Origin of the sequence: Nocardiopsis sp. FIRDI 009 (assembly GCF_003386285.1) — a bacterium.
Taxonomy (GTDB): Bacteria; Actinomycetota; Actinomycetes; order Streptosporangiales; family Streptosporangiaceae; genus Nocardiopsis.
This window is the reverse complement of record NZ_QPNC01000031.1, coordinates 1-109,313: the sequence shown is the minus strand read 5'-3', so window position 1 is coordinate 109,313 and position 109,313 is coordinate 1. Positions and strand designations below refer to the sequence as shown.

Sequence of the window (109,313 nt, the reverse complement as noted above, 5' to 3'; positions counted from 1 at the left end):
AAGGCGTCTGCGTTTCCGCTTTGTTGTGTCTTTACTTTATCAGGTGTTCCGTGTCCCGCCAAATCGGCGGTTTCGGATCAACCGAACGGGGTAAAGCACCCGTTGTGCTCCATCCACCCTGCTGGACGGATTCGTCCATTCGGGTTTCCGAAGCGACTCCCCGATCCTACACATACCGAGCGCGTGCTCGATCCGTCAGGACCAGGAGAAGAGTGGATGTGCTGGCACGCCCGCGTAGATCTCGCGTTCGTTTCGCTCAGCGTCGATCCGCCGCACCTCGCGGCCTTGGGCCGTCCGGAAGCGACTCGGAGAACACTACCGCCGCACGCACGGTCCGGCAAACCAATATCCGCGTGTCCTGGCTCACAGTCTCACCGGGCATCGCGTGTCCCGTCCCGACATGTGGTCCGCGACCACATGTCCGCCCACCGGTCATGCCGGTGCCGGAAGCCCCTCGTCACCGGTTGAGGAGCACACCCTCACCGGTCCCCGGCGCCGCGTACAGCCACTCGACGTCCAGCTCCACCGCGGCCACGGTCGCGGGAGCGAACGACGCCAGCGCCTCATGGCCGACGAACGCCGCCGCCAGCTGGGCGACCGTCGGGTTGTGCGCGACCACGAGCAGCGTCCGCGCGTCGGGGTCGACGTAGTTCACGAGCTCCAGGAGCGAGTCGACCCCCGCCGAGTACACCGCCTCGGAGTAGTCCACCTCCGGAGCCACGCCCGGACCCATCGCGCCCAGGACCCCGTCCAACGTCTGCCGCGTCCGCAGCGCCGCCGAACAGAGGACGTGGTCCGGCTCGTACCCGCGCGCCGCGAGGAGTCGGCCGACCTCCTCCGCCTGCCCCCGGCCGGTGTCGTCGAGTGCGCGGTCGAAGTCGCGGCCCCCGTGACCGGGCTCGGCTCGGGCGTGCCGCATGAGCAGGAGTGTGCGGCTCATCCGGCCAACACCGTCGCGATCACGGCCAGCCCGCCGATGAAGGCGACCATGATCCCCACGATCGTCGCCAGCCCCTTCAACCCCGTCACCGGGAACCCTCCTCATGCCACGCCCGCCAGGTCTCCCGCCGTCCACGCCCGCGCGTCCGACGTACACGACCGGCGCACACGAGGGTGCTACGGTCCCGCCCCTCCAGGTTAGGTCCGCACACGCGACGTGGCCGCCCGGGCTCCCCCGGACGGCCACGTCCTCGTGCTCACGGTGGTTTTCGCGGCCCCCGCACGGGGGACCGTTCCCGAATCCTCCTGGAACGGTCCCCCGGAAGGGGCCGGAAGGGTGCCGCGACCGAACTCCTAGCTCTTGCCCTCTCCGGCGCGGGCCTCCTCCCTGCGGTCGGCCTCGACGTTCCCGCTCTCGCTCTCCACCGCGTCGTCCTTCTCCCCGGACCCGCCGTCCGTGGCGGCCCTGTCACCGCCCTCGACCTCGGGGGCGCCCTTCGGCGCGGCCGAGCCGCCGCCCCCCGCCAGGTCGGTCTCCGTTCCGGATCCGCGGCTCTTCGACCACAGCACCGCGCCGACGAGCACGCCGACGGCGACCACCGTCACACCCACCCGCAGCGCGATGTTGTCGGCGTAGATGACCACACTGGGCGCCACGATCAGCGCTACCAGGTTCATCACCTTCAACAGCGGGTTGATCGCCGGTCCCGCGGTGTCCTTGAAGGGGTCGCCGACCGTGTCCCCGATGACCGTGGCCTCGTGGGCCTCCGAGCCCTTGCCTCCGTGGTGCCCGTCCTCGACCAGCTTCTTGGCGTTGTCCCACGCACCGCCGGAGTTGGCGAGGAACACCGCCATGAGCACACCCGCGGCGATGGCGCCGCCGAGGAAGGCGCCGAGCGGGGCGTAACCGAGCGCGAATCCGACGGCGATCGGGGCGAAGACCGCCAACAGGCCCGGAGTGACCAGCTCCCGCAGCGAGTCCTTGGTGCAGATGTCGACGACGCGCGCGTACTCCGGCTTCTCGCTTCCGTCCATGATCCCCGGCCGGGTGCGGAACTGGTCCCGCACCTCCAGGACGACGCGGCCTGCCGCCCTGCCGACCGCCATGATGGCCAGTCCCGAGAAGAAGAACACGACGCTCGCGCCGATGATGACGCCGACCAGCACGTCCGGCCGGTCCAGGGAGAGGGAGAAGGCGTCCGCCCCCGCGTCGGCGATGGTCAGCTGTTCCTGCACCGAGGTGCGGAAGGCTCCAAAGAGCGCGGTCGCGGCCAGCACGGCGGTCGCGATCGCGATGCCCTTGGTGATCGCCTTGGTCGTGTTGCCCACCGCGTCGAGACTGGTGAGCACGTCGGCGCCCTTGCCTTCGACGTCGCCGGACATCTCCGCGATGCCCTGGGCGTTGTCGGACACCGGACCGAAGGTGTCCATCGCGACGATGATGCCGACGGTGGTGAGCAGCCCCGTGCCCGCGAGCGCGACGGCGAACAGGCTCAGCGTGATGGAGCCGCCCCCGAGGAGGAAGGCGGCGTAGACGGCGCCCGCGATAAGCAGGGCGGAGTAGACGGCCGATTCCAGGCCGACCGAGATACCGGACAGGACGACGGTCGCCGCACCGGTCTTCGAGCTGTCGCCGATCTCCCGCACCGGACGCCGGTCGGTCTCGGTGAAGTACCCGGTGAGCAGCTGGATGGCGGCGGCCAGGACCAGACCGATGAGGACCGCGGCGACGGCGATGACGCGCGGGTTCGGGTCGGTTCCCGCGGCGGCGATCTCCTCCACCACCGTCGGGCTGACGCCGGACAGCCCGTCGACGCTGTCGGGCAGGTACCAGAACGCCGTGCCGACGACGAGGACCGCCGAGATCCCGGCGGAGACGAAGAAGCCGCGGTTGATCGCCGACATCGCCGTCCTGTCCCGGGTGCGGGGCGCGACGATGAAGATGCCGATGATCGCGGTGACGACACCGATCATCGGGACCAGCAGCGGGAACACCAGTCCCTCGGTGCCGAACGCGACCCGGCCGAGGATGAGCGAGGCCACGAGCACGACGGCGTAGGACTCGAACAGGTCGGCGGCCATGCCCGCGCAGTCGCCCACGTTGTCCCCGACGTTGTCGGCGATGGTGGCGGCGTTGCGCGGGTCGTCCTCCGGGATGCCCTGTTCGACCTTGCCGACGAGGTCGGCGCCGACGTCCGCCGCCTTCGTGAAGATTCCGCCGCCGACACGCATGAACATGGCCAGGAGCGCGGCCCCGAAGCCGAAGCCCTCCAGGACGATCGGCGCGTCCCCCCGGTAGAGGAGGACGACGGTCGCGGCGCCGAACAGGCCGAGCCCGACGGTGATCATGCCCGCGACGCCGCCGGTGCGGAAGGCGATGCGCATCGCAGACCGGCCGGCCGCCTCGTCACCGCCGCGCGCGGCCGCGGCGACCCGTACGTTGCCGCGTACCGCCAGCCACATGCCGATGAAGCCGGTGGCCGCCGACAGCAGGGCGCCCAGGGCGAAGAAGAGGGAACGGCCGATCGCGATGCCCCAGGACTCCGCGGGAAGCAGCAGCAGGAGGAGGGGGATCACGACGACGAAGACCGCGAGGGTTCGGAACTGTCGTTTGAGATAGGCGGCCGCTCCTTCCTGAACGGCGACCGCGATGTTCTGCATTCGCTCGGTGCCCTGCCCGGCGGCGAGGACCTCACGCACCAGCATCCCCGCGACGGCGAGGGCCAGGAGCGCCACCGCCATGACGACGATGACGAGTGTGAAGTCGGTGCCTTCCAAAGCTAGGGCCATGCCGCCTTCGGCGGCGAGGTTGAGCCCAGACAATCCGTCCTCCTTGAGACGGGCACGACCATTTCGGCCCCGTTCACGGTACGCACGGAACGGTTCCCACCTGGGGCGTCGGTCCCGCGCGAGGCCACGGACGTGTCGCCGTCCGGAGGGAGCCTGAGCTGGCCCGACGACACCCTGGCCGGGGTCGAAGCGGTGCCATCCTTGTGTGTGATGCGCACCGCCCGCGCCACGAGTTCACGGGCGGTGATCCGGGGATTCTACGCACGACAGCGAATAAAGGTGAGAGGCGATTCGGCTTTTCCCCAGGAGGATCCGAAGATGTGACCACATGGTGATCTGGAGATACGGATAAATTACTTTATCCGCGACATTTGTCTTTTATCTTGTCGCATAATGCTTTAATGCGATGTTAACGTTAAAGCGTGCGTGGGGCCTTATATGAGCACACGACACACGAAACATCGCCAACGGTCACAGAGGACGCGTTCCACCACCAACCGGAAAGGAGGCGTCCCCTGTCCCGGGAGCACCTTCCGCCACTCGGTACCGCTCCGGACTACCTCCGGCGCAGACGCATGCCCGAGGGATCGATACCGTCACCCGGGCGAGCCCGACCCGCCTCCAGATCCTCGGCCAGGGCGCGGGCGAAGGCCGCCACACCGGACACGTCGACGCCGTGCGGCGCCCGTGGGCCGAACGCCGCCACCCGGTCCGCACCCCGCCGCAACAGGCGCGCGGCCCCGACCGTGTTCCCCCGCTGGGCGTGCGTCACGCCCACCACCGTCTGGGCGAGCCCCCGCCACAGTTCGCGTTCCTGGCCGGGTGCGGACTTCCACACGGCCTCCAGGACCTCGTGGGCAGTGAAAGCGTACCCCTCGTCGAGCAGTCGTTGGGCGGTTTCCAGCCCTTCCTCCACGGTGAACTCGGCGTCGTCGGGGACGCGTTCGACCTCGCCCACGCTTCCGTGCGGCATCGGCCGACCGTAGCGGTCGCGGGGACGCTGGTTCTGCGCGCGACCCTGCTCGTTCCGGTCCCGCTCGCCGTTCGCGCCGTTCAGGGAAGCCGCCATCACTACCTCACCACCATCATCACGCCGCCGCGGACGCCGACGCCGCCGCGGCGCGGTGTCCGCGGGGCCTTCGCCGGTTCGCCTACCGCTCCGCCGCGGCCACGTCCCCCAACCACTCCACCAGGGCCCCGGAGACCTCCTCCGGCCGCTCCTCGTGCGGGAAGTGTCCCGCGCCGGGGATCCCCCTCCAACGGTAGGGCCCCGTGACCAGACCGCGTGAGGCGCGTGCGACCTCGGGCGGGCAGGCCAGGTCCTCGGTCCCGTGGACCTGGAGGACGGGCACCCGCACGGGGCGCCGCATCCTCGCGTTGTACCGAGCGCCGTCCAGCCGCCAGCGCGACCGGAAGATCCAGCGATGGTACTCCAGTGAGCAGTGGGAGACCTTGGGGATCGAGAAGGCCAGCCGGTAGCGCCGCTCGGTCTCCTCGTCCGGCCAGCCGGGGGCGCTCCACTCCCGCAGGAGCTCACCGACCCGGACACAGCCGTCCGCCAGGAGCCGGTGCTCGGGGAGGATCGGCACCTGGGCTCGGAGCAGATGCCGCGCTCCGGGCCCCATCGACGCCAGGGCCCGCCCCGCACGCGACGGGTGGGGCGCCGCGACGGCGGCCAGGGCGCGGACGTGTCCGGGGTGGTGGACGGCCGTCGTCCACCCGACGAGTCCGCCCACGCCGTGCCCGACGACGACGGCGTCCGCCGAACCCAGCGCGCGGACCAGACCGGCGGTGTCCTGGGCGAGGGTGACGAGGTCGTATCCGCGCGGAGGTTTGTCGCTGGCGCCGTAGCCGCGCAGGTCCACGGCGACAGCGCGGTACCCGGCGTCGGCGATCGCGCTCAGCTGGGCGCGCCAGGCCCACCAGAACTGGGGGAACCCGTGCAGGAGGAGGACGAGCGGCCCGTCACCCAGCTCGGCGACGTGGAACCGCGCCCCCGCCGCACCGACCGTGCGGTGCCGCCAGGGTCCCTCGACGTAGGCGACCGAGTCGTCCAGCACCTGGGACGGGGCCTACTTCTCGGCGGGCGCGGTCTCGCCGGAGGCGGCCACCGCGCCGTCACCGGTCCGGGGCGGCCTGATGTCGCCGCGCAGGATGCCGACGAGCCGGGAGGTGGTCTCGGCGGTGCGGGCCAGCCCCTGGCGCCTGCGCAGGTTGGCGAGGGCGACGAGCACGAGGACCACCGCGACCAGCAGGTAGAAGAGCGTGACGATGCCGAAGGCGATCCACGGCGCCAGGCCGAGCTCCATCAGGCCGAGGCCGATGGTGACCGAGAGCAGGATCGCGACCAGGTGGAGGACCACCGCGGCCGCGAGGAACTCGCCGACGCTCTTGCCGATCCGCGTGGCGTCGGCCTTGGCCTCGAGCTTGGCGAGTCTGATCTCCAGGCGCACCAGCCGGGAGAGGTTGTCGGTGGCGTCGGAGACCAGTTCACCGATGGAACGGTCGGTGCCGCTGGATGCGCCAGGTTCGCCGCCACCCGGCTTGTCCACCATCGTGGGGGGTCCCTTCTCTCGGTCCGAACTCGTGGATGATCCTCCGCATCCTCGCACATGACCGACCGCCCATGTCTCTCACGGCACGCAAAACGACATGGTCGCGTTTGGTCACACGGGTGAGCCGGAGCGGTGGTCCGGCCCTGTCGGGCTCCCGGACCACCGCTCCGGCACGGGCCGGTGCGACACCGGTGGCGGGGCGGCCGGGCCGGCCGCCCCGGTTCACTCGCCCTTGGCCGCGGACGGCAGCTGCTTGGCGATCACGTCCATGATCGAGGAGTCGGTGAGCGTCGAGGTGTCGCCCACGGCGCGGTTCTCCGCGATGTCGCGCAGCAGGCGCCGCATGATCTTGCCGGACCGCGTCTTGGGCAGCTCGGGGACGGCCAGGAGACGGGCCGGCTTGGCGATCGGGCCGAGCGAGGCGCCGACGTGGTCGCGCAGCTCCTTGACGAGATCCTCCGGGACCTCCTCCTCGCCTCCGCGCAGGATGACGAAGCCGACGATCGCCTGGCCGGTGACCTTGTCCGTGGCGCCGACGACCGCCGCCTCCGCCACCTTCGGGTGGGAGACGAGCGCGGACTCCACCTCGGTGGTGGAGATGTTGTGGCCGGAGACCAGCATGACGTCGTCCACGCGGCCGAGCAGCCACAGGTCGCCGTCCTCGTCCTTCTTCGCGCCGTCACCGGGGAAGTACAGGCCCTCGAAGCGGGACCAGTAGGTGTCCTTGTAGCGCTCGGGGTCGCCCCAGATACCGCGGAGCATGGACGGCCAGGGCTCGCGGATCACGATGAAGCCGCCCTCGCCGTCGGGCACCGAGTTGCCCTCCTCGTCCACCACGTCGGCGACGATGCCGGGCAGGGCGCGCATGGCGGCGCCGGGCTTGCCGGAGGTGACGCCGGGCAGGGGGCTGACCATGATGGCGCCGGTCTCGGTCTGCCACCAGGTGTCGACGACCGGTGTGCGGCCACCGCCGATGTGCTCGCGGTACCAGACGTAGGCCTCGGGGTTGATCGGCTCGCCGACGGAACCGATGACGCGGAGGCTGGAGAGGTCGAACTTCGCGGGGATCTCGTCGCCCCACTTCATGAAGGTGCGGATCGCCGTGGGCGCCATGTAGGCGATGGTGACCTTGTACTTCTCGACGATCTCCCAGAAGCGGCCGCGGTGCGGGGTGTCCGGGGTGCCCTCGTACATCACGGTGGTGGCCGCGTTGGAGAGCGGGCCGTAGACGATGTAGGAGTGCCCGGTGACCCAGCCGATGTCCGCGGCACACCAGAAGACGTCGGTGTCGGCCTTGAGGTCGAACACCGCCCAGTGGGTGTAGGAGACCTGGGTGAGGTAGCCGCCGGTGGTGTGCAGGATGCCCTTGGGCTTGGCCGTGGTGCCGCTGGTGTACATGATGTACAGCGGGTCCTCGGCGTCGTGCGCCTCGGGCGTGTGCTCGGTGCTCGCGGTCTCGACGGTCTCGTGCCACCACACGTCCCGGTCGGTCCACTCCACGTCCTGACCGGTGCGGCGGACGACGAGGACGTTCTCCACCGCGGGGCGGTCGGCGACGGCCGCGTCCACGGCGGGCTTGAGCGCGCTGGCCTTGCCGCGCCGGTAACCGCCGTCGGCGGTGACGACGAGCTTGGCCTGGCTGTCGTCGAGCCGCTGGCCGAGGGCGTCCACGGAGAAGCCGCCGAAGACGACCATGTGGACCGCGCCGATGCGGGCGCACGCGAGCATGGCCACGACGGTCTCGGGGATCATCGGCATGTAGATGGCCACCCGGTCGCCCTTGCGCACGCCGAGCGCGGTCATGGCGTTGGCCGCCTGGCAGACCATGTCCTTGAGCTGGGCGTAGGTGATCGTGCGGGTGTCCCCGGGCTCGCCCTCCCAGTGGTAGGCGACGCGGTCGCCCAGACCGGCCGCCACGTGCCGGTCGACGCAGTTGACGGAGGCGTTGATCTTCCCGCCGTCGAACCACTTCGCGAACGGCGGGTTCCAGTCCAGGACGGTGTCCCAGGGGCGCTCCCACTGGAGCCTGCGCGCCTGTTCCTCCCAGAAGCCGAGGCGGTCCTCGGCCGCCGCGTCGTAGGCGTCGGCCTTGACGTTGGCCCGCGCCGCGAGGTCGGCCGGCGGCGGGAAGCTGCGAGTCTCGTGGAGAAGGTTGGACAGTGTCTCCTGGCTCGGGGGAGTGCTGTCGGCCACTGTGATTCTCCTTACGTCGGCGGTTCACACCCAATTAATCATGTGGTCCATACCACTGGAACCATCGGGTCGGGATCCAGCGGCGGGGACCGCGGGGCACGCGGCGAACGGCCGGTGAACGGTCGCCGCGACGCGATGAGCGGTCGGGGGCGTGGCGTGGGCGCACGGTGTTACCGGCGCGTAGTGTTGGTGATCGTGAGCGAATCGACTTCCGCCTCCCTGTCCGACCCGCTGAAGCGGATCGCCGAGCTGCCGGGCGTGGCCGACGCAGTCGCCGAGACCCGCGCCCTCGTCGACCGTCTGCTGGGGCACCGCATCCTGCGTCGGCGCAGCAGCGACGTGTCCATGGAGTCCTCCCTGCGGGGCGCGTGCGCGTCGGCCGCCCTGGAGGGCGCCGAGGTCTCGATGGACGAGATCCGCGCGGGCCACGTGTACGACACCCGGATCAAGGGCGCGCTGCGCGTGTCCGGTGAGCTGGGCAGCCTGGTGGACACCTGGCCCAAGGCCCCGCGCCAGGCCCTGGCACGGCTGCACACCCTGGCCGCGGCGGACGCGGTCGCCGAGGAGGCGCTGGGGCGGCCTCGGCTGCCCGGCGAGCGCGTCGAGGACCCGATGGAACTCGGCCGGGTGCCGGACCCCCAGGCGGCGCTGGCGCGGATGGAGGGGCTGTACTCGCTCCTGGGCGCGCGTTCGTCCGTTCCGGCCCTGGTGACGTCGGCGCTGGTGCACGGAGAGCTGATGGCGGTCCGCCCGTTCGGTTGGGGGGACGGCCTGGTCGCGCGCGCCGCCGAGCGGCTGACGCTGGTGGAGCGGGGGTTGGACCCGAAGTCGTTGGTCCCGTCCGAGTTGGGGCACCAGGTGCTGCGGGACGAGTACGGTCCGGCGCTGCGCGGATACATGGCGGGCACCCCTGAGGGCGTGGCGGAGTGGGTCGTCTACTGCTGCCGCGCCGTGCGGGCGGGCGCACAGGACTCCCTTGCCACGTGTGAGGCGCTCAAACGCGGTTGAGCGGGTTGGTTGGAACGCCGTGCGCGCCGGGAGGACGGCGAAACTCCGGGAGTTCACGAGATCGTTCATTTACCGACCAGTAGTCAGCGTGGGATACCAGTTCGGTCACATTTGTTCGACGCCGAATGTTTCAGGATTGCTTCACTCGGATGCTCAGACATGCCGAACGGCGCCCCGCTTCCTCTTGCGGGGCGCCGTCTCCGGCGCGTCCCACCGGGTTAGCAAGCATCCATTTTTCTAGTCTGACCAGGCCGTTCAGCCTCAGGTCTGGCCTAGACAACCCTTACCGGGCCCAGTGGCGCGTGGGTTCCCGGCTGCCGCGTCGGGGTGGATCTTGGCCACCAACTGCTTTCTTTCTACGGCTCGGTTCATCCTCCGAAAAGACGGTTGACCCAAGTTTTTCTCATCGATTCCCGAACCGATACGCGGAACGCGTGGTAACGTCGTCCCCGGCGTTCGCCCGAGGATCGGCCACGCGACAGCGGCTCATCGCGGAATCCCACCGAGCGACCGTTGTCCCGGCGCTTTCCGCGTCCCGTCAGCGTGACCTCTCCCCGGAGAACCAGTACGTTTCCAGGTCCTTCGGTGGTCGTGGGGCACCGCCCCCGCGAACCCTCCCGGAGAGCGGACCCGGTCCTACCCCCCAGGACCGGTACCGAGGAGGCGGCTCCCCTCTCCCCCTGCGGGGTCCGTCACCACGTCCGCTCCACTCGCCTGTCGGGTAGGGATGCGTGCCCGCCCCCGTACGCACGCATCCCTCCCGTCGGGTGTGTGCCCCGGCGCGCCCCGCGGGCGCGCCGGGCCCGGGAAGCGGCGGAGCCCACCGACAGCCCCCGAGGGGTCCCGGGCGGAGTTATCCACAGACGCGGATCGGGGCTTTCGGGCCGGGGCGCGTTCGGCGATGGTCGAGATGACGCCCCTCGACCCCGGAGACGCCATGGACACCCGGTTCCGTCCCCTGCTCGCCACCGACGACCCCGTTCTCCTCGACGACCTGCTGAGGCTGGCTGCGGCCGCGTCCACCGAGGTCACGGTCGCGCGCTCGGCGGTTCAGGCCCTGCGCTCGTGGTCGCGTTCCCCGCTGGTGGTCGTCGGTGCCGACCTGCTGCCGGCCCTGATCGCGGCCGACGCCCCCGCGCACCCCCGGGCCGTGGTCGTGACGCGGAACCACGCCGCGGGCGGCGGGTCCCCGACCGGAACCGCCGACCGCCGTCCGGGGCGGCCCCGCGCCGCGGTCGCGGCCCCGTGGAACGGTGGGCCGACGACGGGTGGACGGCCGTTCCCGCGCCTGCCGGGAGACGAGTCGGAGCTGGTGGACCTCCTGGCCGGAGCGGCCGCACGGGGCGACCCCCCGGCTCCCACGGTGGCGGTCATGGGTGGCCGGGGTGGCGCCGGCGCCACCCTGACCGCGGTCGCCCTAGCCCTGGCCGGTGGGCGCAGCGGACGGGACACCGCGCTCCTGGACGCCGACCCGTTCGGCTGCGGACCGGACGTCTACCTCGGGTGCGACCTCGCCGCCCCCGTCGATCCCGGCCACCGGACCGGGTGGAACGACCTCCTCCACCGTGACGGCCGGGTGCGCTGGCACGACCTGCGCCCCGGTCTGCCCGGTGCGCTCGGCGTCTCCGTGCTCACCTGGGACCGCCGTCCCGCCGCTTCCGGCGACGGCGCCCCCGGAAGCGACGCGTTGCCCGCGGACACGGCCCGGGCGGCCCTCGACTCCGCCCGGGAGGGCACCGGCCTGGTCGTGGTCGATCTCCCCCGATCCTTCGACGCCGCCACCACCGAGTTCCTGAACCGGGCCGACCGCGTCCACGTCGTCGTCCCGGCGGACGTGCCGTCCGTGGTCGCCGCCTCCCGGGTGGCGCCCCGCCTGCGGACGGAGGCGCCGGGGGTGAGCGCCGTCGTCATCGGCTCCGGCGGGGAGCTGACCGCCGACGTGATCGCGCGCACGCTGGGGCTTCCGCTCGCTGCGGACCTGCCCCGGGAGCCGGGGCTGGCACGGCTCCTGAGCGCCGGTCGGGCCCCGGCCCGCCACCGCAGATCCCCGCTCGCCCGGTTCGCGGACCGCGTCGTGGCGGAACTGCCCGCGGCGGAGCCGGTCCGGTGAGCGCCCTCCTGGAGGCGGTCCGCGACCGCCTGGTGGAGTCGGGCGGCCCGGTGAGCCAGGCCGCCGTCGCCGCGGCGCTGCGCGCGGAGGGCGGTGTCCTGGGGGACGCCGAACTGCTCGCCCTGACCCGGCGGCTCGCCGCCGAGCTGTCCGGCGCGGGGCCGTTGGAGGACCTGATGACCTCCGGGGTCACCGACGTCCTCGTCAACGGACCGGACGAGGTGTGGGTCGACGACGGCGACGGCCTGCGGCGCGCCGGGGTCCGGTTCGCGTCGGAGGAGGAGGTGCGCCGACTCGCCCAACGGCTGGCCGCGCGGGCGGGACGCCGACTGGACGCGGCCGTCCCGTACGTCGACGCGCACCTGCCGGGAGGGGCGCGGCTGCACGCGGTGCTGCCGCCGGTGGCCCCGGAGGGGGTGTGCGTGTCGCTGCGGCTGCCGCCCCGGCGGGTGTTCGACCTCAACCGGCTGACCGAGTGCGGAACGCTCACCCCCGTCGGCGCGGCCCTGCTCCGGGCGGTGGTGCGCGCACGCGCGCCGTTCCTGGTCAGCGGTGGCACGGGAACCGGTAAGACCACGCTGCTGTCCTCGTTGCTCTCGCTGGTCGATCCGGCCGAGCGCGTGGTCCTGGCCGAGGACTCCCCCGAACTGCGGCCCGAGCATCCGCACGTGGTCCGTCTCCGGACCCGTCCGGCCAACATCGAGGGCAGCGGGGAGGTCCCCCTGTCCGTCCTGGTGCGGCAGGCGCTGCGGATGCGCCCCGACCGGCTGGTGGTCGGCGAGGTGCGCGGGCCGGAGATCGTCTCGCTGCTGGCGGCCATGAACACGGGCCACGAGGGCGGGGCCAGCAGTCTCCACGCCAACGGCGCCGAGGACGTCCCGGCCCGGGTGGAGGCGCTGGGTTGCGCTGCCGGGCTCACCCGCGACGCCGTGCACAGCCAACTGGCCGCCACCCGCGCGCTCGTGATCCACCTCGTCCGGGGCGCCCGAGGACGTCGGCTCGCCGAGGTCCGGGTGCTGCATCGGGGGAGCGAGGGGCTGGTACGGGCGCTGCCCGCCGTCGCCTTCACCCCGGAGGGTGGCTGCCGGGAGTTCCCCGGAGCCGAGGCTCTGGCGGACCGGTTGGGTGAGGGGTGGCGAAGCGGATGACCGTCCTGCTGCTCTGCGTGGTCGCACTGGTCCTGCTGGCCCTCGTGCCCGACCCGAGACGGGACCGCCTGTCACGGGCGTGCGCGCTGCGGGAGCGCGAACGGAGGTGGGCGGAGTTCCAGGGAGGCGGTCGGCCACGGGGGCGAAGGCCCGGGCCGGAGCCGAACGGGAAGAGCCGGTGGGGGTCGGGAACACAGCGGGCGAAGCCACGTGGGGTCGACCGGGCACGGTGGCGGGACCCCGGGGCGTGGTCCGGTCCGGAGCCCGGAGGCGGGCCCCGGACTCCGGAGCGGCTCCGGGACCTGGTCCGGCAGCGTGTCCGTACCGTGGTTCGACGGAGTGTCCGCGCCCTGGCCCACCGCCGTGAGGGAGCGCGGCGCCGTCGCGCGGTGATCGTGCTCTGCCGGGTCCTGGCCTCGGAGCTGCGTGCCGGACAGCCGCCCGACGAGGCGCTGCGCGTGTCCGCGGCGGAGGCGGGCCCCGCGGTGGACGGGCTCTCCGACGCGGCGTCGATGCGCGCCGCCGCCGACCGCGACCCCGATCTGTGGGCGCTGGCCTACCTGGCGGCGTGCTGGGAGGTCTCCGCGGAGACCGGGGCCGGGTTGGCGGGGGTGATCGACGCCCTGGCCGAGGAACTGACGGCGCACGAGGAGCAGCGGTCGGAGGTCGCGGCCAGGACCGCTGGTCCGCGAACCACGGCGATCGTGCTGGGCGGGCTCCCCCTGGTGGGCCTGCTGATGTCGGCGGGGCTGGGCGGTTCGCCCCTGGTGTTCCTGTTCACCACGCCGTTGGGGCTGGGGTGCCTGTTCGGCGGGGTGGCCCTGGACCTGCTCGGGACCTGGTGGACGTTGCGCATGGTGCGCGGTGCGGTGGAGGCGGGTGAGGGGCGGTCCCGGGAACCGTCCCCACCCGGCGGCCGCGCGGAGCCCCCGGAAGGGTCCGGGACGGCGTGGCCATGACGCGGAGAACGCCCGTGGAAGCCGATGTGCGGGGGGCGTCGCGTGCGGAGCGGAGCCCGCGCGCGACGGGGCGGGGCGGGGCGGGATGAGAAAAGCCCGGCGCATGGCCGGGCTCGCGGAGCCCGCGCGCGACGGGACGGGACCGGGAGACGGCGTGCGGCAGCACCGCACCGGGGAGCGACGAGGGTAGGGAACGGATGTTCGAGGCGGCCACGGTGGTCCTCGGGACCGCCGCCGTATGGGTACTCATGGGCGGGAGCCCGGTCCACCGGATCCGCGGTCCGCGCACGGCGCCCCGTCCCCGGCGGGCGGGGGCCCGGATCCGCCGCACCGCGCCGGTTCTGGCCGGTGCGGTGGGGACCGGCGTCGCCCTCGCGGTGCTCGGCCTCCCGGGCGGAGCCGTGGCGGCGGCCGTCTGCGCCGGGTGGTGGATCCGGAGTCGCCGTCATCGGAGGGGCGCCCCTCCGGTGACGGCGGAGCTTCCCGTGGCGGTGGGCCTGCTCGCCTCGGGGGTACGCGCGGGGGCGACCGTTCCGTCGTGTCTGTCCGCAGTGGCCAGGTCGACGAGCGGGCGGCTGGGGGAGGAGTTGGCCGTGGTCGCGGAGCGCCTGCGGTTGGGGGCCGATCCCACCAGCGCCTGGCGGGGGCCCGCCCTCCCGGAGCCGTTGGTCGCCGTCGGCCGTGACCTCGCACGGGCCGCGGACACCGGGGCACCCGTCGCCGACCTGCTGGACCGGCACGCGGTGGATCTGCGGCGCGCGTCGCGTGCGCGGGCCCTGGCCCGGATGGAACGTCTCGGTGTCCTCGTGGTGGCGCCGCTGGGCCTGTGCTTCCTGCCCGCCTTCGTCCTGATCGGCATCGTTCCCCTGGCTGCGGAACTGCTGTCCCAGGCGCTCAGCGCGTGACCGGTGGGAACGCCAGAGGATCGCCGGTGCGGGTGCGGTGGATGATGCCGCCGAGGACCTGGCGCCGATTGTGTCGACAGCCACCGCGTCGGGGGCGATGGGGGTCGGTCAGGTCCCACCGCTCATCGGTGAGCTCGACTCTGCGGCCCACGCACCGGTCGTGGCCCGGCGCCGGGGGACGGACGGGCAGCCAACGGATGTGAACGGCGATACGGGCGTCGTGGCACGGCGCCGGGAGGGAAACGGACCCGGCCCCCTGCTGGAGCCGGGGGGTACGCCGCCGCCCGAGGCGACCACCGGCTGAGGACACGGCCCCCTGGAGTCGGGGAGCACGCCCTACGACTCGTTCTCGCACAGCCCGTCGATGATGTCGTCGAGGACGAGGGTGCGGTCGCGGATCGACATCAGGGTGAGCTCCCTGAGCGCGGGACGGGTGTCGACCCGGTCCCCGCGCACGCCCTCGACCATGCACACCCTCATGCAGTGCTGGGTGGGTGCCTGCCAGAAGTCCCGCTCGTCAACGGGGGCGATGCTGTAGACCGTGGCCGGATAACGGGGCGGGCGGCTCGGTGAGTACCACTGCTCGACCCGGGTGAGCACGAACCCGGTGATCAGGGAGTCGAACACGCCGCCCTCCGCGAGGTCGGTCACCGCTTCGCGGTCCCCCTCGGCTCGACACTCGGAGCAACAGGCCAGCTCCGCCCGCAGCAGCCATCGGGCGCGGGCGTGGCTCACCTCGGAGTTCTTGAGTGTGCTCGGGTGTCTGTGTCCCATACGTCAGCAGGGTACGGCCGAACCGGACCGGCACGGGCCCGGGCGGTGACGGTCCGCTCCGGAACGGACGAGGGGACCGAGACCGCCACCTCGACGGTCAGGCCGGTGACGACGCACGACACCAGCACACCGCCGTTGGCCTCGGCGGTGGACCGCCCCCGGGCGCAGGCCCGGTCCGTTCCGTCCGCCGCTTCGGCGGCGGCCGCCAGCGCGGCGAGATCGGCCGCGGTGGCGGCCCGGTCCCGGTCCAGCCGAGCGGCTGCGGTGAGCAGCACGCTCAGGGCGGCCAGCCAGGCCACCGCGCACACCCCCACCGTCCAGAGCGTGGCGGAGCCGGTGTCGTGGCCGGTACACACGGGTCACACCCCCGGCTCCAGCGGGACGGCGGCGGTCCCGGCCACCTCGACGGAGGGCCCGGCCGCCGGGCCGAGGCTCAGCTCGGCCCGGACGGTCACCCGCGCCGTCCCGGCCTCGTGGACCAGCCGCACCTCGGCGGTGTCGGGGGCGGCGGAGAGCGCGAGTTCACGCGCCCGCTGGTCGGTCTCGCCCCGGGCGAGGGCGCGGGCCCCCAGTCGAGCGGCGTCGGCGCACGCCAGCTGGGCCGCGGCCACCGTGACCGCGCCGAGCAGCACGGCCAGGACGAGCAGCAACGAGGGGAGCACCACGGCGGTCTCCATGGTGACCGAACCCCGGTCAGACACCGGAGCTGAGCGCGTCGACGACGAGGTCGGTGAGGACGCCGTTCACGGTGTCACCGGTGAGGATGGCGTACAGGACACCGGCGAAGGCGACCGCGGAGACAGCGCACAGGGCGTACTCCGCCGTGGTCACCCCCCGGTCGTCGACGGAGGCGGGGAATCGGACGAGCGGGCACGAGGCGACAGGCATGGGACCTCCCTGGGCAGGGGTGGACGGAACGTCCGTCCTCCCTCACCAGGGTCCGCCGTCCGGAGGGGGCGGCGAAAGCCCCGTCCCCAGCCTGTGGACAACCGCCATCGGGCGACAGCCCTCCATCCACAGGCTGTGGACGGCCTCAGCCCTCACCCCCGGCCAGGACCTCGTCCAGCAGCCGCAGCGCCCCGGACTTGCTCAACGGCTCGTTCCCGGTCCCGCACTTCGGCGACTGGATGCACGAGGGACACCCCTGATCGCACTCACAGTCGGCGATCACGTCACGGGTCGCGGAGAGCCACTCGCGCGCGGCCGCGAAGCCTCGCTCGGCGAAACCCGCACCGCCCTGGTACCCGTCGTAGACGAAGACCGTCAGCCGTCCCGTGTCGGTGTGCACGGCGGTGGACACCCCGCCGATGTCCGACCGGTCGCAGGTGGCCAGCAGCGGCAGCAGTCCGATCGAGGCGTGCTCGGCCGCGTGCGCCGCACCCAGCAGGCCCACGTCGGCCCCGCGCAGCCGCTCCTCGCCCGCACGCGGCAGCGTCCACCACACGGCGCGTGTGTGCAGTGTCCGCTCCGGCAGGTCCAGGGGCTGCTCCCCCAGGACCGACCCCGTGCGCACGTCCCGTCTGAGGAAGCCCACCACCTGGCGGGCCACCTCGACCTCCCCGAAGTACACGGTCGCCCCGCTGGGCCAGGTCTCCTTCCGGTCGACCGACCGCACCGTGATGTCCGTGGTGTCGCGCGCCCAGGTGCTGTAGGGCGGCTCGGCCGGGCGCACGAGGGCGACCCCCTCCTCCAGGTCGAGGTCGTCGACCAGGTAGGTGGCCCCCTGGTGGAGGTACACCGCGCCGGGGTGCACGGTGCCGTGTGCCGCCGCCTCGTCGATCTCGCCGAGCAGCTGCCCGCTGCCCGTGTCGACGATCTGCACCGGCGGGCCGCCCGCTCCCCGGATATCGGCCATGTCACTCGCGCGTTCGTTGCTCGTCCAGAACCAGCCTCTCGGGCGCTTCCTCAGCAGTTTTCCCGAGACGAGTTCACCGAGCAGCTCCTCGGTCGTCGGACCGAACAGGGTGAAGTCATCCCGGGTGATCGGGAGCTCCTGGGCCGCCGCGCACAGGTGCGGACCGAGGATGTGGGGGTTTTCCGGATCAAGGACGGTCTCCTCTACGGACCGACCGAAAATAGCCTCCGGGTGGTGGGCCAGATAGGTGTCCAGCGGATCGTCGCGGGCGATGAACACCGCGAGCGCGTCCTCGCCGCGCCGCCCCGCGCGTCCGGCCTGCTGCCACAGCGAGGCCAGCGTCCCCGGCCACCCCGCGATGAGCACGGCGTCCAGGCCGCTGATGTCCACCCCGAGTTCGAGGGCGTTGGTCGTCGCCAGACCGAGGATCCTCCCCGACCGCAGCGACTCCTCCAGCTCCCTGCGCTCCGACGCCAGGTAGCCGCCCCGGTAGGCGGACACGCGCGCGGCCAGGTCGTGCTCACCCCTCTCGGACAGCAGCCGCTGGGTGGTCAGCGCGACCACCTCCGCCCCCTGCCGCGAGCGCACGAAGACGAGCGTGCGGACCCCGTCCCGCACCAGGTCGGCGAGCATCTCCGCGGCCTGCGACGACGCCGTCCGCCGCACCGGGGCACCCTGCTCGCCCGTCATCTCGGTCAGCTCCGGCTCCACGAGCGCCACGGACATCCCCGCCCGGGGCGAACCGTCCTTGGTGACCTCCGCGACCGGCACCCCCGTGAGCCGGGTCGCGCTCCGCCCCGGGCTCCCGGAGGTGGCCGAGGCCAGCACGAACACCGGCTCGGAGCGGTACCGGGCGCAGATCCGGCGCAGCCGGCGCAGGATCAGCGCGACGTGCGAGCCGAACACCCCCCGGTACCGGTGCGCCTCGTCGATCACCACGTACCGCAGCCCGCGCAGGAAGCGCGACCACGCCCCGTGCCGGGGCAGGATGCCGTGGTGCAGCATGTCCGGATTGGTCAGGACGTAGTTGCCGTGCTCACGCACCCACGAGCGCTCCTCCGGCGGCGTGTCCCCGTCGTAGACCGCCGCCCGCACGCCCGGGAGGGCGAGGTCCGATACCCACCGCAACTGGTCCTGGGCGAGCGCCTTGGTCGGGGAGAGATAGAGCACGCTCCCGCCCGCGTCAACCGCGTCCACCGCGGGCATAAGGAAGGCAAGTGACTTTCCCGAGGCGGTACCCGTGGCTATGATCACATCACTGCCCGAGCGTGCGAGGTCGGCGGCGGCGGCCTGGTGGGACCACGGACCCGTGATCCCCCGTTCCGCCAGGCGTTCGACCAGGTGGGGCGCGGTCCACCCCGGCCACTCCCCGCTCACCCCGTCGCCCGGGGCCACATGCTCGATATGGGTCACCCGCGGGTACCGGGTATCGTCACGCCACACACCGGGGAGCATGGGCTCCGATCGCCTCATCCGAGACCCCTCCTCACTGGACACGTTCCCGACCCACGGTCCTCCCGACGGGGGAGCGGCACTGGCGGACATCGGTTTCAGTGTGGCATCCGGGGGAAGAGTGGCGCGGTGTCACCGTTTTTCTGCTCATCGCAGGAAGACACACTCTGTACCCGTGGTTGAATGCGTGCTGGTGGGGTAACGCCCGGCAGAAGACCATTCGCGTTATACGCGGTTCGGCGCTGGAGGACTAGTGGACCTGAAGCTTGATCATTACACCGAGGGCGACACCGAGGTCGTCGTCGTTGAGGGTGAGATCGATGTCTATACCGCGCCCCGGCTCCGCGAGCTGCTGATCGACCTGGTCAACAAGGGCAACTTCCATCTCGTGGTCAACATGGAGAAGGTGGAGTTCCTGGACTCGACGGGCCTCGGCGTGCTCGTGGGCGGGCTCAAGCGCGTCCGCGCGCACAACGGGACGCTCGCCCTGGTCTGCACCCAGGAGCGCATCCTCAAGATCTTCCGGATCACCGGCCTGACCAAGGTGTTCGGTATCCACGACTCGGTGCAGGAAGCCATCGACAAGCGCCCCGAGAAGTAGTCCAGAGCGAGCGATGGCAACCATCACGCTGACGATCAGCGCGCTCCCGGCGCACGTGCGGACGGCGCGGCTCATGGCCGCGACCGTCGCACGGCGGGCCGGTATCGCCGCGACAGCGATCGACGAGATCAGGCTGGCGGTCGGTGAGGCGTGTTCCCGGGCGGTGGCCGCGCACAAGCTGCACTGCCCGACGCAGCCGATCCTGCTCCAGCTGATCGACGGCGCCGGCGCCGACTCCGCGTCGAAGGCCGACGGTGGCACGCCGGGGCACGCCCTGCGCGCCAACGGGAACGCCACCCAGCGTTTCGAGGTCGTCGTCTCCGACCGGGCCCCGGCCAAGGACGCGGACGAGTCGACCGACCACACGGGCCCCCTGCTCGACGGGCTCTTCCTCGACGGTGACGAGACCCCTCCCGGCGGGATCTCGGGGTTCTCCCCGGGCCTCGGTCTGGCGGTGATCACCGGCCTCGCGGACGAGGTGCGCATCGATCCCAGCGATCAGGGCACGATCGTGCGGATGAGCTGGCCGGTCGCGGCCGAGCGGACGCACGACCCCAGCTCGAACTAGGTCCGCGAACCCACCGGGGGCGTCTGCGCGCGCAGACGCCCCCGTCGTCGTGCCCGGTCCGAAGCGAAGGCGGAGGACCAGAGAAAACACTGCCTAGTCGCAGACCTGCGACGAGACCTCGGAGTCGGCCGCCAGGCCCGCGCTCGCGTTGGCGGCGACCTCGTCGGCGGTGAGGACGTACCCCGTCTCGTCCTCGTTGGTCGCGGCGGCGAACACCACGCCGTAGACGGTCCCGTCGGGTGCCAGCAGCGGCCCCCCGGAGTTGCCCGGACGGACCACGGCCCGCACCTGGTAGATCTCCCGGCTCACCTGCTGGGAATGGTAGAAGTCGGGCCCCTGCGCCGTCTGACGGGCCCTCACGCGCGCTGGAACCGCCGTGAAGCCGCTGTTGCGGGGGAACCCGGCCACGACCGCGTCGTCGCCCTGCTCGGCCGTCCCGTTGAACTCCAGCGGCTCCAGGTCCAGCCCCGGCACGTCGAGGACGGCCAGGTCCTGCTGGGCGTCGAAGAGCACCAGGGTCGCCTCCAGCTGGTGCCCGTCCCTGGTGACCACCCGCAGGTCCTCGGTGACCCCGGCGACCACGTGGGCGTTGGTCATGATCCGGTCCTCGCCGTACACGAAGCCGGTCCCCTCCACCCGGCGCTGGCAGGCGGGCGCGGTGCCCAGCACCTTGACCACGCTGCGACTGGCGTCGATCAGCTCCGGAGTGGTCAGCACGTCGGGGTCGGGCGGCTCCACCTCGGCCAGTTCGCCGGTGCCCAGCCCGCTGAACACCTGGGGGAAGTCACTCTGGTCGACGATCCTGCGGAAGGTCAGGAACCCGCCTCGGGCCGACTCCGGCATCACCGAGTCGACCGACTGCAGGACCCGCGAGTTCTGCACCTGTCCGGCCACGAACGGCAGCGCCGAGTTGGCGACCGTGCTCCCGATGAACCACGCCACCAGCAGCACCGACAGTCCGCTGACGACGGCCCCGCCCATGGCGTCCAGGACCCGCGCCGAGTCCCACGTGACCCGGTTCCGCACCAGGGTCCCCAGGTAGGAGAACAGGAACTGGCCCAGGGCCGCGGACAGGAACACCACCGCGATCGCCACCAGCGCCTGCCGCCCGGGGTCCGCCACCCATTCCTGGATGTAGGTCGGGGCGGTCAGCGCGGCGAGGACACCGCCGCCGATGAACCCCGAGAAACTGAAGACCCCGACGATGAACCCCTGCCGGTAGCCGGTCACGGCGAACAGCAGCAGCAGGACGATCAGGATGACGTCCAGCACGGTTCCCTCCCCTCCCTGAGTGAGCGCTACCCGACGGGGCGCAGGCCGTGCGGGGTCGCTTCGAACATGTCGGTAAGACCCTCACGGCGCCACGGAAGTTCCCATCCGCCCAGGACGAGCAGGCTGTCCACGATCGCCCCGGTGAACCCCCACACGAGCATGCCGCCGACACGGAAGCCCGGGCCCCGGCGCGGACCCTCGCCGTAGCGCACCTCGACCCGGTTCTCCGGGGCCGCCAGGTCGGCGACGGGGACCCGCGAGACCGCGGCGACCTCGCCCAGGTCCACGGGGCGCACCTCGCACGGCTCGCGCCACCACGCCAGGACGGGGACGACGCGGAAGTCGCTGTAGCTCAGGTACAGCTCGGGAAGGCGGCCGACGACGTCGATCCCGGCCGGGTCGACCCCGGTCTCCTCGGCCGCCTCGCGCAGCGCGGCGGCCTCGGGTGAACCGTCCGCGGCCTCGATCCGGCCGCCCGGGAAGGCGGGCTGTCCGGCGTGCCTGCGCAGACCGTGGTTGCGCTGGATCAGGAGCAGGTCCGGCCCCTGGGGTCCCTCACCGAACAGGATGAGGATCGCGGACTCGCGCCCGCCCGTCTCCGGCGGACGCATGGGGTGCGGCACGGGCATCGTCCCGGCCGAGTCCGCGAGCGCGGTGAGCCAGTGCGGTGTCGAGTTCATGAAGGGAACCTGTTCCAGGGGCCGAGAGCTCCGTCGGGTGCGTGGAAGGGGAGAGGCCGGTCGACCCGGAGCCGAGGAGTGTGTGCTCACTCACGTGATCAGGGTACAAACTCGCCCTCTGATCCCCACAGGGATCACAACGCGTCAGGCGAACGAACGCATCCGCAGCAGTTTGGTCGCCGTGGCCTCGTCCGTGGGCCCCTCGCCGTAGGACGGGCACCAGCGGGCCAGGCCGCACGCTCCGCACGCCGGCCTGCGGGCGTGGCAGACGCGGCGCCCGTGCCACACGACGCGGTGGGACAGCATGGTCCAGTCCTTGCGTGGGAAGAGCTCCCCGATCGCGTGCTCGACCTTCACCGGATCCTGCTCGTCGGTCCACCCGAAGCGGCGGACGAGCCGCCCGAAGTGCGTGTCCACGGTGATTCCCGGCACATCGAAGGCGTTACCGAGCAGTACGTTTGCCGTCTTCCTGCCTACACCGGGTAGTTTGACCAGGTCTGCGAGGTTCCCCGGAACCTCGCCGCCGTGTCGTTCACACAGTGCCTGTCCCAGTCCGATGAGGCTGTTGGCCTTGGCCCGGAAGAAGCCGGTCGACCGGATCATCTCCTCCAGCTCCTCGCGCCGGGCCGACGCGTAGGCTTCGGCGTCGGGATAGCGCGCGAAGAGGGCGGGGGTGACCTGGTTGACCCGTTTGTCCGTGCACTGGGCGGACAGGATCGTCGCGACCAGGAGTTCGAGCGGGGTCGTGAAGTTCAGTTCGCAGTGCGCGTCCGGGTACAGCTCGACGAGCTCCCGGTACATCCGGCGGGCCCGGCGCACCAGTGCGAGCCGGCTCTCCCCCGTCGGAGTGGTCGGCGACGCGGTGCTGTCTGGTGTCTCACGAGGCATCGTCACAGGGTAGGCGCACGGCGGCCCCGGCGTCCGCGCCGACCGGGGCAGGGAGGGGCGCCTTGGAGGTATCCGCCGACACGGCGCCCCAGTGACCGAGATTATGTAACCAATGTCCGATGACACGGCGCGGACCGCCCTGATACGGGCCGATGCGGACTAAGATCTCTTGGGCTGACGTCGGCTGTTGTGGGCTCGCGGTCTCCCGGCGGACAAGCCGAGGTAACGACCTGGTTTCACACCCGGGTGCGATATACGTCACACTGTTGGCGGTCAGGTTTTAGGAGGACGTGTGGTGGACGAGATCAACGAGGTACTGCGGAAGGCCCCTCTGTTCGAGGCTCTGGACGAGGAGGACACGGCCGGACTCCGCGCCTCGGTCAACGAGGTACGCCTCGGCCGCGGCCAGACCCTCTTCAGCGAGGGCGACGAGGGCGACCGGCTGTACGTGATCCTCAGCGGGAAGGTGAAGCTGACCCGCACGGCCGTGGACGGCCGCGAGAACCTGCTCGGCGTGCTCGGCCCGAGCGAGATGTTCGGTGAGCTGTCGCTGTTCGACCCGCGTCCGCGCACCGCGAGCGCCGTCGCCGTCACGGACTCCGTGCTCGCCGGGCTGGGCCACGACGACCTGCGCCCCTTCCTCTCCAGCCGTCCGCACGTGTCGCTCCAGCTGCTCAAGTCGCTGGCCGCCCGCCTGCGCCGGACCAACGACGTGATGGCCGACCTGGTCTTCACGGACGTGCCCGGCCGCGTGGCCAAGGCGCTCCTGGAGCTCGCCGACAAGTTCGGCAAGGAGGGCGAGGACGGTCTGCACGTCCACCACGACCTCACGCAGGAGGAACTCGCACAGCTCGTCGGCGCCTCCCGCGAGACGGTGAACAAGGCGCTCGCCGAGTTCGCCCTGCGCGGCTGGCTGCGGATCGAGGCCAAGGCCGTCGTCCTGCTGGACGTCGAGCGCATGCGCCGCCGCGCGCGCTAGGGAGCCGGACACCCTGTGGCCGTTCACCCCGCCGGGGTGGGCGGCCGCGGTCGTTCCCCGGTCTCACCCCCCGCGAAGGGACGGAGCCGGGACCCCGGACGCGGCACAGACCCGAAGCGGGTACGGCCTAGGACTCGACCTCCGCGGGCAGCTCACCGCGCGCCGACAGGTAGTGCAGCTGCGCCCGCACCGACGAGGCCGCGGCCTCGCGGATCTGCTCCGAGATGTCCGGGTAGACCCGGTCGATGATCTCCTCCACCCTGGTCGCCCCCGCCCGGAGGGCCGAGCGGACCTGCTCCAGGCGCGACTCGCGGTGGTCGATGTAGGAGTTCAGCACCGCCACCGGCGAGGACAGGATCGGCCCGTGGCCCGGCAGGATCGTCCGCACCTGGTGCTCGCGCGCGATGTCCCGCAACCGGTACAGCGAGTCCATGTAGGACCCGAGCCCTCCGTCGCCGTCGAGCACCGGCGTGCCGTGCCCCAGCACCGTGTCACCCGTCAGCAGCGCGTTGTCGGACTCCAGCAGCAGGCAGATCGAGTCGTCCGTGTGCCCCGGCGTCGCGACCACCCGCACCGACAGCCCGTCCACGGTGAGCACCTCGCCGTCGACCAGCCCGGCGCCGCCGACGCGCATCCGCGGGTCGACCGCGTGCACGGGAGCGCCCGTCAGCTCGGAGAAGTAGCGGCCCCCCTCGGTATGGTCCGGGTGCCGGTGGGTCACGATCGCCATGAGGACCTGCGCGCCCTGTTCCTGCACCGTCCGCGCCACCCGTTCCAGGTGCCGTTCGTCGTGCGGCCCGGGGTCCACGACCACCACGCCGCGCGCACCGGGTTCCCGGAGGATCCAGGTGTTGGTTCCCTCCAACGTCATCGGGCCGGGATTGGGGCACAGCACGCAGCTGGCGCGCAGCGTCCCGGAACCGTCGATCCTCATCGCACCTCGCTTCGCTCGCCGGCACCGGACCGGCCCGGCGCGGGGCCACACCGTGACGTGGGGCCCTCAGGGGGCCGCGTCGGGCTTCGGGAGGGGGTAGTGGGCCCCGTCCGGGGTCACGATCCGGGTCTGACCGTCGACATCCCGAACGTCCGGTTCAATGGGGACGATATCCCGTCGCGCCTCGCGTACACCTTCCAGGGTCCGGCAGGCGGCCAGCTCCGCGCAGGAGACCACCGTGGGCGGCAGCATCGGCATCCGCCCGGCCGCGTTCTCCGCGGCGACCTCCGCCGGATCGGTCCAACGGGCCAGGTCGGCCTCGCCGCCCACGTTCCGCGGCTCCTGGCCGGGCGGCAGTTCGGCGGCGAAGAACCACGTGTCGAAGCGGCGCGACTGCGCCCTCGGCGTGACCCAGCGCGACCAGGCCCGCAGCCACTCCGAACGCACGACCAGCCCGCGCCGGGAGAGCACCTCGGTGAAGGAGCGGGAGCGGTCGACCAGACCCCGCCGGTCCCGCTCCCACTCCTCCGTCGCGGTGTCGAGGGTGATGGCCCGCGCACCGGCCGCCTCGGGCTCACTGGCCAGGAGGACCCCGGTCTCCTCGAAGGTCTCCCGGACCGCGGCGCACACCAGGGCGCGCGCCATCCGCACGTCGGTGCCCAGGACCCCGGCCCACTCGGCCGGGGACGGCCCCGTCCACGGCAGGTCGCCGTCGGCGTCGCGTTCGTCCACGACCCCGCCGGGGAACACGTAGGCGCCCGGGGCGAAGCCCATGGAACGGACCCTGCGCATGAGCAGGACCTCCATGCCCGACCGCACGGGCCGGAGCAGCATCACGGTGGCGGCGGGCCTGGGCCCGGCGACGCCCTTGGGCGCGGACTGTTCGGCCATCGGCACACCCTCCTGGTCTGTCTCGGGGGCGACGGCCGTGCCACGGGCCCGTTGCCCCGCCCCGCCGGACCGCCCGGTCAGCGGACCTCGACGATCATCTCCAGCTCGACCGGCGCGTCCAGCGGCAGCGCGGTCACCCCGACGGCGCTGCGCGCGTGCACCCCGGCGTCGCCGAAGACCCGGCCGACCAGGTCGCTGGCGCCGTTGATCACGCCGGGCTGACCGGTGAAGTCCGGCGTGCACGCCACGAACCCGGTCAGCTTCACGACGCGGACCACCCTGGACAGGTCACCGATCTCGGCACGGACCGCGGCGATGCCGTTGAGCGCGCAGCGCGCGGCCAGCTCCTGGGCGGCCTCCGCGGTGACCTGCGCGCCGACCTTGCCCGTGGCGGGCAGCACGCCGTCCTCGAAGGGCAGCTGACCGGACACGTACACGTGGTCGCCGGAGCGGACCGTCGGCGTGTACGAGGCGACCGGGGGCACGACCTCGGGGATGGTCAGCCCGAGGTCGGCGATGCGCTCCTCGGGGGTGGCGGGCATCAGAGCTCTCGCTTCATGTAGGCGACGTACTGCTGGTTGCGCGGGTCGGTGCCCTCCGGAAGCGGGGCGGGCACGACGGAGACGAGCTCCCACCCGTCCGCGCCCCAGTTGTCCAGGATCTGCTTGGTGGCGTGCGACAGCAGAGCCACCGTCTGGTACTCCCACTTGCTCATGATGTACTCCCCCATCCGGAACCGGCGGCCCGCCGGGCAGTGGCGGGGCCGCACGTCAACGCCGCCACCTTACTCACCCGGCGGATCCCCCGTGTCCACCGCCGACGCCCCGACACGGTTCCCCCAGCCGTGTCCGGCCACCGGGGTCGCCCCGGACGTAGACTCCGTGGGGTGAGCGAGGCTGAGTTCGGACCGGGGAGCCCTCGACGGTCCCGCGCCGGAGCGCGACTGCACATCGTCACCGGCAAGGGCGGGACGGGTAAGACCACGGTGGCCACGGCGCTGGCCATGGCCCTGGCCTCGCGCGGCGGCCGTGTCCTCTTGGTCGAGGTCGAGGGGCGACAGGGGGTTGCCACCCTCCTCGGGTGCCCCGCGCTGCCGTACGAGGAGCGGGAGCTGATCCCCCTGCCGGGCGGTGGCCGGGTGTGCGTCCTGGCGGCCGACGCCGAATCCGCGCTGCTGGAGTACCTGGAGCTGTTCTACGGGATGCGGCGCGCCGGGCAGGCGCTGAACCGGCTGGGCGCCGTCGACTTCGCGACCACGATCGCCCCCGGACTGCGCGACGTCCTGCTGACCGGCAAGGCCACCGAGGCCGTCCGCCGCCGCGTCGGCGCGCGCCGTCGGGCCTCGGACGCCTCCTCCGCGCCCTTCCACTACGACGCCGTCGTCATGGACGCACCCCCCACCGGCAGGATCGGCCGGTTCCTCAACGTCAACTCGGAGGTGGCCGGGCTGGCCCGGGTGGGTCCGGTCCGCGACCACGCCGACAGGGTCATGTCGGTCATCCGCTCCCCCCAGACCCGGGTTCACTTCGTGACCCTGCTGGAGGAGATGCCCGCCCAGGAGACCCTGGACGGGATCGCCGAGATCGAGGCCCTGGGGTTGTGCGTGGGATCGGTGGTCGTCAACATGGCGCGCCCGCCCCTGCTCGGGGAGGACGACCTGGTCGCCGCCGCCAACGGCGAGCTGGACGGGACGGAGCTCGTCTCCGGGCTGAAGGCGGCCGGGCTGTCCGACGCCGACGACCTGGCGGCGGCGCTGTCCGACGAGGTCCGGGCGCACGCGCTGCGGGTGCTGCTGGAGCGCCGGACGCGCGCCCGGTTGACGGCCCCGGGACGGCCCGTGGTGGAACTGCCCCGCCTGGAGGGCGGCGTGGACCGCTCGGCGCTGGACGGGTTGGCGGACACTCTGGCCGAACAGGGGATGGACCGGTGACCGCGACGAACGCACCCTCGGCGCCCCGCCTGGACGTGGACGCGCTCATCGACTCCCCCGAGACCCGGATCGTCGTGTGCTGCGGCGCGGGTGGCGTCGGGAAGACCACGACGGCCGCCGCCCTGGGACTGCGCGCGGCCGAACGGGGGCGGCGGGCGGTGGTGATCACCGTGGACCCGGCCCGGCGACTGGCCCAGTCCCTGGGCCTGGAGTCCCTGGACAACACCCCGAGCCCGGTTCCGCTCCCCGAGGGGGCACGGGGCGGTCTGCACGCGATGATGCTCGACATGAAGCGGACGTTCGACGAGGTCGTCGAGGAGCACGCCGACCCCGAGCGCGCGCGCCAGATCCTGGCCAACCCCTTCTACCAGACGCTCTCCACCAGCTTCTCCGGAACGCAGGAGTACATGGCGATGGAGAAGCTGGGGCAGCTCCGCCAGTCGGGCGAGTGGGACCTGATCGTGGTGGACACGCCGCCCAGCCGGTCGGCGCTCGACTTCCTGGACGCGCCCAAGCGGTTGGGGCGGTTCCTGGACGGCAGGCTGATCAGGTTCCTCAGCGCGCCGGCGAGCACGGGCGCGTTCCGGCTCCTGGGCGCCGGCGTCAACCTGGTGACCTCCGCCGTGAACAAGGTGGTGGGCGCCCAGCTCCTGAGCGACCTGCGCTCGTTCGTCTCGGCCTTCGACACCGTCTTCGGCGGCTTCCAGGCGCGGGCGGAGCGGACCTACCGGTTGCTCCAGGCGCCGGGGACGGCGTTCGTGGTGGTGACGGTGCCCGACACGGACGCCCTGCGCGAGGCCTCCTACTTCGTCGACCGGCTGGCCGCCGACGGGATGCCGTTGGCGGGTCTGGTGGTCAACCGCGCCCACCCGCTGCCGGACGGGGCGGGGGCGCGCCTGACGGCGGCGGAGGCGGTCAGGGCGCAGGCGGCCCTGCGCGAGACGGGCGCGCACCCGCTGGCGTCGGCGGCGCTGCGGCTGCACGCGGAACGGGTCCGCGCCCGCGAGCACGAGACCCGGCTGCGCGACCGCATGCTGTCCCACCACCGCGGAATCCGGGTGGCCGAGGTGGCCGCGCTCCCGGAGGACGTGCACGACCTGGCGGGGCTGCGGACCGTCGGGGCGGCGCTCGCGGACGGGTGACCCGGGGGACCGGCGGGCCGGGGTGGACTCCGGTCACCGGGTGGGGCGGACGACGCGAACGGCATCGCGCCCCCGCCGTTACCTGATCGTATGAAACCGGACACCCGGGGACGCGAACCCCGCCTCCCCGCATCGCGTCCCAGTTCGTGAGGCCCGCTCGAGCCACACCGTACGGAGGGGGCGCGGGCCCCCGGGGCCGGGGCCCGGGAGGGCGAACCGTTCCCCCGTTCGGGGGCGTGAGGCGTGACAAGATGATCCGGAGGCGTCGCCCGGTCCCCCGGCGGGCGATTCGACACGGCTACGCACCCTCCGTTCCACATCACACCTGTTCGAGCGTTCGTGGTCACTTAGTCTGATGGGGTGGGTCAGGGGACATTGCTTCAGAGAATCGGTCAACTCGTCGTCGTCGGCGCCATCGCGGGTCTCCTCGTCGCGGCGCTGGCCCTCCCGGCACTCGGGGGCCTCGGCATCACGGCGAGGAACGTCGCCAGCGGCTTCCTCGACATGCCGAGCAACCTGGAGACACCGCCCCCTCCCCAACGTTCCACGATCTACGACAGCGAGGGCAACGTCATCGCGGAGGTCTTCGACCAGAACCGTGAGCTGGTCGAGCTCGAGGACGTCTCCCCGGTCATGATCGACGCGATCCTCGCCATCGAGGACGCGAGCTTCTACGAGCACGGCGGTATCGACGTCTCCGGAACCCTCCGCGCGGCCGTCCGCACCCTCAACGGCGACGTCGAGGGCGCGTCCTCCATCACCCAGCAGTACGTGAAGAACGTCCAGATCGAGGCCGCCACCTCCCAGGAGGAGCTGGAGCAGGCCCGTGAGACGACCATCGCCCGCAAGATCCGGGAGCTGCGCTACGCCGTGGCCCTGGAGCAGCGGATGACCAAGGACGAGATCCTCGAGGGCTACCTCAACATCGCCTACTTCAGCGACGGCGCCTACGGCGTCGAGTCGGCGGCCCAGCACTTCTTCCACGTGTCCGCGAGCGAGCTGGAGCTGCACCAGGCCGCCACCATCGCGGGGCTCGTGCGCTACCCCTACCTCTACAACCCGCGCTTCTACCCCGAGCAGACCATCGAGCGGCGCAACGTCGTGCTCGACCGCATGGTCGCCACCGGGGCGATCACCCAGGAGGAGGCGGACGAGGCCAAGCAGATCGGCATGGACCTCGACCTGGACACCGAACCCAACGGCTGCGTCCCCAGTGACCAGCCCTTCTTCTGCGACTACGTGATCCGGGAGATCGAGGCGGACGAGCGCTTCGGTTCCGACGAGACCGAGCGGGCGCGTTGGCTGCGCACCGCCGGCCTGGAGATCCACACCACCCTGGACCCGCAGGCGCAGGAGGCGGGCCAGGCGGCCGTGGACGAGTGGGTGCCCAGGGAGAACGAGTCCCGCAAGGTCGCCGCGCAGGCCATCATCGAGCCGGGCACCGGCCACATCCTCGGCATGATGCAGAGCCGCAACTACGGCCCGGACGAGAGCAAGCTCGGCGAGACCTCCATCAACTTCGCCACCGACTTCGACCGGGGCGGAAGCACCGGATTCCAGGCCGGGTCGACGTTCAAGCCGATCACGCTGGCCGCGGCCCTGGACGAGGGGTTGCCGTTCAACACCTCCTTCCCCGCGCCGGGCAGCCTGACGGTGAGCGGGCAGCGGTCCTGCAACGGCGGCACCCTCCAGCCGTGGAGGGTGTCGAACTTCGGGGACAGCAACGACGGTGTGCACAACATGGTCACGGGGACCCGTGCCTCGTCCAACACCTACTTCGCCCAACTCCAGAAGCGGGTGGGGCTGTGCGACGTGATCGAGATGGCGGAGAACCTCGGCCTGCGGCGGGCCGACGGCACGCTGTTCACGGAGAACCAGAACACCCTGGCCAACAGCAGCTTCACGCTGGGCAGTGAGGAGGTCTCGCCGCTGCGCGTCGCCAACGCCTACGCGACCTTCGCCTCGGGCGGGATCTACTGCGAGCCGCAGGCCATCACCCGGATCGTGGACAAGCAGGCCGACACGACCATGGACTTCGAGCCGGACTGCGAGCGGCGACTCGACGAGGACGTGGCCGACGGGGTCGCCTTCCTGCTGTCGCAGACCTTCAACGGCGGCACCACCACCGGTCTGGGCATCGGCCGCCCGGCGGGCGCCAAGACCGGCACCACCGACAACTCGGCGGCGGCCTGGTTCGCCGGGATCACGCCCCAGATGGCCAGCGCCATCTTCGTCGGCGACCCGCGTGGCCCGCAGCAGTACCCGCTGACCAACGTCACCATCGGCGACCGCTACTACTCGGTGGTCTTCGGAGCGACGATCCCGGGCCAGATCTGGCATGACACCATGCAGGCCGCCCACGAGGGGCTGCCGGTGGAGCAGCTGGCGCCCGCGCCCTCCCAGTTCGGCTCCACGGCGCCGCCCCGGCAGCCCAGGGAGACCGAGGAGCCCAGCCCGGCCTCCGACGAGGGCGGGGTGCCCGACGTGATCGGTATGGAGGAGGACGCCGCGGTGGCCGCCCTCCGGAACGCCGGGTACCGGGTGAACGTGTCCGGCAACCCGATCCGCTCCTCGCAGCCCGAGGGCACGGTGGCCGCGGTCAACCCGGATCCGGGCACGCGCCTGCCGGAGGGCGCCACGGTGAACGTGTTCCTGAGCCAGGGCGGCCTCACCCCGACCGGCCCGACGGACGACGAGACGTGGTTCCCGGTGCAGCCGGTGACGCCGTTCCCGTCGCCGCAGCGGAACGAGTGAACGACGGGCGGGGGTGGCGCGCCGCCCCCGCCCGCCTCGTCGCGGGTCAGGCCAGCTGACGCTTGACCTCGGCGGCCACCCGGGAACCCTCGGCCCGACCCGCGATGCGGGGGTTGACCGCCTTCATGACCTGGCCCATCGCGCGCGGGCCCTCGGCGCCGGTCTCGGCGATGGCGGCGGAGATCAGCTGGGCGAGCTCCTCGTCGGAGAGCTGCGCGGGCAGGTACTCGGAGATGACCTCGCTCTCGGCACGCTCCGCGGCGGCCTGCTCGGCCCGTCCACCCTTGTCGAACGCCTCCGCGGCCTCCTTGCGCTTCTTCGCCTCACGGGTGAGGAGCTTGATGATCTCGTCGTCGTCGAGGGAACGCTGGCTGGATCCGGCGGCCTCCTCGGTCGAGATCGCGGCGAGGACCATGCGCAGGGTGCCGGTGCGGACCGTGTCACGCGCCTTGATGGCGGTGGTCAGGTCGTTCTTGAGACGGTCTTTGAGTTCGGACATGGCACCGATCCTACGGCGGGGCCCCGCGGCCGAACCAACGATGTGTGAACACGCGCCCCGCGCATCTGAGACGATCGAGTCGACCTCTGGAGGAGAGCCGATGGAAACGGACAACCGGCGGGTCCTGCGCCGGATCGGGCGTGCGGCGGCCGTGACGGGCGCGATCGGTGTGGCGGGCCTGGGGTACGCCTCGGTGATCGAACGCAACTGGTTCCGACTGCGGCGGTACGAGCTGCCGCTGCTTCCTCCGGGGAGCGACCGGCTGCGGATCCTGCACCTGTCCGACGCGCACCTGACCCCGGGTCGGCGGATGCTCATCGAGTGGATCCGGGGGCTGGCGGCGTACGAGCCGGACCTGGTGGTCAACACGGGGGACTCGCTGGCCCACCGGGACGCCGTGGGGCCGTTCGTCGACGCCCTGGGGCCGCTCCTGGACCGGCCGGGGGCGTTCGTGTTCGGGTCGAACGACATGTACTCGCCTCGGCTGAAGAACCCCGCGCGGTACCTGTGGCGGACGAGCCGGTCCGACTACGCCGAGCGCCGGAGCCCGGACCTGCCCTGGCGTGAGCTGGGCGAGGCGATGTCGGCGTCGGGCTGGTTGGACCTGAACAACCACCGGGGGTCGCTCAAGGCGGGCGGTCTGGACGTGGCGTTGGCGGGTGTGCACGACTCGCACATCGGGCTGGACCGGTACGAGGCCGTCGCCGGTCCGGCGGACCCGCACGCGGACGTGCGGGTGGGGCTGCTGCACTCGCCGGAGCCGGCCAACCTGAGCCGGTTCGCCGCCGACGGGTACCAGTTGCTGCTCGCGGGCCACACACACGGCGGCCAGCTGTGCCTGCCCTTCTACGGGACGCTCGTCACGAACTGCGGGATCGACCGACGCCGGGCGTGGGGGCTGCACCGGTACGACGACGCGTGGCTGCACGTGTCCGGCGGTCTGGGCACGTCGCCGTATGCGCCGGTGCGGTTCTGCTGCCGCCCGGAGGCGGCGCTGCTGGACCTCGTCGCCGGAGACTGAGCCGCCCCGCCGTCGGGCCCGGAAAAGATGTGCGCGAGCACTCCACACGTCCGCTAGACTTGGGGGCGTTGCTTCGGGGTGTAGCGCAGCTTGGCAGCGCGCTTCGTTCGGGACGAAGAGGTCGTGGGTTCAAATCCCGCCACCCCGACCAGCACGAAGGCCGGTCCTACGGGACCGGCCTTCGTCGTGTCCGGGGTCGGGCAGGGGGCCAGCGCGGATCCGGTGCGGTCCGATCAGTCGAGGACGGCTGTCGCCTCGATCTCGACCAGGTACTCCGGGACGTCCAGGGCCGCGACGCCCAGCAGCGTGGCCGGGGTGACCCCCACAGTCCCGCGGCCGCCCGGGAGATCCCCGCCATGAGCTCCGGCATCCTGTCCGGGGTCCAGCCGACGACGTGGACGGTCGGCTTCGCCACGTCGGCGAAGGAACCGCCGACCCCGGCCAGGGCCGTACCGATGTTGGGGTGGCACCGCTCGACCTACGCGGCGGGGTCGCCCTCGCCGACCGTGGTCCCCTCGGCGTCCCAGGCGACCTGCCCGGCCACGGAGACCAGCCTCGTCCCCGAGGCGATCGACACCTGCCGGTAGGCGTCGATCCGGGGCGACTCCTCGGGGTTCGCCGGTGCGACGGCCATACCGTCTTCTCTCCGTGTCCGGTGTGGCGGTCCCGCACCCGCCGCACGTGGTCTCTTGTGGTTACCCGGAAACGGTAGGAGCGTGCTCGCCGACACGGAAGAACGCACTTTTCAGTGACTGGGGAACCTCATGGTGTGACCGCACAGTTCGAGGACTCGTCGGACGCGGATCCCAGGCGCGCGGACTCCCTGGCCCTGGCGATCTTCTCGGACGTCGCCGACAAGTGGGCGTCCTGATCATCGAGACCCTCGGCGACCGGACCCTGCGCTTCAGCGAGTTGCGGAACGGGGTCGAGGGCATCAGCCACAAGATGCTCACCCAGAACCTGCGCATGCCGGAGCGCAGCGGTCTGGTCGAGCGGGAGGGGCACCCCACCGTGCCGCCGAGAGTCGAGTACACCCTCACCGAACCGGGGTGGGCCCTGCGCGCGACGGTCGACGGAGTGTGCGACTGGACCCACCGGTACCTCGGCCGCATCGAGTCCCCCCGCCGCCGCCTCGACGCCTGAGGTCGGGGTCGGCGGGCCGGCCGCGCCCACAGGCTGTGGACTCGGCCGGGCCGCCCCCGGAGCTGTCTCCGGTGGGTCGCGTCCGTTCACGGACCCACCCGGGGGCCTCGACCTGACATCGGGGCCGACCGCCCCGCCCACCGGTTCAGTCCGCGGTCCGCCCGGTGGGCTCCCCGCCGCGTACCCGGGTTCCGACGTCCAGCGTCGCGCGTTCCTCCGCCAGGCGGCGCAGCGCCTCCTGGCGGCTGATCCGCGTACGCGGGGTGACCAGGCTGACCACCACCCCCGCGACCAGGGCGACCGCCAGCGACGGCAGCACCGCGTTGCCCCAGAACCCGCTGTAGGCGTCGACGTTGTTCACGACCAGGGCCGCCGCCGATCCGCCCGCCATCGCGGCGATCCCGCCCTGCCAGGTGGCGCGCGGCCAGAACTTGCCCAGGAGCGAGGCCACCAGCAGGCCCGTGAGCACCGTGGAGATCATCATGGTGATGTAGCCGATGATCGTCGTGGCCAACAGCGCGAACACCAGGGCCAGCAGGAGCACCGCGGCCAGAGCCCACCGCGAGTAGGCCACCAGCCGCTCCGCCCTGGGCAGCCGCCCCGTCACCACCTGGGAGACGTCGCGCATGAGGATGGTGACCCCGACGATGGCGTCGGAGTCACCGGAGGACATCGTCGCGGACAACCCGGCGACCAGCAGGAACGCGCCCACCCACAGCGGGAACAGGGTCGTGGCCAGGTACGGGAAGGCCATGTCCGGGTTCTCCAGGCCGGGAGCGAGGGTGTGCGCCGACATCCCGGCGACGGCCGGGAGGACGGAGAAGGCGGCGAACAGCGCCCCGGCCAGGAGGAAGCTGCGGCGCACGGTCCGCACGTTGGCCGCGGAGTAGATCCGCTGACGGTAGGACGGGGTGGCCAGCACGCCGACGGCGATGACCACCGCGAGCGACAGCGCGGGCAGCGGGCCGAGGGCCTCGACGCCCAGCAGGGAGGCGGCCTCGTCGGCCGTGCCCTCGCGCAGCCCGTCGAACCCGCCGACGGTCACCAGGGCCAGCACGGCGAGGACGGTGAAGCCGAGGAAGAGGATGGTGCCCTGGATGGCGTCGGTGACGACCACCGCCAGATAGCCGCCCACCACGGTGTAGAGGCCGAAGCCGAGGGCGATGACCACCTTGGCCAGGTTCTCGTCCATGCCGGTGAGGAAGGACAGGTACATCGCCCCGCCCATGATGTGCGCGCCCAGCCAGCCGACCGAGGCCAGGAAGAGCAGGACGGCCACGACGCCCTTCACCGCGCGGCTGGCGCCGTAGTAGTAGCTCATCTCCTCGGCGAAGGTCATGAAGCCGTGTTCGCGCACGTCCGCGAAGAGCCACAGGAGCAGGAAGACGCCGAGGGCCCCGCCGACCCCGTACAGCGCGCCCGCCCAGCCGTTCTGGTAGGCGAAGCCCACCGCGCCGAGGCTCGACCCGGTGCCGACGAGGGTGGCCAGGGTGCTGCCCATCACGAGTGGGGTGCTGAGCTTGCGCCCGGCGAGCAGGAAGTCCTCGCCGCTGCTGGTGCGCCGGGCCACCCACCAGCTGATACCGAGCATGAGGAGGACAGCGACGAGCAGGGCCACCAGGTAGCCCATGTGGGATTCGATCATGACACACGTCCAAAAGTCACGGGGGAATGACGCTCGGTGACCATGCGGGGTCGGGAGCGCGTGGGGAGGGTGGGGTCCGCCCGGTGCGCGCACCGGGCGGACCGAGGCGAAGCGGTGGCGCGGAGGGCGCCGCCTATCCGGCGGGCTTGTACAGCACCGCGTCGACCTCGATGAGGAAGCCGGGAAGATCCGCCTGGATGGTGGTGCGTACCGGGGGCTCGTCCCCGAAGTACTCGGCGAAGACCGCGTTCATCGCCTGGAAGTCGTCCAGGTCGCGCAGGTAGACCCTTGCCTGGACGGCGTCGGCCAGGCTCGACCCGGCGGCCTCGGCCACGGTGACGAGGTTGTCGAAGGTCGCGCGGGCCTGCTCCTCGAACGACCCGTCCACCAGCGAACGGTCGGCGCGGTGCGGGGTGGCGCCCGCGAGGTAGACGAAGTCACCGGCGACGACCGCCTGCGAGTACGGCCCTCCGGGCGGCGCGGCGTCCGGGGAGGTGACGATCTGCTTCCTGCTGGCCATGTTCTTCTCCTTGGATGTGCGACACACCGGGTCTCCGGCGTGGTCAGAACAGCGTGCGGACGGCGTCCACGACCCGGTGGTCGGCGTCGAGCACCGGGATCAGCGGCCACTTGTCGAACACCGTGCACGCGTGGGACAGCCCCAGTTCGACGACGTCCCCCACGTCCGGCGTGTCGGGGCCGGTTCCGGTGACGTCGAGGAAGGCGTGGTGGTCGTTGAGCGCGACCACGCGCGCCGTGTCGTCGAGCGGGATCCGCCGTCGCCCCCGCACCAGTGCCCGGGGGACGGGGAGGTCGATGTCGAAGGACACGTCGCGTTTGCCGACGCCCACCAGGGCCCGCCCGGGCTCGGGCCGGGAGAGCACCCGCGCGTGGCAGGTGAGCGCGGGGCGCAACGGGTCGTCGTCGGCGGCGGAGCGCAGCGGGGAGGCGCGCTCCATGAACAGGTCGTCGTGGGTCACGTAGCAGCCCGAACGGATGATCCGCCGGATCGGGCGGGACAGCTCGGGCATCCCCGACAGCGCGTCGGCGACCAGGTCGGGGTAGCTGCTGCCGCCCGCGGTGAGGATCACCTCGGCCGCCTCCGCGAACAGACCCTCGGCGTCGGCGCGCCGCGCGACGTCGGGCAGGACGTCCAGCCAGCGGCGGACCCGCGCGGGCGAGCCGTCGTCCCGGCGCTGCGGGAACACCCCCTCGAACGCCTCGACCCCGACGAGCGTCAGCCGCGGGCTGGCGGCGACCATCCGGGCCAGGGCCAGCGCGTCGGCCACGCTCCGGGCCCCGGTGCGCCCGCCCTCGACGCCCAGCTCCACGAGCACCGGGAGGGGCCGCGCGGCACCGGTCAGCGCCGACTCCATGATCCGTACCCCGACGGCGGAGTCCACCAGACACAGGAGCTCGAAGTCCTCCTCGGCCAGGGCCGAGGCGATCCAGGCGAGCTGCCCGGTCTCGACGACCTCGTTCGCGACCAGGACACGGCGGGCCCCGTGGGCGCGCATGACGCGGGCCTGGGCGACGGTGGCGGCGGTCAGTCCCCAGGCTCCCCGCTCCAGCTGGGCCGACCACAGGTGCGGTGACATGGTGGTCTTGCCGTGCGGCGCGAGGTCGGCGCCGTGGTCGGCGCACCAGCGGGCGAACCGGTCCAGGTTGTGCCGCAGCGCGGCCTCGTCGAGCGTGACGGCGGGCAGCCACAGGTCGCTCAGGCGGAGTCCGGCCGCGCGGACCGCGGCGGCCGTGGTCGGGCTGGTCGGCAGGGAGCGCGCCTCGACCGGGGCGGTGTCCAGGGCGGCCAGTGGCGCGGCGGGCAGGCCCGTTCCGGCGATCGGGGACGGGACGGTGTCCCGAGCCGTGTGCTCGGGCGTGGGGACGGTCATCGCGTTCCCTCCACGGGGGACGTGTCCCCGGCCCCGAGGGTCCGGTCCGGGTGCCCGTTCCCCGGCGCCCGGCCCGGGCGGGGGAAGGGTTCCTCGAAGTCCTCGGGCCGGTCCAGGTGCCGGACGGAGGTCCGGACGCGGTCACGACGGTCGGCCTCGGCGCTTCGCTGGGCCTCGCTGAGGGGGACCCACACCGGCGGTGGGGCGGCGGCCCGCGGCGGCAGGAGTCGACCCGCGGCGTAGGTGGCGGTGTTGGTCAGGCGGAGGGGGGACTCACGGACGCCCCCGTGCACGTCGACGGTGGGGAAGCGGCCGTACTCGGCCTCGAAGACGGCGATGTCGGCCCGTGCCCCGACCGCCAGGGTCCCGGTGTCGAGTCCCAGGGCGCGGGCGGGCCGCACGGTGGCGGCCGCCACCGTCTCGACGAGCCCCGTTCCGGCGGCCATGACCTTGCCCATCACGGTCGGCAGGTCGAAGGCGGGGCCGTGGACGGAGCGGATGTGCAGGTCGGTGGAGACGATCGGTGCGATCCCGGCGGCCAGTTCGGCTTCCAGGACGTCGAAGTCGAAGGCGCCCGAGCCGTGTCCCAGGTCGAAGAGCACGCCGGAGTCGCGCAGGCGCAGGAAGGTGTCCGTGGGGCGGCCGCCGGCGACGAGGTCGGTGGCCACGCCCGTGGCGCAGTGGGTGAGGATGTCGCCCTCGGTGAGGAGGGGGGCGATGTCGGCGAGGTCGGGCGGCCCGTAGCCGATGTGCACCATGAGCGGGCGTTCCAGCCGCCGGGCGAGTTCGACGGCCCGGCGCAGCGGCTCCAGGCCGTGCTCGCCGACGGTGTGTCGGTCGATGCGCGCCTTGACGCCGCGGACCAGGTCGCCGTGCTGGGCGGCGACCGCGGCGGCGGCGTCCACGTCGAGGTTCTCCAGCACGTGGTGTTCCCCCGTGCGGCCGACGAGTCCGAGTCCGGAGACGTTGATCAGCGCGTGCACGCGCAACGGCGAGGGGTCGGCGACGGCGCGGCGCAGTCCCTCCATCGCGTAGGCACCCGCGGATCCGGCGTCGACCCAGGTCGTCACACCCGTGCGCCAGGCCAGGGGTTCGGGGTCGAGCCCCCAGTAGGTGGCGCCGTGCCACACGTGCGTGTGCGCGTCGACCAGCCCCGGCAGGACCAGTCGGTCGGACGCGTCGACGGTCAGCGCCGCCCGGTCCTCGGGGAGCCCCGCGGCGACGGCGGCGATCCGACCGGCGCGCACGGCGACGTCGGCGGTCTCGTCACGTCCCGACGCGGGGTCGATGACGCGGCCACCGCGCAGCAACAGGTCCCACACACCAACCATTCCCCTCGATGTTGCACTATGCGCAGCACTGTTGCGCATTTCCCATCGCCAGGAATAGCATTCGGCTGTGCCGCGGGTCAACACCCCGTGTGACGCGGATGACGAACGGGAGGTCGTGGGTGAACGAGCGGCAACGGACCGGGAACGGGGCGGACTCCCCTGTCAGCCGCCCGGACAGCGACGCCGGACCGGTGGACGCCGTGTGCGTGGGGGAGACGATGGCGCTGCTCGTCCCCGACGGGAGCGCCGCCGACGGACACTCCACCGACCCCGCGCCGCTGTTCCGCGCGGAGATCGGCGGGGCGGAGTCGAACGTCGCCGTGCACCTGGCCCGCTCGGGACGGTCGGTGGCCTGGCGCAGTGCCCTGGGCGACGACCCCTTCGGACAGCGGATCCGCGACCGCCTGGCCGCCGCCGGGGTGCGCTGCGTCGTACGCACCGACCCCGAACGCCCCACCGGCCTGTACATGAAGGAGCCGGGCCCCGACGGCACCCGCGTGCGCTACTGGCGCCGCGGATCGGCCGCCTCCGCCCTGAGCCGGGAGGACGCCGCCGAGGTCTGGCGGCTGCGCCCCCGTCTGGTCCACACCACCGGGATCACCGCGGCCCTGTCCGCCTCCGCGCGCGGTCTGGTCGACGAGCTGCTGGGCGGGTCCCCCGAGGGCGCCCTGCGCAGCTTCGACGTGAACTACCGGCCCGCGCTGCACGGCGACCGCAACGCCGCGACCCTGCTCGACCTCGCCCGACGCGCCGACGTGGTCTTCTGCGGCCTCGACGAGGCCCAGTCGCTGTGGGGGGTGGCCGGCCTACCGGAACTGTGCGACCTGCTGCGGGGCGCCGGACCGCACGGACCCGACCTGATCGTCGTCAAGCAGGGCGCCCGGGGCGCCACCGCCGTGCGGGGGGAGCGGTCCTGGTTCCAGGCCGCGCCCAGGGTCGAGGTCGTCGAACCCGTCGGCGCCGGCGACGCCTTCGCCGCCGGGTTCCTCACCCGGTTGCTGGACCGGGCTCCGATCCCGGACTGCCTGGCCGAGGGCGCCCGGCTGGCCGGGGTCGTCCTCGGGCTCCCGGGGGACATCCCGCCCGTGCGACCGCGCGTCCCCGCCGCCTGCGAGACTGGCTCCGGCCCTGGCCCGGGCCCGCGCCCGCAGTGACGAACCGAGGGGGAGGACCAGAGGTGTCCAACAGCGTCGAACGCGCCATGCGCATCCTGGTGGAGCTGGCCGACGGACCGACCACCATCAGCGACCTCGGCCGCCGCCTGGACGTGCACCGCACGACCTCGCTCCGGCTGCTGCGCACCCTGGAGGAGCAGCGGTTCGTGCGCCGCACCGAGGACGGCAGGTACCAGCTGGGACCCCGCATGGCCACCCTCGCCGCCGCCGCGTTGGAGGGCTTCGACGTACGCGGCCTGGCCGCCCGGCACCTCCGGGAGCTGGGCGCCGCCTGCGGTCAGACCATCCACCTGGGCGCGCTGGAGGGCGACCGCGTGGTGTACCTGGACAAGGTGGAGTCACGCCACGCCGTACGGATGTACTCCCACATCGGCGCGCTCGCCCCGCTGCACGCCACCGGGATCGGCAAGGCGATCCTCGCCCACCTCCCCGAGCGCGAACGCGACACCCTGCTCGGCGACCCGCCGTTCGCCCGGTGCACGCCCAACACCCGCACGGACCGGGCGGCGCTGGACGAGGAGCTCGCCCTGACCGCCGGGCGCGGGTGGGCGCTCGACGACTTCGAGCACGAGGAGTTCATCCACTGCGTCGCCGCGCCCGTCCTCGACGCCTCCGGGAGGGTGACGGCGGCGATCTCGATCTCGGCGCCCAGCATGGTCCTCGACCGGCCGGGCCTGCTCGCCCTCACCGCGGACCTCACCGCCACCGCACGCGACATCAGCGAGGAACTGGGTTGGAGTCAGCCATGACCAGCACGTCCACCGCCTCCCCCGACGACAGCGGGGAACCGGAACGCCCGACCACCGGCTGGGCCGACTACTTCGCCGACGGCCTGTCCCCCGTCCCCCTGATGCTGATCCTGCGGGGCGCCTCCCCCGACGACGCGGTCGCCGCCGCGCGGGAGGCCTGGCGGGTCGGTGTGCGGCTGGTCGAGGTCACACTGGAGAGCGAGTCGGGGCCGCCCGCCCTGGAGGCGGTCGTCCGGGCCGCCGAGGGCCGGTTCGACGTCGGCGCCGGGACCCTCACCACCCCCGACCGGCTCCGCCGCGCGGTCGACGCGGGCGCGGGGTTCGGCGTGGCGCCGGGACTGGACGCCGACACCGTCGCCGAGGCCGTCCGTCTGGGGGTTCCGTTCCTGCCGGGCGTGGCCACGCCGACCGAGGTCGGTCAGGCGGTGCGGCTCGGGGTCACCGCGGTCAAGGCGTTCCCCGCCGACCTGCTGGGGCCGGGCTGGGTCTCGGCCCTGCGCGGGCCGTTCCCGGAGCTGCGCGTGGTGGCCACCGGGGGCGTGGACGCGGCGAGCGCGCCCGAGTACGTACGCGCGGGCGCCCTCGGGGTGGGTGTGGGCCGGTCGCTGGCCGCGCGCGGCGGCCTGGCCGAGCTGGTCAGCACCCTGTCACGGTAGGCGTGCTCCGACGGAGGCGCCCGCCGCGGTCCACCGCCGCGCGGCCGGTCCGCGCACCGACGCCGCCGGGTGCGTCGGAGGGTCACTCCGACGCCTCCCTCTCCTCCAGCACGCCGACCGCGCGCTCGGCGATGGCGACGAGGAGCTCCTCGTCATCGGTGAAGTCGGCCTCACCGGTGCCGTCGTCGTAGGTCTCGCCCGCCGTGACCTCGATGAGGACGGTTCCCACGCGCACCAGCACCCTGGCCTCGCTGCGCCGCTCCCCCTCGCCTCCCCCGACGTGGTGCGAGACCAGCGCCTCGTCACCGAGGTCGTCGATCTCGTCGGAATCGACGACCTCCCGCCACCCGTCCCCCGATCCGGGCTCGACGAGCAGCTCCCGCGCCTCGCCGGCGTAGTACCGCTCCGCCTCCCCCTCGTCCGCGACGGGCTCGTAGTCCCCCTCCGAGAGGGGCAGCCTGAAGGTGACCTCCAGACGCCCCCTGGTGCCGTCCGAGAACTCGGCGACCCAGTCACACGAGACGCTGCCCTCGTAGTACCCCTTCCTCGGCAGCGCGGCGGAGACGGCGCCCAGTTGCGACCGCGTCGCCGCGGCGCACGGTTCCCCGGGCAGCTCGTCGAACCCCGGCTCCGGTGCGGCCGCGCCCGACCCGCCCAGGGCAAACACCGCTCCCGCGGCCCCGGCCACCACGGCATAGGCCGCGAGGGTCACCGCCACGGTGATCCCCACGATGCGCCCGGTGCCGCCCCTCCCCGCAGGCGGGGGCGCGGGAGCGGGGTACGGTGCGGGGCCTTGCTGCATGGCGGGGGTCTCCTGTCGTTGGGGCGTCGTTCGGGGGGCGGAGCCCCACGCGGGTGACGGAGGGCCGGTCAGCCGAACACGTCGGCGACCACGTCGGCGAGCAGCTCCTCGGCGCCGTCGGCGTCGAGGTCGTCGCTGCTGGCCAGGGACACCCGGATCGTGCCCACGACGTCGCCCTCCCGGACGAGGACGGTGACCCGCTGGGTGGGAGGGGGGCCGTACCCGTAGTCGATGTCCGCCAGGACGAGCGCGCTCTCGTCCCCGAGGTCGAGGTCCTTCTCCTCGGTGTCGACGACCTCCGTCGACCCCTCGCTCTCGTAACCGAACTCTCCGGCGGACTCGACCTCGTCCTCGTACAGCTCCTCGGCGTCCCTGGGGACGTCCTCGCCGGTCATCTCCTCGACCAGCTCGGCGTCCGGACCCGCCAGCGGCACGGAGTGGCCGACGTGCAGGGGCACCTCCTCCTCGCCGTTCAGCAAGGTCCGCCAACCGCACCCGGTGGCGTACTCACTCACGTCCCAGTAGGAGGGTTCCGCGTCGAGATCGTCCAGGACCTCCTCGCCGACGACCGCGCACGGATCGTCGGGCAGGCCCCGGGCGGGGTTCACGCCCACGGAGCCGAAGGGGGAGAAGGAGTGGACCACGGTCCAGGTGAGGCTGCCCGCGACGACCAGGGTCACGAGGGCCGCGGCGGTCACCGTCAGGGCTCTGCGGGGCGGACGTGCGGGCTGCGGCGGCGCCAGCTGTCCCGGAAGGCCGGGGCCGCCCTGCGGTGCGGGGTGCCCGTGCGGAGGGCGGGGTCTCCCCGGACCCCCCGGGAAGGGAGGCTGCCCCGGCTGACCGGGCTGACCCGCCTGGGGGATCCATCCGGGCTGGCCGGGCTGGTGCGGGGGCTGCTGCCCGGGACTCCCCAGGAAGGGGGGCTGCCCCGAAGGACCGTGGTGGGGCGGTGGGCCCGGTTGGGGCGGTTGAGGGGGCTGTCCCATGAGCGAGGGTCCGTCCGGGGGAGAGTCGACGCCTGACGCCACGTATGTTCCCATGGCGCGGCCGCCGAAGACACGCCATACCCCCGGAATGGTGTATACCGGCCGGCGTCGCCGGGCCGCCCCGGCCACCGTCCGACCGGCCGCGTCCGCTCAGTGGGGAAGGACGCCGCGAACGTGTTCGTCCCCCCAGTCCGCGAGCGGTTCCAGGACCGCGTTGAGGGACCGCCCCACCGGGGTCAGCGAGTACTCCACACGCGGCGGGATCTCGCCGAAGTCCTCCCGGTGGACGATTCCGTCCTCCTCCAGCTCGCGCAGGTGGGCGGCGAGCACCTTCTCGGTGACCCCCTCCACCAGACGGCGCAGCTCCCCGAACCGGCGCGGCCGCTCCGCCAGGGCCCAGATGATGACGACCTTCCACTTCCCGCCGATCACGTCCAGCGCGGCGTCGAGGCCACAGCTGTAGGCGCCGGGCCTGCGCATCGCACGCATACTCCCCCTCCTCCACCTGCACGCTTACCCCGGGGTGCGCACCCACTTCGAAGTACGTACTTGTGGGCCCCGAGACCTGGCAGGAGCCTAGTCCACATGACCGAACACACCATCGAAAAGCCCCGTGTCTGCCTGCTCGGCGTCGGCGACATGGGGAACGCCCTCGCCCGCTCCTGGCTCGCCGCCGGACACCCGGTGACCGTCTGGAACCGCACCCCCGCCAAGGCCGACCCCCTCGCGAAGGAGGGGGCAGACGCCGCCGCCACGGCCGCCGAGGCCGTCGCCGCGAGCGACCTGGTGGTCACCGTCCTGTCGGACGACGCCTCCGTCGGCGCCTCGCTCGCCGACGCCGACCTGACCGGGAAGGACCTGGTCAACCTCACCACCAACACCCCTGACGAGGCCCGCACCCGCGCGGAGTGGGCGGGCCGCCGCGGCGCCCGGTTCGTCGACGGCGGGATCATGGCGGTGCCGACCATGGTCGGCGTCCCCGAGGCGGGCGGCTACGTGTTCTACAGCGGCTCCCGCGACGCCTTCGACCGCCATGAGCGCACCCTGTCCGTCCCACTCGCGACCAGGTTCGTCGGCCAGGACGCCGGGATGGCCGCCCTCCACGACGTCGCCCTGCTCAGCGCGATGAACGGCCTGTTCGCCGGTGTCTCCCACGGCCTCGCGCTGGTCCGCGACGCGGACGTGGACCTGGGGTCCTTCTCCGGCCTCCTCTCCGAGTGGCTCGTCGCCATGACCACGACCATCCCCGACACCGTGGACCACCTGGAGAGCGGCGACTACACCACCGACGTCGTCTCCAGTCTCGCCATGCAGGTCAGGGCGAACACGACCATGCTGCGGACGGCGCAGGAGCAGGGTGTGAGCCCCGAACTCATCGTCCCGTACCTGCGGCTGATGGAACTCCGGCTGGCACGGGGCGGCGCCGAGGAGGACGGCACGGGGGTGATCGACCTGCTCAGCGGCGCGCGCCACTGAGGTCCGCGGCCACCCGGTCCGGCCGACCGCCGTTCCGACGCCAGGCGGGAACCTCCAGGTTGGTGACGGCGCGCAGCAGCCACTCGGCCGGGCCGTAGCGGTACCTCGCCGTCCACCACGCGCTCAGCCACATCTGCGCGGCGAAGAGGGCGACCGCGATCAGCAGGACGAACGGCGGGGCGCTCCGGCCCACCAGTCCGAGGCCGAGCCCGGTGAACAGCAGCGCGCAGACCAGCGACTGGCCGAGGTAGTTGGACAGGGCCATCCGTCCGGCGGGGGCGAGCGCGGCGGCGATCCGCCGACCGCGGCCGCGGTGGAAGAGGCGGAGCAGGGTCGCGGCGTAGGCGGCGGTGAGGAACGGGGCGGTGAGCAGGGCCAGGGAGAGCCCGTAGAGGTCGGCGGTGCCGCCCAGGTCGGCCAGGACCAGGGATCCGACGAGGCCGGCCGGGAAGCCGACCCACTGGATCAGGCGCAGCGCGTGGTCGTGGGCGCCCGTGTCGGCCAGGACCCGGTGCCGTCCCGCGGCCAGGCCCACCAGGAAAGCGGAGAGCGCGACCGGTCCCTGGACGCCCACGAGGTTGATCGCCATCCGCGGCAGGCTGGCCAGGTGTTCGCCGATGACGGTCAGCGGACTTCCCGCCAGCGCGGCCGTGGTCGCCTCGCCCGCGGCCAGGGCGGCCTCCGCGTCGAAGGGGGCCGCTCCGCTGATCCCGGCCCAGCGCATCATGACCGCGACGAGCCCGATCAGCACCGCCGCCGTGACCAGGGCCGCGGGCGCCCGCATCCGGTGCAGGGCGAGCAGGACCAGCCCGAGGACCGCGTAGGTGGTGAGGATGTCGCCCTGGAACAGCAGCACCGCGTGCAGGGCGCCGATGACGAACAGTCCCGCCAGCCGCCGCAGGAACCTTCCGGCGAAGCCGACGCCCCGCCGCCGGGCCGAGTCGAGCTGGAGCGTGAAGCTGTACCCGAACAGGAACGAGAACAGCAGGTAGAACTTCATCTCGAAGAACATCGTCACCAACCAGTGCGCGCCCCGGTCGAGCGGTGAGTCGAAGGCGGGGTCGTGCACCTGGTGGAAGGCGTAGCCGGAGGCGAAGAAGCCGATGTTGACGACGAGGATCCCCAGCAGCGCGAAGCCGCGCAGCGCGTCGAGGTCGAGGATCCGCCGCTCCGGTCCGGTCCGTGTGGAGGGGCCGTCGGCCGCACGTGTGCTCATACCCCGAACCTAGGGATCACGGGGCTTCCCGGGCCATGAACCAGGCCCGCCGAAGCGGGGTGGGGCGGGCCTGGGGCCGCGGGTGGTGGGGGCGCCACGCGCCGGGGGGTGTCCGCACCACCCGCGGGGCGGGGTGCCGGGGTCCGGTTGCCCCGGCCCGGTGAGGGAGCCGGGCCGGGGACCGGTGGGGGTGGCCCCGCGGGGTCAGGCGGCGGCGCCGACGTTGACGTCCACGCAGGAGTAGAAGGCGTTGGCGGTGTCGGCGATGTTCCACACGGCGAGGATCTTGTGCTGGCCGCTGTAGGCGCTCAGGTCGACGGTGTGGGCCACGGTCCACGGCGGGCGGTGGCCCCCGTAGCCGAATCTGGCGACCTCCTGCCCGTCGACGTAGTACACCCAGTCGGTCGTGGCGTGGGCGGCGGTGAACGTCCAGGTGAAGGTCAGGGTCGAGCTGACCGGGGTGACGTCCCACCCGTAGTTGTCGTCGTCGAGCTCGGCGAACCTGGCGTTACCGCCGGAACAGCTGTAGAGGCCCTTGGGGCCCTCGACGCTCTGCGGTTCCCACTTGATGCCGCCGCACTCCACGACACCCGCGGCGCACTGGGCCTGGCGGCTGGGGGGAGAGGAGACGTAGCCGTGGGCGCTGGCCACACCCGCGGGCATCAGGGTGAAGGCCAGGGCCGTCGCCGCCGCGACGGCGGCGAGCGAGCGGAGTCTGCCGCGAATCTTCATCTGCGAACCCTTCGTGACGGGTCACGACCCCGGACGCGTCTGGCGCGGTGCGGAGCACCGGGGTCGTAGCGGGATGACCCGGGCCCTTCGAGCCCAGGGCGGGCGGTCACCGTGCGCGGAGTCGAATGTTCTCCGGAACGGATCTGACTACTTTGTCGTGGTTTTTCGAGTTTCCGCGAAAAATCCATTCCACCCGCTTCGGACGACGGTAGGGAGGGGCCTACCGACCGTCAACACACCCGCGCGACCGGGGCGGACACGCACGGCCGTACCAGTGTGAAAACCCCCGTGACCACCGGTGGGCACTGGTACTGGAGCCACGACGACGACCGTTTCCATTCTCAACTGGAAATACAGTTAACAGATAGACGCGGTGGTCCACCCGGAAATCCGGGGAAGCGGGGTCCGCGCACACGCCACGCCGACCAGACCTGTCTTCGGGGTTATATTTTCCTGTCCCGTAAAGTCAGGTACCGATCACAGAGGCCGTCCCCGTCCCGCCCGCCGCGCTCGGACCCGAGACCGCGTCGGACGCACGGGCGCGCCATATCCACCGGGAACGGTGACTGTCCTACGATCCAGACATGGGTCGATCGTCCGAAGAGTCACCACTGCGCCGGATCCACTCCGAGGCCAGTCTGCTCGGAGGCGCCGCGTACGCCATCCTGCTCCAGATCGCCCATCCGAGCGTCGCCCAGGGCGTGCACGACCACAGCGACTTCGCCTCGCGCCCGCTCGACCGCCTGCGCGGCACGCTCTACTACGTGTACGGCACCTCCCTCGGCACCGACGAGGAGCGGGCGCGCGTCCAGGCGATCGTCCGCGCCATGCACCGCCGGGTGAACGGCCCCGGGTACCGGGCGCTCGACCACGACCTCCTGCTCTGGGTGGCCGCCACGCTGTTCCACACGTGGACGCGGCTGTACGAGATGACCGTCGGCGAGATCGACGGGGACGAGTTCGCCGTCTTCCTGCGCGAGGCGGCGGTGTTCGCCACCGCCCTGGGTCTGCCCGAGGAGGACTGGCCCGCCACCCCCGAGGACTTCGACGCCTACTGGGCGGAGGCGGTCGAGCGGCTGGAGGTGGGGGAGACGGCGCTGGGCCTCTCCCGTCAGGTCTTCCGGCCCGACAACCGGCTGTGGTGGCCGGTCACGTCCGTCCAGCGGTTCCTCGCGGGCGGACTGCTCCCCCCACACCTGCGCGAGGACTTCGAGATCCCCTGGTCCCCGGCACGGCAGCGGCGGTTCGACCGTCTGGTCCGGGTGACCCGCGCGGTGTACCCGCGCCTGCCGCGCGCCCTCCGCGCGCTGCCGAGCAGGCTGTACCTGAGGTCCATGCGCAGGAACGGAGGCTGGACGAGGCCGCGCGGGAGACGGGTGTTCCACTGAACGGGCGGAGGCGCCCGCGGGCGGACCGCCCTCAGCCGGCGTCGAGCGAGGCCAGGGCCGCGCGGGCCTGCTCCGCCTCGGGAACCGCCATCCCGGCCAGGGTCCGTTCGGCGTCCCGGAGGAGTGCGCGGGCGCGGTCGGCGGGCATCACCGGTTCCGGGAGCCGCCCCAGGGCGAGCGCGGCCCGCGCCGCGATGTAGCGCTCACCGCGCTCGACGGCCAGGGCGTGGGCCTCCGCCAACTCGGCGGCGGCCTCCTCGTGGCGCCCGGCGGCGTGGTGGGTCATACCGAGATCGGTGCGGATCTCCGCGTCCCCGCTCCGGTTGCCCGACGCCTCGCCGAGCGCCAGTGCCTCGGTGTGGCACTCGACCGCCTGGTCCCAGTGGCCGGCGGCCCGGTGGGCGACGCCGAGGGCGTTGTGGATGTAGATCTGGCTCGCCACGAGCTGCGACCGCCGGGCGCGCTCCATGGCGTCGTTCAGGGCACGGAAGGCGCTCTCCAGGTCACCGAGACCGAGGTGGGCCTCTCCCATGGTGAGCTTCGCCCGTGACTCCAGGTCTCCGTTGTCGTCGCCGCTGGACTTGCGCAGCGCCCGCTCGCAGTAGTCCAGTGCCTCCCGGTACTCCCCCAGTACACGGTGGATCATGGCCAGGTTGCCCGACTGCAACGCCTCCACCCTCGTGTCCCCGACACTCATCGCGTACTCCAGGACACCCCCCATCGCCGCTCTGGCGTCCTCGAACCGGCCCAGCCGCTCGTACACCATGGCCAGGTTGGCCAGCGCGCGGATCATCCCCCTGGCGTCCCCGACCGACTCCAGCAGGTCCCGCGCCTCCGTGAGCATCTCCAGGGATTCGTCGAACCGCCCCGAGAGGCAGTGGGCGATCCCCAGCCCGATGAGGGTCACCGCCCGGCCGCGCCGGTTCCCCTGCCTGTCGCTGACCTGGAACGCCCGCTGTTGCGAACTGAGCAGCAGCGACATGTGGCCGTGGAGCGCGTAGTACCGCCACACCGACTCCGCCAGGCGCCAGGCGCTGTCACCGTTGTCGCCCGCGGCGAAGTACTCGACCGTGTCCGTCAGGTTCTCCTGATGGAGGGAGAACCAGTTCTCCGCGTCCTCCCGGTCCGACAGGTAGGTGCGGTGCCGCGGCCGTTCCGCGTCGGCGTCCGCGTGCGCGTGCGTGCCCATGAGCTCCGCCGCGTGCTGAGCGGTCTCCAGGTAGAAGCCCGCCAGCCGGGTCCGCGCGGACTCGACCTGCCGGCCGTCGAACTCGGTGAGCGCACGGTCCAGGGAGAAGGACCTGATCAGGTCGTGGAGCCGGTACACGTCCCCCTTCGGCTCGTTCAGGAGGCACACACCGACGAGTTCCTGGAGGGTGTCGTCGGCCTCCTCCAGTTCCACGTCCAGCAGTGCGGCCGCCCCGCCCAGGTCGACCGTGTTCCCGATCATCAGGCCGAGCATGAGGAAGGCACGCCGTTGGTCGTCGGTGAGGCTCTGGTAGGAGAGGTCGATCGCGGACTCCACGCTCTGCCCCTCGACCCGCAGCTCGCGGAACGTGCGGTTGCGCTCGCCGAGCCGCCTGGCGACGTGCGCGAACGACCAGCGGGGACGGCTCACCATGCGACCCGCGATGACCCGGAGCGCCAGGGGGAGGCCGCCGCAGATGCGGACGATGTCACGCGCCGCCTCCGGCTCACCGCGTACGCGGTCCCCGCCGACGACCCTTTCGAGGAGTTCCAGTGAGGTCGCCTCGTCGAACATCCCCAGGGAGAGGAACCGCGCACCGCTCAGACCGGAGAGGTCGTTGCGGGTCGTGATGAGGGTCATCGACCCGGGGGAGGACGGAAGAAGCGGGCTGACCTGCGCGTAACTGGCCGCGTTGTCCAGGATGACCAGCACCCTGCGCCCCATGAGCGTGGCCCGCCACAACGCCGACCGCTCGTCGAGGGACTCGGGAACCGACTCGGGCCGCACCCCGACCGCGCGCAGGAGCGCCGCCAGCGCCGAGGACGGGTCGAGCGGCTCCTTGTTCGCCGTGTACCCGTAGAGGTCGATGAACAGCTGCCCGTCGGGGAAGCGCTTGGCGGACTCGTAGCCGAAACGGACCGCGGTGGTGGTCTTCCCCTCGCCCCCGGCCCCGGTGATCACGCAGACCTTGGCGCGCTCGTCGTCATCGCTGGCCACGTCCTCCAGAAGCCGCAGGTGCTCCCGGCGACCGGTGAAGTCCGGCAGGTCGCGCGGCAGGTCGTTGCGCACCACGAAACCGGCGTCGTGCCCTTCTTCGGGGTCCCGGGGGGTCTCCCCCCGGTGGGTCCGCGCCTCGTCCCGGAGGATCCTCCCGTGCAGGGCGGTGAGTTCCGGTCCCGGATCGACCCCGAGCTCCTCGGCGAGGTTGGTCCGGAAGGTCTCGTACACGGCAAGCGCCTTGGCGCGTTCGTTGTCCCGCCACAGGGCGGTGATCAGCAGATGGTGCAACCGCTCCCGGAACGGCTCCTCGCTCACCATCGGGGTGAGCCGGGACACCACCTCCGCCTGCCGACCGAGGGCGAGGGCGTGCGACGCCCACGCGACGACGGCGGACCACCACTCCTCCCGCAGGGGGACGACGACCGAGTGTTCGAGGAAGTCGGAGCCGACCCCGGAGAACGGGACCCCCCGCCAGCAGGCCAACGCCCGCTCCAGGAGTTCGACCGCGACCTCCGGTTCGGCGTTGGCGGCGCGCTCGCGCAGGTTCCGGAACCGGTGCAGGTCGACGCTCTCCGGGGCGACGTCCAGCAGGTAACCGCCGGAGGTCGTGACGATGCTGTCGGAGAGCAGCTGGCGCAGGTGGTGGATCTGAACCTGGATGACCGATCTCGCCGTGCGCGGAGGATCGTCGTTCCAGAGGTAGGAGATCAGCTGATCGACCGTGACCTCACGTCCGAGGTGGAGCAGCAGGGCCCCGAGCACACAGCGCTGGCGCGGCCCGCCGACCGACAGCTGTCGACCTCCGGACCACGCGACAATGGGGCCGAGCACGCCGAATTCCACAAGAGGCAACCCTACAAGGGGAATTCACGCGCAACGAGAATGCGTCCGCACCGAACACTCCGAGTACCCCCCTCTGCACGCGTACTCGGAGTGACCGGACACCTCTCGGCGGATTACCTGCCGTCCCCGTCGTCCTCCTCGGCGGGCGCGTTCCGTGCGGGCTGTTCCTCCTCCGAGGTGGTGCGGTCCGGATCGGGCTCGCGCATCGGACTGAGCTTCAGCAGCGTCTCCTCACCGGCGACGATCGCCTCGAACCGGTCGTCGATGGTCAACATCCCGGGCACGCGCACTCCTTTTCTCACCGCACTCGTGTAGAGCCGTAACGTCGCCCTACGCCGTCTGTGCAGCATCATGGGGGATCTACCTCCTACGACGGAGGGCCACCCGCGGCGGTTCCGCCTGCGACACGCCACGGGTGGCATGTGTCCAACGAACGTCGGACCGGCCTGCACTCACGAGCCGTCCTCTCGCGGGAACCGGTCGCGTCGAACGTGTTCCACACTGAAGACATCCTCTTCCGTTCCACTTACAGTCCGCTTTCAGCGCGTGCCCACCGCTTCGACTGACGGAACGTCGTGCCCCATACACCCTGGGTCCCATTCCGCTCTTTCGGCCAGTGCCTGGCCGAATGCGGACAGAACGAAAGCGTTCACGGAGTGCGCGGGATCACGTCGCCGGGGGAGTTTCTCAGCGCACCGGAGAAGGCCGTTCCCTCATGCCTCGCGCACTGCGGGAGAGCGAAACGGCACCGTGAGGGCGCCCCATATCCGTACCGGAGGAACTCCCACCCGCCAGATGAACCTTTTCGAATGTTTCAGGGCACGTGTCCGGCTTCGCCCGTAGAATTCCTCTTCGTGGTCCAGCATGCCGACGCCGACCCCCGGCGGTCACGCCTCCTCCCCGCCGATCCCCGCAGACGTGTGGGGATCGTGGTGGCCACGGGCGTCCTCTCGGTGGTCGCACTCGCCGCCGTGGTCGCGTTCGGCGGGCTCGAACCCGCCGACACCCGCACCGGCAGCCTGCCCCCGGGAACCGAGCTGGACACCCTCCGGTACCGGGTCACCCCGCTGTGCGCCGAGATCGGCCGAGGGGAGTCCGGCCCCGAGGTCCGGATCCGCGTCGACGTGGAGAACACCGGCTCCGAGCCGCTGGAGGTGTCCCACATCGGGCAGACCTCACGCTTCGTGCTCGAACCCGGTGGGACCGAACTCGCGGGACCGCCCCCGTCACTGCGCCTGGTCCGCCACCCGAACGGCCCCGTCACCCGCCTCCAGCCGCACATGCCCGAGGCGGCCGTGCTCAGCCTGCCCGTCGAGGACTCCGGCCAGCTCGAGGGCCCCACGGACCTGGTCATGACCGTGCACCGCTCGGAGCGGATCTCGGCGAGCGGCGACGGAGCCCCGCTCTGGGTCCGGGGCGCCCTGGTGGCCGGTTCGGTGACCCTCCCCCTGGACGGAGGCTGACGTGCGTCCCCGCCCCCCGAACCGGCGATCGCTGCGGTTCGCCCTCTGCGTCGCTCTCGGCGCGGCGGTGCTGGGACTCCAGTGGCTCCGGACGGCCGAACACGGCGTCGTCGGGCCGATCGACACCGAGGGACGGCGGAGCGCGGCCGTGGCCACCGACGAGTTCACCGTCGAGGTCACCGACGTCCGGGTCACCGGCACCGTGACCGACACCTCGGGACTGGCGCCGCAGCCCGTCGAGGCCAACGGGGTGTGGGTGGTGGTGTGGGTACGGGTCACGGCCACCGGGACGACGCTCGACGCCACGAGCGCCGAGCTGGTGATGGCCGATCGGACCACCTACTCCCCGTCGCTCTGGTTCCGCGACGCCCTCGACGGCGACACGGCGTTCCCGGCCGCGGTCCCGGTCCACGGCGCCTTCGTCTTCGAGGTCCCCGAGGACCGGCTGGACCGGCCGTCCCTGGCCCTCACCCACGTCGGCGGGGCCGACCCCCGCCTGGCCGCGCGGGCCACGGTCGGCCTCGGGATCGACGCCGCGGACGTGGCGGGCGACCGCTCCGGCGTCACGCTCACGCCTCCGGAACGACGGCCCGAGGAGGCCGCCGAGGTGGTGAGAGGGTGAACGGGCCGCGGCCGACGGGCATGATCCCCGCTCTGCGGGCATCATCGTGCGTGGCGGATCGTTGTCCGGGAAGGGTGGACGGTCGGTCGGCCGAGCGCGACGCGAGAGAGGGAGGCGCCTGATGCAGGACGGCGACGGAAACGGCTGGGTGAGCCTGCCCGACGGGACCCGGCGGTGGGGGGTGTACGGGGCGGCCGGGCTGCTGCTGTACGCCACGGACGTGGCCGGAACCGGACACGTCCTCCTCCAGTACCGCGCCGGATGGACCCACATGGGCGGCACCTGGGGCATCCCCGGAGGGGCGCGCAACCGCGACGAGACCCCGTTGGAGGCCGCCGTGCGCGAGTTCCGCGAGGAGGTGGCGGGGGACCTCGGCGAGTTCACCGTCATCGGCAGCTACGAGCACGACCTGACCGTGTGGCGGTACGACACCTTCCTGGCCCGCACCCCCGACCTGGTGCCGTTCCGCCCCGGCAACTCCGAGAGCGCGGAGATCCGGTGGGTGCCCGTGGCGGAGACGGCGTCGCTGCCCCTGCTCCCGGCCTTCCGTTCGACCTGGTCGTACCTGAGGGAGGACCTGGCCGTCATCGGGAACGGGGTCGGTCCGGGCACTCCGGCGGACGCCTGATCGTTGCACCCCCGAAGGCACGGCGCCGGACGCGGAGCGCACCGTGCGTCCACAGGTCGACGGTGGGCGGACATGCGCGAGCGAATTGGGGGGAAGGTCAGGGACTAGCCCTGATGCCCCGACGGACCCCCGGGGCGCATGCTGGAGGGGACGGCCGTGCCACGAGCGGACGTCACACGATTCGACTGGAGCGGTGAACATGACGCTGGAGCGCGGTAACGCATTCACTCCCGTCGCCTCGGCGACGATGATCTGGCCCTGGGGGGCGTCGGTCGCGGGTGGCTCGGTGGCCGCCGCCCTGTCCTTCCTGATGAACTTCGGCCTGTCCGGAATCCCCGGTGCTGTGACGACCGGTATCTTCTTCTTCGCCCTGATCGGTGGGATCGGCGGTGTGATCCGCAAGAAGGGCGACCGCCGCGGCCGCCGTTGGGCCGCCACCTACCCGTTCCGCTACGCGACCGCTCCCGCCCTGCTCGGCGGCGGCGCCACCGCCGTGATGAGCTACATCGCGTCCGTGATCGGCAGCTTCGCGATCTTCAGCGGGCTGTTCGGCGCCGTGTTCGCCGGACTGGGCGTGGGCCTGGTCCTGTGGGTGATCATCGGGGTCACCGCGATGGTGGTCGGGAACAAGAACGCCTAGGCTCGGTGTTTTCCGCCCGTGGGCGGAACCAGAACACTCACCTACGGGAGACAACCGGGCGCCGATGACTGAAGCTGCTCGTCAGAAGATGGTCGAGCGGGTCCGCGGGCTCCTCCGGATGGCGGAGGACCCCGCGGTCACCGATGCCGAGAGCCAGGCGTTCACCGCCAAGGCCGCCGAGCTGATGACCCGCCACGCGATCGCCGAGGCCGAGGCCCGCGCGGAGCGGGGCGAAGAACCCGACGCGATCAGCCGCATGGACTACGCGGTACCGGGGGTGGGCGGCCACGGGAAGGCCCGGGTCCGGGCACTGGCCGACATCGCCGCGGCGTACGGCTGTCAGTCGGCGGTACGCGGCAACACGGCCGACAACACCGAGCGCACCATGATCCTCGTGGGCACGGTCAGCGCGCTGGACGCGCTGCGGATGCTGCTGCCGTCGATCTCGATGCAGATGGAGGCGTCCGCGAAGTTCATGAGCTCGTCGCACGTGACCGATATCCGGGAGCTGCGCAATTACACGCGTTCGGAACTGGAGACCGAGCGCAAACGCTACTACCGTTCGTTCGTCCGGGCGTACGGGCGGGCGGTGGCCGAGCGGATTCGGGAGTTCCGGGCCCGGCTCCGGGAGAACACGTCCGCGGAGGCGTCCGGCGGTGCGTCGAACGGCTCCGAGGTGTCCGAATCGGGTCGGGGCGCGGAACTCGTGCTGCGGGATGACATCCACCGCGTGAACGAGGAGTTCCACAAACAGTTCCCGCAACTGCGCAAGCACCGCCCGGAACGCACCCACAGCGCGGCCGGGTACCGCGCCGGCTACCGTCGCGGCCGGGAGGCGGAGCTGGGCCTGGAGACCCCCGTGTCCGGCGGCGGGACGTCGACGCTGACCGACGGCGGCTAGGCCGTGTTCCTCCGGGCCTCCGCTTCGCTTCGGCCCGGGTTCGGGCCCCCTGGGTGAACGTTCCGAAGAACAGGTTCGGGCACACCGTCCACGGAGTTGTCCACAGGTCCCCCGATCGCGGGGGACTTCGCCGTTCTCGCATGTCAAAGCCGGAATGCGAAGGATTTCCGGCGCTGCTTCGGGGATCTGGAACGACGATGACCCTGGGTTATCCACAGGAATGGCACCGAACCTGTGGATAACCCGTGGACACGTGGGGACAAGTCGTACCGAAAGCGCTGTCAGCACAGGTCAGGAAAGCCGGAGCGGCTGCACCAGATAGCGGAAGGACGGATGGTCGCCCTCCTTCGCCGGAACGTCGGTGAACACGGCGGGTTTGGTCGGCTCGGTGAAGTTGAGGCGCGCGGTGTCGGTCTCCACCCCCGCCAGCCCGTCCACGAGGTAGTCCGGCCGGAAGGCCACCCGCAGCGGGGCGCCCTCGTAGTCGACCCCGATCGTCTCGACGGCCTCGGCGTCCTCACCCGAGCCCGCCTCCAGCACGACCTCGTCCCCGGAGAAGGCCAGCCGCAGCGGCGTGGACCGGTCCGCGACCAGGGCGACGCGCCTGACCGCCGCGATCAGCGGCGCCACCGCGACCTCAGCCCGTGCGGAGAACTCGGCGGGGAACCACGAGGCGTACTTGACGAAATCGCTGTCGATGAGGCGGGTGGTGGTGCGTCGCTCACCGTTCTCGAAGCCGATCATGCCCTCGCCCGGAGCCGTTCCCGCGCCGGCCACGCCCGCGGACAGGGCGATGTCCACGTTGGACTGGCTGATCAGGCCGCGCACGATGTCGTTGAGGGTGCGCGCGGGCACCAGCGCCGCCGTCCGCAGCTCCGGGGCCTCGGGCCGCCACCACAGTTCGCGGGCGGCGATGCGGTAGCGGTCGGTCGCGACCACGGTCAGCGTGTCACCGGAGAAGTCCAGGTAGGCGCCGGTGAGCATGGGGAGTGTGTCGTCCCGGCTCGCGGCCGGGGCCACCTGGCGGACCGCCGTGGCCAGGGTGTCGGCGGGCACGGAGCCGATCCGGTCGGGCATCCCGGGCAGGGAGGGGTAGTCCTCCAGGGGCATGGTGACGAGGGTGAAGCGGGCCGCCCCGCCCGTGACGAGCAGTTTCGACCCGTCCTCCTCGATGCGCACCGAGCCCTCCGGCAGGTTCCGCACGATCTCGGAGAGCAGGCGCCCGGGGACGAGGGCGGCGCCGGGCTCCTCGGAGAGCACCTCCACCGAGGCGCGGGCGGAGACCTCGTAGTCGAACCCGGACATGTGCAGCGAGGTTCCGTCACCGGAGACCTCCAGCCGCATCCCCGCGAGCACGGGAACGGCGGGCCTGGTGGGGAGCGCCCGGGCCGTCCAGGCGACCGCCTCGGCGAAGGCGTCGCGGTCTACTCGCAGTCTCACGGCGGGTCCTCCTCGTCGAAGTGGCTCACCGTGAACGTACCCACCGGCGGCGACAATCGACGGCCCCGTCCGGGGTCGGTCCGGACGGGGCCGAGGGGACAGGGTGGGACCAGGTCACTTCCTGTTGGGGCGCAGCGTCCACACCACCGTCATCCGACCGGTGACGGTGCCGTCGTCGGTGCGCAGTTCGATCTCGACCGGAAACTCCGGCCGCTTGCCCTCGTCCAGTTCGGCGACGATCTCCTCACGGGAGCGCCCGAGCGTGGCCTCGGCGGTGACGTCGCCCATGGCGAGCTTGAGGTACCTGATCTCGGCGCTGACGGCGAGCGGGACGGCCCGCTCCAGCTGGTCGCCGAAGGTGCCGATGACGATGGCCCCGGAGGCCGACTCGGCCAGGGTGAACATGGCCCCGGCGTGGGGTCCGCCGACGTGGTTGTGGTGGTCGGCGTTGTCGGGCAGGCGCATGACGGCGCGGCCGAAGTCGAGGTCGGTGAAGGTGACCCCGAGCGTGCGGGCGAAGGGCACCGCGGCCAGGAATCCGGACTTGACCATCTCCGCCGTCTCGGCGTTCATCTTTGCCATGGCGTCAATGTTACTCCCGAGTAACGTCGTGGCGCCACTCCGGAAGGCCCACACCCCACGGACTTTCCGTTAAGCCCACGTGAATGGTAGGTCTGGGAGATGACCGACTGGGACCTTCGCAAACTGCGCGTGCTGCGCACCCTGGACGAACTCGGCACCGTCAGGGCCACCGCCGAGGCGCTCCGGATGACCCCCTCAGCCGTGTCCCAGCAGCTCTCCGCGCTGTCCGCGCAGACCGGCGTCCCCCTGCTGGAGGCCCACGGACGCCGGGTCCGCCTCACCGACGCCGCCCATGTGCTGCTCCGCCACACCGACATCGTCCTCGCCCAGCTCGAACGGGCCGAGGCCGAACTGGAGGGCTTCGCCCGCGGGGAGGCCGGGCACGTGCGCGTCGGCGCCTTCGCCACGGCCATCCCGCGACTCGTGGTCCCGGCGGTCAGCGCCCTGCGCAGCGCCCACCCGGGACTGACGGTCAAGGTGCACCAGGCCGACGCGGCCGAGGTCTACGACCTGCTCTCGGCCGGGGAGATCGACGTCGGCCTCTCCCTCGCCGCCCAGGCTCCCACCGGTCAGGACGGCCGCTTCGACCGGACCGAACTGCTCACCGACCCCCTCGACGTGGCACTGCCGGCCCACCACCGCCTGGCCAGCGCCCCCGGCCCCCGCCTGGCCGACCTGGCCGACGAGCCGTGGATCTACGGCGACGCGGGCCCCTGGCGGGACATCACCGTCGCCGCGTGCGCCCAGGCGGGGTTCGTTCCGGAACAGGCGCACGTGGCGGCCGACTGGCGGGCCATCCTCGACATGGTCGCCGCCGGGCTGGGCGTCGCGCTGATCCCTCGGCTGGCCGCCGCCGGCCGGACCCCCGGCGTCGCGCTCCGGGTGCTGGCCGCCGACCAGCCGCGCCGACACGTGGTCTCCGCCGTCCGCTCCGGGGCGCGTGAACGCCCCTGGATCGCCCTGGTCACCCGCGCCCTGGGCGAGGCCGCCGCTAATGTTCAGTCCTCCTGAACAGATTGAGCAGAAAGTTTCGATGGACGTGACTGTTTTCCCCTGCGAGTCTGAAAGGGTCAGCCTTCACCGACTCTCAGGAGAGACATGACCGCACCAGCCCCCGTCGATCCGCGTGCCTTCAACGCCCAGCCGTACCAGGGCGGGGACCCCTACGCGGACTACCGCTCCGCCAAGCGTGACTTCTCCACCCTCGTCGACCTCGCCGATCGCCGACTGGGGGGCGGTGTCGTCGCCGCCAACGACGAGTTCTTCGCCGAGCGGGAGAACCTGCTCAAGCCCGAGCCCGCCGTGTTCGACCCCGAGGCCTTCGGCCACAAGGGCAAGGTCATGGACGGGTGGGAGACCCGCCGCCGCCGCGGTGTGAGCGCCGAACAGCCGCACCCGACCAGCGACGACCACGACTGGGCCCTGGTCCGCCTCGGCCTGCCCGGTGTCATCCGGGGCCTGGTGGTGGACACCGCGCACTTCCGCGGCAACCACCCGACCGAGGTCAGCGTCGAGGCCACGCACCTGGCGGGAACGCCCTCCACCGAGGAACTCCTCGCCGCCGAGTGGACCGAGATCGTGCCCCGCACCCACGTGTACGGGCACGCCGCCAACGACTTCGAGGTCACCCGGGAGCGCCGCTGGACGCACCTGCGGCTCAAGCAGTTCCCCGACGGCGGTGTGGCCCGCCTGCGCGTGTACGGCGAACCGGTCGCCGACCCCGCCTGGCTCGCCGCGCTGGACAGCTTCGACGTGGCCGCCCTGGTCAACGGCGGTCTGGTCGAGGACGCCTCCGACCGGTTCTACTCACCGCCGGAGAACATCATCGCCCCGGGCCGCTCCGCCAAGATGGACGACGGCTGGGAGAACCGGCGTCGCCGGGACAAGGACAACGACTGGGTGCGCTTCCGCCTCACCGCGCAGGCGTCGGTCCGCGCCATCGAGCTGGACACCGCCTATCTGAAGGGCAACTCCGCCGGGTGGGTGACCATCCTCGGCTGCGACGCGGAGACCGACCCGGAGACCTGGTTCGAGATCGTGGGCCGCACCAAGCTCCAGCCGGACAGCGCCCACCGGTTCCTGCTCGACTCCCCGGTCACCGTGACCCACGTCCGCACGGACGTCTTCCCTGACGGCGGCATGGCCCGCCTGCACGTCCTCGGCTCCCTCACCGACACCGGCCGCGCCGCCCTGGCCGGCCGCTGGGAGTCCCTCACCGGCTGACCCACCGCTCGCGCCGTCCCCGACGCCCGCACTCCCGGCGTCGGGGGCGCGAACATACCGGGGTGTGGATTCACGGGCCATGCCCTAACATGACTGGCGGAGACCAGCTCTCCCCCAGGAGGGTTCGCATAGCGGCCGAGTGCAGTGCTCTTGAAAAGCACCAAGTCCTTGACGGGACTTCGTGGGTTCAAATCCCACACCCTCCGCCGAAACCGTGAGTCGCCGCAGGTCAGCGACTCGCGGCGAAGACACCGAAGGCCGGTGGTCCGGGTCCGTTGCACATTTATCGCACACGGGCCGAGGAACCACCGGCCTTCGTCGTTCGCGCCTTCAGGCGGCGAGGACCTGCCGACGGGCCTCGTCCATCGCATCGGCCACCTCGTCCAGGCGGTCCGGGAACAGGTGGCCATACCTATCCAGGGTCATGGTCGCGGTCTTGTGACCGAGCATCGCTTGGACCACCTTCACGTCGGCACCGGCCGCGATGGCGAGCGACGCGGCGGTGTGCCGGAGCTTGTGGGGCGTCAGGCCCAGGCCGTCGAGCTTGGCCGCCTTCACCGCCAAGGCGAACTCACGGTTCCGCCAGTTCCGGATACGGAGCGAAGCGCCCCGCCTGGTCGTGAAGACCAGCGCGTCATCCGGTCGCCCGTCGACGAACGGTCGCAGCTCGGGCACGAGGGACTTGGGAATGGGAACGGTCCGGAACTTGCCGTTCTTCGGAGGTTGCTCGACCAGCTTGCCGTCCACCTCCGCGAAGGTGACGACGACCCGGACCCGTCTCTTGTCCAGGTCCACCCTGCCGACGCGAAGGGCCGCGGCCTCACTCCACCGCATGCCGGTGTAGGCGAGAAGCAGGATGAGCGCCCGGCTCACCTTGGCCGATGCGAGTTCCTGCCCGTACTTCGTGCGCAGCGTCAGGGAGGCGTTCGCCAGCGCCTCCACCTGGCCGTGGTCGAGGTAGACGTGTTCGGCCTCGCTGGGCTTGGGGAGCGGGACACCCTTGGCCGGGTTGAACGGGATGCGGCGAGGGACGCACCAGCCCAGGACCATCGACAGCACCACGTGAGCGTGCCGCGTCTGGGAGGCCCCGAGATTGCTCCCGCCCTCGTCCCGCGGCTTCTGGAGTTGCGCCACCCACACCGCGATGTCCTCGTTGTGGATTGCCGAAAGAGGAAGGTCCGCCCACCGGGGTAGGACGTGGTTGTCCAGGACCGCGCGGTACTGCCACCACGTCGAGCGCTTGATGTCCGTTCGGGTAGTCAGCCACTTCTCAGCCATCGAGCCGAAGGTGACCTTGGCATCCTGCGGGTTGCGGTACGTGCCCTCGTGAAGGCTGTTCTCGATCTCGGTCTGCTTCTTCTCCGCGTCCGGTTTCTTGTGGAACGTGCCGCCACTCTTCAGCTGGCCAGCCGGGTTGTAGTAGCGAACCCACCACCGGGCGGGCGGTGTGCGTTTGGCGTCCTTGGCCTTCTTCACGGCCTCGTTGTACGCCTTGTCTTTCGTGCGGTCGTAGACCCACGCGCGAGCCATCAGGGGTTTCCTTCCAGGTAGGGGTTACTGGGATCGGACCCAGGCGTGGACCTCGTCCGGAAGGTAGCGCACGTACCGACCGACACGGTGAGAGGGCGGACCGTCGCCCTTGTACCGCCACTCGTAGAGCGTCTTCGCGGGCACCCGGAGGAAGGCAGCGGTGTCCTTCACCGACCACAGCGCGGTACGAGGGTTGGGGGCGGTCGAAGTAGTTGCTGTGGGGGTCATGCGGCCCTCGTCTCTGGAGTTGCCGAAAGATCGTTCTGCCGTGCCGCGTCGAGTTGGGCGCGGCGTTTGAGGGACTCGCCCACCGCCCGGAGCAGGCGGCGTTCGCGGGGAGCCACGTCCGGATCGGTGGGTAGGGCCAGTTCCCACGCGAACCGGCCGGAGTTCACCGAGGTCGGCACCGGTGAGCGGGGATCGTTCTCGTCCTCTTGGCCCTCGTTGTTCGGGTCAATGCCGAGGGCGTCCAGGACCCAGGCCAGCCGGTCCGCCTTGTGGTCGGCGAGGGTCTTGCCCGACCACTTGCGGGAGACCAGGACGCGGCGGCCCGCGTAGCCGAGGTGTTCGCGACGGTGCGCCTTGGACCGGCAGAACCCCGGACGGAGCCCCGCCTTGGCGTCCTGGGGCTGGATCCCGTAGCGGAGCCAGTTCGCGCACCGGGGCGAGCACGGTTCGAACCGTAACGCGTCCAACAACCGGTCCACGTGCTGTTCCTGCGAGATCGTTTCGACCTCGTGGCACTCAGCGATGTCCTTCGTCAGGTACTTCGCCAGGTAGCGCACACACCGGTCAGCGTCCGCCGAGCCCGCCACGACCCCCTTGGCGTCGACTTGTCGACCGAACCGCACCACGTGATGGGGTTCGGCGTCGGGATCCTCGTCCAGGGCGTCCAGAGCCTCATCCCATGTGGGCAGGAGTTGGCCTGTCGACGGGTCGACATAGACACCAGTCGCCTCGTCCCACACCGGCAGGTGGTCGCCTTCGAAGACGACACGGTCAGCGTTGGGCCACCACACTTGGTGGTAGGTCGCGGCGGCCACCTGTCGCAGCTCGGCCCGGGGGATCGTGCCTCGGGTGGCCATGTGCAGGTGCGGAGCCAGACGCCGTTGCGGTTCGACGGCCGCGAAGTACTGCACATCGAACCCGGCTACCCGTCGGAGGTTCTGCACGAACCGGTCCACGAGCTTGGAGAAGTGGATGGCGTCCCGAGCCGCCCGCCGGTAGTCGTACGTGGTCGGGTCGACCGGGGTCCCGTCCGTCTTCACCCGCCCGTAGGAGTCGAGGGTGAGCGTGATGAACAGCGACGGCCGGAAGATCTGGCCGGTGTTGGGGTCGGTGTAGGCCCGTCCGACCGTCTTGCGGGTCATGGGTCGCTTCGGGAGGTCCGGGGCATCCTGGCGACGACGAGTCGAGCGGACCCGACGCGACCCCGGCGAGGCGCCCGAGCGGGTGACTGAGCCCCGGAGACCGGACGCGTTGATCTCCTCGTCCAGGTCCGAAATCGCAGCGTCCAGGCGAGCCAGGTCCTCCGCCGAGGCCTCCCCGGACGTGGCGAGCCGTTCCCGTTCAGCGGTGACCACGGCCCGCTGTTCCACCCAGGCCCGTTGCACCTCGGACGGCGGGTCAGGCTCCACCACCGGTTCGGCGGCCAGGTGCCAGCCCTCTTCGCACTGAGTGCGCCGCAGAGACCGTTTCCGCCTCGCGCAGGCGGGGCAGCGGGATTCGAGGGTGGACCCGCACGGGACGTCCACGATTTCGGTGGCACCGGTGGCGATGTCGGTGCGTCGAAGGGACACCGGGCGGATGCACACCCCGTGGTCAGCGGCGACCTGTTCAGCCACCTCACGGGCCAGGGGTTGCGCGAGCCGTTCGGCACGGGTCGACTTACCGGTAGGAGTCGGCATCAACCCACCCCCACAACCCCGCAGTCAGGACCCCGACTCGATGAAGAAGTTGCTCAAGCGTGAGGTGCCTCTTTGGGTGCAGGCACTCCTGTGCCTGTTCGGTGTCGTCCTCTCGGTGGCGCACATCGCGATCTGTTGGAGCAACAACCAGAGTGCTCCCCCGAGCACATGGATGGCCTTGTTCTTCACAGCGACCGGGCTGGTAGTCAACCTCTGGGAGTACCGGAAACAGCGGCTTGCGCAGCGTGAACATCAAGCCACCCCTCCCCCAGCAGAAGAGTCCGCCCTGTAGGCCCACCTGCAACCGATCTGGGGTTTCGTCATGAACAGATCCGATGTGTTCCGTGTAGCCATGACGGTTCTGCCGTACCTGATCTGGATGGTTCTGCTTGCTTACGGGAGCGAGACTGCCCAGTTGGTCTGGATCGGCATTTGCGGTCTGGTCCTGATCACCGCGTTCATGGTCACTCGGCGAATGCGTAGAGCGCAGGATCATGAGGCCCCTCCATCCGATGAAGGGTCCGCCCTGTAGAACCATCTGACGTCGATCTAGGGTTTCGTCATGGACACACCGCAACGCCTCATGTTCTGGGCGAGCTTCCCAGGGATGCTGCTGTCCGGGATGCTGTCGATCCACGTTGGTCTGTTGGCAGCACTCGCCGGGGCGGGAGTTTGGTTCGCGCTGGTGATCCTGTGGACTGAGTGGTACCGACGCAAACGCGGTCATCACTCCACCTCCCAAGGCTCAGATCCGTAAGCGTCGGTCATGGCGGTGATGTCGTCGTCGGACACGTACGCCGCCCGCACCCGTACCGGTGCCGGGGAGCCCTCCATCCGGACGTAGCCCACCCCGGCAAGCCCCGGGTCGATCAGATGCGCGTTCGCCCCACGGTCCCGAGCACCTTCCCCAAGGATCATGTCCACCTGCGATGCCTCGTCCAGCCGGAGCGCGACCTTGTCCGGGAACAGGTTCCGCAGGTTCATCACCTCTTTGCGGGGATCCTGGAGAGCGGCCAGGACAGCGAACCCGACCGAACGCCCCTGGGACGTCAGGGTGGCTATGGCGTTCTCCGAGCGGCGGCGAACATCCCGATCAGGGTGGTAGGCGGTCAGGAACGCCACCTCGTCCAGCACCACCAGGACGAACGGATCCGTCTGTGTGGGGACGTGGGAGCGCTGCTTACCGGCGTAGCGTCGGGCACGGTCCTGCATGTCCGCGACCGCTGATTCCAGGACGGCCACCGCGGATTCACCGTCGTCCGCGTAGTGAGCGAACAGGCCCCGGCCGTAGGACAGCTCCATCCGCTTGGGATCGATCGCCCACACCTGCGCGGTACCGTCCGCCACGGCGGGAAGCATCGCGCGGATAACGGACCAGATCACCGACCCCTTCCCCGACCCGGTCACCCCCGCCACCAGGACATGAGTCCCGTGCAGGCGAAGCCGCCACTCGGAACCGTCTTCGGTGACACCAACCGGCAGCGCGGACAAGTTCACCTCATCTGGGACGTCGAGGGCGGCCAGGGGTTCGGCCAACGTGTCGTGGCGAGGGAACTCCAGAGTGATCCGCCGAGGCCCCTCCACCACCACACGACACGACGGAGCACCGAACCCGTGCGCCAGCTCAGCCACCCGGGTCTCGAAATCGGCCGGGGAGGTTCCGGCCACGAGGGTCACCCGGACCCGGTCAGCCCAGGAGGTGCAGGAGACGCGGCGGATGTGGGGCAGGTAGCGGCGTTCCTGGTAGGACTCGGCCAGCCCGGAGATGACCAGGACGGGTTGCCAGTGCCGGCGGTAGACCACCACGTGCCGCCACCACGCCAACAACCGCAGCGTCACCCAGGCACGGAACGAGTCCGGCCATGCGCGCCACCACACCAGAGAGGCCACCGTGGCGACACCGCACAGCACGGCCAGGCCCACCCAGCCGAACCAGTACCAGGACGACACCGTGACGGCGGCGGAGCCGACCATGACGGGGAACCGGAACGGCAGCGTCACCAGGAACCGGGCCAGCCGCCACACCCACGAGGCCAGGACGATGATCCCGGGGGTTTCCACGATCGGGGTCGTCCACCGCACCCCCTGAGCCGGGGATGGCAGAGTCGGGGAGGTTCGGGTGGAACCCACCGTGGACGGCATCACTTCTCACCCCCGTTCGAGGTCTCGATCCGGGCCAGGACCCGGTCACGGTCGGCACGAGCACGCGCGGCGGCCTTGGCCGCGTCGGGGTTGCCGTCCCGCTCGGCGATCAGGGCGAACACGCGGGCTTTGAAGTCGAAGAACTCCGCCCGCTCCACGGCGGTGGTGGGCGGCGTGCGCACTGCGTCCAGGAAGACCCGGAGGAGCTGGGATCCGGTCAGGTGGGACAGGTCATCGGGGTAATCGGACATACTGAAGACACCTCTTCACGAAGCTTTCGCAGGTAACGGGGAGGGGTTCAGGGGCGGCTCAGGTGTTGGCGCACCAGGCCGCCCCGCTTCATGCACGCCTCAGGCGGCGTCCTTGGTCTGGGAGCGACGGCCACCAGTGGCACCGGGGGCCTTCACGCCGCGCGCCCGCAGGGAGTAGGCCACCCGGGGGCGACGGCCGTTGTCGTCGACGTAGGGCATGACCGCCATCTGCTCGAACTCCACCGGGCGAAACGGCAGACCGGGAACCTCGTCCGGCAGCGTCGGGCAGTGCTCGGCGGCCACCTTGACCTTCACGCTCTTGGCCTTGCCCCGGGCTTCCGGGTCTGCGTCGATCACGTCCACCGCCCACAACGGCAGGCCCGAGTCCTTGTCCAGCTGGGGACGCTTGGTCTCGAAATCGGTGATCGCTTCCACCCCCAGAGCGAACGCCCCGTGCGGGAACACCGTCCCGAACTCCACCGGCAACGCACCTTGAATCGCCATATCGGCAGTCCTCTTCTCATCGTTCACACAGGTCAGAACCCTTTTCGGTGATCGCTGGGCGATCACTCGGACTAACTTCGATACATGTATAGCATGTATCGAAGTTGGCGACCAGCGGTAGACGAAGGAAGTTGAGGAGCTCCGTCGAATCCGCTGGGCACCGGGGGTTCCGGCGACAGTGACAACGATCCCTTGAGGTGGCGGGACGAGATCACTACATGGCTGGACGTGTTCGGGACGTCTCGATAATGTGAGCGCGTCCCCAGACATCCTGCGAACCCCGAGGTACATGCCGAACGAGAGGTTGCGAGCCGCGCTCCTTCAGCGTGGCGTCACACCGGCCGACGTGGCCGAAGCGATCGGTGTCGACGCGAAGAGCGTCGAGCGCTGGATCACGCAGGGGCGCACACCCTACCGACGGCACCGCTACTCGGCCGCGGCCTACCTCGGAGTCGAAGAGACCTACATCTGGCCCGAGGCCCTGAGCCCGGAGCAGAGCAAGGTAGCTTCGCAGAGCGAGATCATCGAGATCTACCCCCACCGCTGGAGCGTCCCTCCCGACCTGTGGAAGCGCCTCTTCGAGGGCGCTCAGGAGGAGATCTCGATCCTCGTGTTCAGCGGGTTCTTTCTGGCGGACGACCCGAGCATGCTCAAGCTCCTGGCGGACAAGGCCCGCGCAGGCGTCCGTGTGCGAATCACCCTGGGAGACCCCGACAGCGAAGCCGTAGCGCAGCGCGGGAAGGACGAGGGACTGGACGAACTCCTGGCCGCCAAGATCCGCAACGTCATCCTGATGTACAAGCCTCTCCGCGCCGTCGATGGCACGGAGTTCCGGCTACACGGCACGACCCTGTACAACTCGCTGTACCGAGCGGATGATCAGCTCTTGGTCAACACCCACGTGTACGGCTCCGTGGCGGCCGAAGCCCCCGTCTTCCACCTCCGCAAGATCCCCGGCGGTGGGATGGTGAGCACCTACATGGAGAGCTACGAGAAGGTCTGGGACCAGGCGACCCCCCTCGACTGATGCGAGACTGAGGGGCATGTTCGAACGGTTCACCGACCAAGCACGAGATGCAGTCGTGCAGGCGCAGAGCGAAGCGGTTGCACTCAAGCACAGACGTATCGGCAGCGGGCACCTGCTATTGGGGCTGGCCCTGGAAGGCAACGGTCTCGCGGCCAGCACGTTGGCATCTCTCGGGCTGGACTACGAGGCTGCTCGAACAGAAGTGGCCCACCTCGGCGGCCGAAAGAGTTGGACTCGCCGGAACTACCGGCCATTCGCCCCGGAGGCAAAGAAATCCCTGGAGTTCTCGCTTTACGCCGCCATAGGGCGAGAGCACAACTTCATCGGGACAGAACACATACTTCTCGGACTGTTGCGCAAAGAACACAACGTGGCATCCCATGTCCTCCAGAACCTCGGCATTCTTCCTGAAGACGTTGTTCAGCACGCACACCGAACCTTGGACGAAATCGCGAAGTACAGTCATGATCAGGCCTCCACACTCCGCCTGATGCGAGAGCAGTAGCCATGTTCGAGAGATACACACCGCGAGCCCGGCAGGTGGTCGGCCTAGCCGAGCACGGAGCAAGGACGCTCAAGCACACCTACATCGGGACCGAACACCTGCTTCTCGGCATTCTTGCGGAACGCGAGGGCATTGCCGCTCACACTCTGAAGTTTTTCAACGTCGACTACGAGGCGGTCCGGGTGAAAGTGGCCAAGACCGGCGAGCGAAAAATCTGGTTTCGGCCGAAACACCTGCCCTTCCACCCGGATGCCAAGACCGCATTGGTGGGAGCCCTCCACGCAGCGACTTATCGGGATCACAAGGCCATAGGCACGGAGCATCTACTTTCCGGCCTGTTGCACGAGAAGGACAACACGGCATCGTCCGTGCTCGAAAGCCTCGGCGTCTCCCCTGTGCAGGTCTCTCAGCACATCAACCGCGCCCTGAACTACGTGACGCATTCAGTTGAGGAAAGGTCCATGAGCAAGCGGATCGACTACTACGAGGACCCCGAGGCACCGGCCGCGAACAGTCTCGTCCCGTCGGTGAACGTCTTCGTCGTCAACGAGCGCGACGAGGTGCTGATGATCCGTCGCACCGACAACGACAACTGGGCGGTTCCCGGGGGTGCCATCGACCTGGGCGAGTCGGTTCCCCAAGCCGCTGTCCGCGAGACCCTGGAGGAGACCGGGGTGACGTGCGAGATCACCGGTCTGGTGGGCATCTACAGCGACCCGAAGCACATCATCTACTACACGAGCGATGGCGAGGCCCGCCAGGAATTCTCCATCGCGTTCACCGCCCGTCCCGTCTCCGGGAAGCCGAGGCCCAGCAGCGAGTCCAAGGAAGTCGTCTGGGTTCCCCGCGCGGAGCTGGCGACGTACACGATGGACCGGTCCATGCGCCTACGCATGGACCACTTCCTCAGCGGTGGACCGATGTACATCGGGTGACCTCAGCGAGCGTTGGCCAGTCGTTGTTCCACGACCCGTACCGCCGACGTCAGCGTCGGTGAGGAACGGGTGATCGCACGATGCACGAGGTGGTCAGGGGCGTAGCGTTCCAGAATCTCCGACAGGCGACGTTCGACCGACAGATGGGTGCCGTCCGGTCCCGTGGTCATGTCCGAGTAGGTGAGCGCTTCCAGCAGATCTTGCCGAGGATGCGCGAACTCGCTTTCGAGCACGCCCGGCATGCCGCGTTCCTCAGCTTCCACCACGGCACCGGAGTGGTAGGCGACCAGGGAACACAGCTCCTGATCAGCGTTCTGTACGTCGCGGAGGTAGCGAGCACCATCGAGGGGATGAAAGCCGGTCTTCGCCAAGTCTGGGGAGTACCCGATGTCGTGCAGCCAGGCCGAGGCTTCGAGGAGATCCGCGTCCTCCCCGAGAACCCCGTTCAGGGAACGGGCCTGTTCCGCCACACCCTGTGTGTGAGCCCAGCGCCGGGGCAACGGTCGTTCGAGCAGTTCTCGCGCGAGATCCCGCGCCCAGTGAACATGTCCCACATGTGCCAGGCTAACCTGCGGCCGTGTCCGGGCCTTTGACGAACCGACCCTTACCGTGCACGGCGACCACGAGCCCGGTTCCCTCCAGCTCTGAGAGGGCTTGTCGTGCCGTCCCCCGGGATACGTCGTACTGGCGAACAAGCGCGGCCTCACTGGGCAGAGCGTCACCGGGCGCGAGGTCACCACTGGTGATCCGGTCTCGCAGGTCGGCGGCGATCCGCCGATACTGGGCAGGAGGCGCAGAGCCCGGTTCCGCACTCTGGCGCTCTTCCTCGGTGCACACGACGCGACCTGTCCCGGGATGAGCCTTGATCAGCCGGTCCGTTTCCAGCACGGCCAAGGCGCGGCGGACAGTCGTGCGAGAGACGCCGAACTCGTCTCCGAGCGCCGCCTCGGAGGGAACCGCGTCCCCAGGCGCGAGGTCCCCAGTAGTGATGCGGGAGCGTAGGGCCTCCGCGATCTGGTTGTAGGTCCCCCACGGGGTACGCGAGTTCAAGCGGATTCCTCCGAGAAAAGCCAGCGGTTGGACTTTGAGTCCTACCGAGTCCAACTGAGTCCTACTGTCTTCAGATGACTGTAGGACTTCTACGGACGCCCGCCGGTGATGACCGGGCCTGTAGGCCCTCCCCCCGATCACCACCAGGCGGACGCCCCAACCGCAGAACCGACGTAGGTCACGGACGGAACCGAGCGTCGGCCCGCGGCCGGTCCTCACCCCTCCGGAGGACCGTCTTCGGCATCCCCGATGCGACGGCCGCCCTGGGCGATCCGCTCGGGAAGCAGGTTCGCGTTCCCGATCCCGTTGGGGGGATGCTCAAGCTGGTTGGCGAACACCTCCACGTTCTCCTCTATGAGCGTGGGAGCGTGCGTCGCGTCAGCGTTCGTGGTGGTGGCCACCCACAGACGTCCGTGACGCCGGATGGACCACTGGTCGCCGTAGTGGCTCTTGAGCAGTCGAAGCAGGATGTCCGGCCCGGTTTTCGCGCTCACGCCGCCATCACCTCCATCCGTGAGATCTCGAAGAGGACTTCCAGGCCGGTCCGCGTCCGGTCGACGAGGCGGGCAGCGCGCAGCCTCTCCGCGTGGAGCACGTAGGGCCGGGCCACACGTGCCAGGGGAGCGACCGTGTACGCGGGCGGCGGTGGTGTGAAGGGAAGCCCCGTGCACGACGTGGCTCTGGGGACTCGGTTCGTGAAGGGTGCTCGTTTCCGGACGTACGCGAACGGGTTCCGCATGTTCCGCCCCTACTCGGTCGGGCCAGGCACCTGGGAGTCCGAGGGACCCGCAGGAGCCTTCGTTACGTGGGAAACGATGCTCTGAGTAAGCGGACATGTGTACCACGTATCGGACAAGTTGAGGGACGTCTAGGGACGTCTTCTGTTATCGTCGGGGTCCCGTACCCCCGGAGGGCACCGACGTGAACACTGCACTGCGGAAGGCACTGGCCGCGTCCCGACTCACTGAGACCGACGTGGCCGCACGTCTCGGCGTCGACCCCAAGACGGTCCGCCGATGGCTTTCGGGTCAGCGGCCCTACCCCCGCCACCGCTGGGCGGTCGCCGATCTTCTCCGGGTGGACGAGGAAGAGCTATGGCCGCAGGAGGCCCCGGAGTCGGAGGAGGACCCTCCCCTCTCCGAGCACGCCTACCGCGTGTTCGCCCACCGCTGGGAGGTGCCACGGGAAGCGTGGTGCGGCCTCTTCGCCGAGGCGAAGCAGGAAATCGGCATCCTCGTCTACAGCGGACTCTTTCTCGCCGATGACGCGGGCATGCTGACGCTCCTGGCCGCGCGAGCCCGTGACGGCGTGAGCGTCCGGATCCTGCTCGGAGACCCCGATTCCCCAGAGGTCAGGCAGCGCGGGGAGGACGAGGAAATCGGAGACGCCTTGGCCGCCAGGGCGAGGAACGCACTCGCCCTCTTCCGTCCACTCCTGGACATCGAAGGCGTCGAGGTCAGGACACATTCCACGATCCTGTACAACTCCGTCTACCTGACGGAGAAGCGGCTTCTGGTCAACCAGCACATCTACGGACTGCCAGCGGCGAAGTCGCCCGTGGTCGAGATCGACCGAACCCTGTCCCCGGAAATGGCCGAGACCTACGCACGGAGCTTCGAACTGGCGTGGGAGGGAGCGCGACCCGTCGCGTCATAGGTCCACTCGCCTCGTTGCCGAATTGGGCTGTATGAGATCAAGGCGACGGTGCGAGCGCCGTCGCGCAGCCCGCCGCCCGGCTCGGGCTGCGGGCTGCCGCCCGGTCCCGAGCCGGGCACCGGGCGGAGCGGAAGAGCAGCACCGGGGCTAACCCGACGGGACCAGTTCCGACCCTGTGTGGTGCACGGTGGTTACTGGCGTGTTCGGATCCCGAGGCACCCGATAGCGGAATGCGTCTGTCTCGGGTTGCTCGCTCCGGCGCTATCGGGCACCTCGGACCAAAACCGTGGTACTCGCCCCGGATGGTTGCTGGAGAGTGGCTAGGGTGGGCGCTCCGGCCACTGACCCGAAGCACGGCCGCCGTGTCAACCGAACGTCAAGGAGGGACCCGTGCCCGAAGGGTGGGACCGCATCGACCCGTTGATCCTCAACGGACGTAGGCTCGAGGCCGCCAAGGCGATGATGGAGGAATTCAGCATGAGCCTACGGGACACCATCCTGGCTCTGCATGAGCGCTTCGAGCACCTTCGCGCCACCCGCCCGGAAGACTTCACGGTGAGCCTCGACGACTACTGGCATGGCGTCTACACGTGAGCGTCCGTGCCCGCTGCATGCCCGTTCGGGTGGCGATGAGCGGGGACTCACGGTCATTCAGGCGGCGATCGCCCGTTGCAGCCCAGGTCAGAGGTTCGCAGATCAGACGGTTTCCGTGACCTCGGATTCCCAAACTGATGACGTCTTCAGGCCCCGGGGCATCCGATGGCGCGACACGGGTTGTCTCGGGTGACCGACCCCGGTGCCATCGGCCACCCCAACCGAAAACGATGGTTGCCGAAGACCGGGGCTGAGGGAGCATGGTTCAGGCATGCTGAACTGAACAGCTCGCCTGAGGCTGGCGTCCTGTGGCGAAGGTCCCGGGGCATCGCACATTCATCGCACACGGCTCCGGGAAGCCCCCGGGGACGACCGGAATCGGCGAGCACTCCCGCCCAGGTCACCGGCCATTCGCACGACCCGAGGCCACGTCACCCCCGACCGCCCGAACAACGGGACTTCGTGGGTTCAAATCCCACACCCTCCGCCGAAGAACAGCCCCTGACCTCGGTGCCCCCGGCGTCAGGGGCTGTTCGCGTCTCCTGGCACGGCAGATCGACGTCGTACCGACGTCCGCCCGGCGGCCCACCGGGTTCCCGCCGCCGGGCTGCCGCCCTCGCCGTCCCCCTGATCGTCCCGTGGACGCGGGACCCCGCCGAGGCAGGGAAGCCGCGCGGACCGACCTCTCAGACCCTCCGCCGTGACCGAGTCCGCTCCCGGGAGCGGCGCGGCCCCGTCGAGCCCCCAGAGCGTTCACTGCAATCCATCGCAACGCACAGACATAGTTCATTGCGTTAACTTCTGTCCTGTTGCAACAATTTACATACTCTCAAATGCTCATATGAGATTCTATCGCAACAACATCATTGCCATACTCATGAACGCAACGTAGCGTTTCAAGTGTTCGAAACAACGACACAGGAGAGCGCGATGCAGACGTTCGACACCCCCGCCCCCATCTCCACCGTCCTGGACATCCCCGCCGGACGCATCCGTCTCATCGCCGCGGACCGCACCGACACCACGGTCGAGGTCCTGCCCTCGGACGCCGCCAACGGCCGCGACGTCAAGGCCGCCGAACAGACCCGGGTCACCTATGGCGACGGCGTCCTGCGCGTCGAGACCGCACCGGAGCGGAACCGGATCCTCGGCCACCCCGGCTCCATCGAGCTGACCGTCCAGCTGCCCACCGGCTCCCGGGTCGACGCCAGGGCGGCCAGCGCCGAATTCCGGAGCGTCGGACGGCTCGGCGACGTCGCCTTCGACGGCCAGCACGCCACGGTCAAGCTCGACGAGACCGAAAACGCCCGTCTGACCACCCTCGCCGGTGACGTCACGGTCGGCCGCCTGGGCGGCCCCGCCGAGATCAGCACCGGCAAGGGCGACATCCGCGTCACCGAGGCCGTGCGAGGCACGGTCACGCTGCGCACCGACTACGGCCGGATCTCGGTCGACGCCGCCCGCGGAGTCTCCGCCTCCTTGGACGCCGGCACCGACCACGGCCGCATCCACAACGCGCTCACGAACACCGGCACCGCCGGGCTGAGCATCCACGCGACCACCGCCTACGGCGACATCACCGCCCGCAGCCTCTGACCAGCGCCCCAGAAGGAGCACCCACCATGACCGATCCGGCCATCGCGGCGAACGGACTGCGCAAGTCCTACGGCGACAAGGCCGTGCTCGACGGCGTCGACCTGACCGTCCCCGAGGGAACGGTCTTCTCCCTGCTCGGCCCGAACGGCGCCGGAAAGACCACCGTCGTCAAGCTCCTCTCCACCCTCGTCTCCCCCGACCCGGGCACCGGCGACATCCGCGTCGGCGGCCACGACCTGGCCTCCGAGCCCCAGGCGGTGCGCGCCTCGATCGGCGTCACCGGCCAGTTCTCCGCTGTCGACGGCCTGATCACCGGCGAGGAGAACATGCTCCTCATGGCAGACCTGCACCACCTCCCCCGCCGCGAGGGACGGCGCACCGCCGCCGAGCTGCTGGAGCGGTTCGACCTGGTCGAGGCCGCAAGGAAGCCCGCCTCCACCTACTCCGGCGGTATGCGGCGCCGCCTCGACATCGCCATGACCCTGGTCGGAGACCCGCGGATCATCTTCCTCGACGAACCGACCACCGGCCTCGACCCGCGCTCGCGGCACAACCTGTGGCGGATCATCCGCGAACTCGTCACCGACGGCGTCACCGTCTTCCTCACCACCCAGTACCTGGAGGAGGCCGACCAGCTCGCCGACGGCATCGCGGTGCTCAACGACGGCCGGGTCGCCGCCCAGGGCACCGCCGAGGAGCTCAAGCGGCTCGTCCCCGGCGGACACGTCCGGCTCCGCTTCACCGACCCGGCCGTGTACCGGAGCGCCGCCTCCGCGCTCCGCGGGGTCACCCGGGACGACGAGGCGCTGGTGCTGCGGATCGCCAGCGACGGCAGCCAGCGCGAGCTGCGCGCCGTCCTCGACTCGCTGGACTCCGCCGGTGTCGAGGCGGACGAGCTGACCGTGCACACCCCCGACCTCGACGACGTGTTCTTCGCCCTGACCGCCGACTCCGACACCCCCGACCAGCCCGAGGAGACCGTCCGATGAGCTCCCTCGCCCTCGCCGTACGCGACTCGTCCACGATGCTGCGCCGCAACCTCCTGCACGCCCGGCGCTACCCGTCCCTCACCCTGAACCTGCTGCTCACCCCGGTCATGTTGCTGCTGCTCTTCGTCTACCTCTTCGGTGACGTGATGAGCGCGGGCATCGGCGGCGGCGACGCGGACCGCTCCGGGTACGTCGCCTATCTCGTCCCGGGCATCCTGCTGATGACCATCGGCGGCACCCTGGTCGGGACCGCGGTGTCCGTCTCCAACGACATGACCGAAGGCGTCATCGCCCGTTTCCGCACGATGGCGATCCACCGCAGTTCGGTGCTCGTCGGACACGTCGTCGGCAGCGTTCTGCGGGCGATCGTCAGCGTGGTCCTCGTGGGCGCCGTCGCGGTGGCCATCGGCTTCCGGTCCACGGACGCGGGTGTCCTGGAGTGGCTGGCGGCGTTCGGCCTGCTCGTGCTCTTCGCCACGGCGCTCACCTGGGTCGCGGTCGGCATGGGCCTGGTCAGCCCGAACGCCGAGGCCGCCAGCAACAACGCGCTGCCGCTGATCCTGCTGCCGCTCTTCTCGAGCGCCTTCGTTCCGGTCGACACCATGCCCGGCTGGTTCCAGCCGATCGCCGAGTACCAGCCGTTCACTCCCGCCATCGAAACCCTGCGGGGCCTGCTGCTGGGCGGCGAGATCGGCCGCCACGGGTGGCTCGCCGTCGCCTGGTGCGCGGGGCTGGCGGTGCTCGGCTACGTCTGGTCCACCTCGAGGTTCAACCGCGACCCGAAGTGACCGCCGTGACGGCGCGGACCGCCTCCCGCGACCCGTTCCACCCCGGGGCGGTGCGTTCCGACACCGTGTCGGAACGCACCGCCCCGGCGGCCGGTGACCGCTAGGCGTACTCCTCCGCGTCCTTGGGCAGCACCACCACCGGAACCGGCGAGTGGTGCAGGAGTCCCTGGCTGACCGAGCCCAACAGCAGGCCGCGCACGCTCCCCCGGCCCCGCGAGCCCACGACGATGGCGTCCGCCCCCCGGGCCGCCTCGATCAGCGCGTCCACCGCGTTGGACTGGGTGCGCACCACACTGACCCGGACGTCCGCGTCCTCGCGCTGCTCGTCGATGACGTCGGCCAAGGCCTCGGCCACGAGCTCCTGGGACTTCTGGTCCAGCACGTCGTCCTGCAACTGGTATCCCGCGGCGGTCAGGCCGACGGGGTCGTAGGGGAAGGCGACCTCCCAGCTGTTGACGACGACCACCTCGCCGTCGCCCTCCTTCGCCAGGTCGACCGCCAGGCGCAGCGCGCGACGGGAGTTCGCGGACCCGTCGATCCCGACCACGACCCGGTTCAGCGACGTGCTCGCGGGCTTGCCCGCGTCCCCCACCGGCACGACCACCACCGGGCACGGCGCGTGCCCGGACAGCCGCACGCTGACCGATCCCGCGAACATCGACGCCACCGAACCCATGCCCCGGGTCCCGGCCACGATCAGGTCCCCCGGGTGCGCCTGGCGGATGATCGCCAGCGGCGCCTCCTCCATGGCCGTCAGGGTCCGGACCGTCACCGACGGCGCGATCGCCCGCGCGTACTCCACGGCGCGCTCCAGCACCCGCGTGGCCTGCCCCGAGATCTCCTCGGTCGGGGGGAAGCGCACCGGGCCGCCGTAGGCCGTCACGACCAGGGGCATCCCCAGCGCGTAGACGATGGTCAGCGGCGTGCCCCTGCGTTCGGCCTCGACCGCCGCCCACTCCAGCGCCGCGCGGCCGTTCTCCGACCCGTCCACACCCACGATCACCTGAGGTGCGTGCTCCACCTTGTCTGCCATCGTCCCCCCTCGCATCTGTCCCCATCATCACCGAGGAGCCCCCCGGTATCGGGGAACGGCACGGTCGTCCCGCTCTCCCCATCCTCGCCCCCGCCCCCGGCGGGTCTACGGCGCCCCCCTCAATCGGTGTCCTCCGAGTGCGGCGGCAGCACGGCGACCGGGACGAGCGCGCGGTGCAGCACCCCCTGGCTCACCGACCCCAGCAGCAGACCACTCACCCCGCCGCGACCGCGCGATCCCACGACGATCAGGTCGGCGTCCCTGCCCGCCTCCAGCAGCGCCTCCACCGGGTCGGCCTGCATGCGTACGGCGCTGATGTCCAGGTTCTCCGTCCGGTCGTCGATCACCTCGGCGAGCACCCCCGCCACGATCTCCTCCGACTGGCGGTCGAACACCTCCTCGTGCGCCTCCCGGGCGTCGGCCTCCAGGGCGGAGACGTCCGCGGGCAGCGGCACCTCCCAGCTGTTGACCACCTCCACCGACGCGCCGCTCAGCAGCGCCTCGTTCAGCCCGAAGCGGAGTGCCCGGCGCGAGGAGTCGGAGCCGTCCACCCCCACGACGATCCGACCCTTGGGCGCCGGCGGCCCCGTCACCGGGGTGGGCTCGTCCTCGTGGGCCGGAACGAACACCACCGGGCACGGCGCCTCCGACGTCGCCCGCGGCCCCATCGACCCGTGCAGCATCGCGCGCACCGCGCCCAACCCCCGGGAGCCGACGACGATCACGTCGCCGTGCCGCGCCTCGCCCATGACCGCCTCCGGCGCGTCCTCAGCGGCCAGGACGGTCACCACGTCCACCCCCGGATGCGTGCCCCGCACCAGGTCGGCTCCGTCGTCCAGCAGACCCCGCGCGTACCGGCGCGCCTCCTCGACCGCCAGACGGTGCTCGGGAGCACCGTGCGCCACCACGGAGTCCTCCCCCATGCCGTGCACGATCCTCAGTTGCGCGCCACGCCTGGCCGCCGCCTCCGCGGCCCACTCCAGTGCGGCGTGGGCCGCGGGCGTACCGTCCACCCCGACGACGACGGCCGTCGGGCGTTCCTCTGCGCTCATCCTCATCCCCTTCCCCTCCCCTTCATTGTCGGGACTCGGGGCGGGGAAACCGACACCACCGCGCGCCGACCGGCTCACCCCCGCCGGGCGAATCCCTCACCGACGCTCGCGGCCAGACAGAGGTAGGCGTCCCTGGTGGCGGGGGAGAGCTGGTCGAGGTCCACCTCCGCCCCCTCCTCCAGATGGCCGTCCCACGGCACCCGCACGACCGACCTGCACCGTCCGGAGAAGTGCTCCTCCAACCGCCCCAGGTCGACGCTGCTGCGGCTGTTGGAGCGGACCATCGACAGCACGACCACGGCCCCCCGGACGAGGTTCACGTGACCGTGCGCCTCCAGCCAGTCGAGGGTGGCGCTCGCGCTGCGCGCCCCGTCCACCGACGCCGAACTCACCAGCACGACCTGGTCGGCCAGGCCGAGCACCCCCCTCATGGCGGAGTGGAGCAGCCCGGTGCCGCAGTCGGTGATGCAGATCGAGTAGAAGTGCTCGACGATCCGCGCGACCTCCCGGTAGTCGTCCTCGCTGAACGCCTCCGACACCGCCGGGTCGCGGTCGGAGGCGAGGATCTCCAACCTGCTCGGCGCCTGGGAGGTGAACCCTCGGATGTCGGCGTACCGCGACACGAGGTGGCGCTCGTTGAGGAGGTCGCGGATGGTGGCGGCGGTCTCCAGGCGCACCTTGTCCGAGAGCGTGCCCCGGTCGGGGTTGGCGTCCACGGCCAGCACCCGGTCGCCGCGCAGGGAGGCCAGGGTGGCCCCGAGCGCGACCGAGGTGGTGGTCTTGCCGACCCCGCCCTTGAGGCTGAGGACCGCCACGCGGTGGTGTCCCGACGCCACCGGTGTGCAGGCTCGGGCGACGAGTTCCCGTCGGCGCAGCACCCGAGCCGACTCCCCGGGGTTGACCAGGCCGAGGGTCGCCGTGTGCACGGCCTTGCGCCATCCTCCGCTCGGCCCCTGCCGACGGTTGCGGACCAGTGTGGCGGCGTTGAGCGAGTCGGAGGTCTCGCGTCCGTCCTCCCCGGGGCGGCCTCCGGTGTCCGGCTCGGGGCCTCGCGCGGGCGGTGTGGCCGCGGCGCGCGGACCGGTCAGCGACGGCGGCGCCGGCCGCCACGGGGTGACCACGCCGTCCGGGTCCGGGGCCGCGCCGAGCGCCGGAGGGTCGGCGGGTGACGGCGGGTCGGCGGACTCGGCCTCCAGCGGCGGCAGCTGCTCGGGTTCGGGCACGTCGGGATCGGGCCGTGACCGCCGCGGCGCCAGCGGGTCCGGGGCCGGCGCCGCGGACCGGTCGGCCCGGGACGGCCGGAGCGGACGCCGGGGACGCTCAGGCGGGGGCGGCGGCTCCTCCCCGGGCACCGGAGCGGCCTCCGCGTCCTCGGACGCGCGTCCCTCGGCCACCGGCCTACCGGCTCCCGGGTCCTCCGGGTCCGGCCGCGCGGGCTCCGCCGGGGGTGCGCTCTCGGGCAGCCGGGCGTAGGGCGGCGGCGGTGGCGCGGACACCTCGAACCCGCCGAACCACTGCTCGCGTGGGCTGGGCGGGGACACGGAGGGGGTGGGGTCGGAGCCGTCGTCCGGGGACGGCGGGGGCGGACGGTCGGGATCCGGCGCGCTCTCCCCCTCCGCGTCGCCGACCCCCTCCGCGGTGTCCGGGGGAGGCTCCCACAGCGGCTCGGCACGCTCCTCGCCGTGCGGGTCGGGCCCCGTCCCGGGGCTGCGGTCCGGCCCGTTCTGTTCCTGGTGTGCCACCAGAGTTCTCCTCAAGAGGCGTCAAGGGGTGTTCTGAGGGGGAGGGCCCCAGGGGGAGCGGTCGGAGGTGTCCCCGGTCCCACTCATACCCGCCCACACCAAGCAAAGCATGCCGGTCGGAAGGGGGATGGGGACGGATCCCCGGACCCGCCGACGGACCCCAGTGGGTACTGTCTGCCTCATGTACGCGATGCGCATCACCGAACCCGGCGGGCCCGAGGTCCTGTCGTGGTCCGAGGTTCCCGACCCGACCCCCGGAACCGGCGAGGTCCTCGTGGACGTGACCGCCAGCGGGGTCAACCGAGCCGACGTCGCCCAACGCCGGGGCTCCTATCCGCCGCCACCGGGCGCCCCCGAGTATCCGGGCCTGGAGTGCTCCGGCACGGTCGCCGCGCTCGGCCCCGGCACCGAGGACTCCGGGTGGTCGGTGGGCGATCCGGTGTGCGCCCTGCTCTCCGGCGGCGGCTACGCCGAACGCGTCGCGGTGCCGGTGGGGCAGCTCCTCCCGGTGCCGAGGGGCGTCGGCCGCACCGAGGCGGCCGCGCTGCCCGAGGTCGCCGCGACCGTCTGGTCCAACCTGGTGATGGTGGGCGGCCTCCGGGCGGGGGAGACCGTGCTCGTACACGGCGGCGGCAGCGGGATCGGCACCTTCGCGATCCAGTTCGCCCGTGCCCTGGGCGCGCGGGTGGCCGTCACCGCGGGCAGCGAGGAGAAGCTGCGCGCCTGCCGTGGACTGGGCGCCGAGATCACCATCGACTACCGCACCGAGGACTTCGCCGAGCGCGTGCGCGCGGAGGGCGGCGCCGACGTGATCCTGGACATCATGGGCGGCTCCTACCTGGACGCCAACCTGAGGTCGCTCAGGACCGGCGGGCGCCTCCTGGTCATCGCCCTCATGGGCGGCCGCGGCGCCGAACTCGACCTCGGCCGGATGCTCGCCAAACGGCTCTCGGTACACGCCACCACGCTCCGCTCCCGCCCCGTGGAGGAGAAGGCGGCCATCACCGCGGGAGTACGGGACGAGGTCTGGCCGTTGGTAGAGAAGGGTGCCGTCCGACCCGTCATCGACCGCGTCATACCGATGCGGGACGCGGCGGAGGCGCACCGTGTCATGGAATCGAGCGCGCACACGGGCAAGATCCTGCTCACCCGCTGACCGTGTGTCGACGACATCCGACGAAGGGGACTGATGACCAGCGCAGACAACCACAACGAACAGCCCCACGTCCTCGTGGTGGGTTCCGGGCGGTCCGACGGGGAGGACGGTGACGGACAGCAGGAACCGCGCACCCTCACCGACATGGTGGAGCAGCCCGCCAAGGTGATGCGGATCGGCAGCATGATCCGCCAGCTCCTGGAGGAGGTGAAGGCGGCTCCGCTCGACGAGGCCAGCAGGGCCCGCCTGAAGGAGATCCACACCTCCTCGATCAAGGAGCTGGAGGACGGTCTGGCCCCCGAGCTCATCGAGGAGCTGGAGCGGCTGACCCTGCCCTTCGCCGACGGCAGCGCGCCCAGCGACGCGGAGCTGCGGATCGCCCAGGCCCAGCTGGTCGGCTGGCTGGAGGGGCTGTTCCACGGCATCCAGACCACGCTCTTCGCCCAGCAGATGGCGGCCCGCGCCCAGCTGGAGAACATGCGCAAGGCGCTGCCGCCCGGGGTCTCCGGGCTCCAGGGTTCGGCCGGGCCCGAGGAGGGCGGCATGTCAGCGGGCGGACCCTACCTGTAACCCGCGCACGAAGACGGAGCCCGCCCCCGGACGGGGACGGGCTCCGTGCCGTTCGTCGGCGGCTACCGCTTCCTCGGAGCGGCCACCGGCTCCAGGACGTCGCGGCCCAGGTAGGGGCGGAGCGCCTCGGGGACGACGACCGAGCCGTCCTCGCGCTGGTGGTTCTCCAGGATCGCGACGATCCACCGGGTGGTCGCGAGCGTGCCGTTGAGGGTGGCGGCGAACCGCGGCTTGCCCTCGCCGTCGCGGAAGCGGACGTTGAGCCGTCGCGACTGGAACTCCGTGCAGTTCGACGTGGACGTGAGTTCGCGGTACGTCTCCTGGGTGGGGATCCACGCCTCGCAGTCGTACTTGCGCGCCGCGCTCGTGCCCAGGTCGCCCCCGGCGATGTCCACCACGCGGTAGGGCAGGTCGAGCTTGTCGAGCATCTCCCGCTCCCAGGCCAGCAGCCGCAGGTGCTCCTCGTCGGCCTGGTCCGGGTGGGTGTAGACGAACATCTCCACCTTGTTGAACTGGTGGACCCGGATGATGCCGCGGGTGTCCTTGCCGTAGGAGCCCGCCTCCCGGCGGAAGCACGGCGACCAGCCGATGTAGCGGCTCGGCAGCGCGTCGGCGGGCAGGATCTCCCCGGCGTGGTACCCGGCCAGCGGCACCTCGGAGGTGCCGACCAGGTACAGGTCGTCGTTGCCGAGGTGGTAGACCTCGTCGGAGTGCTCGCCGAGGAAGCCGGTGCCCTCCATGGTCTCGGGCTTGACCAGGACCGGCGGGATCATCGGGGTGAAGCCCGCCTGGACCGCCTGGTTCATCGCCATGTTGAGCAGGGCCAGCTCCAGTTGGGCGCCCACCCCGGTGAGGAAGTAGAAGCGGGCGCCGGAGACCTTGGCGCCGCGCTCCATGTCGATGGCCCCGAGCATCTCGCCCAGTTCCAGGTGGTCGCGGGGGGCGAAGTCGAAGCTCCGCGGTTCGCCCACGGTCTCCATGACCCGGAAGTCGTCGACGCCGCCCTCGGGGGCGTCCTCCTGGACGATGTTGGGCACGCGCGAGAGCACGGCGTCCAGTTCGTCGGCGAGTCGGCCCGCCTCCGCCTCGGCCTCCTTGACGTCGGCGGCCAGCGCCTTGGCGCGCGTCAGGAGCTCCTCGCGCTCCTCCGGGGATGCCTTGGAGACGGACTTGCCCACGCTCTTCTGCTCGGCGCGCAGGGACTCGAAGCGGGAGAGCGCGGATCGGCGACTGGCGTCGAGTTCGAGCAGCCGGTCGGCGACGGAGGCGTCCTCCCCGCGGGCCCGCTGCGAGGCACGGAGTCGTTCGGGGTCTTCTCGAAGAGCGCGAAGGTCGATCACGTCTTGCAGGTTACCGCCCGACCCACGCCGAGCCGACACGTTTTTCCGTAGTCGCGTCATAACCGAGAGCGACCATCGTCCTCTTCCGTGACAGAGCCGGCCGGGCGCGGGCGTCGGCACACCGACCACGGGGAGACACGGCGTGAAACCACTGAACGAGATGAACACCGAGGAGCTCGGCGAGGCCCTGGCCGCCCTGGACGAGTCCAGGCCCGAGGACACCGCCCTCCGGCTGGCCCTCCACCTGGAGCTGCGTCGCGCCGCCGCGGAGGAGTGGCTCCTCGACGAGGCGGGGTCCGATGATCCCGACGCCGACGAGCGCTGACCCCCGCACGGTGTCTCCTGGAGCGCTCACCTCGGGGGCCGCCGTTCGGGAGTCGGCGGGGTGCTTGAGGACAGGGCCGCGCCGAAGGCGTCCGTCGGGGGTGGCGGAGGGTGAGGGGTGGGCGGGGCGGAGGCCCGAAACGGACACCGCTAGTCGACGTACCCCGCGCGGACGCGGGCGAGCCAGCGCTCGGCCTCGGCGAAGTCGGCGTCCGTCGTCGGACGCGGCCGCAACGGCGGATCGACCTCCGTGGCCCGGCCGCTGCGCGGATAACTGCCCAGGAAGCGCACGTCCCGGCAGACGCGGCGGATGCCCATGAGCGCCTCGCCGACCCGCGCCTCGGCCACGTGGCCCTCCGCGTCGATGCAGAAGCAGTAGCTGCCCAGCCCGCCCCCGGTGGGGCGGGACTCCAGCCGGGTGAGGTTGACCCCGCGCACGGCGAACTGGTTGAGCACCTCGATCAGCGCACCGGGGTGGTCGTCGTTGATGAACGCGACCAGCGACGTCAGATCGGCCCCGGTGGGCTCGGGCAGCGCGCCGGGCCGGGACAGGTAGATGAACCGGGTGGCGGCGTCGGAGTGGTCGCCGACCCCGGTCGCCAGCGCGTGCAGGCCGTAGCGCTCCCCCGCGATGACGGCGCAGATCGCCGCGTCGTAGGGCGCGCCGGGCTCGGCCACCGAGCGCGCCGCCGCGGCCGTCGAGGAGACGGTGTGCGTGTCGGCGTCGGGCAGGTTCCGCGCGAGCCAGCCCCGGCACTGCGCCAGGGCGTGCGGGTGGGTCGCCACCCGCTTGACGTCCTCCAGGATCGTCCCGGGCCGCGCGAACAGCGCGAACTCCACCGGGACGGCGGTCTCCCCGGTGATGATCAGCGGATCCCCGTTGATCAGCTCGGCGATGGTCGCGGTGACACCGCCCTCGACCGAGTTCTCCAGGGGTACGACACCGCCGTCGACGGAGCCCGACCGCACCGCGTCGAAGACGGCGGCGACGCCCTGGCACGGAACACGGGCGGCGTCGGGTGCGCCGGGCCGCAGGGTGCGCAGCGCGGCTTCGGTGAAGGTGCCCTCGGGGCCGAGGTAGGCGTAACGGTTGGGCATGGTGTTCAGGCTATACGCCCGGGGTCAGGCGCGCTCATGTCCGGCTGGTCGGCGCGCCCGCGGGATCACCCAGGGGGTCGCTCCCGGTGGCGTCGGAGGCGGACGACGTGTCGGACGCGCCGTCCGCCCCGAGCGACGCGCCGTCCGCCCCGAGCACGGTGACCGGAACCTCCTCGGCGGCGGCCCGGGAACGGTGCTCGTCCCCGCCGCCGGTGCGGGGACCGGAGGCGGCGGGGCCCGAGGCGTCCGCCAGCGGGGCGGCGGACGCGCCGACGCCGTTGCCCAGGCGCGCGGACCGGATGACGCGGTACTCCTCCGGGCTGAGCAGGGTGTCCGCCTCGCCGCGCGTGATCTCCTTGGCGTAGGTCCGCGACTCGGTCCGCCCGTTGATCGAGGTGAGCACCACGCCGTCGCCGTCGCTGTTGAGCAGGGCGAGGGAGAACGAGCGCGCGCCCGACATCTCCTCCAGGGCGTCGTAGTGCAGGACCGCGACGTCGCGCACGGCACGCGGGTCCACACCGGAGGCGTTGACCGAGACCGCGCGCTCGACCACCGCCCGGGAGTCGCCACTGATATCCCGGGTCCGGACGAGCGCGTAGCCGCCGAGGACGAGCCCGCCCACACCCGTGAGCATGCCTATCGAAGTCATGAGCATCGTGAACACAGCGCGAGCGTATCGCTACACATCGCACGGATGGGGCTACTCGCGGCGATTCGTGCGAGTAATTTGCCCGACTTTTCGGGAAAGATCTCCCCTGGTCGACCGCGTTCTTCCGCTGCCCCGGCCCCATCGGCGCCACACCGCCGGCCGGAGCCCCCGGACCGCGAGCGCCCGGGCGACGTCCGCGAACTGCCGCGCCCGGTGGAGCTGCGCGCGCAGGTCGGTGCCGGTCGCCCGGTGTTCCAGGGGCACCTCGACCTCGACCACCCGGAACCCCGACCGCAGCACGTCGATGGTGAGGCCGGTCTCCACCCCGAACCCCGGCGCCAGCGGCCGGGCCGCCTCGAAGGCCGCCCTGGTCAGGCACCGCTGACCGTTGAGCGGCTGCTCCGGCTCCCATCCGGTGGCCCTGCGCACGCCCTCGCGCGCGAGTCGCACCACGAACCCGCGACCGCCCAGGCGCATGCGGGTGGCCGGGAACAGGGCGATCGTCATGTCGGCGCGCCCCTCCAGGACCGGGGTGAGCAGCGGCTCCGCGCTCTCGGCGGTCGCGCCCAGATCGGCGTCGAGAAACAGCAGGTGGCGCGGCGACCGGTCGGCCCCGGCTCTCTCGGCCGCCTCGATGACGCGGACGCCCTCCGCGCCCGTCTGCATGGCCGCGCCCTTGCCCCGGTTGCGGCCGTGCCTGAACACGCGGGCCCCGGCGTCGCGCGCGAGGTCGGCCGTACGGTCGGCGGAGCCGTCGTCGACGACGACGACGAAGTCCACCCCCGGCAGCGCGCCCGCCGCCCGGACGGTCGCGCCGATCCTGTCCGCCTCGTCCTTGGCGGCGATCACCACGGCGACCCCCGCGGGGTCGCCGGTCTGCCCCTGGCCCACGGTCGCCCGGCTACGTGGCCGTGCCGGTCCCCGCGCCCACCGGCAGCGCGTCGAGCCCGGAGTGGATGGTGAAGACCTCGTTCAACCCGGTGACCTCCAGGACCTTCATGACCGCCGCCTTCGGCGCCACGAGCTCCAGGTCACCCCCCTTGTCGCGGGAGCGCTTCATCGCGGACAGCAGCACGCTGATGCCGGTCGAGTCGCAGAACTCCGTCCGCGACATGTCGATGACCAGCCGCCGTGCCCCGTCCTCCAGGGCCTGCAGGAGGCCGCTGCGCAACTGGGGTGCCGTGTACAGGTCGATCTCACCGCCCACGGTTACCACCGCGAGGTCGTCCTGAGATCGGCTTGATATCTTCAACTCCACAGTCGTGACTGTAGCGTCCCGACCAGCCACGGGCCACCTCGTTGACGGTGTTTCGCGACATCGGTCACGTTCCTCCGGGTGGTTCCCGGACGGCCTCCGGCCCGGTCGCGCACCCGGTCAGAGCAGGGCGCCCCAGGCGGGGGCGCTCTCCCGGACGCGCATACGCACCGCGACCACGTCGTCGGAGGCCGGGTCCGCGACCGGGGCGGCGGAGCGGCGGCCGGAGCCCGAGGGACGACGGGGGGAGAGGTCGTCGACGCCGATGTCCAGAATCGCCCAGACCGTGGTCGTGGTCGCGTCCATCTCGGTGCCCCACTGCCCGGCGAGCGACTGGACGATGCCCAGCCCCCGCCCGCCCAGACCGGACACGGACGGGCGCGCCACCCGCGGCATGGTGCTGGACCCGCCGTCGCGCACCGCGATCTCCACCCAACCGCCGGTCGCCGTCCGGTGGTCCACCCGCACACGCCACGACACACCGACGGTGTCCTCCGGTTCCGGCAGGGGGGAGGCGTGCCGGAGAGCGTTGCTCACGAGTTCACTGAGGATGAGGGAGGCGTCGTCGACACGCTCGTCGCCGATGTCCATGGCGCGCAGATCACTGCACAACCGCTGGCGGGCGCCGGTCACGCTCATGGGGGCGTAGGGAAGCGTGACGCTCCGCTCGACCCGGTACGGGCACGACCCGTCGTCGAGTGGTGTGTTGTCTCCTGACACGGCCTTCGTCCCTGCGCGTTGGTACTCCGTCGGGCGGTTCGGAACCCGCCCGATGTGTGTCAGCGAATTCCACCAGGGGTGGAAATGCCCCGATCACCATGCGCGGAAACCCTCGCCGAGGTGAATCAACGACGACGGGACGCGTCTGCGGACGTGGATCGCTGACGCGGCAGGGCTTCGGGGCTTTTCGAGGTTTTTGTAGTTTCTTGTGCCTCACGGTGCCCAGGTGGGTGGTCCGCACCGGACGCTCCACCTCCCGCCCCCGTACGCGCGGCCACCGGTCCGGAGCGTTCCCCGGATCCGGCGGTCTCCCCGTCTCCCCGCCCGTGCACGGGCACGGTGAACCGCATCCGGGTCCCCTGCCGCCGCCGGTGCGCGGTGACGTCCCCGCCCTGCTCCCTCGCCAGTTGGCGGACGATGTACAGCCCCAGGCCGAGGCCGCCGAAACGACTCCGGTCGCCCCGCGGCCCCGAGCGCACGAACCGGCCGAAGACCCGCTCCTCGTCGCCGGGGACCAGCCCCAAGCCCTCGTCGTCCACGACGACCACGGCCTTCCCGTCCTCCGCCCGGGCGCAGACGTGGATCGTGCCGCCCTCCGGGGAGAACTTGAGCGCGTTGTCCAGGAGCTGGTCCATGATCATCCCCGTGGCCAGCGGGTCCCCCACGGTCATCGGCAGGTCCTCCTCCGCGACCAGGACCACGTCGTGCTGGTCCGACAGCGGCCGGAACGCCCGAACCGCGCGCCCGAGCAGTTCCCGCAGGTCGAACGGGACCCGGTCGACGTCCAGCTCGCCGCGCGAGGCGTCCGACCCGAGGCGGAGCCGCTCCACGAGGGTGACCAGGTTGGCCGACCGGTCCGCGATCGTCCCGACCGCCTCGCGCTGGGACCGGGGGCTCAGCCGCGACCACTTGCGCACGAGCGTGGTGGCCAGGCCGTGGATGACCGTGATCGGCGTGCGCAGCTCGTGTCCGCTCGTGGCCAGGAAGAACTCCTGTTCCTCCTCCATCGCACGCTGCGCGGTGATGTCACGGAAGTCCACCACCCACTCGTGGGTGCGCGGGATGCGCGCCATGAGGATCTCCAGCCAGCGGCCGTCCTTGAGCTGGTGCTTGATCGGCTCACCGTGGGCGGGAGGCAGGGGGAACGGCGGATGCCGCCCCTCCACGCTCTCCGCCGGGTACCCGGTGAGTTCCACCGCCGACCGGTTCCACTTGCGGACACGGCCGCCGAAGTCCAGCACGGCGATCCCGTCCGCGCTGGAGTCCGCGACCACCTGTTCGTGCACGCGCTGGAGGTTGAGCTCCTCGTAGGCCATCGCGTTGCCGATCGCCACCCCGGCGTGCGCGGCCAGCAGCTCCAACAGCTCCAGCTCCACGTGCCCGACCTTGCGCTGGCTGTAGAGCGCGTACAGGGCTCCGTAGGGGCGGCCGTGCACGTTGGACACGCACAGCGCGATGGTGTGCAGGCCCGGCAGGTCGGCCCAGACCAGGTCCTGCAGGCCCCGGGTGTCCTCGTTGGCCAACAGCACCGACTTGCCGCTGCGGAGCAGTTCGCCGAACAGGCTCGTCTCCAGGGGCGCGCTGAAGCCCTGGAGGCGATCGGACAGGTCGGTGAGGCTGACCAGCTCCACGCGGTCCTCGTTGAGCAGGACGAAACCGCCCGCGTCGGCGCCGGTCAACTCCGTGATGCTCCGCGAGATCCGATCGAGCACCGACTTCAGACTGAGGTCGGCGTTGATGTCGACCACGACGTCGGTGAGCCTGCGCACCAGCCGCGCCCGCTCCATGGCCGCCGCCTGGACCTGCGCCTCGTTCTCACACGGTTGGAAGGTCAGCACCCACCCGTCGGGCTCGCCGTCGGAGCCGAGCACGCAACTGGTGCTCGCCCGCACGTCGATGACCGTGCCGTCACTGCGCACGCGACGCGTGACGATGGACAGGGGCGTACCCGAACGGACCTGCTCGAGCACCGCGCCGTACTCGGAGCTCAGTTCGGCGGGGACGAAGGGCGCCTCGCGGCCGACGACCTCCCGGGCCGTCCAGCCGAACATGCGCTCCGCCGCCGGATTCCACACGGTGACGCGGCGCGCACCGTCGATACCGACCACCGCGTCCGCTGACGCGGTCAGCACGGTTTCGGCGCTGAGGGGCGCGTGATCGGAACTCACCACGTCATAGTGCCACCCGAAAGCGCCCCAGCGGCAGGGCTTCGCGCAATCCGACGAAAATCCGCGGCGGACCGCCTCAGATCACCGTGGGCTCCCCGTCGGTCTCCGCCGCCATGTCCCGACCGGCCTGCTCCCAGGCCCGCATGCCGCCCGCCACGTTGACCGCGTCCCACCCCGCCTGGTTCAGGGCCGTCACCGCCTGCGCGGAACGGCCGCCCACACGGCAGACGACGTACACCCTGCGGTCCCGCGGAACCTCGTCCGCACGCGCGCCGAGCTGGCCGAGCGGGATGTGCACCGCGCCGGGGACGTGCCCCGAGCGCCACTCGTCGTCCTCCCGGACGTCGAGCAGGTAGGCGTCCTCCGGAACCTCCGCGACGACCGCCTCCGGAACACCGTGCTGAAACATGTCTGACCCCCTGGATCCGTAGCGAAAAAAATTCGAGGAAACCGTGTCGAGGCGGGAACCGCGCGTACACGGGCCGCGTCCAAGGCATATGGCTCACTACCCCTCAGTGACGGCCCCGCCGACCCGCCTCGCCGCGCTCGCGGCCCTCGGCCTGCTTCTTATCACGGCCTGCGGCAACGAGCCCGACGAGGTGAACGCGGGTGCACCCGACACCTCCAGCCCGTCCGAACCCACCACTCCCCCCACCGCCGAGTCCGAGAACGACGCCTCCCCCGAGGAAGCCCCCGACGGCACGGGGGCGGGGGACGGCACCGACGGCCAGATGCCCGTCGACACCGACCCGGACGCCGCGACCTCCCTGGTGATCGAACGCACCCTGGCCGAAGGCCAGTCCATGCCGTCCGAGCCCGGCTACGCGGAGGGCACCTGGACGCTCACGTGCTCCCCCGTGGGCGGCGACCACCCGGACCCCGAGGCGGCCTGCGCCGAGATCGAGGAGGTCGGCACCGAGCCGTTCCTCCTCGACACCACCAACATGATGTGCACCGAGCAGTACGGCGGCCCCGAGGTCGTCAGCGTCACCGGACACATCGACGACGTCCTGATCGACACCGAGTTCAACAAGAACGGCGGCTGCGAGATCGACCGCTTCGAGGACGTGCGGACCGTCATCGCCCCCTGACCGCACCCGCCCACCGACCCGCGTCGGCCCGAGTGGACCACCCGGGAGGGATGCGGGAGGGGACCGGTCGCGGGCGCGCCGGTCCCCTCCTCCTCCCCTCCACGCCTCGGGTCAGGACGTGTAGGGCGTGTCCCAGAAGGCGACCTCGTGCCGCATGCCCTCCAGGAAGAGGCGCTCGGCGCGCTCGGGGTCCGGCCGGGCCTCCGCCAACCTGCGTCCGTAGTGCTCGGTCAGCCGGGTGAACTCGGGGTCGGCGTAGGTGTCCACCCACCGCGCGTACCGCGGGTCGCTGGGACGCGACTTCGCCAGTTCGAGTCCGAGCTGGTTGTAGCCCCACATGCACGGGTACACGGCGGCCAGCCCGTCCCGGTAGTCGGCGGCGGCCGCCAGCAGCCACGAGGTGTAGGCCGCGCACGCGGGCCCCTTCTCCTTCGTGGTCAGGTCCGCGCCGAACTCGCCCGACAGCGAACGGTGCAGTTCCAGTTCCTCGTTCAGCGTGCTGTGCGCGATCCCCACCAGGTCGGCCAGGTGGTCGTCCGGCGCCTGCCAGGCCAGACGCGAGAAGGCGCGCGCGTAGTCCAGCAGGTACAGGTGGTCCTGCTCCAGCCAGTACCGGAACGCGCGTTCGTCGAGGTCGCCCCGGGCGATCCCGGCGACGGTGGGGTGGGCCAGCTGCTCGTCGACCAGCGGGCGTCCGATCGCGTGGAGTCGTTCGATGATGCTCACGTCCGCAGTGTGCCACCCCGCCCCGCGACCGGCCCGAGGCGGGGCCGACCACGAACCCGGACACAAAAGAGACCCGGTGGAGAGCGCAGAGCGATCCCCACCGGGTATGTTGTGGGCGAGGAGGGATTTGAACCCTCACGTCCTTTCGGACACACGGACCTGAACCGTGCGCGTCTACCGTTCCGCCACCCGCCCGGGTGACCTTCGTCCAGTTGTAGTGCCAGGTGGTTCGGGCCTTTCGGCCTGTCCGCCTGGCGACATGGATAAGGCTAGCACGGTCTGAACGCGGTTCGCACACGCTTTCCGGCCCGCCCGTGACCGGCCCCGGGGGCACCTGACCGGGGGTGCGCCTGAATCCGGGGGCACCCCGGCCCGGTTACGATCGTCTACACATACGGAGTGGAGTACAAGGGAGGTACCTCGTGGGAGTGCTCCAACGCTTCGAACGCAGGCTTGAGGGCATGATCGAAGGCACCTTCGCGATGGCCTTCAAGTCTGAGCTCCAACCTGTCGAGGTGGCGAGCGCCGTTCAGCGGGAGATGGACGAACGAGCCGCGATCGTCGCACAGGGACGCACACTCGTCCCGAACGACTTCATCGTCGAGCTCTCCGCCAGCGACAAGGAGCGCTTGGAGGTCTACGCCGACAGCCTCGGACAGGAGCTGGCCAAACTCGCCCGCGACTACGCGACGGAGCAGGGATACTCCTTCGTGGGCCCGGTCCGCGTCCACTTCCGGCCGGACGAGAGCCTCAAGACGGGACGCTTCCGCATCCGGTCGGGCGTCGTCCGCGGCACCATGATCAGCAAGGACGGCGAGGTCCGGCAGCCGGTCGATCCCGGCGGGGCCGGGGGCGAGCGCCAGGCCGGACGCCCGCGCCTGCTCATCTCCCCCGGTGGCGCCACCGCCGAGGGCAGCATCGCCAGCCACGGCATGCAGCAGTCCTTCGAACTGACCACCCCCGTCACCCTGCTGGGGCGCGGCACCGACTGCGACCTGCGGCTCGTGGACAACGGGGTGTCCCGCCACCACGTGGAGATCCGCCTGGACGGCGACGAGGCGATCCTCGTCGACAAGGGGTCCACCAACGGGACCTTCGTCAACGGCCAGCAGGTCAGGCAGGCCCGTCTGGTGGACGGGAGCAGGATCAGCCTCGGCCGCACCACCATGACGTTCCGGCGCGACTGACCGGAGCCGACCGGGAGTTCGACCGATCAGGCCCGGCGGGATCGAAACCAACCCCGTCCCACCGACGTCTGACTGGTCGAAATCCGGTGGTGGTCGATTGCTGTACCGCTGTCGGATATGTGTCCGGGACGGTAGTCTCCGCGAAGACCTGACCGATCGGGCAGACTGCCCACGGCCTCGGGGCCGTGGACCAGCGACCACGACAACTCACCGACCCGAAGGTGAGGCAGACTCGGTGGCGGCGCCGACGACCGTCACCCCGGCCGGAGCACGACAGGGGCTGAAGAGCGGTTCGATGTCCAACCTGACCCTCATACTGATCAAGATCGCGTACCTTGCGGTGCTCTGGCTGTTCATCCTCATGGCGGTCGGGGTCATCAGCACCGACCTCTTCGGCCCGTCGAAGAAGAAGTCCCGGAAGAAGCGGCCCCGCCCCCAAGCCCGGCCCGCGTCCGGCGGCGCTCCTGCCCGGCCCGCCCCGGCCCGCCAGCAGCGTCCGCAGCGGCAGCGCCGCAACGAGCCCGCGGTCCTGGCGGTCACGCAGGGCCCCCTCGCCGGTACCACCGTGGACCTGGCGTCCCAGCCGATCCTCATCGGCCGTGCGCCCGACTCGACCCTCGTCATCACCGACGACTACGCCTCGGGTCGCCACGCCCGTGTCTACTCCGAGGGCGGCCGCTGGTTCGTGGAGGACCTCAACTCCACCAACGGCACCTATCTCGGCCAGCAGAAGCTGAACCGCCCGCAGCCCATCACGGTGGGTCAGCCCATCCGTATCGGCAAGACCGTCCTGGAACTGCGCAAATGACAATCGCTCTCCGATACGCGGCGTACTCCGACGTAGGATGCCTCCGCGAAGGCAACGAAGACTCCGGCTACGCCGGCCAGCACCTCCTCGCGGTGGCCGACGGCATGGGCGGCTACGCGGGCGGTGAGGTGGCCAGCTCGATCGCGATCTCCACGATCCGTCGGCTCGACACCGAGCCCCACGACGCGGAGGAGATGGTCGAGTCCCTCCAACGGGCGGTCGAACAGGCCAACGCCTCCCTGTCGCGGAGGATCATGGCCGAGCCCCAGCTCGAGAACATGGGCACCACCCTGACCGCGATGCTGTGGTCGGGCCCCCGGGTGGCGCTGATCCACATCGGCGACTCACGCGCCTACCTGCTGCGCGGACCGCGCTTCGAGCAGATCACCCACGACCACACCCTGGTGCAGACCCTCGTCGACGAGGGCAAGATCACCGAGGAGGAGGTCGCCACCCACCCGCAGCGCTCGCTGATCCTGCGGGCCCTGGACGGCAAGAGCCCGGTCGACCCGGACATCTCCATCAGCGAGGCCAAGCCCGGCGACCGGTACCTGCTGTGCTCGGACGGGCTGTCCGGGGTGGTCACCAAGAAGACCATCCACGAGACGCTCGCGACCGAGGCCGACCCGCGCGTGGCCGCGAAGAAGCTCATCGACCTCGCCATCCGCGGCGGCGGCCCGGACAACATCACCGCCGTCATCGCCGACGTCATCGAGACCGAGACCGACCGCGAGGGACCGACCAGCGAGCCCAAGGTGGTCGGGGCGGCCGACCAGCGGCCCGAGGTCAGCGAGCGGGCGGGCGACACACCCGCCAGACGGGCCCAGGGACTGCGCGGCTCCGGAGGGGACACCGCGGAGATGGACCGGGTGGAGGGCGTGCCCGACACCGGTTACTCCGGCCCCTACGAGGAGTCCTACGACGACTTCGGCGACCAGCCCCCCCGAGGGCGCGGACGCGGGCGCGGCCCGGAGGAACCGGAGCCCGAGTACCGCACCCGCCGGTGGTGGCCGGTGGTCGTGGCCTTCCTCGTCATCGTCGCGCTCGTGACGGGCATCGCCTACTACTTCGGCCGCCAGTACGTCGACGGCCAGTTCTACGTGGGCCCCTCCGCCTCGGGCGACACCGTGAGCATCTACCAGGGCATCAACACCGACATCGCGGGTTTCAGCCTGTCGGAGGAGGTCGAGGGCTCCGACATCCGCCTGGACGAGCTCAGCGAGGGCGACCGGTCCGCGATCGAGAACACCATCCCGGTCGAGAGCCTGGAGGAGGCCCGGGACCGGATCGAGGAGATCAACCAGAACCTGGCCGAGGCCGAGGCGAACGACACCGCCCGGGAGGACGCGCGGGACACCGAGTCCGAGGACTCCGAGCAGGCCGACGACCGCGCGGAGACCACCGAGGACACCGACACCGGGAGCACGGACCCCAGCCCCGGTTCCGCGACCACCGAGACCCAGGAATCGGGGTGATCCCTTGAGCACCGCCACCGCGGAGGCGCCCACCGCGCTCCCCCCGATCAAGCGGCGCAACGCCGAACTCGTCCTCGTCGCGGTCGCCATCGCCATCACCATGGCCGGGATCGCCATCGCCGGACTCAACCTGAACGGCAGCATCCCCTCGGCGATGTGGACCGTCGGCCTGACCTTCGGCGTCCTGGCCATCGCGGCCCACGTCGCGATGCGGTTCTTCGCCCCCTACGCGGACCCGCTGATCCTGCCCTGCACCCTGTTCCTCAACGGGATCGGGGTCGCGATGATCTGGCGGCTGGCCGCGGTCAAGGCCGAGGACATCGAGCGGGCCGGGGCGGGCATGCAGCTCGTCTGGTCCGGGGTCGGGCTCGTCTTCTGCTTCCTGATCATCATCTTCCTCAAGGACCCCCGGGTCCTCCAGCGCTACACCTACATCAGCGGCCTGACCGCGATCGTCCTGCTCCTCCTGCCCGCCATCCCGGGCCTGGGCCACGAGGTCTACGGCGCCCGGCTGTGGATCAATCTCGGGCCGTTCACCATGCAGCCCTCGGAGTTCGCCAAGATCGCGCTGGTGGTCTTCCTGGCCTCCTACCTGATGAACAAGCGGCAGGTCCTGGCGATCGTCGGCAAGCCGATCAAGATCGGCCGGTTCAAGATCATCGACCTGCCCCGCGGGCGCGACCTCGCCCCGATCGCCGTCGGCTGGGTGATGGCCATCGGCATGCTGGTGCTCCTGCGTGACCTGGGCACCTCCCTGCTGCTCTTCGGCACCTTCCTGGCCATGCTCTACGTGGCCACCCAGCGCTCCTCGTGGGTGACCATCGGCCTGGGGCTGTTCATGGCCGGCGCCACCGTCGCCTACCTCCTCTTCTGGCACGTGCAGGCCCGCGTGAACATCTGGCTGAACGCCTTCGACCAGGAGGTCTACTACGAACAGGGCGGCAGCCAGCAGCTCGTGCAGGGCATCGTCGGCCTCGGCTACGGCGGCCTGTTCGGCACCGGGCTCGGCGGCGGCGAGGCGGACAAGATCTTCGCCGCGGAGAGCGACTTCATCCTCGCCTCGCTCGGCGAGGAGCTCGGGCTGACCGGCCTGCTCAGCGTGCTGATCGTGCTGTTCCTCCTGGTGGAGCGCGGCATGCGGATCGCCCTGGCGTCCACCATCCCGTTCAACAAGCTACTGACCAGCGGCATCGCCTTCGTCCTCGCCTACCAGGTCTTCATCGTCCTGGGCGGGCTGACCAGGGTCATCCCGCTGACCGGTTCGACCACACCCTTCATGGCGGCCGGCGGTTCGGCCCTCATGGCGAGCTGGATCATGATGGGCATCCTGCTGCGGATGAGCGACATCGCCCGCAGGCCGGCACCGCAAGCGATTCAGGACGAGGGCGCGACCCAGGTGATCAGCCGATGAACACTCCGATCCGCCGACTCAGCATCTTCACGATGGCGCTGTTCGCGATCCTGATGCTGAACCTGACCTGGATCCAGGGGTTCCGCGCGGACGCCCTGATCGAGGACCCGCTCAACACGCGCCAGTACAGCGAGCACCTCAGCCGGCCGCGCGGCCCGATCGAGGTCGCGGGGGAGAGCATCGCCTTCTCGGAGGACGTCTCCGAGGAGGGCGGCAGCCCCCTCTACCAGCGCGAGTACACCGGCGGCGGCATGTACACGCCGATCACCGGCGTCCTGAGCGTGTACAGCACCACCGGCATCGAGAGGGCGCAGAACTCACTGCTCGACGGCACCGACGACCGGCTCGCCGTGCGCAACTTCCGCGACATCATCACCGGCCGCGACCCCGAGGGCGCCCGGGTCCAGCTGACGCTCAACCCGGCGGTCCAGGAGGCGGGATACACCGCCTTCCGGGACGGGGGCCTGCAGGGCGCCGCGGTGGCGCTCGACCCGAACACCGGGGCGGTGCTCGGAGCCGTCTCCTACCCCACCTTCGACGCCAACGACGTCGCGAGCGTCACCGACCGGAACACGGCGGTCGCCAACTTCCAGGCGCTGGAGAACGACCCGGACCAGCCGCTCCTCAACCGCGCGTTCGAGGCGCGCTACCCCCCGGGCTCCACGTTCAAGGTGGTGACCGCGGCTGCGGCGATCGAGTACCTGGACGCCACGCCCGAGACCACGCAGGAGGCCCCGGACAGTCTCACCTTCCCGACCGGGCCCCCGCTGCCCAACGCCACGTCGGGCGGCACCTGCAACGGCGGCGCGCCGGACACCCTGGCGCACTCGATCCAGATCTCCTGCAACACGTCCATGGCCAACTGGGCGATCGACGTGGGCGGCCAGAACCTGTCGGACCAGGCCGCCGCCTTCGGGTTCAACCCGCCCGAGGGCGAGGAGCTCCAGGTGCCGCTGGACGTCATCGCGAGCAACGCCCCGGTGGAGACCGAGGAGAGCATCCTCGGCCGCGCGGGCATCGGCCAGGCCAACGTCGAGGCCACGCCGCTCCAGATGGCGATGGTGGCCGCGGGCGTGGCCAACCAGGGTGAGGTCATGCGCCCCTACGTGGTCGACTCGGTGCTGGACTCGGACATGTCCGTGGTCACCGAGACCCAGCCGGAGAGCTTCTCGCAGGCGGTCGAGCCGAGCACCGCCGAGGACCTCCGCGACATGATGGTCCTGGTCACGGGTCCGAACGGTTCCGGTACCAACGCCGCGATCCCCAACGTGGAGGTCGCGGGCAAGACCGGTACCGCCGAGACCGGTGGCGACCAGGGTACGCACAACTGGTTCATCGGCTTCGCCCCGGCCGACGACCCCGAGATCGCGGTCGCGGTCGTGGTCGAGCACGGCGGCGCCAGCGGCAACCAGCTGGCGGCGCCGATCGCGCGCGCCATGATGGAGGCAGTGGTACTGGAGTGAGCGCCTACGAGCCCTCGGATGGTCCCGGTGGACTCACCGGGACCGTTCTGAGTTCCCGCTACCGCCTGGAGGAACAGGTGGGTTCCGGCGGCATGGGCACCGTCTGGAAGGCGACGGACACGCTGCTCAACCGGCCTGTGGCCGTGAAGCTGCTGCATCCCTCGCAGATGGCGGAGCCGACGGCGCGGCAGCGGTTCCGCACCGAGGGCCGGATCACCGCGGGCCTGTCCCACCCGGGGATCGCCCAGGTCTACGACTACGGTGAGGAGGACGGGCGCGCCTTCCTCATCATGGAGCTCGTGGTCGGGGAGCCGCTCTCCCAGCTGCTGCGTGAGCAGGGCCGGCTGAGCCCGGACCAGACCCTCGACTTCGTCTGCCAGGCCGCCCAGGCCCTGGCCGCCGCGCACGCGCGCGGTGTGGTCCACCGCGACATCAAACCGGGCAACCTGCTGGTCACCGGCGACGGCCAGATCAAGCTCACCGACTTCGGCATCGCCCGAGGCGACATGTCGGTCACGCTCACCCAGACCGGCATGGTCATGGGGACGGCGCAGTACATCTCGCCGGAACAGGCCTCCGGGCGGCCCGCGAGCGCGGCCTCGGACCTGTACGCGCTCGGTGTGGTCGCCTACGAGTGCCTGGCGGGCCAGCCGCCGTTCACGGGGGACAACCCGGTGGCGCTCGCCCTGGCCCACACCCGCGACGAGCCCCCGGAGCTGCCCGACGACGTCCCGGCCGAGGTCGACGACCTCGTGTCGGCCCTGCTGGTGAAGGACCCCGACGCACGCCCCGCCTCGGCGAGCGAGGTGGCGCACATGGCCGCCGTCATCCGCTCGAACGCCGGGACCGGACCGCCGACGCCCTCCGCCGGGTTCGGGTCCGTCGCCCGGACGGCCGTGGTCGGCGCGGTTCCCGACACCGGTCCCGGGAGCGGACGAACCGCCGATCAGGAGATCGTAACCCCTGGTGAACAAGGGGACTCGGCTAGGCTGTCGGGTGCGTCCCGGCGGCGTGTCCGACTCCCGGTCGTCCTCGCCGTGGTCGTGGCGACCTTGGTCGTCGCGGCCGCCGTGCTGGCCGGGTTCCTGTTCGACGGGACGCCCGGGGCCGACCCCGTGCGCGACTCCGTCGAACCCCCGGCCCCGTCGGAACCGTCCTCCCCCGTCCCCTCGGAGGCGGCGGAGGAGCAGGGCGGTGTGCCCGAGCGGCCCGTGGAGGGGGGACCGGACACGGGGTGGACCACCGAGCCGGAGTCGACCACCCAGGAGGAGGATCCCAGCCCGGAGGAGGACGAACCGACCGGCCCGGCCACCGACGAACCGTCCGCACCCGCGGAGGACGACGGGACTCCCCCCGCGGGCGACGACGGCACCGGCGACGGAGGCGACGGCGGCACCGGCGGGGAGGACCCCGGACCGACACCAGACCCGGAGGGCGGCGGTGGCGACACCACGTCCCCGACGGAATCATGACGAGGAAATGAGCGAACGACGCTCTGGGTAGGCGGCGGCCCGCGGGCGGCCACCGGAAGACACGAGGATTAGTACACGACATGTCCCAGCCCCGGCTCCTTGGTGGACGCTACGAACTCGACACCGTCGTCGGGCGCGGCGGCATGGCCGAGGTCCACCGCGCGCGCGACCTCCGGCTCGACCGGCTCGTCGCGATCAAGACCCTCCGACACGACCTCGCCCGTGACCACGTGTTCCAGGCCAGGTTCCGCCGCGAGGCGCAGTCCGCGGCCTCACTGAACCATCCGGCGATCATCGCGGTCTACGACACCGGCGAGGACGTGGTCGACGGGGTGTCCCTCCCGTACATCGTCATGGAGTACGTGGACGGGCGCACCCTGAAGGAACTCCTCGACGACGACCGGCGCCTGCTGCCGGAGCGTTCGGCCGAGATCGTCGACGGCATCCTCAACGCGCTGGAGTACAGCCACGACAACGGGATCGTCCACCGCGACATCAAGCCCGCCAACGTGATGCTGACCCGCAACGCCGAGGTCAAGGTGATGGACTTCGGCATCGCCCGTTCGATGGGCGACGACCAGGCGACCATGACCCAGGCCTCCCAGGTCATCGGGACCGCGCAGTACCTGTCACCGGAACAGGCGCGCGGCGAGCGGGTGGACCCGCGCAGCGACATCTACTCCACCGGCTGCGTGCTCTACGAGCTGCTCACCGGTCGTCCGCCGTTCACCGGGGACTCCCCCGTGTCGATCGCCTACCAGCACGTGCGCGAGGAGCCCGTTCCACCGGCCGAGGTCGACCCGCAGGTCCCGGACTGGCTGGAGGACGTCACCCTCCGCGCCATGACCAAGGACCGCGAGGAGCGCTACCAGAACGCCGCGGAGATGCGCGCGGACATCCAGCGCGGCCTGGCGGGGATGCCGACGCAGGCGGGCACCATGGCCATGGCCGCCGCGGGCGCGACCACCGCGATGCCGCCCGCGAACGGCGGCGGGTACGACGACTACGACGACGGGTACGACCGCTACGACGACTACGACGACCGCTACGAGGAGGAGCCGCGCAAGGGCGGCGCCGGCAGGGCCGCGCTGTGGGCGCTCCTGGCCGTGGGCGTGATCGGCTCCCTGGCACTGGCCTTCTGGCTGCTCACCAAGGAGAACCAGCCGACCGTCGAGGAGGTCGCGATCCCCGACGTGGTCGGCGAGACGGAGGACGCCGCCAGGGCGACCCTGACCGGTGAGGGCTTCGAGGACATCGCGGTCGAACAACAGGCCGACGAGGCCGAACCGGGCACCGTCCTGGAGACCGATCCGGAGGCCGGGACCCAGCACCCCGTGGACCAGACGGTCCTTCTGGTCGTGTCCTCCGGTCCGGAGGCCGTGGAGATCCCGGACGTGGCGGGGCAGTCCGAGCGGCAGGCCCGGAGCACCCTCGCCGAGCAGGGGTTCGAGAACATCACCGTGGAGCAGCGGGCCAGCCAGGACGTCACCCGGGGCAACGCGGTGGGCACCGACCCGCCCGCGGGTGACGAGGTGGCGCCGGGCACGGAGATCACGCTGTACGTCTCCTCCGGTCCGGAGCAGGTGCGGGTGCCCGAACTGGTCGGCATGACCCGCGATCAGGCCGAGGCCGCGCTGCAGCAGCTGGGGCTCACCGCCCAGTTCACCGAGCAGGAGACCGCGGACTCCACGGCGGGCCTGGTGCTCTCCCAGTCCATCCCGGCCGATCGGGAGGTCCCCGCGGGGACCACGGTGACGCTGACCGTCGCGGTGGCGCCCACCGAGCCCGAGCAGCCTCCGACGGGCGAGGAGACGGACCCGGAGCAGCCGCCGGACGAGGAGACCGACCCGGACCAGCCGGGTGGCCCTGGCGTCCCCGGTGACGACGACGGCGGGCTCTTCTTCCGGGAGCCCTGAGGGACCCGAGGGTGAGGGGCCGCGCTCGTCGGAGCGCGGCCCCTCGCCGTTTCCCGGAGATTGGGGCGGGTCGGAGGAGGCCGCGGAGGGGCGGATCGTGTCCGCGCGGCGGTGACGGGGGAGTGCCCCGGGGCGTAGACTGTGGAGCGTTTCGAACCGCCCACCTCTCTGGAGCAACGCCCGTGCCCAAGTCCCGCAGCGACCGCAAGAAGAAGGCCGTCTACACACCGCCTCCTTCGAAGGAGAAGCCCAAGGTCACTCCGCGCTGGCTGGTTCCGACCATGCTGGGCTTCTTCATCGCGGGCATCCTCTGGATCGGTGTGTACTACATCGCCGGTCAGTACGTGCCGTACATGCAGGACTGGCACAACTGGAACCTGCTCATCGGCTTCAGCGGCATCATCGTGGCCGTCATCCTGTCCACTCGCTGGCACTGACGGACGTACCCCCCAGGGTTTCCACAGGGTTATCCACAGGCTGTGGGTAGCCGTTCTCGGCGTGCCCGCGTCCCCGGCGGTTCGGGCCGGACACACGAGGGGCCCCGGACGCGTGTCCTGGGGCCCGTGTTCCGGGGAGTGGTCCCGCGCGGTGCTCGACGCCGGTCAGACGAGCCCTGGGACGACGAGCAGCGAGGCCACGAGGAGGACGGCGAAGGCCGCCGTCACCAGCGTGTGGACGACCGTGCGCGCCGTCGTCCCCGCGTCCCGTCCCGGAAGGTGGGCGAAGACCGCTCCCAGGACCAGCCCGGCCACCAGACCACCGATGTGGGCGGTCCAGGAGATGTTCGGGACGACGAAGGTCAGCACCAGGTTGACCGCCAGGAGCGCACCGACCATCCGCAGGTCCAGCCCGAGCTTCCGGCCGATCACGAACACCGCCCCGAAGAGCGCGAAGATCGCGCCGGACGCCCCGACTGCGAACCCGTGCGGCTCGACGAGCGTGGTGAGCACCGACCCGGCGACGGCGCCCAGGACCCACAGCGCGACGAACCGCCCGTGGCCCAGCCAGCGTTCCAGCTGCGTGCCGAGGAGGAACATCGCATAGCCGTTGAACAGCAGGTGGAGGACCCCGCCGTGCAGGAACGCGGCGGTGATCAGCCGGTACCACTCGCCGCTCAGGACTCCGAGCGTCTCCCCCTGCTCGGTGACCCCGAAGCCCAGCATGCCGAACTCCCAGACCAGGGGCGAGGATCCGGCCGCCCCGGTCCCGGTCACCAGCTGGGCCAGGTAGCCCGCCGCCATCAGGCCCAGGATCGTCCAGGTGACGTAGGGCTTGCTCACGGCCCTGCCGCCGAAGACGGTGCGGACCGGACGCGTCGCGCGCCTGCCCGCCGCCACGCAGTTCGGGCACTGGAACCCCACCGACGCCTCGACCATGCAGTCCGGGCAGATGGGCCGTTCGCACCGGGTGCAGCTGACCCCGGTCTCCCGGTCGGAGTGCCGGTAGCAGGTGCGCGGTACGCCGGGGGGCGGTGGCGACGCGGTCATGGGCGGGTTCTCACTCCTCGGGCTCTGGGCACGTCGGGTCCGCTATCGGGTGATCTCGACGGACTCGACGGTGACGTCCGTGAGCGGACGGTCGTTCGGGTCGGTCTTGACCTCGGAGATCCTCTTGACCACGTCGGAGCCCTCGACGACCTCGCCGAAGATGGTGTGGCGGCCGTTGAGCCAGTCCGGCGTGCCGACGGTGATGAAGAACTGCGAGCCGTTCGTGCCCGGGCCGGCGTTGGCCATGGCGAGCAGGAACGGGCGGTCGAAACGGAGCTTCGGGCTGATCTCGTCACCGAAGGTGTAGCCGGGGCCGCCGCGGCCGGTACCGAGCGGGCAGCCGCCCTGGATCATGAAACCGTCGATGACCCGGTGGAAGATCGTGCCCGCGTACAGGCTGTCGTTGGACATCTTCCCGGTGGCGGGGTCCATCCACTGCTTGGAACCCTCGGCGAGGCCGATGAAGTTGGCGACCGTCTCGGGAGCGTCCTCCTCGAACAGCCTGACGACGATGGTTCCTTCGGAGGTCTGCAGCCGCGCGGTGGGCTGACCCTTGGAGTCCGACACCTATGTGCCTTTCGGTCGAGCGTACTTACGTGATCACGTTACCCGTCCGCCCCGGCCCCTTCGCCGAAACCCGGTTGACCTGTGGACAACCGTCCCGGTGTCGAAGCGCCAAACCCCGAAGGAGAGGACGTAAGTTGAGATAACACCCGGATAACACGGCGTGCAGCCGCCCGCTGGGTGGGGACCGAGAACGATCGAAGGAGCTGACGACGTGCCCATCACTTCGAAGCGTCGCAAGGCACGCAAGGAGGCGGAGGCGACCCTCGTCCGCCTCCAGGAACTGGCCCGGGAGCAGGCCGACCGATTCGGCCCGTACGCCGACCAGGCACGGGACCAGGCCACCCTGAGGCTCCTCCAGGCGCGCGGGTGGACCGCTCCCAAGCTGGAGACGGCCGCGCAGCGGGTCGAGGACACGGTGGCGCCCCGGGTGGCCGGGATGCTCAACGCGGCCGCGCACCGGGTCGACCCGCGCCCGGCGCCGCGTGGGAGGAAACTCCTGTGCGGGGGCGTGCGCGTTCCCCGCGCGGTGCTGATCGGTGGCGCCGCCGTGGTCGGCGGCGTGATCGTGTACTCGCTGATCCGGTTGCGCCAGGCGTCCCAGGACGCCGAGTGGCAGGAGCATCTCGACCAGGCCCGCGAACAGGTCCGCGAGACCCGCGAGAACCTGGAGGAGAAGGCGAGCGCGGTCAAGGACAAGGTCAAGTCGGCCGCGGGCCACGAGCGGGCCGAGAAGAACGGACACCCCGACCACTGACGTGCGGGGGCGCGGCGGCGCGTCCCCGCGCCCTTCCCTCAGTCGTCCTTGAGCAGGCGGAAGAACATCGGGTACCGCCAGTTCCTCCCCATGAGGGCGGCCAGCGAGGCGACGGCCGGGAGGATCATCAGGCCCAGGAGGACGAAGACGGTGACCACGAGCGGGACGACCAGCCAGAAGAGGAGCAGGCTGCCGAGCCCGGTGATCAGGCAGAAGAGCTGGAAGTTCAGCGACTCCATGGCCTGGCGGCGGACGTAGGGCGAGATCCTGTCGCTCGCCAGGAAGATCAGCAGCGGGGCCACGATCGGGAAGAAGTAGTTCCCCGCGTGGGCGCAGGCCGCGACCACGCGTTCGACCGGTGTGCTGGACGGCGGCGTCCCGGGGTCGGCCTTCTCCCCGGGGTTCCCGGGCGTACCGCCCGGAGCCGGTGTCAGGTCCCGGGTGAGCGGTTCCAGGTCGGCCCGCACCTTGGCCCGCATCGCGAGGTCCAGGCGCTGGTCGAACTCCTCCTCGTCCAGTTGGCCCAGACTGTAGGCCTCACGGAGCGTCTCGGCCACGGCGTCCCGGTCGGCGTGCGTCAGACGGAGCTGCGGCTGCTCCTGCGGGCGCCGCACCGGGTATCGACGGTCCTGCACTGCCACTCCCACTCCCAACGCCGAAGGGGGCACGGCCGTCCTCCCGCGTGCCGTGCTCCCTCCATCATGCGTCATGCGCGTGGCGTCGAACATCGGGGCACACCCTGATCCTCCCCTGATCCCCTCCTGGGGTGCCCCGACGGTGTTCCCTCGGGCTCCGCCCCGCTTCGGCCCGCCCTCCGCCCGGGGGGCTCTCCGCGGCGCGGTGGGAGGCCCCGACTAGTTCCGGACGGTGACGGGCGCGTCCCGGCGGGCCTGCTCCGCCTCGTAGCGCCGTTCGGCGGAGGTCAGCAGTTCGTACCAGTCGGTCACGTCCTTGCGCCGACGCAGCAGGGCACGGCGCTCGCGTTCGGTCATGCCTCCCCAGACACCGAACTCGATGCGGCTGTCCAACGCCTCGGCCAGGCACATCGTGCGCACGGGGCAGCCCCGGCAGATGAGCTTGGCGCGGTTCTGCGCGGCGCCCTGCACGAAGAGGGCGTCGGGGTCGATCTCCCGACATTTGGCTCGGGCCGCCATCTTCTCATTCCACATGTTGCCCCACTCCCAAGATCAGCATGTGTGGTGATCGGAAATCCCACCGGCTGGCGCAACCGCCGACGGGGGAGGAGGAGCGGCCGATCCGAGGACTGCCTGACGGGGGGCCGCGGCTCGTCTTCGGGGGTTGTCGTTTCGGCGCGCTGTCTTCCTCGTTGTCGCTGGTGTCGAAACTACGGATCGTCCCTGTTCACCAACAGTCCCCAAGTGGCCTATTTCTCATATGGCCCACTAGGACCATTGCACTTCGGGGAGGTGTCATCATACACACACGGAGAGTGACTACATGTGGTAGAGCCGAAGTCATTCCGCAGCAACTGGGATGACCTGCGAGTTCACCGCAACACCCCAGTCTCACGCGAGAGGGGACGAAGCGGGCACCTCACCCGTTCGGACTAGAGCCCGTGCACACAAAGCGACGGCCGCCCAGGCGTGTGCCCGAATATCCGTTTTTACGTCTTTGACGTGGAAAAACACGAGTGGAGCCAAGGGGAGTCGAACCCCTGACCTCCGGTGTGCGCGTCGCTTGACCGGGCCCGGGACCTGCACTCGCTCCGAGCACCTGCGCGAACCGCCCGGCCGGTTCCTACCCTCACCCCCTGGTTCCGGGGGTCGTCTGCAATGAATGTGCATCGCCGCGGTGCCACCGGGGCTCGGGCCAGAACTGGGCCAGGTACTGTTCGCGGCCTTCGAGGTCGCGTTGGGCCGCGGTGAAGCCCGGATCGTCGGTGTCCTCGAACTGGCTGAAGAGAGCTTCGTAGGCCCGGCCGACGAAGCGACGGTTGCGGTGGGACAGCCGGATCCGGTACCGGGCTGGTGTGGGCAGGGTCAGCAGGTTCTCCTGCGTCCCGGTCGTCATCTCGCTGACCCCGATCACACCGCTGGGAAGCGTGGTGGAGGCCGTGTGGGCGCTCTCCCACACCCTCCCTGGTTCAGCGGGTTCGGTCTCCCACGACTCCAGATCGAGGCGGACCAGGACGTTGGTCTGAAAGCTGCGCAGATACACCGAGCGCTCGCCGACGCTGGATGCGTTGAACCCGGGTAAGAGAGCGTCAGGCTCGGGGTGTTCACAGTCGATGATCTGGAAGACCCCGTAGTCCGGGTAGACGAGGGCCCGGCGCCTGACAAGGGGGCTGTGCACGGTGAAGCCTTTCGACTCCGTAGGGGCGATGGGCCACCGCGAGTAGGCCCCGGTGCCGTCAGAACGCCCTGCCCGGCTCCACACCACAGCGAACAGGAACCACCGTTACGGTTCGGATTCCTCCTCGGGCGGTGGGGCCTGATGAGGATCACGCAGTCGCCAGTACTTCTTGGTCTCGTCGTACAGCCCCCAGGCGAACCCCAACGTTCCCAAGGAGGCCATCCAGGAGAAGCGGCCTTCTGTGATCCAGAGGAACACCAAGAACGGCGGCCCTGCCACGGTCATGAATCCGCAGAAGATGATCATCCCGATGTTCTCCTTCTTGGCGTTCATGCGGTGGAGGTTGCTCGTTCCGTGATGGGGGGCGTGGGTTACGTGCGGGCGGAGGGCTCCCCCGCGAGTCCGGGACACGTACGTGTCCGACGACGACATCACCACCATGACCCAGGGCTACGGGTCGGATTCCTCCTCGGACGGAGCGTGTTCCTGATGTGCGAGAAAGTCGCGGCGTTCACGGTTGTATGTCCCGATCCCCACTGCCAGGTGGAAGACCCACGCCCAGATCCAGAATGTCGCCATGATGTTGATTTGGCCTTCGGTCAACCGCGTCAGTACCGCCCATACTCCTCCGAGCAGCACGGCAAGGGCGGAAACGATGATTGGCCAGCGATCCGGGGTCCAACACTCACGGGGTGGGCTCCTCGTCTGTGGGTGGGGTCCTCTGATGCGCTCGGAAGCGAACGCGGTGAAGCCAGTAAGCGATCAGAGGTTGAAGGGCGTCACGACATCCTGGCCGACCAGGATCAGAACGACTCCGGTCGTGGTGATGACGATGCTGATCGCCAGGTGCCACAGAGACGGCGGCTTGGGTTCCATGCGGTGGGGGTCTCCCGCTCTGTGGTTGTGTGGGGGTGGGTTGACGCCGACTCCTACCGGTAAGTCGACCCGCGCCGAACGGCTCGTGCAACCCCTGGCCCGCGAGGTCGCCGAACTTCCGGCCGCCGACCACGGGGTGTGTATCCGCCCGGTCTCCCTTCGACGTACCGACATCACCACCGGTGCCACCGAGATCATTGACGTTCCGTGCGAGTCCACCCTCGAATCCCGCTGCCCCGCCTGCGCCCAGCGGAAACGGTCCCTCCGTCGGACGCAGTGTGAGGAGGGCTGGCACCTCACTTCCGAGCCGGTGGTGGAACCCGACCCGCCCTCCGAGGCGCAACGGGGGTGGGTGGAACAGCGCGCCGTGATCACCGCCGAACGCGACCGACTCGCCTCCGCGGGGGCCACGTCGGCGGAGGACCTGGCCGCACTGGACGCGGCCATCTCCGACCTGGACGAGGAGATCAGCGCCTCCGGGCTCCGAGGCTCGGTCACCCGCTCGGCTGGCTCGTCGTCGCGATCGCGTCGGGTCCGCTCGACCAAGAGGCGTCAGGATGCCCCGGACCTTCCCAAGCGGCCGATAACCCGCAAGACGATGGCCACCCGGGGCACGATGCCCGGCTGAGCTGTGACAGATTTCAGCGGCCACTTATCACCAGGTGTGGTGGTCCCGGGCGGACCGGGTCGTATACGAGGGTGACCGGCTCCCCGTGTGGGATGAGTCGACTGGTGTCTATGTCGATCCGTCGACCGGTGAACTCCTGCCCACCCTGGGACGAGGCATTGGACGTCCTGGACGAGGATCCGGACGCGGAGCCTCATCACGTGGTGCGGTTCGGCCGACAGGTCGACGCCAAGGGCGTGGTCGCTGGTTCGGCGAACGCGGACCGGTGTGTGCGCTACCTGGCGACGGACACCACGACGTGGAGTCTCTCGCGCAGGAACAGCACGTGGACCGGCTGTTGGACGCGCTGCGGTTCGAACCGTGCGCGCACTGGCTGCGCTACGGGATCCAACCCGACCAGCCCAAGGCGGGGCTCCGACCGGGGTTCTGAAAGTCCAAAGCACACCGCCGCGAACACCTGGGCTACGCGGGACGCCGCGTCCCTCGCCTCGGGGGCGGACGTGAAGGTCATTCAAACGATGCTCGGGCACAAGACGGCGACCATGACCCTCGACACCTACGGACACCTGTTCCCGGACCGCCTGGACGAGGTCTCGCCGAAGATGCGGGACAAGCGGGCCGCCGCCCCTCGGAGGACGGACGCTTCGAAGGGGAGGAAACCCGACCGTGCAGCGTGACGACGCGGGCAATGTGCACCATATGTGCGACGGCCACCCGGGGCGCCTGCCCGGGTGGCCGTCGTTACGTCTTCGACGTGGCAAAACACGAGTGGAGCCAAGGGGAGTCGAACCCCTGACCTCCGGTATGCAAAACCGGCGCTCTGCCAGCTGAGCTATGGCCCCTGAACCCAAGGAGAGCATACCTTCATCCGAAGGCGGTCCCGGTCACAGGGACCGCGAAGCCGTGGGTCGCACCACGGGTACACCGGCCCACCCACGTCTTCGTGTCACTGACGGACGAGCGCGGGACGCCCGCTCGTCCGCCGCGCGATCAGCTCTCGCTGGCCGCCGTGGCCTCGGTCCACAGGTCGAGCTCGGCGCGGTCCGCCTGGATCTTGCGGTAGACGGCGAAAGCCCCGAGGGCCACCAGCGCCAGAACGATGATCTTCTTCACTGTCTGGACCCTTTCATCCGGTTCCTACACACGAGCACCCGCCGGGTGCGGGGGCTCCACAGAGAACTTTATGAGGTTGTCACCAAGAGACTAGCAAGGGATCCGACCGGGATCTCAGGTGAGCAGTGCCATACGGCGCAGGATGCCGACAGTGGCCTCGGGGGATGCCGCGACCCTGGTGAGTTCGGACCACACCCGCTCGCACGAACCAACCGCCTCCTCCGCCTCCACGATCGTCCCGCCCGGGGTGGTCTCCACGTACGCCAACGCGGCCTCCCCCTCGTCGAACTCAAGGACGGAGAAGGGCCCCGCGACGCCCCGGTGGGGCCCCACGGAGGTCGGGAGGAGCTGGAGTGTCACCCGGTCCGAGGCGGCGAGTTCGATCAGCCGACCGGCCTGCGCCCGGAACAGCGAGAGATCGGACACGACACGCTGGAGCGCGTCCTCCTCGACCACGGCGTGGTAGCGGAGCAGACCGCCTCCGTCGAGCACTTCCTGGCGCTTGAGGTAGGCCGCGACCATCCGCTCCACGTCCTCCTCACCGTGTCCCATGGCACGCGCGACGACGGCGGTGTAGTCGGGAACCTGGAGGAGGTCGGGAACGAGGATGCCCGAGTATGCACGGACCCCGACGGCACCCGCCTCGTTGCCCACGTAGGCCGACGAGAGCACGTCCTCGTACTCGGTCCACCACGGCCTCAACCGTGACTCCCGCACCAGGGTCAGGATGGCCTCCCGCTGGCCGCCGGTGACGCCGTAGAGACGGAGGAGGGCGGAGATCTCCATCACCGAGGGCCACTTACGGATGCCCGTCTCGATGTGGCCCAGTTTCGCGGGGGACCACTCCAGCTCCTCAGCCACGTCGCTGAGGGTCATTCCCGCCTCCACGCGACGGCGGCGGAGTTCCGCGGAGAGTCGACGACGACGAACCGTGGGGCTGCTCATAACACGGCTCCAATGACACAGAGTGAAGGTGTGTTCCCAGCGAAACACGGCATCTAGCATCTAGCAATGCGTTTCTAGAAATAGGACACCTCAGGTACCTCATATGTCGCAGGAGGAAACCGCGTACGATGGAGGCGCGTTCCCGCACACGTAGAGGACATCCATGAGCTATCCCATCGACGACGCCGAGCAGCTGATCGCGAACGCTGAGGCCGAGATGCCGCCGAGCACGCGTTCCCGCCTGATCGCGAAACTCCGGATGGGGAAGCACATCGACGATGCCGCTTCCGAACTGGGCATCACGCCCAGGACGGTCTTCTCCACCGCGCGCATCCTCCAGTCGTTCGGCGACCAGCTGGACGCCACCCTCACGGAGCAGCGCGACCCCGCGCTCCCGCACGGCACCGTCACGGGCTACAACAAGCGCTGCCGCTGCCCCGAGTGCCGGAGCGCGCTCCAGCAGCACGTGTAGTGTCCACGTCCGGCCAGGGCCGCCACCTGCGCTAACGCGCCGTTAACCCAGACTTCTCGAACGAATCCCGCCCACGCAGGCTTATCGGCTCGGAGTTTGGGGACATCGCCAACATGAACGAGCACGTGGACTGGTCGGCGATGAGCGAAGAGGACTTCGTGGCGCTGCTGCGGCAGCTGATCGAGAGCCCCGAGGCCGACGAGGACCAGTAAGCCCCCGGCGGACGCTCCCCGGGGCGGACACCCCGGGGCGGCGCGTGATGCGCCGAACCGGTCCTCCAGGTCCTCCGTGAGTCACAGTCGCGGGGTGACGGTCGTGTGCCTTCGGGCCGACACAGACGACCGGGCCCCGGTCTCACCGCGTCGTGCGTGCCGTATGCGATCCTCATGACACCCACGCGTGTTTCACAATCGCACAAGCCCGCGCACAAAAAAGAAGAAGAGGGCCACCCACAACAGGC

The 109,313-nt window shown here is 71.1% G+C and carries 113 protein-coding genes, 4 tRNA genes and 1 pseudogene; 54 read left to right on the top strand and 64 right to left on the bottom strand.

Annotated features, from left to right (window positions below):
- Positions 1 to 457: 457 nt before the first annotated feature.
- The 6 genes from DVR05_RS23155 to acs all read right to left on the bottom strand — a co-directional run bounded on the left by DVR05_RS23155 (position 458) and on the right by acs (position 8,477).
- Positions 458 to 940, bottom strand: a complete 483-nt coding sequence (locus DVR05_RS23155; RefSeq protein WP_116248009.1) for a histidine phosphatase family protein — start codon at positions 938 to 940, stop codon at positions 458 to 460.
- A 353-nt stretch (positions 941 to 1,293) separates the two neighbouring features.
- The gene (locus DVR05_RS23150; RefSeq protein ID WP_116248022.1) at positions 1,294 to 3,729 is read right to left on the bottom strand and encodes a sodium-translocating pyrophosphatase; all 2,436 of its coding nucleotides are present in this window, start codon (positions 3,727 to 3,729) and stop codon (positions 1,294 to 1,296) included.
- A 556-nt stretch (positions 3,730 to 4,285) separates the two neighbouring features.
- Positions 4,286 to 4,798 (bottom strand): DUF309 domain-containing protein, encoded by a 513-nt coding sequence (locus tag DVR05_RS23145; protein WP_116248008.1) that lies wholly within the window; start codon positions 4,796 to 4,798, stop codon positions 4,286 to 4,288.
- An 82-nt stretch (positions 4,799 to 4,880) separates the two neighbouring features.
- Positions 4,881 to 5,789 carry an alpha/beta fold hydrolase gene (locus tag DVR05_RS23140; RefSeq protein WP_116248007.1) on the bottom strand — a complete coding sequence of 303 codons (909 nt, stop codon included), beginning with the start codon at positions 5,787 to 5,789 and terminating at the stop codon, positions 4,881 to 4,883.
- A gap of 12 nt (positions 5,790 to 5,801) precedes the next feature.
- A complete protein-coding gene (locus DVR05_RS23135) occupies positions 5,802 to 6,284 on the bottom strand; it encodes a phage holin family protein (protein WP_116248006.1) in 483 nt (160 codons plus the stop codon).
- A gap of 222 nt (positions 6,285 to 6,506) precedes the next feature.
- Positions 6,507 to 8,477 (bottom strand): acetate--CoA ligase, encoded by a 1,971-nt coding sequence (gene acs / locus DVR05_RS23130; RefSeq protein ID WP_116248005.1) that lies wholly within the window; start codon positions 8,475 to 8,477, stop codon positions 6,507 to 6,509.
- Between the two features lie 195 nt (positions 8,478 to 8,672).
- On the opposite strand from acs, the gene DVR05_RS23125 reads away from it, so the two are divergent.
- The 5 genes from DVR05_RS23125 to DVR05_RS23105 all read left to right on the top strand — a co-directional run bounded on the left by DVR05_RS23125 (position 8,673) and on the right by DVR05_RS23105 (position 14,607).
- Complete coding sequence (locus tag DVR05_RS23125) at positions 8,673 to 9,485, top strand: oxidoreductase (RefSeq protein ID WP_116248021.1); 813 nt, start codon at positions 8,673 to 8,675, stop codon at positions 9,483 to 9,485.
- A 937-nt stretch (positions 9,486 to 10,422) separates the two neighbouring features.
- Positions 10,423 to 11,595: a septum site-determining protein Ssd gene (gene ssd, locus DVR05_RS23120; RefSeq protein ID WP_116248020.1), complete on the top strand. Its 1,173-nt coding sequence runs from the start codon at positions 10,423 to 10,425 to the stop codon at positions 11,593 to 11,595.
- A complete protein-coding gene (locus tag DVR05_RS23115; RefSeq protein ID WP_116248004.1) occupies positions 11,592 to 12,743 on the top strand; it encodes a TadA family conjugal transfer-associated ATPase in 1,152 nt (383 codons plus the stop codon). The genes ssd and DVR05_RS23115 overlap by 4 nt, the downstream gene beginning before the upstream one ends.
- A 326-nt stretch (positions 12,744 to 13,069) precedes the next feature.
- Positions 13,070 to 13,702, top strand: coding sequence for a type II secretion system F family protein (locus DVR05_RS23110; protein ID WP_232832277.1), 633 nt, complete (start codon positions 13,070 to 13,072; stop codon positions 13,700 to 13,702).
- Positions 13,703 to 13,899: 197 nt separating this feature from the next.
- Complete coding sequence (locus tag DVR05_RS23105) at positions 13,900 to 14,607, top strand: type II secretion system F family protein (RefSeq protein WP_116248003.1); 708 nt, start codon at positions 13,900 to 13,902, stop codon at positions 14,605 to 14,607.
- 336 nt (positions 14,608 to 14,943) lie between these two features.
- Here the strand turns inward: DVR05_RS23105 and DVR05_RS23095 are convergent, their stop codons facing one another.
- The 5 genes from DVR05_RS23095 to DVR05_RS23075 all read right to left on the bottom strand — a co-directional run bounded on the left by DVR05_RS23095 (position 14,944) and on the right by DVR05_RS23075 (position 18,709).
- Positions 14,944 to 15,381, bottom strand: a complete 438-nt coding sequence (locus DVR05_RS23095; protein ID WP_116248001.1) for a hypothetical protein — start codon at positions 15,379 to 15,381, stop codon at positions 14,944 to 14,946.
- A complete protein-coding gene (locus tag DVR05_RS23090; protein WP_116248000.1) occupies positions 15,339 to 15,737 on the bottom strand; it encodes an Rv3654c family TadE-like protein in 399 nt (132 codons plus the stop codon). Before DVR05_RS23090 ends, DVR05_RS23095 begins: the two co-directional genes overlap by 43 nt.
- A 3-nt stretch (positions 15,738 to 15,740) precedes the next feature.
- Positions 15,741 to 16,058: a TadE family type IV pilus minor pilin gene (locus tag DVR05_RS23085; protein WP_116248018.1), complete on the bottom strand. Its 318-nt coding sequence runs from the start codon at positions 16,056 to 16,058 to the stop codon at positions 15,741 to 15,743.
- 16 nt (positions 16,059 to 16,074) lie between these two features.
- Positions 16,075 to 16,269 (bottom strand): DUF4244 domain-containing protein, encoded by a 195-nt coding sequence (locus DVR05_RS23080; protein WP_198659308.1) that lies wholly within the window; start codon positions 16,267 to 16,269, stop codon positions 16,075 to 16,077.
- A 145-nt stretch (positions 16,270 to 16,414) separates the two neighbouring features.
- Complete coding sequence (locus DVR05_RS23075; RefSeq protein ID WP_198659307.1) at positions 16,415 to 18,709, bottom strand: DEAD/DEAH box helicase; 2,295 nt, start codon at positions 18,707 to 18,709, stop codon at positions 16,415 to 16,417.
- 232 nt (positions 18,710 to 18,941) lie between these two features.
- On the opposite strand from DVR05_RS23075, the gene DVR05_RS23070 reads away from it, so the two are divergent.
- Both DVR05_RS23070 and DVR05_RS23065 read left to right on the top strand, forming a co-directional pair.
- Positions 18,942 to 19,289 carry an STAS domain-containing protein gene (locus DVR05_RS23070; protein ID WP_017602110.1) on the top strand — a complete coding sequence of 116 codons (348 nt, stop codon included), beginning with the start codon at positions 18,942 to 18,944 and terminating at the stop codon, positions 19,287 to 19,289.
- A 13-nt stretch (positions 19,290 to 19,302) separates the two neighbouring features.
- Positions 19,303 to 19,857 (top strand): ATP-binding protein, encoded by a 555-nt coding sequence (locus tag DVR05_RS23065; protein WP_116247998.1) that lies wholly within the window; start codon positions 19,303 to 19,305, stop codon positions 19,855 to 19,857.
- A 93-nt stretch (positions 19,858 to 19,950) separates the two neighbouring features.
- On the opposite strand, the gene DVR05_RS23060 is transcribed toward DVR05_RS23065, so the two are convergent.
- From DVR05_RS23060 to nth, 3 genes are all read right to left on the bottom strand, one after another.
- Positions 19,951 to 21,129: a MarP family serine protease gene (locus DVR05_RS23060; RefSeq protein ID WP_116247997.1), complete on the bottom strand. Its 1,179-nt coding sequence runs from the start codon at positions 21,127 to 21,129 to the stop codon at positions 19,951 to 19,953.
- Positions 21,130 to 21,155: 26 nt separating this feature from the next.
- Positions 21,156 to 21,809: a CoA pyrophosphatase gene (locus DVR05_RS23055; protein WP_116247996.1), complete on the bottom strand. Its 654-nt coding sequence runs from the start codon at positions 21,807 to 21,809 to the stop codon at positions 21,156 to 21,158.
- 144 nt (positions 21,810 to 21,953) lie between these two features.
- Entirely contained in the window at positions 21,954 to 22,697 is a 744-nt protein-coding gene (gene nth, locus DVR05_RS23050; protein WP_198659306.1) for an endonuclease III, read from the bottom strand.
- Between the two features lie 304 nt (positions 22,698 to 23,001).
- Between nth and DVR05_RS23045 the strand changes: the two genes are divergently transcribed.
- Positions 23,002 to 23,676, top strand: a complete 675-nt coding sequence (locus DVR05_RS23045) for a Crp/Fnr family transcriptional regulator (protein ID WP_187347088.1) — start codon at positions 23,002 to 23,004, stop codon at positions 23,674 to 23,676.
- A gap of 127 nt (positions 23,677 to 23,803) precedes the next feature.
- Here DVR05_RS23045 and DVR05_RS23040 read toward each other — a convergent pair whose 3' ends face one another.
- The 4 genes from DVR05_RS23040 to DVR05_RS23025 form a co-directional block, all read right to left on the bottom strand.
- Positions 23,804 to 24,610, bottom strand: coding sequence for an MBL fold metallo-hydrolase (locus tag DVR05_RS23040; RefSeq protein WP_116247994.1), 807 nt, complete (start codon positions 24,608 to 24,610; stop codon positions 23,804 to 23,806).
- A 66-nt stretch (positions 24,611 to 24,676) separates the two neighbouring features.
- Complete coding sequence (locus tag DVR05_RS23035; RefSeq protein ID WP_116247993.1) at positions 24,677 to 25,501, bottom strand: NUDIX domain-containing protein; 825 nt, start codon at positions 25,499 to 25,501, stop codon at positions 24,677 to 24,679.
- A 77-nt stretch (positions 25,502 to 25,578) separates the two neighbouring features.
- On the bottom strand, positions 25,579 to 26,043 hold the full coding sequence (locus DVR05_RS23030; protein WP_116247992.1) for a RidA family protein: 465 nt from the start codon (positions 26,041 to 26,043) through the stop codon (positions 25,579 to 25,581).
- Positions 26,043 to 26,216: a DUF4177 domain-containing protein gene (locus DVR05_RS23025; RefSeq protein ID WP_013156298.1), complete on the bottom strand. Its 174-nt coding sequence runs from the start codon at positions 26,214 to 26,216 to the stop codon at positions 26,043 to 26,045. Before DVR05_RS23025 ends, DVR05_RS23030 begins: the two co-directional genes overlap by 1 nt.
- A 171-nt stretch (positions 26,217 to 26,387) precedes the next feature.
- On the opposite strand from DVR05_RS23025, the gene DVR05_RS23020 reads away from it, so the two are divergent.
- From DVR05_RS23020 to DVR05_RS23010, 3 genes are all read left to right on the top strand, one after another.
- The gene (locus DVR05_RS23020) at positions 26,388 to 27,431 is read left to right on the top strand and encodes an ArsA-related P-loop ATPase (protein ID WP_116247991.1); all 1,044 of its coding nucleotides are present in this window, start codon (positions 26,388 to 26,390) and stop codon (positions 27,429 to 27,431) included.
- Positions 27,428 to 28,573 carry an ArsA family ATPase gene (locus DVR05_RS23015; RefSeq protein WP_116247990.1) on the top strand — a complete coding sequence of 382 codons (1,146 nt, stop codon included), beginning with the start codon at positions 27,428 to 27,430 and terminating at the stop codon, positions 28,571 to 28,573. The genes DVR05_RS23020 and DVR05_RS23015 overlap by 4 nt, the downstream gene beginning before the upstream one ends.
- Before the next feature lie 375 nt (positions 28,574 to 28,948).
- Positions 28,949 to 31,327, top strand: coding sequence for a penicillin-binding protein (locus tag DVR05_RS23010; protein WP_116247989.1), 2,379 nt, complete (start codon positions 28,949 to 28,951; stop codon positions 31,325 to 31,327).
- A 46-nt stretch (positions 31,328 to 31,373) separates the two neighbouring features.
- Here DVR05_RS23010 and DVR05_RS23005 read toward each other — a convergent pair whose 3' ends face one another.
- Positions 31,374 to 31,826 (bottom strand): GatB/YqeY domain-containing protein, encoded by a 453-nt coding sequence (locus DVR05_RS23005; protein WP_116247988.1) that lies wholly within the window; start codon positions 31,824 to 31,826, stop codon positions 31,374 to 31,376.
- Between the two features lie 100 nt (positions 31,827 to 31,926).
- Between DVR05_RS23005 and DVR05_RS23000 the strand changes: the two genes are divergently transcribed.
- Both DVR05_RS23000 and DVR05_RS22995 read left to right on the top strand, forming a co-directional pair.
- Positions 31,927 to 32,847, top strand: a complete 921-nt coding sequence (locus DVR05_RS23000) for a metallophosphoesterase (RefSeq protein ID WP_116247987.1) — start codon at positions 31,927 to 31,929, stop codon at positions 32,845 to 32,847.
- A 74-nt stretch (positions 32,848 to 32,921) separates the two neighbouring features.
- Positions 32,922 to 32,998, top strand: a tRNA-Pro gene (locus tag DVR05_RS22995).
- 327 nt (positions 32,999 to 33,325) lie between these two features.
- On the opposite strand, the gene DVR05_RS28020 is transcribed toward DVR05_RS22995, so the two are convergent.
- On the bottom strand, positions 33,326 to 33,481 hold the full coding sequence (locus DVR05_RS28020) for a hypothetical protein (RefSeq protein ID WP_232832276.1): 156 nt from the start codon (positions 33,479 to 33,481) through the stop codon (positions 33,326 to 33,328).
- 224 nt (positions 33,482 to 33,705) lie between these two features.
- On the opposite strand from DVR05_RS28020, the gene DVR05_RS22985 reads away from it, so the two are divergent.
- Positions 33,706 to 33,990: a helix-turn-helix domain-containing protein gene (locus DVR05_RS22985; protein WP_232832275.1), complete on the top strand. Its 285-nt coding sequence runs from the start codon at positions 33,706 to 33,708 to the stop codon at positions 33,988 to 33,990.
- A gap of 145 nt (positions 33,991 to 34,135) precedes the next feature.
- On the opposite strand, the gene DVR05_RS22980 is transcribed toward DVR05_RS22985, so the two are convergent.
- From DVR05_RS22980 to DVR05_RS22965, 4 genes are all read right to left on the bottom strand, one after another.
- Positions 34,136 to 35,635, bottom strand: coding sequence for a sodium:solute symporter family protein (locus tag DVR05_RS22980; protein ID WP_116247986.1), 1,500 nt, complete (start codon positions 35,633 to 35,635; stop codon positions 34,136 to 34,138).
- A 133-nt stretch (positions 35,636 to 35,768) separates the two neighbouring features.
- The gene (locus DVR05_RS22975; RefSeq protein ID WP_116247985.1) at positions 35,769 to 36,155 is read right to left on the bottom strand and encodes a RidA family protein; all 387 of its coding nucleotides are present in this window, start codon (positions 36,153 to 36,155) and stop codon (positions 35,769 to 35,771) included.
- Between the two features lie 43 nt (positions 36,156 to 36,198).
- Positions 36,199 to 37,527 carry an alanine racemase gene (locus tag DVR05_RS22970; protein ID WP_116247984.1) on the bottom strand — a complete coding sequence of 443 codons (1,329 nt, stop codon included), beginning with the start codon at positions 37,525 to 37,527 and terminating at the stop codon, positions 36,199 to 36,201.
- Positions 37,524 to 38,849 carry an amidohydrolase family protein gene (locus DVR05_RS22965; protein ID WP_116247983.1) on the bottom strand — a complete coding sequence of 442 codons (1,326 nt, stop codon included), beginning with the start codon at positions 38,847 to 38,849 and terminating at the stop codon, positions 37,524 to 37,526. Before DVR05_RS22965 ends, DVR05_RS22970 begins: the two co-directional genes overlap by 4 nt.
- A gap of 200 nt (positions 38,850 to 39,049) precedes the next feature.
- On the opposite strand from DVR05_RS22965, the gene DVR05_RS22960 reads away from it, so the two are divergent.
- Genes DVR05_RS22960 through DVR05_RS22950 form a run of 3 tightly spaced genes read left to right on the top strand, consistent with a single transcriptional unit; the run spans position 39,050 to position 41,438 of the window.
- Positions 39,050 to 40,012, top strand: coding sequence for a sugar kinase (locus DVR05_RS22960; protein WP_255423109.1), 963 nt, complete (start codon positions 39,050 to 39,052; stop codon positions 40,010 to 40,012).
- Positions 40,013 to 40,035: 23 nt separating this feature from the next.
- Positions 40,036 to 40,782, top strand: coding sequence for an IclR family transcriptional regulator (locus DVR05_RS22955; protein ID WP_116247982.1), 747 nt, complete (start codon positions 40,036 to 40,038; stop codon positions 40,780 to 40,782).
- On the top strand, positions 40,779 to 41,438 hold the full coding sequence (locus DVR05_RS22950) for a bifunctional 4-hydroxy-2-oxoglutarate aldolase/2-dehydro-3-deoxy-phosphogluconate aldolase (RefSeq protein ID WP_116247981.1): 660 nt from the start codon (positions 40,779 to 40,781) through the stop codon (positions 41,436 to 41,438). Before DVR05_RS22955 ends, DVR05_RS22950 begins: the two co-directional genes overlap by 4 nt.
- A gap of 82 nt (positions 41,439 to 41,520) precedes the next feature.
- Here the strand turns inward: DVR05_RS22950 and DVR05_RS22945 are convergent, their stop codons facing one another.
- The 3 genes from DVR05_RS22945 to DVR05_RS22935 all read right to left on the bottom strand — a co-directional run bounded on the left by DVR05_RS22945 (position 41,521) and on the right by DVR05_RS22935 (position 43,715).
- Positions 41,521 to 42,240, bottom strand: coding sequence for a hypothetical protein (locus DVR05_RS22945; protein WP_116247980.1), 720 nt, complete (start codon positions 42,238 to 42,240; stop codon positions 41,521 to 41,523).
- Positions 42,241 to 42,308: 68 nt separating this feature from the next.
- Entirely contained in the window at positions 42,309 to 42,938 is a 630-nt protein-coding gene (locus DVR05_RS22940; protein ID WP_232832274.1) for a hypothetical protein, read from the bottom strand.
- A 438-nt stretch (positions 42,939 to 43,376) separates the two neighbouring features.
- Positions 43,377 to 43,715: a helix-turn-helix domain-containing protein gene (locus DVR05_RS22935; RefSeq protein WP_116247978.1), complete on the bottom strand. Its 339-nt coding sequence runs from the start codon at positions 43,713 to 43,715 to the stop codon at positions 43,377 to 43,379.
- 96 nt (positions 43,716 to 43,811) lie between these two features.
- On the opposite strand from DVR05_RS22935, the gene DVR05_RS22930 reads away from it, so the two are divergent.
- Positions 43,812 to 44,702 (top strand): NAD(P)-dependent oxidoreductase, encoded by an 891-nt coding sequence (locus DVR05_RS22930; protein WP_116247977.1) that lies wholly within the window; start codon positions 43,812 to 43,814, stop codon positions 44,700 to 44,702.
- On the opposite strand, the gene DVR05_RS22925 is transcribed toward DVR05_RS22930, so the two are convergent.
- Positions 44,683 to 45,918, bottom strand: coding sequence for a DUF418 domain-containing protein (locus tag DVR05_RS22925; protein WP_116247976.1), 1,236 nt, complete (start codon positions 45,916 to 45,918; stop codon positions 44,683 to 44,685). The two genes, DVR05_RS22930 and DVR05_RS22925, sit on opposite strands and share 20 nt — an antisense overlap.
- A gap of 204 nt (positions 45,919 to 46,122) precedes the next feature.
- Complete coding sequence (locus tag DVR05_RS22920; protein ID WP_116247975.1) at positions 46,123 to 46,650, bottom strand: lytic polysaccharide monooxygenase auxiliary activity family 9 protein; 528 nt, start codon at positions 46,648 to 46,650, stop codon at positions 46,123 to 46,125.
- Between the two features lie 584 nt (positions 46,651 to 47,234).
- On the opposite strand from DVR05_RS22920, the gene DVR05_RS22915 reads away from it, so the two are divergent.
- A complete protein-coding gene (locus tag DVR05_RS22915) occupies positions 47,235 to 48,038 on the top strand; it encodes an oxygenase MpaB family protein (protein ID WP_116247974.1) in 804 nt (267 codons plus the stop codon).
- Positions 48,039 to 48,069: 31 nt separating this feature from the next.
- Here the strand turns inward: DVR05_RS22915 and DVR05_RS22910 are convergent, their stop codons facing one another.
- Positions 48,070 to 51,057: a BTAD domain-containing putative transcriptional regulator gene (locus DVR05_RS22910; protein WP_198659305.1), complete on the bottom strand. Its 2,988-nt coding sequence runs from the start codon at positions 51,055 to 51,057 to the stop codon at positions 48,070 to 48,072.
- A 125-nt stretch (positions 51,058 to 51,182) separates the two neighbouring features.
- Positions 51,183 to 51,353 (bottom strand): hypothetical protein, encoded by a 171-nt coding sequence (locus DVR05_RS27165; RefSeq protein WP_198659304.1) that lies wholly within the window; start codon positions 51,351 to 51,353, stop codon positions 51,183 to 51,185.
- A gap of 570 nt (positions 51,354 to 51,923) precedes the next feature.
- Between DVR05_RS27165 and DVR05_RS22905 the strand changes: the two genes are divergently transcribed.
- The 5 genes from DVR05_RS22905 (at position 51,924) to DVR05_RS22885 (ending at position 55,323) form a co-directional block, all read left to right on the top strand.
- Entirely contained in the window at positions 51,924 to 52,532 is a 609-nt protein-coding gene (locus DVR05_RS22905) for a hypothetical protein (protein ID WP_157982514.1), read from the top strand.
- Position 52,533: 1 nt separating this feature from the next.
- Positions 52,534 to 53,154 carry a hypothetical protein gene (locus tag DVR05_RS22900; protein WP_116247971.1) on the top strand — a complete coding sequence of 207 codons (621 nt, stop codon included), beginning with the start codon at positions 52,534 to 52,536 and terminating at the stop codon, positions 53,152 to 53,154.
- Between the two features lie 121 nt (positions 53,155 to 53,275).
- Positions 53,276 to 53,782 (top strand): NUDIX hydrolase, encoded by a 507-nt coding sequence (locus tag DVR05_RS22895; RefSeq protein ID WP_116247970.1) that lies wholly within the window; start codon positions 53,276 to 53,278, stop codon positions 53,780 to 53,782.
- Between the two features lie 199 nt (positions 53,783 to 53,981).
- Complete coding sequence (locus tag DVR05_RS22890; RefSeq protein ID WP_116247969.1) at positions 53,982 to 54,422, top strand: hypothetical protein; 441 nt, start codon at positions 53,982 to 53,984, stop codon at positions 54,420 to 54,422.
- Positions 54,423 to 54,510: 88 nt separating this feature from the next.
- Complete coding sequence (locus DVR05_RS22885; RefSeq protein ID WP_116247968.1) at positions 54,511 to 55,323, top strand: DUF2786 domain-containing protein; 813 nt, start codon at positions 54,511 to 54,513, stop codon at positions 55,321 to 55,323.
- Between the two features lie 291 nt (positions 55,324 to 55,614).
- Here DVR05_RS22885 and dnaN read toward each other — a convergent pair whose 3' ends face one another.
- Together dnaN and DVR05_RS22875 are read right to left on the bottom strand one after the other, a co-directional pair.
- Positions 55,615 to 56,763, bottom strand: a complete 1,149-nt coding sequence (gene dnaN / locus DVR05_RS22880; protein ID WP_116247967.1) for a DNA polymerase III subunit beta — start codon at positions 56,761 to 56,763, stop codon at positions 55,615 to 55,617.
- Positions 56,764 to 56,877: 114 nt separating this feature from the next.
- Positions 56,878 to 57,336 carry a DUF4442 domain-containing protein gene (locus tag DVR05_RS22875; RefSeq protein ID WP_198659310.1) on the bottom strand — a complete coding sequence of 153 codons (459 nt, stop codon included), beginning with the start codon at positions 57,334 to 57,336 and terminating at the stop codon, positions 56,878 to 56,880.
- 108 nt (positions 57,337 to 57,444) lie between these two features.
- Here DVR05_RS22875 and DVR05_RS22870 point away from each other — a divergent pair, with 108 nt between their 5' ends.
- From DVR05_RS22870 to DVR05_RS22860, 3 genes are all read left to right on the top strand, one after another.
- Positions 57,445 to 58,356: a LysR family transcriptional regulator gene (locus tag DVR05_RS22870; protein WP_116247965.1), complete on the top strand. Its 912-nt coding sequence runs from the start codon at positions 57,445 to 57,447 to the stop codon at positions 58,354 to 58,356.
- A gap of 87 nt (positions 58,357 to 58,443) precedes the next feature.
- The gene (gene alc / locus DVR05_RS22865) at positions 58,444 to 59,568 is read left to right on the top strand and encodes an allantoicase (protein WP_116247964.1); all 1,125 of its coding nucleotides are present in this window, start codon (positions 58,444 to 58,446) and stop codon (positions 59,566 to 59,568) included.
- A gap of 117 nt (positions 59,569 to 59,685) precedes the next feature.
- A tRNA-Ser gene (locus DVR05_RS22860) sits at positions 59,686 to 59,774 on the top strand.
- A gap of 124 nt (positions 59,775 to 59,898) precedes the next feature.
- Here DVR05_RS22860 and DVR05_RS22855 read toward each other — a convergent pair.
- The 3 genes from DVR05_RS22855 to DVR05_RS22845 are packed head-to-tail and all read right to left on the bottom strand — an operon-like array spanning position 59,899 to position 63,005.
- The gene (locus tag DVR05_RS22855) at positions 59,899 to 61,098 is read right to left on the bottom strand and encodes a site-specific integrase (RefSeq protein WP_116247963.1); all 1,200 of its coding nucleotides are present in this window, start codon (positions 61,096 to 61,098) and stop codon (positions 59,899 to 59,901) included.
- 24 nt (positions 61,099 to 61,122) lie between these two features.
- Entirely contained in the window at positions 61,123 to 61,326 is a 204-nt protein-coding gene (locus DVR05_RS22850) for an AlpA family transcriptional regulator (RefSeq protein ID WP_116247962.1), read from the bottom strand.
- On the bottom strand, positions 61,323 to 63,005 hold the full coding sequence (locus DVR05_RS22845) for a replication initiator (protein ID WP_116247961.1): 1,683 nt from the start codon (positions 63,003 to 63,005) through the stop codon (positions 61,323 to 61,325). Before DVR05_RS22845 ends, DVR05_RS22850 begins: the two co-directional genes overlap by 4 nt.
- A 40-nt stretch (positions 63,006 to 63,045) precedes the next feature.
- Here DVR05_RS22845 and DVR05_RS22840 point away from each other — a divergent pair, with 40 nt between their 5' ends.
- On the top strand, positions 63,046 to 63,297 hold the full coding sequence (locus DVR05_RS22840; protein WP_116247960.1) for a hypothetical protein: 252 nt from the start codon (positions 63,046 to 63,048) through the stop codon (positions 63,295 to 63,297).
- Between the two features lie 434 nt (positions 63,298 to 63,731).
- On the opposite strand, the gene DVR05_RS22830 is transcribed toward DVR05_RS22840, so the two are convergent.
- The 3 genes from DVR05_RS22830 to DVR05_RS22820 form a co-directional block, all read right to left on the bottom strand.
- Positions 63,732 to 65,147: an FtsK/SpoIIIE domain-containing protein gene (locus tag DVR05_RS22830; protein WP_116247959.1), complete on the bottom strand. Its 1,416-nt coding sequence runs from the start codon at positions 65,145 to 65,147 to the stop codon at positions 63,732 to 63,734.
- On the bottom strand, positions 65,147 to 65,398 hold the full coding sequence (locus DVR05_RS22825; protein ID WP_116247958.1) for a hypothetical protein: 252 nt from the start codon (positions 65,396 to 65,398) through the stop codon (positions 65,147 to 65,149). The genes DVR05_RS22830 and DVR05_RS22825 overlap by 1 nt, the downstream gene beginning before the upstream one ends.
- A gap of 99 nt (positions 65,399 to 65,497) precedes the next feature.
- Complete coding sequence (locus DVR05_RS22820; RefSeq protein ID WP_116247957.1) at positions 65,498 to 65,902, bottom strand: plasmid replication, integration and excision activator; 405 nt, start codon at positions 65,900 to 65,902, stop codon at positions 65,498 to 65,500.
- Positions 65,903 to 66,191: 289 nt separating this feature from the next.
- Between DVR05_RS22820 and DVR05_RS22815 the strand changes: the two genes are divergently transcribed.
- The 4 genes and pseudogenes from DVR05_RS22815 (at position 66,192) to DVR05_RS27585 (ending at position 68,369) form a co-directional block, all read left to right on the top strand.
- Positions 66,192 to 66,929, top strand: coding sequence for an XRE family transcriptional regulator (locus tag DVR05_RS22815; protein WP_116247956.1), 738 nt, complete (start codon positions 66,192 to 66,194; stop codon positions 66,927 to 66,929).
- A 16-nt stretch (positions 66,930 to 66,945) separates the two neighbouring features.
- A complete protein-coding gene (locus DVR05_RS22810; RefSeq protein WP_116247955.1) occupies positions 66,946 to 67,434 on the top strand; it encodes a Clp protease N-terminal domain-containing protein in 489 nt (162 codons plus the stop codon).
- 2 nt (positions 67,435 to 67,436) lie between these two features.
- Positions 67,437 to 67,850: pseudogene (locus DVR05_RS27590) on the top strand (Clp protease N-terminal domain-containing protein); the annotation flags it as partial.
- A 45-nt stretch (positions 67,851 to 67,895) separates the two neighbouring features.
- Positions 67,896 to 68,369, top strand: a complete 474-nt coding sequence (locus DVR05_RS27585) for an NUDIX hydrolase (RefSeq protein ID WP_232832279.1) — start codon at positions 67,896 to 67,898, stop codon at positions 68,367 to 68,369.
- Positions 68,370 to 68,371: 2 nt separating this feature from the next.
- Here DVR05_RS27585 and DVR05_RS22800 read toward each other — a convergent pair whose 3' ends face one another.
- From DVR05_RS22800 to DVR05_RS22790, 3 genes are all read right to left on the bottom strand, one after another.
- Positions 68,372 to 68,839 carry an HD domain-containing protein gene (locus tag DVR05_RS22800; protein WP_232832273.1) on the bottom strand — a complete coding sequence of 156 codons (468 nt, stop codon included), beginning with the start codon at positions 68,837 to 68,839 and terminating at the stop codon, positions 68,372 to 68,374.
- 94 nt (positions 68,840 to 68,933) lie between these two features.
- The gene (locus DVR05_RS22795; protein ID WP_116247952.1) at positions 68,934 to 69,419 is read right to left on the bottom strand and encodes a GntR family transcriptional regulator; all 486 of its coding nucleotides are present in this window, start codon (positions 69,417 to 69,419) and stop codon (positions 68,934 to 68,936) included.
- 215 nt (positions 69,420 to 69,634) lie between these two features.
- Entirely contained in the window at positions 69,635 to 69,913 is a 279-nt protein-coding gene (locus tag DVR05_RS22790) for a hypothetical protein (RefSeq protein WP_116247951.1), read from the bottom strand.
- Between the two features lie 427 nt (positions 69,914 to 70,340).
- Here DVR05_RS22790 and DVR05_RS22780 point away from each other — a divergent pair, with 427 nt between their 5' ends.
- From DVR05_RS22780 to DVR05_RS22760, 5 genes are all read left to right on the top strand, one after another.
- A complete protein-coding gene (locus DVR05_RS22780) occupies positions 70,341 to 71,075 on the top strand; it encodes a helix-turn-helix transcriptional regulator (protein ID WP_232832272.1) in 735 nt (244 codons plus the stop codon).
- A gap of 390 nt (positions 71,076 to 71,465) precedes the next feature.
- Positions 71,466 to 71,669 (top strand): hypothetical protein, encoded by a 204-nt coding sequence (locus tag DVR05_RS22775; protein ID WP_116247949.1) that lies wholly within the window; start codon positions 71,466 to 71,468, stop codon positions 71,667 to 71,669.
- Positions 71,670 to 72,599: 930 nt separating this feature from the next.
- Complete coding sequence (locus DVR05_RS22770; RefSeq protein ID WP_116247948.1) at positions 72,600 to 73,265, top strand: DUF4097 family beta strand repeat-containing protein; 666 nt, start codon at positions 72,600 to 72,602, stop codon at positions 73,263 to 73,265.
- Positions 73,266 to 73,291: 26 nt separating this feature from the next.
- The gene (locus tag DVR05_RS22765) at positions 73,292 to 74,254 is read left to right on the top strand and encodes an ATP-binding cassette domain-containing protein (protein WP_116247947.1); all 963 of its coding nucleotides are present in this window, start codon (positions 73,292 to 73,294) and stop codon (positions 74,252 to 74,254) included.
- Positions 74,251 to 75,042 (top strand): ABC transporter permease, encoded by a 792-nt coding sequence (locus DVR05_RS22760; RefSeq protein WP_116247946.1) that lies wholly within the window; start codon positions 74,251 to 74,253, stop codon positions 75,040 to 75,042. Before DVR05_RS22765 ends, DVR05_RS22760 begins: the two co-directional genes overlap by 4 nt.
- 100 nt (positions 75,043 to 75,142) lie before the next feature.
- Here the strand turns inward: DVR05_RS22760 and DVR05_RS22755 are convergent, their stop codons facing one another.
- The 3 genes from DVR05_RS22755 to DVR05_RS22745 form a co-directional block, all read right to left on the bottom strand.
- Positions 75,143 to 76,075, bottom strand: a complete 933-nt coding sequence (locus DVR05_RS22755) for a universal stress protein (RefSeq protein WP_198659303.1) — start codon at positions 76,073 to 76,075, stop codon at positions 75,143 to 75,145.
- A 119-nt stretch (positions 76,076 to 76,194) separates the two neighbouring features.
- The gene (locus tag DVR05_RS22750) at positions 76,195 to 77,127 is read right to left on the bottom strand and encodes a universal stress protein (protein WP_116248014.1); all 933 of its coding nucleotides are present in this window, start codon (positions 77,125 to 77,127) and stop codon (positions 76,195 to 76,197) included.
- A gap of 74 nt (positions 77,128 to 77,201) precedes the next feature.
- Entirely contained in the window at positions 77,202 to 78,869 is a 1,668-nt protein-coding gene (locus DVR05_RS22745; protein WP_116247944.1) for a MinD/ParA family protein, read from the bottom strand.
- 181 nt (positions 78,870 to 79,050) lie between these two features.
- Between DVR05_RS22745 and DVR05_RS22740 the strand changes: the two genes are divergently transcribed.
- Together DVR05_RS22740 and DVR05_RS22735 are read left to right on the top strand one after the other, a co-directional pair.
- Positions 79,051 to 80,025, top strand: coding sequence for an NAD(P)H-quinone oxidoreductase (locus tag DVR05_RS22740; protein ID WP_116247943.1), 975 nt, complete (start codon positions 79,051 to 79,053; stop codon positions 80,023 to 80,025).
- A gap of 33 nt (positions 80,026 to 80,058) precedes the next feature.
- Positions 80,059 to 80,595, top strand: a complete 537-nt coding sequence (locus DVR05_RS22735) for a bacterial proteasome activator family protein (protein WP_116247942.1) — start codon at positions 80,059 to 80,061, stop codon at positions 80,593 to 80,595.
- Positions 80,596 to 80,657: 62 nt separating this feature from the next.
- Here the strand turns inward: DVR05_RS22735 and serS are convergent, their stop codons facing one another.
- On the bottom strand, positions 80,658 to 81,935 hold the full coding sequence (gene serS, locus DVR05_RS22730) for a serine--tRNA ligase (RefSeq protein ID WP_116247941.1): 1,278 nt from the start codon (positions 81,933 to 81,935) through the stop codon (positions 80,658 to 80,660).
- A gap of 142 nt (positions 81,936 to 82,077) precedes the next feature.
- On the opposite strand from serS, the gene DVR05_RS22725 reads away from it, so the two are divergent.
- Positions 82,078 to 82,260, top strand: a complete 183-nt coding sequence (locus DVR05_RS22725; RefSeq protein ID WP_116247940.1) for a hypothetical protein — start codon at positions 82,078 to 82,080, stop codon at positions 82,258 to 82,260.
- Positions 82,261 to 82,409: 149 nt separating this feature from the next.
- Here the strand turns inward: DVR05_RS22725 and pheA are convergent, their stop codons facing one another.
- From pheA to DVR05_RS22690, 7 genes are all read right to left on the bottom strand, one after another.
- Positions 82,410 to 83,357 carry a prephenate dehydratase gene (gene pheA, locus DVR05_RS22720; protein ID WP_116247939.1) on the bottom strand — a complete coding sequence of 316 codons (948 nt, stop codon included), beginning with the start codon at positions 83,355 to 83,357 and terminating at the stop codon, positions 82,410 to 82,412.
- Positions 83,358 to 83,391: 34 nt separating this feature from the next.
- On the bottom strand, positions 83,392 to 84,006 hold the full coding sequence (locus DVR05_RS22715) for a DUF4446 family protein (RefSeq protein ID WP_369974575.1): 615 nt from the start codon (positions 84,004 to 84,006) through the stop codon (positions 83,392 to 83,394).
- Between the two features lie 51 nt (positions 84,007 to 84,057).
- Complete coding sequence (locus DVR05_RS22710; protein ID WP_116247937.1) at positions 84,058 to 84,897, bottom strand: glycosyltransferase; 840 nt, start codon at positions 84,895 to 84,897, stop codon at positions 84,058 to 84,060.
- Positions 84,898 to 84,907: 10 nt separating this feature from the next.
- A complete protein-coding gene (locus DVR05_RS22705) occupies positions 84,908 to 85,264 on the bottom strand; it encodes an STAS domain-containing protein (protein WP_198659302.1) in 357 nt (118 codons plus the stop codon).
- 117 nt (positions 85,265 to 85,381) lie between these two features.
- Positions 85,382 to 85,981, bottom strand: a complete 600-nt coding sequence (locus DVR05_RS22700; protein ID WP_116247936.1) for an ATP-binding protein — start codon at positions 85,979 to 85,981, stop codon at positions 85,382 to 85,384.
- A gap of 125 nt (positions 85,982 to 86,106) precedes the next feature.
- On the bottom strand, positions 86,107 to 88,149 hold the full coding sequence (locus DVR05_RS22695) for a PAS domain S-box protein (RefSeq protein WP_116247935.1): 2,043 nt from the start codon (positions 88,147 to 88,149) through the stop codon (positions 86,107 to 86,109).
- Positions 88,150 to 88,225: 76 nt separating this feature from the next.
- Positions 88,226 to 88,558, bottom strand: coding sequence for a rhodanese-like domain-containing protein (locus DVR05_RS22690; RefSeq protein ID WP_116247934.1), 333 nt, complete (start codon positions 88,556 to 88,558; stop codon positions 88,226 to 88,228).
- A gap of 88 nt (positions 88,559 to 88,646) precedes the next feature.
- Here DVR05_RS22690 and DVR05_RS22685 point away from each other — a divergent pair, with 88 nt between their 5' ends.
- Positions 88,647 to 89,240, top strand: coding sequence for an SSI family serine proteinase inhibitor (locus tag DVR05_RS22685; RefSeq protein WP_116247933.1), 594 nt, complete (start codon positions 88,647 to 88,649; stop codon positions 89,238 to 89,240).
- A gap of 111 nt (positions 89,241 to 89,351) precedes the next feature.
- Here DVR05_RS22685 and DVR05_RS22680 read toward each other — a convergent pair whose 3' ends face one another.
- Together DVR05_RS22680 and DVR05_RS22675 are read right to left on the bottom strand one after the other, a co-directional pair.
- Positions 89,352 to 89,966 carry a TenA family protein gene (locus tag DVR05_RS22680; RefSeq protein WP_116247932.1) on the bottom strand — a complete coding sequence of 205 codons (615 nt, stop codon included), beginning with the start codon at positions 89,964 to 89,966 and terminating at the stop codon, positions 89,352 to 89,354.
- A 112-nt stretch (positions 89,967 to 90,078) separates the two neighbouring features.
- Positions 90,079 to 90,161, bottom strand: a tRNA-Leu gene (locus DVR05_RS22675).
- Between the two features lie 233 nt (positions 90,162 to 90,394).
- Between DVR05_RS22675 and DVR05_RS22670 the strand changes: the two genes are divergently transcribed.
- The 8 genes from DVR05_RS22670 (at position 90,395) to DVR05_RS22635 (ending at position 100,135) form a co-directional block, all read left to right on the top strand.
- Complete coding sequence (locus tag DVR05_RS22670) at positions 90,395 to 91,153, top strand: DUF3662 and FHA domain-containing protein (RefSeq protein WP_116247931.1); 759 nt, start codon at positions 90,395 to 90,397, stop codon at positions 91,151 to 91,153.
- Positions 91,154 to 91,448: 295 nt separating this feature from the next.
- Positions 91,449 to 91,961, top strand: a complete 513-nt coding sequence (locus DVR05_RS22665) for an FHA domain-containing protein (RefSeq protein ID WP_198659301.1) — start codon at positions 91,449 to 91,451, stop codon at positions 91,959 to 91,961.
- A complete protein-coding gene (locus DVR05_RS22660; protein WP_116247930.1) occupies positions 91,958 to 93,436 on the top strand; it encodes a Stp1/IreP family PP2C-type Ser/Thr phosphatase in 1,479 nt (492 codons plus the stop codon). Before DVR05_RS22665 ends, DVR05_RS22660 begins: the two co-directional genes overlap by 4 nt.
- 4 nt (positions 93,437 to 93,440) lie before the next feature.
- A complete protein-coding gene (locus tag DVR05_RS22655; RefSeq protein ID WP_116247929.1) occupies positions 93,441 to 94,847 on the top strand; it encodes an FtsW/RodA/SpoVE family cell cycle protein in 1,407 nt (468 codons plus the stop codon).
- Positions 94,844 to 96,310, top strand: coding sequence for a penicillin-binding protein 2 (locus DVR05_RS22650; RefSeq protein ID WP_116247928.1), 1,467 nt, complete (start codon positions 94,844 to 94,846; stop codon positions 96,308 to 96,310). Before DVR05_RS22655 ends, DVR05_RS22650 begins: the two co-directional genes overlap by 4 nt.
- A complete protein-coding gene (locus DVR05_RS22645) occupies positions 96,307 to 97,782 on the top strand; it encodes a serine/threonine-protein kinase (RefSeq protein ID WP_116247927.1) in 1,476 nt (491 codons plus the stop codon). The genes DVR05_RS22650 and DVR05_RS22645 overlap by 4 nt, the downstream gene beginning before the upstream one ends.
- Positions 97,783 to 97,862: 80 nt before the next feature.
- A complete protein-coding gene (gene pknB, locus DVR05_RS22640; protein ID WP_116247926.1) occupies positions 97,863 to 99,698 on the top strand; it encodes a Stk1 family PASTA domain-containing Ser/Thr kinase in 1,836 nt (611 codons plus the stop codon).
- Between the two features lie 182 nt (positions 99,699 to 99,880).
- Complete coding sequence (locus tag DVR05_RS22635) at positions 99,881 to 100,135, top strand: cell division protein CrgA (RefSeq protein ID WP_116247925.1); 255 nt, start codon at positions 99,881 to 99,883, stop codon at positions 100,133 to 100,135.
- Between the two features lie 165 nt (positions 100,136 to 100,300).
- Here the strand turns inward: DVR05_RS22635 and DVR05_RS22630 are convergent, their stop codons facing one another.
- Together DVR05_RS22630 and DVR05_RS22625 are read right to left on the bottom strand one after the other, a co-directional pair.
- Positions 100,301 to 101,185, bottom strand: a complete 885-nt coding sequence (locus DVR05_RS22630; protein ID WP_198659300.1) for a rhomboid family intramembrane serine protease — start codon at positions 101,183 to 101,185, stop codon at positions 100,301 to 100,303.
- Positions 101,186 to 101,227: 42 nt separating this feature from the next.
- Positions 101,228 to 101,752, bottom strand: coding sequence for a peptidylprolyl isomerase (locus tag DVR05_RS22625; RefSeq protein ID WP_116247924.1), 525 nt, complete (start codon positions 101,750 to 101,752; stop codon positions 101,228 to 101,230).
- A 211-nt stretch (positions 101,753 to 101,963) separates the two neighbouring features.
- On the opposite strand from DVR05_RS22625, the gene DVR05_RS22620 reads away from it, so the two are divergent.
- On the top strand, positions 101,964 to 102,506 hold the full coding sequence (locus DVR05_RS22620; protein ID WP_116247923.1) for a hypothetical protein: 543 nt from the start codon (positions 101,964 to 101,966) through the stop codon (positions 102,504 to 102,506).
- Between the two features lie 38 nt (positions 102,507 to 102,544).
- Here DVR05_RS22620 and DVR05_RS22615 read toward each other — a convergent pair whose 3' ends face one another.
- The 4 genes from DVR05_RS22615 to DVR05_RS22600 form a co-directional block, all read right to left on the bottom strand.
- Positions 102,545 to 103,147 (bottom strand): DUF1707 and DUF4870 domain-containing protein, encoded by a 603-nt coding sequence (locus DVR05_RS22615; RefSeq protein WP_369974574.1) that lies wholly within the window; start codon positions 103,145 to 103,147, stop codon positions 102,545 to 102,547.
- Between the two features lie 213 nt (positions 103,148 to 103,360).
- Positions 103,361 to 103,675 (bottom strand): WhiB family transcriptional regulator, encoded by a 315-nt coding sequence (locus DVR05_RS22610; protein ID WP_116247921.1) that lies wholly within the window; start codon positions 103,673 to 103,675, stop codon positions 103,361 to 103,363.
- Between the two features lie 595 nt (positions 103,676 to 104,270).
- Entirely contained in the window at positions 104,271 to 104,819 is a 549-nt protein-coding gene (locus tag DVR05_RS22605; protein WP_116248010.1) for a hypothetical protein, read from the bottom strand.
- Between the two features lie 105 nt (positions 104,820 to 104,924).
- A complete protein-coding gene (locus DVR05_RS22600; RefSeq protein ID WP_157982513.1) occupies positions 104,925 to 105,152 on the bottom strand; it encodes a hypothetical protein in 228 nt (75 codons plus the stop codon).
- Positions 105,153 to 105,735: 583 nt separating this feature from the next.
- On the opposite strand from DVR05_RS22600, the gene DVR05_RS28015 reads away from it, so the two are divergent.
- From DVR05_RS28015 to DVR05_RS22590, 3 genes are all read left to right on the top strand, one after another.
- Positions 105,736 to 106,323: a replication initiator gene (locus DVR05_RS28015; protein ID WP_369974573.1), complete on the top strand. Its 588-nt coding sequence runs from the start codon at positions 105,736 to 105,738 to the stop codon at positions 106,321 to 106,323.
- 298 nt (positions 106,324 to 106,621) lie between these two features.
- On the top strand, positions 106,622 to 106,753 hold the full coding sequence (locus DVR05_RS28010; RefSeq protein ID WP_369974572.1) for a hypothetical protein: 132 nt from the start codon (positions 106,622 to 106,624) through the stop codon (positions 106,751 to 106,753).
- 88 nt (positions 106,754 to 106,841) lie between these two features.
- Entirely contained in the window at positions 106,842 to 107,000 is a 159-nt protein-coding gene (locus tag DVR05_RS22590; RefSeq protein WP_232832269.1) for a hypothetical protein, read from the top strand.
- A gap of 92 nt (positions 107,001 to 107,092) precedes the next feature.
- Here the strand turns inward: DVR05_RS22590 and DVR05_RS22585 are convergent.
- The 3 genes from DVR05_RS22585 to DVR05_RS22580 form a co-directional block, all read right to left on the bottom strand.
- Positions 107,093 to 107,165, bottom strand: a tRNA-Ala gene (locus tag DVR05_RS22585).
- Between the two features lie 148 nt (positions 107,166 to 107,313).
- A complete protein-coding gene (locus DVR05_RS27580) occupies positions 107,314 to 107,436 on the bottom strand; it encodes a DLW-39 family protein (protein ID WP_014912962.1) in 123 nt (40 codons plus the stop codon).
- Positions 107,437 to 107,550: 114 nt separating this feature from the next.
- Positions 107,551 to 108,381, bottom strand: a complete 831-nt coding sequence (locus tag DVR05_RS22580) for a helix-turn-helix transcriptional regulator (RefSeq protein ID WP_116247919.1) — start codon at positions 108,379 to 108,381, stop codon at positions 107,551 to 107,553.
- Positions 108,382 to 108,544: 163 nt separating this feature from the next.
- Here DVR05_RS22580 and DVR05_RS22575 point away from each other — a divergent pair, with 163 nt between their 5' ends.
- Positions 108,545 to 108,853, top strand: coding sequence for a hypothetical protein (locus DVR05_RS22575; protein ID WP_116247918.1), 309 nt, complete (start codon positions 108,545 to 108,547; stop codon positions 108,851 to 108,853).
- The last annotated feature ends 460 nt before the right edge of the window (positions 108,854 to 109,313 follow it).

What these genes read in the sequence shown, in the direction of transcription:
- DVR05_RS23155 (WP_116248009.1), bottom strand. Translation starts at nt 940, where the DNA reads ATGAGCCGCACACTCCTGCTCATGCGGCACGCCCGAGCCGAGCCCGGT.
- DVR05_RS23150 (WP_116248022.1), bottom strand. Translation starts at nt 3,729, where the DNA reads ATGGCCCTAGCTTTGGAAGGCACCGACTTCACACTCGTCATCGTCGTC.
- DVR05_RS23145 (WP_116248008.1), bottom strand. Translation starts at nt 4,798, where the DNA reads ATGGCGGCTTCCCTGAACGGCGCGAACGGCGAGCGGGACCGGAACGAG.
- DVR05_RS23135 (WP_116248006.1), bottom strand. Translation starts at nt 6,284, where the DNA reads ATGGTGGACAAGCCGGGTGGCGGCGAACCTGGCGCATCCAGCGGCACC.
- ssd (WP_116248020.1), top strand. Translation starts at nt 10,423, where the DNA reads ATGGACACCCGGTTCCGTCCCCTGCTCGCCACCGACGACCCCGTTCTC.
- DVR05_RS23105 (WP_116248003.1), top strand. Translation starts at nt 13,900, where the DNA reads ATGTTCGAGGCGGCCACGGTGGTCCTCGGGACCGCCGCCGTATGGGTA.
- DVR05_RS23095 (WP_116248001.1), bottom strand. Translation starts at nt 15,381, where the DNA reads ATGGGACACAGACACCCGAGCACACTCAAGAACTCCGAGGTGAGCCAC.
- DVR05_RS23085 (WP_116248018.1), bottom strand. Translation starts at nt 16,058, where the DNA reads ATGGAGACCGCCGTGGTGCTCCCCTCGTTGCTGCTCGTCCTGGCCGTG.
- DVR05_RS23080 (WP_198659308.1), bottom strand. Translation starts at nt 16,269, where the DNA reads ATGCCTGTCGCCTCGTGCCCGCTCGTCCGATTCCCCGCCTCCGTCGAC.
- DVR05_RS23075 (WP_198659307.1), bottom strand. Translation starts at nt 18,709, where the DNA reads ATGAGGCGATCGGAGCCCATGCTCCCCGGTGTGTGGCGTGACGATACC.
- DVR05_RS23065 (WP_116247998.1), top strand. Translation starts at nt 19,303, where the DNA reads ATGGCAACCATCACGCTGACGATCAGCGCGCTCCCGGCGCACGTGCGG.
- DVR05_RS23055 (WP_116247996.1), bottom strand. Translation starts at nt 21,809, where the DNA reads ATGAACTCGACACCGCACTGGCTCACCGCGCTCGCGGACTCGGCCGGG.
- nth (WP_198659306.1), bottom strand. Translation starts at nt 22,697, where the DNA reads ATGCCTCGTGAGACACCAGACAGCACCGCGTCGCCGACCACTCCGACG.
- DVR05_RS23040 (WP_116247994.1), bottom strand. Translation starts at nt 24,610, where the DNA reads ATGAGGATCGACGGTTCCGGGACGCTGCGCGCCAGCTGCGTGCTGTGC.
- DVR05_RS23035 (WP_116247993.1), bottom strand. Translation starts at nt 25,501, where the DNA reads ATGGCCGAACAGTCCGCGCCCAAGGGCGTCGCCGGGCCCAGGCCCGCC.
- DVR05_RS23030 (WP_116247992.1), bottom strand. Translation starts at nt 26,043, where the DNA reads ATGCCCGCCACCCCCGAGGAGCGCATCGCCGACCTCGGGCTGACCATC.
- DVR05_RS23025 (WP_013156298.1), bottom strand. Translation starts at nt 26,216, where the DNA reads ATGAGCAAGTGGGAGTACCAGACGGTGGCTCTGCTGTCGCACGCCACC.
- DVR05_RS23005 (WP_116247988.1), bottom strand. Translation starts at nt 31,826, where the DNA reads ATGTCCGAACTCAAAGACCGTCTCAAGAACGACCTGACCACCGCCATC.
- DVR05_RS23000 (WP_116247987.1), top strand. Translation starts at nt 31,927, where the DNA reads ATGGAAACGGACAACCGGCGGGTCCTGCGCCGGATCGGGCGTGCGGCG.
- DVR05_RS28020 (WP_232832276.1), bottom strand. Translation starts at nt 33,481, where the DNA reads ATGGCCGTCGCACCGGCGAACCCCGAGGAGTCGCCCCGGATCGACGCC.
- DVR05_RS22980 (WP_116247986.1), bottom strand. Translation starts at nt 35,635, where the DNA reads ATGATCGAATCCCACATGGGCTACCTGGTGGCCCTGCTCGTCGCTGTC.
- DVR05_RS22975 (WP_116247985.1), bottom strand. Translation starts at nt 36,155, where the DNA reads ATGGCCAGCAGGAAGCAGATCGTCACCTCCCCGGACGCCGCGCCGCCC.
- DVR05_RS22970 (WP_116247984.1), bottom strand. Translation starts at nt 37,527, where the DNA reads ATGACCGTCCCCACGCCCGAGCACACGGCTCGGGACACCGTCCCGTCC.
- DVR05_RS22950 (WP_116247981.1), top strand. Translation starts at nt 40,779, where the DNA reads ATGACCAGCACGTCCACCGCCTCCCCCGACGACAGCGGGGAACCGGAA.
- DVR05_RS22945 (WP_116247980.1), bottom strand. Translation starts at nt 42,240, where the DNA reads ATGCAGCAAGGCCCCGCACCGTACCCCGCTCCCGCGCCCCCGCCTGCG.
- DVR05_RS22935 (WP_116247978.1), bottom strand. Translation starts at nt 43,715, where the DNA reads ATGCGTGCGATGCGCAGGCCCGGCGCCTACAGCTGTGGCCTCGACGCC.
- DVR05_RS22930 (WP_116247977.1), top strand. Translation starts at nt 43,812, where the DNA reads ATGACCGAACACACCATCGAAAAGCCCCGTGTCTGCCTGCTCGGCGTC.
- DVR05_RS22925 (WP_116247976.1), bottom strand. Translation starts at nt 45,918, where the DNA reads ATGAGCACACGTGCGGCCGACGGCCCCTCCACACGGACCGGACCGGAG.
- DVR05_RS22920 (WP_116247975.1), bottom strand. Translation starts at nt 46,650, where the DNA reads ATGAAGATTCGCGGCAGACTCCGCTCGCTCGCCGCCGTCGCGGCGGCG.
- DVR05_RS22915 (WP_116247974.1), top strand. Translation starts at nt 47,235, where the DNA reads ATGGGTCGATCGTCCGAAGAGTCACCACTGCGCCGGATCCACTCCGAG.
- DVR05_RS22895 (WP_116247970.1), top strand. Translation starts at nt 53,276, where the DNA reads ATGCAGGACGGCGACGGAAACGGCTGGGTGAGCCTGCCCGACGGGACC.
- DVR05_RS22890 (WP_116247969.1), top strand. Translation starts at nt 53,982, where the DNA reads ATGACGCTGGAGCGCGGTAACGCATTCACTCCCGTCGCCTCGGCGACG.
- DVR05_RS22885 (WP_116247968.1), top strand. Translation starts at nt 54,511, where the DNA reads ATGGTCGAGCGGGTCCGCGGGCTCCTCCGGATGGCGGAGGACCCCGCG.
- DVR05_RS22875 (WP_198659310.1), bottom strand. Translation starts at nt 57,336, where the DNA reads ATGAACGCCGAGACGGCGGAGATGGTCAAGTCCGGATTCCTGGCCGCG.
- DVR05_RS22870 (WP_116247965.1), top strand. Translation starts at nt 57,445, where the DNA reads ATGACCGACTGGGACCTTCGCAAACTGCGCGTGCTGCGCACCCTGGAC.
- alc (WP_116247964.1), top strand. Translation starts at nt 58,444, where the DNA reads ATGACCGCACCAGCCCCCGTCGATCCGCGTGCCTTCAACGCCCAGCCG.
- DVR05_RS22855 (WP_116247963.1), bottom strand. Translation starts at nt 61,098, where the DNA reads ATGGCTCGCGCGTGGGTCTACGACCGCACGAAAGACAAGGCGTACAAC.
- DVR05_RS22850 (WP_116247962.1), bottom strand. Translation starts at nt 61,326, where the DNA reads ATGACCCCCACAGCAACTACTTCGACCGCCCCCAACCCTCGTACCGCG.
- DVR05_RS22845 (WP_116247961.1), bottom strand. Translation starts at nt 63,005, where the DNA reads ATGCCGACTCCTACCGGTAAGTCGACCCGTGCCGAACGGCTCGCGCAA.
- DVR05_RS22840 (WP_116247960.1), top strand. Translation starts at nt 63,046, where the DNA reads ATGAAGAAGTTGCTCAAGCGTGAGGTGCCTCTTTGGGTGCAGGCACTC.
- DVR05_RS22830 (WP_116247959.1), bottom strand. Translation starts at nt 65,147, where the DNA reads ATGCCGTCCACGGTGGGTTCCACCCGAACCTCCCCGACTCTGCCATCC.
- DVR05_RS22825 (WP_116247958.1), bottom strand. Translation starts at nt 65,398, where the DNA reads ATGTCCGATTACCCCGATGACCTGTCCCACCTGACCGGATCCCAGCTC.
- DVR05_RS22820 (WP_116247957.1), bottom strand. Translation starts at nt 65,902, where the DNA reads ATGGCGATTCAAGGTGCGTTGCCGGTGGAGTTCGGGACGGTGTTCCCG.
- DVR05_RS22815 (WP_116247956.1), top strand. Translation starts at nt 66,192, where the DNA reads ATGCCGAACGAGAGGTTGCGAGCCGCGCTCCTTCAGCGTGGCGTCACA.
- DVR05_RS22810 (WP_116247955.1), top strand. Translation starts at nt 66,946, where the DNA reads ATGTTCGAACGGTTCACCGACCAAGCACGAGATGCAGTCGTGCAGGCG.
- DVR05_RS27585 (WP_232832279.1), top strand. Translation starts at nt 67,896, where the DNA reads ATGAGCAAGCGGATCGACTACTACGAGGACCCCGAGGCACCGGCCGCG.
- DVR05_RS22770 (WP_116247948.1), top strand. Translation starts at nt 72,600, where the DNA reads ATGCAGACGTTCGACACCCCCGCCCCCATCTCCACCGTCCTGGACATC.
- DVR05_RS22765 (WP_116247947.1), top strand. Translation starts at nt 73,292, where the DNA reads ATGACCGATCCGGCCATCGCGGCGAACGGACTGCGCAAGTCCTACGGC.
- DVR05_RS22760 (WP_116247946.1), top strand. Translation starts at nt 74,251, where the DNA reads ATGAGCTCCCTCGCCCTCGCCGTACGCGACTCGTCCACGATGCTGCGC.
- DVR05_RS22755 (WP_198659303.1), bottom strand. Translation starts at nt 76,075, where the DNA reads ATGGCAGACAAGGTGGAGCACGCACCTCAGGTGATCGTGGGTGTGGAC.
- DVR05_RS22750 (WP_116248014.1), bottom strand. Translation starts at nt 77,127, where the DNA reads ATGAGCGCAGAGGAACGCCCGACGGCCGTCGTCGTCGGGGTGGACGGT.
- DVR05_RS22740 (WP_116247943.1), top strand. Translation starts at nt 79,051, where the DNA reads ATGTACGCGATGCGCATCACCGAACCCGGCGGGCCCGAGGTCCTGTCG.
- DVR05_RS22735 (WP_116247942.1), top strand. Translation starts at nt 80,059, where the DNA reads ATGACCAGCGCAGACAACCACAACGAACAGCCCCACGTCCTCGTGGTG.
- pheA (WP_116247939.1), bottom strand. Translation starts at nt 83,357, where the DNA reads ATGCCCAACCGTTACGCCTACCTCGGCCCCGAGGGCACCTTCACCGAA.
- DVR05_RS22715 (WP_369974575.1), bottom strand. Translation starts at nt 84,006, where the DNA reads ATGACTTCGATAGGCATGCTCACGGGTGTGGGCGGGCTCGTCCTCGGC.
- DVR05_RS22690 (WP_116247934.1), bottom strand. Translation starts at nt 88,558, where the DNA reads ATGTTTCAGCACGGTGTTCCGGAGGCGGTCGTCGCGGAGGTTCCGGAG.
- DVR05_RS22685 (WP_116247933.1), top strand. Translation starts at nt 88,647, where the DNA reads ATGGCTCACTACCCCTCAGTGACGGCCCCGCCGACCCGCCTCGCCGCG.
- DVR05_RS22665 (WP_198659301.1), top strand. Translation starts at nt 91,449, where the DNA reads ATGTCCAACCTGACCCTCATACTGATCAAGATCGCGTACCTTGCGGTG.
- DVR05_RS22660 (WP_116247930.1), top strand. Translation starts at nt 91,958, where the DNA reads ATGACAATCGCTCTCCGATACGCGGCGTACTCCGACGTAGGATGCCTC.
- DVR05_RS22650 (WP_116247928.1), top strand. Translation starts at nt 94,844, where the DNA reads ATGAACACTCCGATCCGCCGACTCAGCATCTTCACGATGGCGCTGTTC.
- pknB (WP_116247926.1), top strand. Translation starts at nt 97,863, where the DNA reads ATGTCCCAGCCCCGGCTCCTTGGTGGACGCTACGAACTCGACACCGTC.
- DVR05_RS22630 (WP_198659300.1), bottom strand. Translation starts at nt 101,185, where the DNA reads ATGACCGCGTCGCCACCGCCCCCCGGCGTACCGCGCACCTGCTACCGG.
- DVR05_RS22610 (WP_116247921.1), bottom strand. Translation starts at nt 103,675, where the DNA reads ATGTGGAATGAGAAGATGGCGGCCCGAGCCAAATGTCGGGAGATCGAC.
- DVR05_RS22600 (WP_157982513.1), bottom strand. Translation starts at nt 105,152, where the DNA reads ATGAACGCCAAGAAGGAGAACATCGGGATGATCATCTTCTGCGGATTC.
- DVR05_RS22590 (WP_232832269.1), top strand. Translation starts at nt 106,842, where the DNA reads ATGCTCGGGCACAAGACGGCGACCATGACCCTCGACACCTACGGACAC.
- DVR05_RS22580 (WP_116247919.1), bottom strand. Translation starts at nt 108,381, where the DNA reads ATGAGCAGCCCCACGGTTCGTCGTCGTCGACTCTCCGCGGAACTCCGC.
- DVR05_RS22575 (WP_116247918.1), top strand. Translation starts at nt 108,545, where the DNA reads ATGAGCTATCCCATCGACGACGCCGAGCAGCTGATCGCGAACGCTGAG.